The sequence below is a fragment of the Massilia sp. Masssp93 genome, from assembly GCF_059491295.1.
Map to the genome: position 1 here is coordinate 4587032 of NZ_CP168502.1, position 112252 is coordinate 4699283.

A 112252-nucleotide genomic window follows, 5' to 3' on the forward strand; every position below is an offset into this window, starting at 1 on the left:
CGGGCGGCGACCTGCGCGAATTTCTCGCGCACGATGCCGGCGTCGAGCGGCTCGTCGGCGTGCGGGCCGAACACCGCCGGGAAGTGCGCGGGCTGGATCTTGCCGAGCATGACGTTGCAGTCGGTGACCGTGAGCGGACCGCCGCGGCGATAGCTGGCCGGGCCCGGATTGGCGCCCGCGCTGTCCGGACCGACGCGCAGGCGGGTGCCGTCGAAGTGCAGGATCGAGCCGCCGCCCGCCGCCACCGTGTGGATGCTCATCATCGGCGCGCGCATCCGCACGCCGGCCACCTGGGTCTCGAATTCGCGTTCCAGTTCGCCCGCGTAGTGCGACACGTCGGTGGACGTGCCGCCCATGTCGAAGCCGATCAGCTTCCCGAAACCGGCCTTGCGCGCCGTGCCGACCATGCCGACGATGCCGCCCGCGGGACCGGACAGGATCGAGTCCTTGCCCTGGAAGCGGTGGGCGCCCGTCAGGCCGCCATTACTCTGCATGAACAGCAGGCGCACGCCTTCCATCTCGGCCGCGACCTGGTCGACGTAGCGGCGCAGGATCGGCGACAGGTAGGCATCGACGACCGTCGTGTCGCCGCGCGACACCAGCTTCATCATCGGGCTGACCTGGTGCGAGACCGACACCTGCGTGAAGCCGGTTTCCGCGGCGATGGCGGCGACCGTCCGTTCGTGGTCGCCGTAGCGGTAGCCGTGCATCAGCACGATCGCCACCGAGCGGAATCCATCGGCATGCAGCGCCGCCAGGTCGGCGCGCACGGCGGCGACGTCCAGCGGCACGACCACGTCGCCATGCGCGCCGATGCGCTCGTCCACTTCGACCACGCGTTCGTACAGCAGCTGCGGCAGCACGGGATGGCGGTCGAACAGGCGCGGGCGGTTCTGGTAGGCGATGCGCAGCGCGTCCCTGAAACCCTTGGTGATGAGGAGCGCGGTGCGCTCGCCCTTGCGCTCCAGCAGGGCGTTCGTCGCGACCGTCGTGCCCATCTTGACGGCTTCCACGAGGTCGGGCGTGATCGGGGCGTCGGGCGCGATGCCGAGCAGGCGGCGGATGCCGGCGACGGCGGCGTCGCGGTACTGCTCCGGGTTCTCGGACAGCAGCTTGGCCGTCACCAGCGCGCCGTCGGGCTTGCGTGCGACGATGTCGGTGAACGTGCCGCCGCGGTCGATCCAGAACTGCCAGCGCTGGCGCGGCGTGTTGTCGTGGGTGGTCTCTTGGTTCATGGTCTTACCTCTTCAAAATATCGGGCGCGCGCAGGCAAGGCGCTGCCCTGGCGCGCCGTGCGCCCGTGTGTCTGTCTGGTGGAATCGGGATGCGGCCGTGACGGCCGGCGGATCAGGCTTCGAGCCGCTTGCCGCGGGTTTCGGGCAGGGTCAGCGCGGCGACGATCATGATGCCGTAGGCGCCGGCCGCGAACAGGCCGATGGCGTGGCCGAGCGAGAGCGATTGGCCGGCGGCGCCGATCGCGAACGGGAACAGCGAACCGATCGCACGGCCCATGCTGTAGCAAAAGCCCTGGCCGGAACCGCGCATGCGGGTCGGGAACAACTCGGTGAGAAAGGCGCCCATGCCGCTGAAGACGCCGGAGACGAAGAAGCCGAGCGGGAAACCCAGCACCAGCATCACGTTGTCGGTCACCGGCAAGCGGGTGTAGGCCAGCGCGATCAGCAGCGAACCCACGGCGAACAGGATGAAGTTGCGCTTGCGGCCCAGGCGGTCGGTCAGGTAGGCGCTGACGATGTAGCCGATGTACGAGCCGGCGATGACCATCGCCAGGTAGCCGCCGGTGCCGAGCACCGTCAGGTGGCGCTCCGTCTTCAGGAACGTGGGAAGCCAGGTCGTGATCGCGTAATAGCCGCCTTGCGCGCCGGTCGTCAGCAGCACGGCGCGCAGCGTCGTCGAGATCATGCCCGGCGCGAAGATCTCGGTGAACCGCGCTTGTTCCGCGTGCTCGCTGCGGCGCTGCGCGGCCAGGAAGACGTCCGGCTCCTCCACGAAGCGGCGGATGTAGATGACGAAGACGGCGGGGATGATCCCGAGCAGGAACAGCGAGCGCCACGCCAGTTCGGCCGGCAGCAGCGAAAACATCAGCGCGTACAGCAGCGCCGAGACGCCCCAGCCCAGTGCCCATCCGGCCTGCACCATGCCGACCGCCTTGCCGCGGTCCCTGGCGCGGATGACTTCACCCATCAGGATCGCGCCGGCCGTCCATTCGCCGCCCATGCCGAAGCCCATCAGGCCGCGCAGCACGAGCAGCTGGCCGAAGGTCTGGGCAAAGCCGCTCAGGACGGTGAACAGGGCGAACCACAGGATCGTCAGCTGCAGCGTCTTCACGCGGCCGATGCGGTCCGACAGGATGCCGGCCAGCCAGCCGCCCAGCGACGACGTGAGCAGCGTGACGGTGCCGATCAAGCCGGCGTCGCCCTTGGACAGGCCCCACGTCGCGATCAGCGTGGGAATGACGAAGCTGAGGAATTGCGTGTCCATCGCGTCCAGCGCGTAGCCGACCTTGCAGCCGATGAAGGTGCGGCGTTCGGCCTTGGTCAGTTGGCGCAGCCAGCCGAAATGGCCGGCGTCGACGCGCTCCTGCGTGAGTTCCTGGGTATTCATGTCGTCTCCGTTGTGGGTATATTTTTTTACAGCGTCATTTTTTACAGCGTCGCCAGCGATGCATTCGGCACGTCCGTCACCAGCATGTAGCCGGGGCGGTGCGTGACGACGAACGGCAGCCGTGCGGCGCGGATCGCTTCCTGCGGCGTCACGCCGCATGCCCAGAACACGGGCACTTCGTCCGCCATGACCTCGACGGCGTCGCCGTAGTCGGGCCGCGCCAGGTCGGCGATGCCGATCAGGCGCGGATCGCCCAGGTGCACCGGCGCGCCGTGGATCGCGGGATAGCGGCTGGTGATCTGGATCGCGCGGATCGCATCCCGCGCCTTCAGCGGGCGCATGGACACGACCATGTTCGCGCCGAACGGCCCCGCCGTTTCGTTGGCGATGTTCGTGCGGTACATGGCGATGTTCTTGTCCTGCTCGATGTGGCGCAGCGGGACGCCGGCGGCGAGCAGCATCTCTTCGAACGAGAACGAACAGCCGATCGCGAACGCGACCAGGTCGTCGCGCCACAGGCCGCCCAGCGCCGCGGGCGTTTCCGCCAGTTCGCCGTCGCGGTAGACGTAATAGCCCGGCACGTCGGTGCGCAGGTCGAGGTCGGCGCCGAGCGTCGGCAGGTGCCACGCGCCCGGCTCGCCCACCGCGAGCAGGGGGCACGCCTTCGGATTGCGCTGGCTGAAACGGAGAAAATCATGGGCCTGCGCTTCCGGCAGGATGACGAGGTTGGCCTGGGCAAAGCCGCCGCAGACGCCGGCGGTCGGTTTGCGGAATTCACCCGCGCGGACCAGGTGACGGAACTGGATCGGTTTCATGGTTTTTCAGCTCGGTAATGACATGTAAATAAGCATAGATGCGTATTCTCTATCCACCAAGCCACTTATTTTTACCGCATGTGTTAAGTTTTACTAAACGCGTCTCCTCCCCATTCCCGATATGCTTAAAGTATTCTTTACGCCATGAACACCCGCTTCCTCGAAACCCTGATCACCCTCGCCCAACTGCGCAGCGTCCGCGCGACCGCCCGCGCCATGCACGCGACGCCGGCCGCGATTTCATTGCGGATCAAGGCGCTGGAAGAAGAGCTGCAGACGGAACTCATCGACCGCAGCACCCGCGAATTCCGGCTGACGCCGAACGCGGACTATCTGCTGAACCACGCGAAGGCGGTCGTGGATGCGACGCGGCGCCTGCGCGAGGCGGCGCGCACGGACAGCGCGGTGCGGGGCCGGCTGCGGCTGGGCGTGATCGAGACGGTGGTGCACAGCTGGCTGGCGCATTCCGTGCGCCAGCTGAACGCCAGTTTTCCGGAGCTGGAAATCGATCTTGTGGTGGACATGAGCACGACGCTGGAAAAGCGCCTGCTGGCCGGAGAGCTCGACCTGGTGGTGGGCATCGAGGGTGTCAACAACGGCCAGATCACGTCGGAGCCGCTGGCCGTGTATCCGGTACGCTGGATCGCGCGCGAGGGCCTGCTGGCGCCGCAGCGGGAGGGCCTGGCCCAGCGCCTGCTGCAATTCCCGATCCTGACGTTCGGCCGCGGCACGGCGCCGCACCGGATGCTGGAAGACATCGTCACCCGGCTCGCCAGCCTGAGCGGGGTGCCGCTCGAACAGGCCCGGATCACCTGCTCGCCGTCCGTGGCCGCCATCATCCAGCTGATCCGGAACGGCTTCGGCGTGGCCGCGATTCCCTGGCTGTTCGTCAGCAGCCACCTCGAGAACGGCGAATTCGTGGAGGTGCCGCTGCAGCCGGTGCCGCCGCCGATCATCGTGTCGATGAGCCGCTGCACCAACGCGGCGGTGGCGGTGCATGCGGCGGCATCCGCCGTGCGCGCGGCCTGCGCCGAGTATTGCGCGCAGGTGGACGAGCGGTATATCGAGAGCCTGGGCTAATTGCGGGAACCGCCCATTCTTGCGCCGTTCACTGCTGGCGCTTTTTCTCTTCCTTCTTGACTTTCTTGTCCGCCTTCTTTTCCTTGGCGGTTTTGGCGGGTTCTTTCTTCGCAGATTTTTTTGCGTCCTGGCTTTTACTCATTCTATTCTCCGTGACAATGGATTCGATCGATTTCAACGCTTGCAAGATTCAATGGATCGAGCAGCCACGCAGCGTTGGTAATGGTTGAATGGCAACAGCAACGTCGCCTTCGGGATCTTCCTCGGTTTTCCACTGAATCCATGCAAGCACTTCGGCAATACTGGCCAATCCGCTGTGCAAGGAAGCGCGGGTTGCGTAATAATCGGATAGCTCGCGGTCGTCGGACACGGGCACGGCGGTCACCGAGTGGCCCAGTGCGAGGATTTTCGCTTCCAGTTCTTTGAGATCGAACGTCAGCGCGGCATGCAGCACTTCCATGGCCGCCACTGCGTCGTCCATATCGTAGGAGATTGCATCGTCCATTGCGGTTCTGTTTCCAGCCTTGTGGTTGTCTTGTGATGCGCGGGCCGGGCAACGCGGTGCGTGGGAAGCCGGATAACGGAAGGAATAAGGAAAGCGGGCAACATCCGGCTCACGCAAACATAAGATACAGCAATTATCAAAAGCGCGTCGCATCGAATCGTTGCCATTCCGACCGCGCCCGATAATGCGGTCATGCAGGCCGAAAAAAAATAAATCGGAAATGATTAGGTGAACAGGGAAAAGTCCTGTATCTTTCATCGGGCACTGCATCAAGTCGTCGTTATTGTTGGCCTTTCTCTCCCGTCCTGCTTCCGCCGGTCCCGTTTGATTTCCTTCGTTACACTCCCTTGGTCGAAAGTGCGTTTCGGGCGCTTTGCCCATGCATGTAAAAAGGATTAAAAATGACTACTCAAACCGGCACCGTAAAATGGTTCAATGACTCCAAGGGCTTCGGCTTCATTACGCCCGACGCAGGCGGCGGCGATCTGTTCGCCCATTTCCAGGACATCCAGTCGGAAGGCTTCAAGAGCCTGGCCGAAAACCAGCGCGTTTCGTTCGAGCGCTCGACCGGCCCCAAAGGCGAAAAAGCGGGCAATATCCGCGCGATTTAATCAGCCAGCCTGATCACCCGGACGCACCACGCAGATAGCGTGGGCGCCCACCAAAAAACGGATTCACGTTCAGCGTGGCTCCGTTTTTTTCATGAGGGGTGCCTCCCGCGCGAACGCCAGCAGCCGCTCCCGCACCCAGCGCTGCGCCGCATCGCCGTGATTGCGGTTGTGCCACGCCATGTGGATCGCAAACCCGGGCACGGGCAGCGGCGGTGCCAGCACGCGTAGCCGCACGGCGCGGCCCTCCACCATGCGCGCCGGTATCAGCGCGACGAGGTCGGAGCGCTCGACCAGGTCCAGCACGGCATGGAACGTCGACGCCGACACCGCGACCCGGCGCCGCAGGCCCTGCGCGTCGAGCACCTCGTCGACCGGCGTGGTAAAACTGCCGCCGCGCGGCGACACCATCACGTGTTCGAGTTCGCAGAAGCGCTTCATGTCCAGCGGGCGGCGCAGCGCCGGGTGCTTGCTGCGCGCGATGAAGACGTAGCGCTCCTCGAACAGCCGGCGCGAACGGAGGGCGTCGGCGATGCCGTCCGGCGTCAGCACGGCCAGGTCGATCTCGCCCTTTTCCATCTGCGCTTCCAGGCGCGCGGCGTCGGCCGCGCGCAGCGCGATGCGCAGGCCGGGCGCCTCCCGCCGCAGCGCAAGCGTGAAGTCGAGCAGCAGGGCCGCCTGCACGTAGTCCGAGGCCGCGATGTGGACCGTGAACTCGTCGCGCGCGGGATCGAAGGCGCGGGCCGACGTCACCACGTCGCGCAGCTGCGCGAGGGCCGCCGCCAGCGGCGCCTGCAGGCCCAGGGCCAGCGGCGTGGGCGTCATGCCGCGGTGGCTCGGCACGAACAGCGGATCGCCCAGCATCTCGCGCAGGCGCGCCAGCTGGGCGCTCAGCGCGGGCTGGCTCAGGTTCAGGCGCTGCGCGGCGCGGCTCACGCTGCGCTCGGCCAGCAGCGCGTCGAGGGTCACGAGCAGGTTGAAGTCGAGTCTCTTGATATCCATTTTTTGGATACTACCCCAAAAGCCGGCTGGCATTCCCGGCCGTGCCGGGCAGGCCCAGAATGCCTTCATCGCCAACCGAGGAGTACAACGATGAAGACCGCAACCAGGACCATTCTGCTGGTACACGCCCACCCCGACCCGCACTCGCTCACCGCGCAGATGGTGCAGGCCGCGCGCGCCGAACTGCGCGCCCAGGGCCATGAAGTGATCCAGTCCGATTTATATGCGCTGGGCTGGAAGGCCGTCTACGACGAACACGATTTCCCCGACCGCGTCGACCGCGCACGCCTGTCGTTCGTGGAAGAATCCGGCCACGCCTTCAGCACCGGCACGCAGCCGGACGACGTGCGCGCCGAACAGGCCAAGCTGATGGCGGCCGACGCCGTCGTGTTCCAGTTTCCGCTGTGGTGGTTCGGCATGCCCGCGATCATGAAGGGCTGGATCGAGCGCGTGTTCGCCTTCGGCCTTGCCTACGGCTACCAGGGCGCCGGCAACCGCCACCGCTACGGCGAGGGCGGCCTGACCGGCAAGCGCGCGCTGTTGTCCGTGACGACCGGCGGCCCGGCCGCCGACTACGGCCCGCGCGGCATCAACGGCCAGCTCGACGAACTGCTGTTCCCGATCACGCACGGCACGCTGTTCTATCCGGGCATGGAGGTGCTGCCCACGTATGCCGTGCACGGTGCCGGCCGCATCGATGCCGCCGGCGTCGAGCGGGCCAGGGCTGGCCTGGCGGCGCGCATGCGCACGCTGTTCGACGACGCGCCGATCCCTTATCGCCCGCAGAACGGCGGCGACTTCGCCGACCGCCACGTGCTGGCCGCCGACGTCGCGCCCGGCGTCACGGGATTGCGCGCGCATCTGCGCTGAGGGTTCGCGCCCGTCGTGGGACAATGGCGGGATCATCACTACGCGGTAACTCACGACGGTGCCGCGTATGCTCAGGATGAAACAGGAAGCTATAAAAACCACGTGCTTTAAAACCGTCGCCCCCGCGCAGGCGGGGGCCCAATGTGCATGCGCCATCGAAACGCATACAACCTGGGTTCCCGCCGCCGCGGGAACGACGTGGCAACTGAAAGGAACTTTTTCATGACCACGACCATGCACAAGATCGCCCTGATCCTGTTCGTGCTCGCCTTGCTGCACACGTTCGCCACCCGCCTCTTCGAAGTCCTGGCGCACCGCCATCCGCGCCACGCCGGGCTGTTCCACCTGCTGGGCGAGGTGGAAGTCGTCTTCGGCTTCTGGGCGTTCGTGCTGATGCTCGCGATGGCCTTCGTCGACGGCAGCGCCGCCGCCATCGACTACGCCGAGTCGCGCCACTACACCGAGCCGCTGTTCGTGTTCGTCGTGATGGTGGTGGCCGCGTCGCGCCCCGTGCTGGAGGCGGCGCGCGCCATCGTGCGCGTGCTCGCGCGGCTGCTGCCGCTGCGCACCGAGGTGGCGCAGACGTGGCTCGGCCTCGCGCTCGTGCCGCTCGCCGGCTCGCTGATCACGGAGCCGGCCGCGATGACGCTGGCCGCCCTGATGCTGGCGCCGTCCGTGTTCCGCCAGGGGATGCCGGAATGGCTGAAGTACGGGGCGCTGGGCGTCCTGTTCGTCAACGTGTCGATCGGCGGCACCCTGACGTCGTACGCCGCGCCGCCCGTGCTGATGGTGGCCGCCGCGTGGGGCTGGGACAGCGTCCACATGCTCACGCACTTCGGCTGGCGCGCGCTCGTCGCCGTGCTGGCCAATGCCAGCGTCGTGACCTTCCTGCTGCGGCCGCACCTGCGCCCGCTCGACGTGTCGATCGAAGGCGAGGCGCCCGTGCGCGTGCCGCCGCTGGTGACGCTGACCCACCTGGCCGTGCTGACGGCGATCGTGCTGCTGGCCCACCATCCCGTGCTGTTCGCCGGCATCTTCCTGCTGTTCCTCGGCGTCACCCAGGCGTACCCGCGCTACCAGGACCCGCTGATCCTCAAGGAAGGCCTGCTGGTCGGCTTCTTCCTCGCCGGCCTCGTCGTGCTGGGCGGGATGCAGCAATGGTGGCTGCAACCCATCGTCGCGAAGCTGGAGCCCACCGCCCTGTTCTTCGGCGCGCTGGGCCTCACGGCCATCACGGACAATGCCGCGCTGACCTATCTCGGCTCGCTGATCGCCGGGCTGTCCGACCGGGCGCAGTACATGCTCGTGGCGGGCGCCGTGGCCGGCGGCGGCCTGACCGTCATCGCCAACGCGCCGAATCCGGCCGGCGTGGCCCTGCTGCGGCGCGGCTTCAACGACGAGTCGATCGGGGCCGTCGGCCTGCTGCTGGGCGCGCTGGCGCCCACTTGTGCGGCGGCCGTGTTGTTCTTGTTGTAAGTTATTCCCTGGAGCGGGACCTTCCTCGTCCCGCAGCGAGGGAAACATGGATCAAGACCTGCTGGTCAGCAAAACGGGCACCATCGAGCGCTGCTGCAAGCGTGCCCGCGACGAATACGAGAAGGACCCGACCACCTTCGTCGGCGACATCACGCGCCAGGACGCGGCCACGCTGAACGTGATCCGCGCCTGGGAAGCGGCCGTCGAAATGGGCGACCACGTGCTGGCCGACCAGGGCCTGGGCCCGGCGCGCGACGAGCGCGAGATCATCACGCTGCTGGCCGGCCACGGCTGGATCGAGCCAACGCTGGCCGAGGACCTCAAGCGCACGGGCGAATTCTGCCGCGCCGAATGGGACTACCAGGCCGCGCCGCTGCCCGCGCTGGTGACCATCATCAAGCGCGGGCTGGACGATTTCGACGTCTATGCGCGCGCCCTGCTGACCGGTGCCGAGGCGTTGCCGTCCGGGCCCGCAGGATCGCCCCCGTTGTCGAACTGATGGCTGCCCAACTGGTATCATGCGCCCTTTGACGAACCGCCATCTAGCGAACCATACAAGAACATGAGCCAACCGACCAACCTGCCATCCTTCTGGAGCCGGCTGTCCCTTGCCTTCGGCGCCTTCTTCAAGACCCTGGGCGACGCCGAATTCGCCGCGCGCGTGCGCGACGACCAGGTCGGCCCCGTCGCCGCACCCGCGCCCGCACCGGCGCCGGCCGCAGCGCCGGCACCCACCCCGGCCCCGGCACCCGCCCCGCTGCGCATCGCCACGCCGGACGCCGCCCTGCAGCTGCTGGGCCTCCTGCAACGCGAAGCGCGCCTGATCGACTTCGCCAACGAAAACATCACGGTCTATGCGGACGCCGACATCGGCGCCGCCGCCCGCCTCGTGCACGAAGGCTGCGCGCGCGTGCTGCGCGAGCACTTCACGATCGAGCCCGTGCGCGGCGAGCTGGAAGGCGCGCGCGTGACCTTGCCGGAAGGCTTCGACGCCGCCAGCGTGCGCCTGACCGGCAACGTCGTCGGCAAGGCGCCGTTCACCGGCACCTTGAGCCACCGCGGCTGGCGCGCCCGCGACGTGCGCCTGCCGCAACTGGCCGACAAGCACGACGCCAGCATCATCGCCCCGGCGGAGGTGGAACTGTGAGCGACCTCCAGAACAACGACGCCCGCTACGCCATCGGCATCGACCTGGGCACGACGCACAGCGCGCTGTCGTACGTCGACCTGCAGGCCAGCGACGGCGAGCAGGCCGACCAGGGCGTGCTGGGCATCCCGCAGCTGAGCGCCCCCGGCACCGTCGAGGCGCTGCCGCTGCTGCCCTCGTTCCTGTACCTGCCGCATCCCGAAGAACTGGCGCCGGGCGAACTCGCGCTGCCGTGGACGGACGGCCAGGCCGCGCCCGCATTGTCTTATGTTGTCGGCGACATGGCCCGTTCGCGCGGCGCCGCCACGCCGATCCGCCTCGTGTCGTCGGCCAAGAGCTGGCTGAGCCACCCGAGCGTGGACCGCCGCGCCGCCATCCTGCCTCTGGATGCGCCGGAAGAAGTCGAAAGAGTCTCGCCGCTGGCGGCGTCCACGCGCTACCTCGAACACCTGAAAGCCGCGTGGAACGCGGCGCACCCGGACGCGCCGTTCGAACGGCAGGCCGTCACCGTGACCATCCCCGCCTCGTTCGACCCGGCCGCGCGCGACCTGACGGCGGAAGCGGCAAAGAACGCCGGCTACGGCAGCCCGACCCTGCTGGAAGAGCCGCAGGCCGCGCTGTACAGCTGGATCGAAGGCAGCGGCGGCGGCTGGCGCAAGCAGGTCAAGGCCGGCGACATCGTGCTCGTCGTCGACGTGGGCGGCGGCACCAGCGACTTCTCGCTGATCGCGATCCTCGAACGCGACGGCAACCTGGAACCGCACCGCGTCGCCGTCGGCGACCACATCCTGCTGGGCGGCGACAATATGGACCTCGCGCTGGCCCACCTCGTCGCGCGCAAGCTGCAGGCGAACGGCACGCAGCTGGACGCGTGGCAGATGCGCGCCCTCACCTACGCCTGCCGCGGCGCCAAGGAACACCTGCTGGCGAATGCCGACGCGACCACCTGGCCCATCGTCGTGCCGAGTCGCGGCTCGAAGCTGATCGGCGGTTCGATCCGCACGGAGCTCACGCGCGACGAAGTCACGACGTTCATCACGGACGGCTTCTTCCCGCGCGTGGAAGCATCGAGCCGGCCGGCGACGCGCACCCGCGCGGGCCTGACGCAGGTCGGCCTGCCGTATGCGCAGGACGCCGCCATCACGCGCCACCTGGCCGCCTTCCTGGGCCGCCAGGCCGGCGCCACGGCGGCGCTGGAAGGCTTCAACGGCAACGTCGATCCTGGCCACACGTTCCTGCACCCGAGCGCCGTGCTGTTCAACGGCGGCGTATTCAAATCCGAGATCCTGTCCAGGCGCGTGATGGACACCCTCAACGACTGGCTCTACATGGAAGGCGCGCAGCCCGCGCGCATGCTGGAAGGCGCGGACCTCGACCTGGCCGTCGCGCGCGGCGCCGCCTACTACGGCTATGCGCGGCGCGGCGGCGGCGTGCGCATCCGCGGCGGCACGGCCCGCTCCTACTACGTCGGCGTCGAGTCGTCGATGCCCGCCATTCCCGGCTTCGAGCCGCCGCTGGAAGCGCTGTGCGTGGCGCCGTTCGGCATGGAAGAAGGCAGCGAACTGGAACTGCCGGGCCAGGAATTCGGCCTCGTCGTGGGCGAACCGGTGCACTTCCGCTTCTTCGGCTCGTCCGTCCGCCGTCAGGACGGCATCGGCGCCGTGCTCGAGTCGTGGAGCCCGGACGAGCTGCAGGAACTGAACGAGATCCAGGCGACCCTGCCCGCCGAAGGCCGCACGCCGGGCGACGCCGTGCAGGTCAAGCTGCACGCGGTGGCGACAGAGGCCGGCACGCTGGAGCTGGTGGCCGTGGCGCGCGACGGGCAGCGCTGGAAGGTCGAGTTCGACGTCCGCAGCACCGAGCAGTGACCCGCGCTTCCGTGTCCACGCCGGCCCGCGTCGGCATCGATCTCGGCACCACCAACACGGTGCTGGCCTTTGCCGACGCCGGGCTCGATACCGTGGCCACGTTCGACATTCCCCAACTGGTGGCGCCCGGCGAGGTCGGCACGGCGCCGCTGCTGCCGTCGAACCGCTACCACCCGCTGGCCGGCGAACTCGCCGCGGATGCGCTGCAGCTGCCCTGGTCCGCGCCCGACGTGGGCGGCGTGGAGCGCGTCGCCATCGGCCGCCTGGCCCGCGCGCTCGGCGCGGCGTCGCCGGGCCGGCTCGTCGCCTCCGCGAAAAGCTGGCTGTCGCATCCCGGCGTGGACCGCACGGCGCCCATCCTGCCGTGGGGCGCGCCGGACGACGTGCCCAAGGTATCGCCGCTCGCGGCCAGCGCCAGCTATCTTGCGCACCTGCGCGCGGCATGGAATACCCGGCATCCGGACAGTCCGCTGGAAGACCAGCAGATCGTGCTGACCATCCCGGCCTCGTTCGACGAAGGCGCGCGCGCCCTCACGCTGGAGGCGGCGCGGCTCGCCGGTCTCGCCGACGTGCGCCTGCTGGAAGAACCGCAGGCCGCGTTGTACGACTGGCTGCAGCGGCATCGCGCGACCCTCGCGGCCGACCTCGCGGATGCGAAGCTGGTGCTCGTCGCCGACGTGGGCGGCGGCACGACCGACTTCACGCTGGTGAAGGTGGAACTGAAGGATGGCGAACCCGCGCTGGCGCGCATCGGCGTGGGCAACCACCTGATCCTCGGCGGCGACAATATGGACCTCGCCCTCGCCCACCTGGCCGAAGCGCGCATGAAAGGGGCCGACGGCGAGCGCCTGTCGGCCGGCCGCCTCGCGCAATTGACGGAACGCTGCCGCGCCGCGAAGGAGCAGCTGCTGGCGCTTGACGCGCCGGATGAGGTCAACGTCACCCTGCTCGGCGGCGGTTCGCGCCTCGTCGGCGCCAGCCGCTCGGCCACGCTGACGAAGGCCGACGCCGAGCGCATCGTGCTGGACGGCTTCTTTCCCCTCAACGCCGCGCAGGAAGGCCCGCAACGGGCCCGCGCCGGCATCGTCGAATTCGGCCTGCCGTATGCGAGCGACCCGGCCATCACGCGCCATCTGGCCGGCTTCCTGCGCCAGCACGCGCAGGCGGCGCGCGCGGCGCTGGGCCTCATTGACGACGACCGCTTGCCGGTGCCGGACACCCTGCTGCTGAACGGCGGCGTATTCCGCGGCGCGGCGCTGGCGCAACGACTCGCCGCCGTGCTGTCCGCATGGCGCGGCGCGCCGGTGCGTGTGCTGCACAACGCCGATCCGGACGTCGCGGTCGCACGCGGCGCCGTCGCGTATTCGCTCGCGCGGGCCGGACTCGCACCCGCCATCGAGAGCGGATCGGCGCGCAGCTACTTCCTGCTGCTGGACGAGGCGCCCGCGGGCGGCCGCAAGGAGGGGCAACTGCGCGCCGTCTGCGTGCTGCCGCGCGGCGCCCGCGCCGGCCACGAGATCACGCTGGCGGAGCGCAGCTTCGCCCTGCGCCTGGGACGGCCCGTGCGCTTCCACCTCGTGTCGGCCGTGGGCGACGCGGGCAATGCGCGCGCGGGCGATCTCGTCGACCTCGATCCCGCCGACGTCGTGCGCCTGCCCGCGATCGCCACCGTGCTGCGCGCCCGGGACGCCAGGGCCGGCGCGCGCGGCAGCGAGATTCCCGTGCAGCTGGCGGCCGCGCTGTCCGAACTCGGCACGCTGGAGATGTTCTGTGTGGCCGAGGATGGCAACGGCCAGCGCTGGCGCCTGGAATTCCAGCTGCGCGGCGACGACGATGCGCCGGCCGCCGCGGACGTCCCGCATCCGCGGCTCGACGACGCCGTCAAGCGCATCGACCGCATCTTCGGCGCGCGCAACCAGCAGGTCGAAGCGCGCGAAGTGCGCCAGCTGCGCGGCGCGCTCGAACACGTGCTGGGCGGGCGCGAACGCTGGGAGACGCCCCTGCTGCGCCGCCTGTTCGACGCCCTGATGGAACGCGCGAAAGGCCGGCGCCGCTCGGCCGAACACGAACGCGTGTGGCTGAACCTGGCCGGCTGGTGTTTGCGTCCCGGCTTCGGCGATCCGCTCGACGACTGGCGCATCCAGCAGTTGTGGGCCTTGTTCCCGGCCGGCGTCCAGTACGTCAAGGACAGCCAGGTCCGCGCCGAATGGTGGACGTTGTGGCGGCGCGTGGCCGGCGGCCTGTCGACGGAAGCGCAGCTGCGCCTCCTCGACGACTTCGCCTTCAACCTGCAGGCCGAGCCGGGCGAGCGCGCCAGGCGCCCCGCCGCGCTCGTCGACGGCAGCGAGGACGACATGCTGCGCCTGGGCGCGTCGCTGGAACGCATCCCGGCCGCGTACAAGGCCGAGATCGGGGACTGGATGGTCGGCCGCATCATGGCGATTGCCCCGACGCCGAAGCCCGATGCGAAGACGGCGGCCACGTACGCGCGCTACCTGTGGGCGCTCGCGCGCGTGGGTGCGCGGGCGCCGCTGCACGGCAGCGCGCACGAAGTGGCGCCGCCCGATGCCGCCGGGCGCTGGCTGGCGGAACTCATGCAGCTCGACTGGAAGCGGATCGAACCGGCCGGCTTCGCCGCGGCCCACCTGGCGCGCAAGACGGGCGACCGCACGCGCGACATCGACGAGGCGCTGCGCGCACAGGTCCTGCAACGCCTGGCCGCGACCGGCGCACCGGCCGGCTGGTCCGCGCTGGTGCGCGACGTCGTCGAGCTGGACCAGGACAGCAGCACGCGCATGTTCGGGGACGCGCTGCCGCCGGGGCTCAAGCTGCTGCGCTGAATTCCGTCGCCCCCGCGCAGGCGGGGGCCCAAGTTTCATCACCCGCGCAGGCGAAGGTCCGAGTCCCGTCGCCCCCGCGCAGGCGGGGGCCCAAGTTTCATCACCCGCGCAGGCGAAGGTCCGAGTTCCGTCGCCCCCGCGCAGGCGGGGGCCCAAGTTCCAAGCGTCATCGAGGTCCGGCAAATTGGATCCCCGCCTGCGCGGGGACGACGTTCGGATCGCGGCGACGACGTATCCGGCGGGTCCGAGCACGAACATGGCTTTTCGGGCATCATCCTTCTCCACCGAGCCACAGAAGGAGAGTGCAATGCCTGATCCCACGAACCCGTTCGCGACCCCGTACGTCCCGCCCCGGGTCTGGTCCCCCGCGACGCCTTCGGGCGGCGCCTTCGCCAGCATCAACCGTCCCATCGCCGGCCCGACCCACGAGCAGGAACTGCCGGTCGGCAAGCATCCGCTGCAACTGTATTCGCTGGGCACGCCGAACGGCCAAAAGGTCACGATCATGCTCGAGGAGCTGCTGGCCGCCGGCCACGCGGGCGCGGAATACGACGCCTGGCTCATCCGGATCAACGAAGGCGCGCAGTTCGGCAGCGGCTTCGTCGACGTCAATCCGAACTCGAAGATCCCGGCCCTCGTCGACCGCAGCGGCGACACGCCCGTGCGCGTGTTCGAGTCCGGGTCCATCCTGGTCTACCTGGCGGAAAAATTCGGCGGCGCGTTCCTGCCGAAGGACATCCCGGCCCGCACGGAAACCTTCAACTGGCTGATGTGGCAGATGGGCTCGGCGCCCTTCGTCGGCGGCGGCTTCGGCCACTTCTACGCCTACGCACCGGAAAAACTGGAATACCCGATCAACCGCTACGCGATGGAAACGAAGCGCCAGCTGGACGTGCTCGACCGCCTGCTGGCCGGGCGCCGCTTCGTGGCCGGCGACGCCTACACCATCGCCGACATGGCGATCTGGCCGTGGTACGGCGGCCTCGTGCTGGGCGAGCTGTACGACGCCGGCGAGTTCCTGGCCGTGCACAAGTACCAGCAAGTGCGCCGCTGGGCCGACGAGATCCTGGCGCGGCCGGCCGTGATGCGCGGCCGCAAGGTCAACCGCGTGCGCGGCAAGCCGGAGGAACAAGTGCTGGAGCGCCACGCCGCCTCCGACCTGGACTGAGGCGGCCGCGGGCTGCGCGGCTTACAGCTTGCTGTTCTGGCAGCCCGAACTCACGCACTCGCGCATGCGGTCCTGCAGGAATTGCGAGCGCTGGATGGTCGTGCCCGTCGCGCATTCCAGGTTGACATAGAACGCGCTGCCCTCGTGGCGCGAGCAGTTGTTGTTCCGCTCGTCGATCCATTGCAGCTGCCCGGCCTTGAGGCGCTTCTTGCCATCGGCGTCGAGCTTGGCGGCCAGCTTGCCGTAAGTGCTGTTGAGCTCGTTGTCCGCTTCCTGGTAGACCTTGTTCAGGCAGTACAGGCCGTCGAAATCCTTCTTCGGCTTGTCACATGCCGAGTTCGCCTGCGCGGCGCCCGCCGCGCACATCAGTACTGCCACCATCCATCGTTTCATCGTCTCTCCTTACTGTGTGATGACCGCATCGTCCGTGCGCGCATCGGGGTTCCGTTGCGCCATCATGAACCGGACCCAGCATGATAGTCGAGTGGATGGGCTTGAATTCTCACCAAGTATTACGGGCCATGACGCCATGTCTTTTTCCCCGCATCTAGCGAGCGCGCGGCAACGCGGATTGGGACTAGTATCGCTCCCGTCGGCACGGCATCCGCCGGGCCGCCCGCGCCGCGATCGGGCACGATTGAGTGAACGCAAACGCGCGCCGGCCGGTCCCCTTACCCTGAACGGATGGCCGCACCGGCGGCCCTGCAATCATCGACATCAGGAGGACGAGATGACTTACGCAGATCGCGACAAATATGGCATGTACAAAACCACGGGCAAGAGCGCCGGCCACGCCGGTCCCGGCCCGGCGCTGATGGGCGCCGACACCCTGATCGGCGACAGCGTCGTCAACGCCACCGACGACGACCTGGGCGACATCAAGGAAATCATGCTCGACATGCAGACCGGCCAGGTTGCCTACGCCGTGCTGTCCTTCGGCGGCTTCATGGGCATGGGCGACAAGCTGTTCGCCGTGCCCTGGCAGGCGCTGCACCTGGATACCGTCAACAAGCGCTTCGTGCTCGACATCGACAAGCAGCGCCTGCAGAACGCGCCCGGCTTCGACAAGGATGCCTGGCCCGACATGGCCGACACCCAATGGGCCCAGCACATCCACAGCTTCTACGGCACCGACCCCACGCGTCCCGGCGCGCCCAGCATGGGGCCGAGCGTAGCCATGCGCGGCACGGCCGGCGGCGCCGGCACGGGTGTGGGCGCCGGCATGGGCTCGATGGGCGCCGGCCATGCCGGCTCGACCGGCACGGGTGCCGGCAGCGCAATGCCAGGCGGGGGCGCTGGCGGCAGCGTCGATCCGCGGCCCGGCACCGCCGGCAGCGATACCGACCTGAGCAAGATCCGCGGCAGCAACATCGGCTGACGCTCCGGGCCGGCAGTGCCCAATGCGGCATGGCGTCCATACGCCATGCCGCACGATATGTGTCGTCGCAGCTTCGTGTCGTTACAACTTGTAACCTCAACAGTGCATCGCTTTTCCACGCAATCTGGCAGACTGACGGGGTGCAATATTTACTAATCCACCACCTGCACGTCGCATCGGCGTGCAACGGGGATGTCATTAAAATCTGCTAATTCTTAACAAAAGCTTTACCCAACTTTACAGCGCCGCCGGTTCCACGCCGGCCATTCGCCTCTACAATCTTCACGTCGTTTGTCTTTACTGTTTCACGGAAACGTCCCATGACCATGCGCTTTTTTCTTGACCATGAAAATCTCGAGTGAACAGACGCTGGAACTGGACAGCTGGGGCGGCCGGTCAAATCCAGGCGCCGCCATCCATTTCAGGCAGGCCGATCCGGCCGCATTCGAGGCGGACTGGCTGGCGGACGCGGTGTCGCGCACGGCGCTGGTCGACCGCGCACTGCTGGCCCGTTCCGACAAGATCCTGTTCATCGCCCACCTGGCGCTGGGCGACTTCACTTACCTGCAAAGCTGCTTCGCCGCGTTCGCGCACGCCTTCCCGCACCTGAAGATTCACCTGTGGGTCGACGAACGCCGCCGCACGAACCGGGCCGCGGACTGGCCGCACCTGAAAAAATACGCCCTGTACGACTGGCTGGCCGAGTGCCCGCATATCGACAAGGTCTACGACGAAACCTACAGCCCGGCGCTGTACAAGGCATCGCTGCGGGAAGCGCAGCGGCAGGATTACCCGGTCGTCGTCTCGCTCGCCGTACTGGACCGGCACAAGTATGCGGGCCTGGCACGCAGGATCAGCCCGCACGGCTTCGTCGTGGGCCAGAAAAAGCGCGTGCGGGCCTACGACCTGCCCAAGCACTTCTGCTACCGCAAGCTGGATGCCTTCATTCCCGCTTACGACGCCGCCTCGCATCCGGACCAGCACATCAGCGACATCTACGCCGGCTGGTTCACGCAATTATTCGGCATCACGATTTCGCCGGCCGCCCGCTATCCCGTGCTGTCCATTCCCGCGCGCTGGATGGACTATGCGCGCGACCGGTTCGCCGCCTGGGGCTTCGGCGGCGCCGGCACCCGGGCGCCCAAGGTCGTATTCCTGAACGCGTATTCGAAGTCGATTGAACGCTCGTGGCCACTGGAACGGGTCATCGAACTGATCCGCACGATGCGGCGGGACGAGGCCTGGCGCGATGCCGGCTTCATCGTCAACGTCGTCCCCGAAGACCTGGCGCGCGCCCGCGCCCTGTTCGCCGGCCAGGATCTCGCGCGCACCCATCTGTTCAGCGCCGAAGACAATTTCTTCCAGTTGCCGGCCATCCTCAGCCTGTGCAAGCTGATCGTCTCCGTCGAGACGGCCGTGATGCACCTGGCGAATGCGGTGCACGTGCCCGTCATCGCCCTGATGCGCCAAAAGAATCCGGAATGGGCGCCGATCGACAAGCGCAACAGCACCATCGTCACGGTGGCGCGGCGCGACGACTGGGTCGACAAGATCGGCGTGGACGAGGTGATGGCGGCGCTGGGCCGGCAAGCCGCCTGACGCCGGCGCGGCCCGCAGCTGGCCGCCGCGCTACGCCTGGCCGCGCTACTTCTGGCCAAGCGACTCCTGGCCGAGCGACTCCCACGCCGGCAAGGCGAATTCCCTGCGTTCGCGCGCGTAAAACCAGGCCACCATCACCCCGAAACACGTGCCCGCCATGCCGGCCCTGAGCGCCAGGCCCAGCATGCCGACGCCCTGTTGGGACCACACCAGCAGCCACATGGACACGCCCCAGACGCCCGCGAACCAGGTGCCGTAGCCGAGCGCGATGTGGGCGAAGCCGAGGAAATGGGGCGGACGGACATTGACCCCGAGCTTCCACAGCAGCCGGAACAGCAGCGGCTCGGCATGATTGCGCGACAGGCCGCGCGCCGACAGCACGGCAAGGGAACGGTCCAGTTGTAATCGAAAATGCATGGTGGCGGTGCGATGATTGCTGTCCGGATCTTGAACAGCCATGGCCGCCACCTTAGCAGGTGCGCCGCCGAAAAAATGCGTGCATTGTCACCGATGCATCGACAGTATCCAGAAACACATCGTGCCGCGTGCGCCCGAAGAACCGCTTGAACTCGCTGCGCCGCTGGCGTAATATAGTTAGGTAGCCTACCTATCACACGATGACCAACCCACATTCCACCCCGCAGAACGAACGCGTCGACCGCCTGTCCGAGGACTTGCGCAGCGCCCTCAAGGGCATCGTGCGCCAGATGCGGCGCGACACCGAGCGCCACGAGCAGGGCCTGTCGCTGATGCAGACGATGCTGCTGCACCTGATCCACGAACATCCCGGCATCGGCGTGGCCGAGCTGGCGCGCATGCAGCAGGTGCGCAGCCCGACCATGAGCAGCCAGGTGAAGGCGCTGGAGGCGGCCGGCCTCGTCGAGCGCGCCGCGCCGTTGGCCCAGGACCGGCGCCGCAGCGGCCTGCACGTCAGCCAGGCCGGCCACGCCGCCTTGCGCCAGCTGCGCGACCGGCGCCACGACTGGCTGTCGCAACGCATCGCGCGCCTGTCGCCCGACCAGATGGAAGCGCTCGCCGGCGCCGTCGACGTCCTCACTATCCTTGCCGACCATGAAAATTGACATCCCCGCCGACGCGCGCGAAATCCGTTCCGTCTACCTGGCCCTGATGGCCGTGCTGGGCCTCGGCGCGCTCGACCAGAGCATCGTCGCCACCGCCCTGCCCCGCATCGTCGGCGACCTGGGCGGCATGGCCCATCTGTCCTGGGTCGTCACGGCGTACGTGCTGGCGTCCACCGCGACGATGCCGCTGTACGGCAAGCTGGCCGACCAGTACGGCCGCCGTCCGATGATCTTCACGGCGCTCGCAACGTTCCTGCTGGGCTCCGTGCTGTGCGGCTTCGCGCAGAGCATGACGCAGCTGATCGCCTTCCGCGCCATCCAGGGCATGGGCTCGGGCGGCTTCATGCCGCTGGCGCAGATCATCATCGGCGACCTCGTGCCGCCGAAGGAACGCGCGCGCCGCCAGGGCTCGATCGCCATCGTGTTCGCCGTCACCAGCGTCCTCGGCCCCGTGCTGGGCGGGATCATGACGGACCTGCTGTCATGGCACTGGATCTTCTTCATCAACCTGCCCGTCGGCGCGGTGGCCTTCTACGCCATCGCGCACTCGCTGCGCAAGCCCGTGCGCACGCACGCGCACCGCATCGATTATCTCGGCTCCGTGCTGCTCACCGTGTCCATCACCGCGCTCCTGCTGATCCTCGCGCTGGGCGGCACCGAATGGGCCTGGGATTCCGTGCAGGTGCAGGTCTGCGCCGCGCTCACGGTCGTGCTGGGCAGCTGGCTGCTCGTGCACCTGCGCCGCGCGCCGGAACCCGTGCTGCCGCCGGACCTGTTCGCGAACCGCGTCTTCAACGTCGCCAGCATCGTGATGGCGCTGACCTTCATGGGCCTGATGGGCGCCAGCGTGTTCTTCCCGCTGTTCTTCCAGCTCGTGATGGGCAACAGTCCGGCCCATTCGGGCATGATGACGGTGGCGATGATGGTCGGGATGATCGGCTCGTCGACCCTGAACGGCCGCGTCCTCTCGCGCTCGGGCAAGTACAAGGCCGTGCAGGTGGCCGGGCTGGCGGCGGCGGTACTGGCGTTCGCGGTCCTCGCGTGGGCCATGGACACGGCGCGCGGCTACTGGACCATCGAACCGGCCATCTTCCTGCTGGGCGCCGGGCTGGGTCTCGTCATGCCCAACATGACGATCGCCGTGCAGAACGCCTTGCCCGTCCCGCGACGCGGCGTGGGCACGGCGATGCTGACCTTCTTCCGCTCGTTCGGCGGCCTGCTCGGCGTGACAGGTTCCGGCGCCATCCTCGCGCACCAGGTGCACGCGCACGGCATCGCGGCGGTCGCGCGCGCGGGCGCGCACGGCGCCGCCGCCGTGCTGCCGGCCGTGCAGGCGCTGACGGTGGACGTGTACCGCCACGCCATCGCCAACATCTTCGGCGCCGGCGCGCTGATCGTGCTGGCGGGGCTCGTCGCGCTGCTGTTCCTGCCGGAGCTGCCGCTCACCGGTCACCCGGCGCCGGCGCCGGCCGCACCGCCGGCGGAGTGAACCCCGTCCACGCTGGCGTTCACTCCGCCGGCGCCGGCGCGGACGTGCTATCGTTTCCGCCGGCTGCCGCACGCAGCCCCGACGACTCACCAACAGGAGAGAACATGGCCAGCAAGAATACGATTTGCCTTTGGTACGACAACGATGCACTGGACGCGGCAACGTTCTATGCGCAGACGTTTCCGGACAGCGCCGTCGGCGCGGTCCACCGTGCGCCCGGCGATTATCCCGCCGGCCAGCAGGGGAATATCCTGATGGTCGAATTCACGGTCATGGGCATCCCCTGCCTCGGCCTGAACGGCGGTCCCGGCGTGCAGCACAACGAGGCGTTTTCGTTCCAGGTCGCGACAAACGACCAGGCCGAGACCGACCGCTTGTGGGATGCGATCGTCGGCAACGGCGGCCAGGAAAAAGAGTGCGGCTGGTGCCGCGACCGGTGGGGCCTGTCGTGGCAGATCACGCCGCGCGTGCTCATGGACGCCGTCACCGGCACCGACCGGGCCGCGGCCAAGCGGGCGTTCGATGCGATGCTGACGATGAAGAAGATCGACGTCGCGGCCATCGAGGCGGCACGGCGCGGCTGACGCCGGCCGGCGCCGCGGTTCAGGTGCCGGCCAGCACGTGCAGGGTGCCCGGGCCGACGCCGGCGCCGGCGTCGTCGCGCACGGCGGCCTGCGGCGGGCGCGCCGGCTCCTGGCGCGGGCCGTGCACGCAGTCGAGCGCCAGCAGCGCGCCGACCGCGGCGCCATCGCCGTCGCGTTCCAGCGCCGCCATCACGGTGGCGGCCGCTGCGCACAGGCGGGTGACGATGCGGGCCTGGTTGCGGCCGTGCGCCTTGCCCTGGTAAAGCGCCCAGTCGGCCAGGCGCACGGCGCACTGCCAGTCGAACGCGTCGCCGGCCACGTGCGGCAGCGCGACGACGCCCGCGGTGAGCGTCACCGGAATCCGGCAACTGCCGGCGTCGACCGGGGCCGTGCCGACCGTCTCCAGTATCCGCGCCGCCATGCCGGCGACGCTGCCCGGGTCCGTGGCGGGCGCGTGGATCATGAATTCTTCGCCGCCCCAGCGCACCACCATGTCGGTATCGCGTACGGCCGCGGCGAGCCGGCGCGCGACCTCGACGAGGACCGCGTCGCCCGCACCATGTCCCCAGCGGTCGTTGATGCTCTTGAAGTGGTCGATGTCCATGAGGACGAAGCAGTCGACGCCGTCGCGCGGACCGTGGCGCCGGTCGCCCCGGCCGGTCCCGCTGCGGCCGGCCATCCGGCACGTCAGCGAACGCCGGTTGTGCAATCCCGTCAGGGCGTCGTGCGTCGACCTGAATTCGAGCTGCACGTTCAATTCCTTCAGCTGGGCGTTGCTCCGTGCCGCGCGCCGGTACATGACGTACACGACGGCGCCCGCCAGCACCGTCAGCACGGCGGCGAACGTGGTCGCGAACTGCACCGTGCGCCGGTTGCTCAGCTCCGCATCCTTGAGCTTGTTCTCGCGTTGCAGCAGGACGATCTGCTGGCTGCGCCGGTGCGCATCGAATTCTTCCTGCAGCGCGGCGATCGCGCGGTCGCGCGCCGCGCGGGCGCTCTGCTGTTGCAGCGACTGCTGCTCGCGGACGATCTCCAGCGCGCGCTGATACTGTCCCGCGCGCTCCAGCATGCGGCCTTTCTCGTCCAGCATCGCCTCGAGGTCCCCCGTGGTTTTTTCCTTGCGCATCTCGGCGATCACGCCGTCGACGTAGGGCGTGCCCTCCGCGATGCGTCCTTGCCCCATCAGGGCGAAACCGAGATTGGCGCGGGCCATCTGGATCACGTTCCGGTCGCTGACCTTGTTCGATGCGACCAGCGCCTTGCGCGCCTCCTGTTCCGCGCGCACGTAATCCTGGCGGATCAGGTAATAGTCCGCGATATTGCCCCGTATCGCCGCTTCCATCCCCAGCAGCCCGGCACGCAGCGCCGTCGCCAGCGCCTTTTCGAACGCGGCAATGCCTTCGCCGTCCCGCCGCAGCCTGATCAAGGCGACGGCCCGCGTGAACTGCAGCGAGGCGAGCGGCCGCAGCGGCATCCGTTTTTCCGCCATCCCCAGGTCGGCGCTGTCGATCGCCTTGGCGGGATTGTCGGCATTGATGTACACCTGGGCGATGCGGCCGTACAGCGCGGCGCGCTTCCCGCTTTCGCGGGGTTCGCCCTGCAGCAGGCGCAAACCGCGCAGGTACGCCGCCAGCGCCTCGTCGAAGCGGGCGCGCAGGTTCAGGATGTCGCCCTGCGTCCTTTCGGCCGCGACCTTGAACGCCAGGGATACATTCGCGGGTGCCTGCGCCGTCGTCTGGTCCAGTAACGCCTGCGCTTCATCGAGGCTGTGCTTGTCGATCAGCTCGCGGACCTTGCCCAGCCGTGCCTCCGCCGCGCCCGCCGCGTCGCCATGGGCGACGGCCAGTTGCAGCGACGTCCGGTCCAACGCATACGACGCGTCCAGCTGGCCCAGGTCTTCCCGCAGCCAGGCTTCCATGCGCAACAGCCGCTGCCGGTTCGCGTACGACGCGCCCGCCCCCAGCATACGGCGCACGGTTTCCACCCGGTCCAGGGCCTGCATGGGCGCGTCTTCCGCCAGCCGCTGGATCCGCGCCACTTCCGCCGGCACGTCGACCGCAGGCGGCGCGGCGCGGGCAGCCGGGCCGAACGCCGTGGCGGCGACGAACAGGACGGAGACGAAGCGATAAAGAATGGCCATGAACGGAAGCGCCGGCAAATGATCCAGGATTGGTCAAGTTAATTATCCGCCGGACTTTTATTTACCTCAAGGAAACTGAAGTGAGCGCCCGGCAAATAACGCAATCGATGCGGGACTACAACATCGAGCGCCGCCGGCATCGAATGTTATCGCATAACAATTATGTTACGTAACACTGACAAGGTTTCATCCAGCGCGCCCGGCCGGCTCATCATCGATATCGATTCCGATATCGGTTCGCAATAAAAAGTTATTGGCTTCTGAACAATTCCTACACTACATTGTCCCTCGCTTGGCCCAACATGCCGTTTACTCGACCGGACACGCGTGATCGACCCACGCTGACCCGTGTCACGGGCGGACGGCATGCTGGGCCGGCACCCACTGTTATCGCAACCATCCAGCACCCCGGTTATCAGTCCCGGGGCCGCACGATGGCATGACAGTCGTCCCCCGATGGCCGGCTTCGCGTTGGCACGGACACCGGCATCGGCCCATCTCACCTTTGAAGGTAGATCCCATGCAAAAAGATAAGACCAAAAAAATTGGTCAGGTAGGAGACTTATCGAGAGGCTTCCGGCGCACCGCGGCATGCGGCGCCCTGGTGCTCGCGGCGGCGCTGCCAGGCGCCGCGCGGTCCGCCGATGCGCGCGCGGATGCGGACGCCCGCGCCCGCGCGCTCGTCGCGCAGATGACGCCGGACGAAAAATTCGCCCAACTGCTCAACGTGGCGCCCGCCCTGCCCCGCCTCGGCATACCCGCCTATAACTGGTGGACCGAGTCGCTGCACGGCGCGCTCGGGCCGCTGCCCACGACGAACTTCCCGGAACCCATCGGCCTCGCGGCCACGTTCGACGCGCCGCTGGTGCACCGGGTCGCGTCCGCGATCAGCACCGAGGTGCGCGCGCTGCACACGCTGGGACGCGAGACAGGGCACCTGGGACGCATCGGCACGGGGCTCGACACGTGGTCGCCGAACATCAACATCTTCCGCGACCCGCGCTGGGGCCGCGGCCAGGAGACCTATGGCGAAGACCCGTACCTGACGGCGCAGCTGGGCGTCGCCTTCATCCAGGGCATCCAGGGACCCGACCCGGACCTGCCGGACGTCGTCGCCACGCCCAAGCACTTCGCCGTGCACAGCGGACCGGAGTCGACGCGCCACGTGGCCGACGTGTTCGTGTCGCGCCACGACCTCGAAGACACCTACCTGCCCGCCTTCCGCGCCGCCATCGTCGATGCGAAGGCCGGATCGATCATGTGCGCCTACAACCGCATCGACGGCCAGCCGGCCTGCGGCAGCGACCTGCTGCTCAAGGAGCACCTGCGCGGCGCCTGGGGCTTCAAGGGGTATGTCGTCTCCGACTGCGATGCCGTGACCGACATCTCGGAACATCACAAGTACGCGCCCGATCCCGCCGCCGCGGCGGCCGTCGCGTTGAAGGCCGGGACCGACAACGAGTGCAACACGCAGACGCTGGGCGACAAGACGGGACTGGACGCACGCTACCGCGAGGCGTGGCAGCGCGGCCTGATTTCCACGGCCGACATCGACCAGGCGCTCGTGCGCCTGTTCTCCGCGCGCTACCGCAACGGCGACCTCGCGGGGCTGACCGGGCGCGCACCGAACAAGGTCCCGGTCGACGCGATCGACACGCCGGCGCACCGCGACCTCGCGCTGCAGGCGGCGGCGAAGAGCCTCGTGCTGCTGAAGAACGACGGCACGCTGCCGTTCAAGGCCGGCGTGAAGATCGCCGTGATCGGCCCGCTGGCCGACGCCACCCGCGTCCTGCGCGGGAATTATTCGTCGACGCAGTCGGCGCCGCCCGTCTCCGTCGTCGCCGGCCTGCGCAGCGTGCTGCCGCAGGCGCGCATCACGCTCGTGCCGGCCGGCGCGTCGATCACGGATGGCGATCCGGTCCCCGCCAGCGCGCTGCGCACGCCCGACGGCAAACCGGGCCTGCGCGCCGACTACATCAACGGCACCGACACCAGGCCGGTCCTCGTCCGCACGGAACCGGGGCTCGTATCGCACGCGCTCCAGTTCAAGGACGTGGCGGAAAAGCACAAGGTCGTGTGGACCGGCTATCTCGTCGCGCCGGAGACGGGCACCTACCGGCTCGGCGTGACCGGCGTGCAGGGCGCGCTGACGGTGGCCGGCAAGCCCGCCGTCAGCGCCGCCACGTATTCGCAATGGGGCGAACCGCTCAAGCTCACCGCCGTGCGGCTGGAGAAAGGCCAGCGCTATCCGCTGCGCTTCCAGGCCGAAGCGGGTTCCTCGGGCGTGCCCGGCCTGTTCTGGAAACGGATCTCGACGGCGCCCGACGCCGACCTCGCGGCGGGGACGGCGGACGCCGACGTCATCGTCGCCGTCGTCGGCCTGACGTCGGACCTCGAAGGCGAAGAGATGGCGATCAAGGTCGACGGCTTCGCGGGCGGCGACAAGACGTCGCTCGACCTGCCGCTCGAGCAGCGCACCCTGCTGGAACGGGCCAAGGCGCTGGGCAAGCCGCTCGTCGTCGTGCTGATGAACGGCAGCGCCATCGACCTGTCGTGGGCGAAGGAGAACGCGGCCGCGATCCTCGAAGCGTGGTATCCGGGCCAGTCGGGCGGCCTCGCCGTCGCCGGCGTCCTGGCGGGCCGCGCCGATCCGGGCGGACGCCTGCCCCTCACCTTTTATCGCAGCGTCAAAGACCTGCCCCCGTTCGACGATTATTCGATGCGGGGCCGGACCTACCGCTACTACACGGGCACGCCGGTCTATCCGTTCGGCGCGGGCCTCTCGTACACGACGTTCCGCTATGCGCCGCTGCGCATCGAACCGATCCACGGCGCGCCCGAGAACGGCGTGCTCGTCACGACGGAAGTCGCCAACACGGGCACGCGCGACGGCGACGAGGTCGCGCAGCTGTACCTGACGCCGCCCGCGTTCGACGGCGCGCCGCGCCTGGCGCTGCGCGGCTTCCAGCGGCTGTCGCTGAAGGCCGGCGAGCGGCGCCGGGTCAGCTTTGCGCTGGCGCCGCGCGACCTCAGTTTCGTCACGCGCGACGGCATCCGGCAACTGACGCCCGGCCAGTACCGGCTGAGCGTCGGGTCGGGCCAGCCGGGGACGGGCGTCGCGCAGCGGGACGGCACGCTCACGTTGCAGCAGACCGTCGTGCTGGCCCAATAAAGCAAGGAGACACCATGAAGACGACACATCGATTCGGCCGGCTGGCCGGCGCGGGCGCGCTCGCCCTGGCATACGCGCTCGCCGCGCCGGCGCACGCACAGAACGACAGGACGACGCCCATCGCGGCGCCCGCGCAGCCGGACGCCATCGTGCTGGCCACCGGCCCGCTGCCGGGCGCGAAGGCGCAGGAGAGCTGGCACACGCAGTACGGGAGCACCTTTGCCCGCAACGTCACGGTGGCGACGCTGACGCCGTTCCTGCCCGATCCGGCAAAGGCGACGGGCGCCGCCGTGATCGTCGCGCCGGGCGGCGGCTTCAAGACGCTGTCGATGAGTAACGAAGGCTGGGACGTGGCGAAGGCGCTGGCCGGCAAGGGCGTGGCGGCGTTCGTGCTGAAATACCGCCTGAACCAGACGCCGCAGGACATGGATGCGTTCGCGCGCGAGATGGCGCAGATGTTCTCGGCCGCCGCGCGGCCGCCGGCACCGCGCGATTCCGCCGCCACGCTGGCGCCGCAGATCGCCGACGCGCGCGCCGCGTTCGCGCTCGTGCGCGCGCGGGCGGCCGCGTGGCACGTGGACCCGGGCCGCATCGGCATGCTGGGCTTTTCCGCGGGCGCGATGCTGACGATGGCGACGGCCTTGCACGGCCAGGACGCGAAGCCCGCGTTCCTCGGCGACATCTACGGGCCGCTGGCGCCGGTCAAGGTGCCGGCCGACGCGCCGCCGCTGTTCGTCGCGCTGGCGGCGGACGATCCGCTGTTCGGCAACGGCGGCTACGGCCTCGTCGACAGCTGGCGCGCGGCGCGGCGTCCGGTCGAATTCCACCTGTACGAACAGGGCGGGCACGGCTTCGGCATGTATGCCAAGACGACCACCAGTACCGGCTGGTTTGAGGCGTTCGCGCGCTGGCTCGGCATGCATGGCTATCTGAAGCCGGCGCACTGACGGCATCGGACGACGGGGCCTCGAGCCCCGTTTTTTATGGCTGTGTTCGCGTTATGTAGGTAAGCGAGCGCTGCCGGTTAGCTAGGCCGGGCAGCCGCACACAGCAGGTGCGCGGGCGTCGTCAGCCGCCGCGCATCCAGCAGCCGTTGCCAGCCCGAATAATTGATGAGGTAGCGGCTCGCGACGCCGCGGAAGCGCACCAGCCAGCTCTTGAAGCGGCTGTGCCAGCTGTTCACATTCTGGATGTGGATCGCGCCGCGCACCCGCACGCCGGCCTTCACGTTCACCGCCTCGTGCGTGATGCCCGCTTGCGTGGCGAATCGGCGATACGCCGCGGCCCCGTCGCTGATCAGCAACACGTCGGCCGGCAATACCGGCTTGAGGCACGCATGCAATTGCGCGGCCGTCACTTGTCCTCGGCCCGTGTGAAAGTCCAGCGTTTGCCCCGTACGGTCGCAGGCGACGAGCAGGCAGTCGTGCTCACGATTGATCCCGCGCCGCCTGGCCACGCCGCCGCGCTTTCTCGGCGGCCGCGTCAGGTTGCGCGAACCCTTCTGAGATTCGAGGCGATAGGTTTCGTCCGCCTCGACGATGGCCGCCAACATCGGAGGACGGTCGCGCATCGCGCCGGACACGAACCGGTGGCGCCACCTGAAACTGGTCGTCCGGTGCACACCGGTCACGCGCGCAGCGTCGCGCACCGTGCGCGATTCGAGGATGGATTGCAGGAACGGTAGCCAGCACTCTTTCTTGCGAAGACGAGCGAGCGGCGTGCCGGTCAGTGCGTTGTAGCTGCGTCCGCACCCGAGGCAACGAAAACGTTGCAAGCCGTTCGCCTGGCCGCAGCGGTGCACGCGACCACAACCGCAGCGCGGACACGGCCGGCCTCTGGCGGCCTGTTCGATCAGGGCGATACATTCCGCCGGATGCGACAGACCAGCGATCCATTCGCGCAGCCGGACCAGGTCGGCAGCCGAGAGCAGCGCCGCCGACAACAGGCTGAGCACTTCGTCGAAGGGTAGGCCGCGCATCGTCACTCCTCATGAGTTAACTCGACGATGCGTATGACCTCTGCAACCAGATTCAGTTCACGGACTTAACGCGAACACAGCCTTTTTTATTGCACCGCCGTCAGCGCCACGTCGAACACGAGCCCCGAATTGGCCGGGATCGCGCCGTTTGCCGTCGCGCCGTAGCCCATGCTGGATGGGATCAGCAGCGTGCGCTTGCCACCCACCTTCATGCCCAGCACGCCCTGCTCGAAGCCGGCGATCACCTGGTTCTGCCCGAGCGTGAACGTAAACGTCCCGGCGTCGAACTGCGTGCCCTTGTGGTCCGTCGCCGTGTCGCTGTACAGCCAGCCCGTATAGGTCACGGTCGCGGTCTTGCCGCTGGCCGCCTCGGTGCCGGTGCCGAGGACGACGTCGGTGGCGCTGAACTGGGCCGGATTCGCCACGGCGGTCGTCGTGGACGAAGACCCGCCACCGCCGCCGCCACAGCCGGCGAGGCTCAGGACGGCGACAAGAACGGCAGCGCAGGCGGCGAAGGAAGGTTTGAATGTCATTGGATCCCTGATGCGTAAGGTTTTGTAAAGGCAGGCAACCTTACCGCAGGTACACGTTCAGGTTGCCTTTACATTTGTTTTTATTTGTTACAAATTCAAAGTTGATCGTATGCGAAGACGCCCCCGCAACAATTTTCTCGGAAACATAAAATAATTCGCTAAGGCAATACCGTCAAGGCTTACACTGAACCCAGCGCCGTACGATGAAAGATGCCCATGATCAGCCTTGCGAAATTTTTTGAAGACGTCAAACTGCCCACGATTTCCGAAGTGGCCCACGCCCTGATCGCGACCCTCGACGACGAGGACGCGTCCGCCAGAAAGGTAGCGGCCGTCATCGCGCGCGACCCGGCGCTGACGGCCAAGCTGATGCGCCTTGCGAACAGCGCCCGCTTCGGTTCGCGCCGCAACGTCAGCTCGCTCGACGAAGCGATCGCGCTCGCGGGCATGGCCCACATCCGCACGCTCGCGCTGGCCACGTGCTTCGCCGATTCCTTTCCGTCCCTGCCCGGCCTGGATTCGGACGAGTTCTGGAAAAGCAGCATGGCCTGCGCCGGCTACGCCAAATGGCTGGCGGGCGGCCTCGGCATCGACGGCAGCGAAGCCTGGCTGGCCGGCATGATGCTGCGCCTGGGCGAACTGCTGATCTACCAGGTGGCGCCGACGACGTTCGCGGAGATCGAGCAGTTGCCGCACCTCGCCGGCGGCCGCTGGGAGCGCGAGCAACGCCTGCTGGGCCTGTCCGAAGGCCAGATCACGGCCGAACTGGGCCGCCGCTGGAACTTCCCCGACAAGATCGTGCGCGCGCTGGAAAATTCATCCGACCCGATGGCGGCGCACCCGTTCTGCCAGTTGGGCGGCATCATCCACCTGGCCAGCCTGCTGGCCGACACGCCGAGCGACGACCCGGCGATCCTCGACACGCTGCCGGCCGACGTGATCGACACGCTGCGCCTGTCGCGCGAATGGATGACGGCACGCTTCCCGGCGCACGACGCATTCTCCGCCGCGCCCTGAACCTCGTGTAGCATGGACGGCAACGCAAGGAGCCGACCATGCCGCATCAATCCATCCTCGAAATCAATACGTTCGGACGCGGCAGCCGCGACATCACGGCCGCCGTCGCCGACGCCGTCGCCCGCTCGGGCATCCGCTGCGGGCTCGCACACGTGTTCGTCCAGCACACGAGCTGTTCCCTCCTGATCACGGAAAACGCCGATCCCGACGTCCGCCACGACCTGGAAACCATCCTCAGGCGCCTCGCGCCGGATGGCGACCCGGCCTACCGCCACGACACGGAGGGCCCGGACGACATGTCCGCGCACGCGCGCACGATGCTGACGTCCACGAGCGTCACCGTGCCGGTCGGCGACGGGCGGCTGCTGCTCGGCACGTGGCAGGGCATTTATCTGTGGGAGCACCGGGTGGCCGAGCACCGGCGCAATGTCGTCGTCACGGTGCTCGGTGACTGAACCTTGGGCAGAATGGACGCCAAACGCTGAACTGGAGGCATCGATGACCGTAAAAGTCTACCGCTACGCGCAGTACCCGGACGATCATGACGAGACGCTGTCGCATGGCTACGCAACGATGGAATTCATCATCATCAACAAGCTGACGCCCATGTCGGACAGCGCGATGGACGTCGATCCGGCGCACGTCGACCCGGACGGGCGCTACCTGGGCCTGAACGGCGGCAAACCCGCCTAGTACGCCGGTCGGGCCATCACAGCGACACGCCGACCGTCAGCGTGACGACATACCCAGCGACCGCATTGCCGCTGACCGACGCCATCTGCAGCGACGTGCCGTCACTGAACACATTATCGGTCGCATAGCTCATCGAGGCCAGGTTGCGCGAACTGGCGCCGTAGGCAGTCGTCGCATAGGCCTCGTTCAGGGTCGCCATCGGGAAGGTGAATTGCGACGTCTTGATGCGGTTCGACGCGCTCGCCGCCTTCGCGAGGCTCGGGTAGACCTCGAAGTGGATGTGCGGCATGCGGCCCGAGTAGCAGCCGGGGAAGATCGTCGTGAACGTGACGGTGCCCGTGCTGTCCGCCTCCTGCACGCCGCGCAGGTAGTTCTCGTTCGTCAGAGCGCTCGCGTACATCGAGTAATTGCCGTCGCGGTCGCAATGCCACAGGTAGATGGCGGCGCCCGCCACGCTGGCGCAGCTTGCGCCCACGTTGACGATCTGGAGTTTCAAGGTCGTCGGAATGCCGGCCGCCGTCGCGCTGCCGGGCGACACGCTCTTGCGGATGTCGCTGCGCACGATGCCGGACAGGGTCAGCGCGTTCGCGACGCCGCTGCCGTTGCTGTTGGTGCCGTCGCCCGGGTACGGGCCGCCGGTCTCCTCGGGGATGACGGCGCAGGTGCCCGTCGTCGTGGTCGTCGTGCTGCCCGTGCTGCCCGTGCTGCCGGTCGTGCTGCCGGACGTCGACGCCGCCGTCGATGCCGTCGTGTCGGCGCTCGAACCGCCGCCGCAGCCCGCGAGCGGCACGGCGGCCGCGGACGCGAGCAGCCAGCGCAGCGACCGGCGCCGGCTCGTCTCGGTGGCGAGCATGCGCTCGAGGTCTTCGGCAAGGCTGTGATGTGAATGATCCATGGGTCCCCCTGGGTTACGAAACGAGTATCCGGCCCGGCTTATCGATATGGATGCGGCATGCCAGGCGCGCGACGCATTGTCGGATGGGGAAACGTTAAGCGCCGTCAACCACTGTAAAGCCGCGTAAAGACGCGCGCGCCGCCCGCACTTCGCGCCGTCCAGCCGCATTTCGCGCCGCGCTCCGGTATCTCGTCGCATGGGCGCACGGACGAACCGGCATCCCGGCAAAGTGGCACCACTTAACGCACTCAAGGAGCCCACCATGCTGATCCAGATCCTGACCCACACCCCGATTTACGTCTGGGCGATCCTCGCCTTCCTCGTCCAGCGCGGCATGATCGCCATGCGCGACCGCGACCTGGAACTCCGCAAGCTGGTCATGATTCCCGCCGTGATGCTGGTGCTGTCGCTGCAGGACATGAACGCGAAGTTCGGCCTCGGCGGCCCGGCGCTGGCCGCATGGGCGCTGGCGGCGGCCGCCATGGCGCTGCCGGCCGGACTGGCCGGCACCGGGCGCATCGGGGCCAGCAACGTGCCGGGCAGCGTGCGCGTGCGCGGCAGCCGCCTGCCGCTCGTCATGATGATGGCCGTGTTCTTCACGAAGTACGTGGCGTCCGTGGCGCTGTCCGTCGCGCCGCAGCTGCGCCACGACACGCTGTTCGCCTGCGCCGTGTGCGGCCTGTTCGGCGTGTTCAACGGCTGGTTCGTCGGCCGCCTGGCGCGCGACCTGGCGTCGTACCGCCTGCTGCCGGCGGGTGCGGCAGCCGCGTAAGGTTCAGCTGTACCCGACGCCGCGCGCCATCATGGCCGCGAAGATCGGGATCAGCGCGAACACGTGGATCTCCAGCAGCATCGTCCGGCGCAGCGCATTGACCTCGTCCAGCGCCGGAACGAACGCCGCATCCGCCTTCGCCCGTTTTTGCCACCCGAGGATGCGCAGGGTGGGCCGGATCGAGATCAGGCCCACGACGGCGAAGGCGGCGATCTTCGCCCAGAACACCGGATTGTGCATGTAGAAGCCGGGACCTTTCGCGCCGTACTTCACGCGCAGGAAGCCGACCACGAGGATCGCCAGCGCCAGCACGCCATACGCCGCATCGAAGCGCCCCAGCAGGCGCACGGTGTGCGGCGACATCGCGGCGGGCCGCATCAGCGCCAGTTCGGCGGCCAGCACGGCCGCGAGACCGAACACGATCAGGTGGTGGACGATGGCGAGCAGGAGGTCGGTCATGATGCGGTCGCTGACAGTGAAGGAATGTCAACTGTAGCAAACTCCGGGGTCAGAGCCCGAATTCAGGAAATTGCCAAAAATCGGGCTCTGACCCCGGTTCAGCGAAGCATCGACTCCCACACCTTCTGCAGGCGCTTGGACGACACCGGCATCGGCGTGCGCAGCTCCTGGGCGAACAGCGAGACGCGCAGCTCTTCCAGCATCCAGCGGAACTCGATCATGCGCGGATCGAGGTTCTTCAGCGGCTGGTTCTTCACCGTGCGCTGGAACTGCGTCGCCGCCGCCTGCCACTCGGCCATCAACTGCGCGTCGCGTGCCGGATTCCCGCGCAGTTTTTCCAGGCGCACGTTCATCGCCTTCAGGTAGCGCGGGAAGTGGGCGAGCTGGCTGTATTCCGTCTCGGCGATGAAGCGCTTGTGGACGAGGCCCTGCAACTGCGCCTGCATGTCGCCCGCGACGGCCGGCGGCAAGCCTTGCAGGCGCTTGGGCAGGCCGTGGAACTCCGCGAGGATCTGGCCGGCCAGGCGCGCGGTCTCGTTGATCAGGAGGCCGATGCGGCCCTTGCCCTCGTCGCGGCGCTTGTTGAACGAGGCGGCATCGACCGGCAGCGGGTCCTGCAGGCAGGCGATCTCGATGGCCTTGTTGACGATCTGCTCGCGCAGTTCGTCCGGCGTGCCGACCGACATGAATTGCATGCCCATCTGCTGCAGGCCCGGCACGTTCTTCTCGGCGAATTTCAGCTGGTCCTTGAACTGCAGCGCGAACAGGCGGCGCAGGCCGACGCGGTGCGTGCGCGCCGCCACGTTCGGGTCGTCGAACACCTCCAGGTCGCAGTGCGTGCCCTTGTCGACGAGCGCCGGGAAGCCGATCAGCGTGATCTTGCCCTGCGTGATCTCCAGCAGTTCCGGCAGTTCGCCGAAGGTCCAGCCGGTGATGTTCGTGTGGGCGCTCGGCGCGGCCGCAGCCGCCGGCGCGGGCGCCGCCTTCCCTTTCGCATGCGAAGGCACGGGCGCCGGCGCGTTGGCGGCCAGCGGCTGCGCGAGCGGCTTCGCCCCGGATTGCGCGGCGGCCGGCGTGCTTTCCGCCATGCGCTGGAAACTCTGGCGCGCCTGGCCGCCCAGTTCCGCCTGCAAGGTGGCCAGGTTGCGTCCCATGTCGAGCTGGCGGCCGTGTTCATCGACGACCTTGAAATTCATGAACAGGTGCGCGGGCAGCGTCTCCAGCTTGAAATCCGTCGTCATCACGCGCACGCCCGTCTGCGCGTGGATGTCGGCGATGAGCGCGTCGATCAGGTCGCCGCGGCCGAAGCGCACCGGGTCCTCGTTGCGCTCGAAGAAGCGCGCGGCGTAGTCCGGCAGCGGCACGCAGTGGCGGCGCAGCTTCTGCGGCAGGGATTTCAACAACAGCTGCACCTTCTCCTTGAGCATGCCCGGCACGAGCCAGTCCGCGCGCTCGCGCGGGATCTGGTTCAGCGCGAACAGCGGCACCGTCAGGGTGACGCCGTCGCGCGGGCTGCCCGGCTCGAAGTGGAACGTCAGGCCCATCTCGATGCCGGTGACGTTCATCGTCTTCGGGAACAGCTCCGTCGTGACGCCCGCCGCTTCGTGGCGCATCAGCTCTTCGCGGTTCAGGTACAGGAGCTTGGGGTTGTCGCGCGCCGCGTCCTTGTACCACTTCTCGAAACCCGCGCCGTTCACGACGTCCGTCGGGATCTCCTTGTCGTAGAACGCGAAGATCAGCTGGTCGTCCACGAGCACGTCGAGGCGGCGCGACTTGTGCTCGAGGTTCTCGATTTCGCGGATCAGCTTGTGGTTGTGGGCGAAGAACGGAGAACGCGTCTCGTAGTCGCCGCCGACCAGCGCGTCGCGGATGAAGATCTCGCGGGCCTCGCCCGGATTGTGCAGCGCGTAGTTGATGCGGCGCTGGCTGTAGACGACGATGCCGTACAGCGTCGCGCGCTCGCTCGCCGTGACTTGCGCCGTGCGCTTTTCCCAGCGCGGCTCGCCCCACGATTTCTTCAGCAGGTGGCCGCCGATCTTCTCGATCCACTCCGGCTGGATCTGCGCGATGCAGCGCGCGTACAGGCGCGTCGTCTCGACCAGCTCCGCCGCCATGACCCACTTGCCGGCCTTCTTGCCGAGCGTCGAACCGGGCCAGATGTGGAACTTGATGCCGCGCGCGCCGAGGTAGGCGCCGCCGGACTGCGCCCCGCCTTCCTCTTCCATCTTGTAGCCGATGTTGCCCAGCAGGCCCGTGAGCAGCGCCATGTGCAGCTGGTCGTAGGTCGCGGGCGTCTCGTTCAGGCGCCAGCCCTGCTCCTTGACGATGGTGAGCAGTTGCGAATGCACGTCGCGCCACTCGCGCAGGCGCACCTGCGAGAGGAAATTCTCGCGGCAGTTGTCCTGCAGCTGGCGGTTCGTCTTCTTGTGCTCGATGGCCTGTTCGAACCAGCGCCAGATCTTCAGGAAGCCCAGGAACTCGCTCTTCTCGTCGGCGAATTTCTTGTGCTTCTCGTCGGCCTGCTGCTGGTATTCCATCGGCCGGTCGCGCGGGTCCTGCACGGACAGCGCGGACGCGATGATCAGCATCTCGCTGAGACACACATTGTCGACGGCGGCCAGGATCATGCGGCCCACGCGCGGATCGAGCGGCAGCTTGGCCAGCTTGCGGCCCATGCTTGTGAGCTCGTTGGCGTCGTCGACGGCACCCAGTTCCTGCAGCAACTGGTAACCGTCGGCGATGGCGCGGCCCTGCGGCGGCTCGACGAACGGGAAGGTCTCGACGTCCGTGAGGTGGAGGGACTTCATGCGCAGGATGACGGCCGCCAGCGACGAGCGCAGGATTTCCGGGTCCGTGAATTTCGGCCGCTGCAGGAAATCGGCTTCCTCGTACAGGCGGATGCAGACGCCGTCCGCGACGCGGCCGCAACGGCCCGCGCGCTGGTTGGCGGCGGCCTGCGCAATCGGCTCGACCTGCAACTGCTCGACCTTGTTGCGATAGCTGTAGCGTTTTACGCGCGCCAAACCGGCATCGACGACGTAGCGGATGCCCGGCACCGTCAACGACGTCTCGGCCACGTTCGTGGCCAGCACGATGCGGCGCGCGTTGGTCGTCTTGAATACCCGGTCCTGCTCTTCGACGGACAGGCGTGCGAACAGCGGCAGGATGTCGACGTGCGGCGGATGGTGCTTGCGCAGCGCCTCGGCGCAGTCGCGGATCTCGCGCTCGCCGGGCAGGAACACGAGCACGTCGCCCTGGCCCAGCCGGCACAATTCGTCGACGCCGTCGACGACGGCATCCATCAGGTCGCGCTTGTCGCGCGCGGCCTGCGCCTTCGACACCGCCTTGCCGTCGGCGGAGGACGCGAGTTCCTGGTCGCGCTCCACCGGGCGGTAACGCACCTCGACCTTGTACAGGCGGCCCGACACTTCGATGACGGGCGCCGGTTTGTCCGGCGTGCCGAAATGGCGCGCGAAGCGGTCGGCGTCGATCGTCGCGGACGTGATGATCACCTTCAGGTCCGGCCGGCGCGGCAGGATCTCCCTCAGGTAGCCGAGCAAAAAGTCGATGTTCAGGCTGCGCTCGTGCGCCTCGTCGATGATGATCGTGTCGTAGGCCTTGAGCAGCGGGTCGGTCTGCGTTTCGGCCAGCAGGATACCGTCCGTCATCAACTTGACCCAGGCGCCCGGCGACAGCGTGTCGTTGAAGCGGACCTTGTAGCCCACGTGCTCGCCCAGCGGCGAACCCAGTTCGTGCGCGATGCGCTTCGCCGTCGACGACGCGGCGATGCGGCGCGGCTGCGTGTGGCCGATCATGCCCTTCTCGCCGCGGCCCAGCTCCAGGCAGATCTTCGGCAGCTGCGTCGTCTTGCCCGAGCCGGTTTCGCCGGACACGATCACGACCTGGTTCTCCATCAGCGCCTTCGCGATTTCCGCGCGCCGGCCCGAGACGGGCAGCTCTTCCGGGAAGACGATGGGCGGCAGGGGATTCCGAACCGCGGGCTTGCGTCCATCGCCGCGCGCGGCGCGATCTTCGCGCGGACGCGATGCGCCGTCGCGCGGCTTGGCCGGGCGCTCCTGCGCGCCGGCGTCGTCGCCCGGCGGACGCACCTGCGCCTGCGCGAGCGCACTCGCGAGCGCGCCCTCGCGCGCAGGCGGGCGCGGGCCGCGGCGCGCGGACTGGCCTTCGCCACGCGGTTGCGAAGAACGGTCGGGAGAAGGTGCGCGCGCCGGCTTCGGCGCGGGCTTGTTACTCTGTTCAGACATTGATTTTTACGAGGATTTGGTGCGCAAGTCGCGCAGCGAATTATAATGCGGCAAATGGAAAACCCTACCCTATTCGTCCAGTGGCTGCGCTCTGTCGCGCCGTATATTCACGCCTTCGGCGGCAAGACGTTCGTCGTCGCTTTCCCCGGTGAACTGGTCGCGGACGGCGTACTGCCCGTGCTCGCGCAGGACCTGTCGCTGCTGGTCGGACTCGGCATCCGCGTCGTGCTGGTGCACGGCTCGCGGCCGCAGGTGGCCGAACAGCTGGCGCTGCGCAACGTCGAGGGCCGCTTCCACAACGGCGTGCGCGTCACGGACAGCGCGGCGATGGAATGCGCCAAGGAAGCCGCGGGCGAACTGCGCCTGGACATCGAGGCCGCGTTCAGCCAGGGTTTGCCCAACACGCCGATGTCGAATGCCCATATCAGCATCGTCTCCGGCAACTACGTCACGGCGCGCCCGCTCGGCGTGATCGACGGTGTCGACCACGAGCTGACGGGCGTCACGCGCAAGGTCGCGGCCGACAAGATCCAGCCGATCCTCAACACCGAGGACAACATCGTGCTGCTGTCGCCGCTGGGCTTTTCGCCGACGGGCGAGGTGTTCAACCTGACGATGGAAGACGTGGCGGTATCCGCCGCGATCGCCCTGCACGCCGAAAAACTCGTCTTCATCACCGAGACGCCGCTGATGAAGGACGCCGGCGGCGGCGACATCCGCGAACTGTCGTCGCACCAGGCCGAAGCCGTGCTGCAGGCGGGCTTTTTGCCGAACGACGCGTCGTTCTACCTGCAGCACGCCATCAAGGCCTGCAACAGCGGCGTCGACCGCGCCCACATCGTGCCCTACTCGCTGGACGGCTCCGCGCTGCTGGAACTGTTCACCCACGACGGCGTGGGCACGATGATCACGCACGACAACCTCGAGAGCCTGCGCCAGGCTTCAATTGAGGACGTCGGCGGCATTATCAAGCTCATCGAACCGCTGGAAGCGGACGGCACGCTGGTAAAACGTCCGCGCGAACTGATCGAACGCGAGATCGAGCAATTCTCCGTGATCGAGCACGACGGCGTCATCTTCGGCTGCGCCGCGCTGTACCCGTTCCCCGAATCGAAGATGGCGGAAATGGCCTGCCTGACCGTGAGTCCGGATGCGCAGACCCAGGGCGACGGCGAGCGCATCCTGAAGCACATGGAAAACCGCGCCCGCGCGGCCGGCATGACCAAGCTGTTCGTGCTGACCACGCGCACGTCGCACTGGTTCAAGAAGCGCGGCTTCGTGCTGGCGACCGTCGACGACCTGCCCAAGGATCGGGCGCATATGTACAACTGGCAGAGACGGTCGCAGATCCTGATCAAGCAGCTGTGAAAACGCCGTCGTTCCCGCGGAGGCGGAATAGTGCCCCGGCACTATTCCGCCAAGTCCATTGCGGCCACGCGCGCAAATTAGGCCCCTGCCTTCGCAGGGGCGACGTTGTTCACGGCCGGTAGCTTTTCCCCGGCCGCCTTATAATCACGTTTTTCCGATACCGAACCAGGAGCAAGAACATGGCCCGCACCGTCCATTGCATCAAACTGAACAAGGAAGCCGAAGGCCTCGCCTTCCCGCCGTACCCGGGCGAACTGGGCAAACGCATCTATGAAAGCGTGTCGAAAGAGGCGTGGGATGGCTGGCTCAAGCACCAGACCATGCTGATCAACGAAAACCGCCTGAACATGGCCGACGCGCGCGCCCGCAAATACCTGGCCACGCAGATGGAACGCCATTTCTTCGGCGAAGGTGCCGACGAGGCCGCCGGCTACGTGCCGCCGACCGCCTGACGATGCACGGGGACAGCGCCGCCTGTCCCTACATCTGCCTGCACTGGCGCAATTCACAGCGCGCCATGAACACTTTCCCGCTCATCGTCCCGCTTTCGCAGCGCATGCGATAGACCTCGACGGGCCCCGGCTGCGTGATCAGCCCGGCGCCCTGCCCGCCCGTACAACCTTGCTGCTTCGCCATCTTCTCGACGGTGGCCGACGACACGCCCGTGTGGAACGGAATCGTTTCGACGGCCGGCGAGGCGGCGGCCACGGGTGCGGCCGGCGCGGCCGGTGCCGGCATGGTGTGATGAAACATGGAGCAACCGCCCAGGCCCAGCGCGGCCGCCAGGGCGATCGACAACAGAGCCGGAGCGCGCTTCATGTCCGCTCCGCTCAGAACGTCAGCGACTTGACGCCGTCGCCCGTGCCCAGCAGGCAGACGTCGGCGCCGCGGCGGGCGAACAGGCCGACGGCGATCACGCCGACGATCTGGTTGATCTCCGATTCCAGGCCCACCGGGTCCTTGATCGACAGGCCGGCCACGTCGAGGATGTAGCCGCCGTTGTCGGTGACGAAGGCGTCCGTGCTGCCCGGCTTGGTGCGCAGGCGCGGTTGGCCGCCCAGCGCGGCGAGCTTGCGGCTGACGGCATTCGCGGCCATTGGCACGACTTCGACCGGCAGCGGGAATTTACCCAGCGTCTCGACCAGCTTGGAGCCGTCGGCGATGCACACGAACTTGCCCGACACGGACGCGACGATCTTTTCGCGCGTCAGCGCCGCGCCGCCGCCCTTGATCATGGCGCCCGTGGCGTTGATCTCGTCGGCGCCGTCGACGTAGACGGAGATCGCCGCGACGTCGTTCAGGTCGAACACCTCGATGCCGTGGCCGCGCAGGCGGGCCGCCGTCGCTTCCGACGACGCCACGGCGCCCTTGATGCGCGACTTGATCTTGCCGAGTTCGTCGATGAAGAAGTTGGCGGTGGAGCCGGTGCCGACGCCGATGATTTCGCCGTCGACCACGTGATCGATGGCGGCGCGGGCCACTGCCTGCTTGAGTTCGTCCTGAGTCATGATGTTGGTAAGAGGTGAAGAATCCGACATTTTAGCGGATTCGGCGGCCCTCCTCGCCGCAACGGCCATGATGCGCCACGCTTTCGCGACAGTTTTCATGCCAATTCAGCATATAATCTTGCAACCAAAGAAACACCTGTCTCAGCCTCGGACACCACCACGCCAACGACCCATGTTCCGGACCCTGACCACCTTCCTGCTCGCCCTCGTCCTCGCGCACGCCGCGACGGCCGCCGACTTCTCGCCGTCCGCGCCATCCGGCCCGTACCGCGTCGGCTTCCACGTCCGCCAACAGTACGACCGGGCGCGCGTCTACCAGCATCCGCGCAATCCGGTCACGGCGCAGGCCACGAGCGGCGACCGCTCGCGGCCGCTGCAGACGCTCGTCTGGTATCCGGCCATCGGCAGCGGCGGCGCCATGACCTGGCGCGACTACGTGGCGACCGTCGCGACCGAGGAAGAATTCAGCCGCATGCCCGACCAGGTGCGGCGCGCCACCGACGCGCTCGTCGAGACGCGCGGCGCGCAGGTCCAGCGCGAACTCACGAACCCGATGCACGCCCTGCGCGACGCGCCCGAGCGTCCCGGCAAGTTCCCGGTCGTGATCTACGCGCCCAGCCACAGCGCCTACGCGATCGAGAACACCGACCTGTGCGAATACCTGGCGAGCCACGGCTATATCGTGCTCGCCACGCCGTCGCTGGGCCCGCGCTCGCACACGATGACGGCCGACCTGGAAGGCGCCGAAGCCCAGGCCGACGACATCGGCTTCCTCGTCGGCTACGCCTCCACGCTGGCGCAGGCGGACACGAACCGCATCGCCGTCGTCGGCCACAGCTGGGGCAGCCTGGCAAGCGTGCTGGCGGCGGCCCGCGACGATCGCATCCGCGCCCTCGTCACGCTGGACGGCTCGCTGCGCGCCGCCTACGACTACGTGAACGGCGGCCCGCGCGCCGCCCGCTACGTCACGCCGGAACGCCTGGGCATCCCGCTGCTGTACATGACGCGCCTGCAGGACGAGGGCACCGTGGGCGCCGAACTGCTGGCGCGCGTGCGCTATGCCGACGTCTACCTCGCCACGCTCGCTGCCGCGAACCACATGGATTTTTCGTCCTGGTCGCAGCGCATGGCGCCGGAAGTCGCCTACGCCGGCCGCACGCGCGCCCAGCTTGCGCAATCGTACGGCGCGATGGCGCACATGGTGGAACGCTTCCTCGACGCGCGCCTGAAGAACGATGCCCCCGCGCGCCGCCAGCTGGACGATGCCCTCGCCGCGCAGCGCCCGCCGCCCGGCTTCGTGTCGTTTGCCGTGCACCGCGCCGCGAGCGCGCCGCCGACGCTCGACACCTTCCTCGACCAGCTGGGCCACCAGGGCTTCGAGCACATCGGCGCCATCTACGACCGCCTGCACGCGCAAAACCCTGACCTGACCCTCGACCCGCTGCAGGCGCACGACTGGGGCATGAAGCTGCTGCGCGAACGGCGCGCCGCGGACGCCTTGCAGGTGTTCCGCCTGGGCGTGAAGCTGTATCCGGAACGCTTCGACTTCCTCTACGACGGCCTGGGCCAGGCCTGCGAGGCGGCGGGCGAGCGCGACGCGGCCATCGCCAATTACCGGCAGGCGCTGGCGCTGGAGCCGGGGCAGATGCATGCGCGCGAGCGGCTGGGCGCGCTGGGGGAACAGTGATGAAACGCGTGACTGGCATCGGCGGTATCTTCTTCGAGGCGAAAGACCCGGCCGCCCTGGGCGCCTGGTACAAGCGCCACCTCGGCATCGATGTGCAACCGTGGGGCGGCGCGGCCTTCGACTGGAGCGACGACGCCGGCAATCCCGGCGGCGGCACGACGGCCTGGTCCGTGTTCGCCGCCGGCAGCGATCCGTTCGTGCCGGGCCGCGCGCCTTTCATGATCAATTACCGCGTCCACGACCTCGCCGCGCTCCTGCAGACGCTGCGCGACGAAGGCTGCGACGTGCTGGACAAGACCGACGACGGCGAATACGGCAAGTTCGGCTGGGTCATCGATCCCGAAGGCAACAAGGTCGAGCTGTGGGAGCCCCCGCCCGGCCGATAGTCGTGCGCGATGCGGCGGCTGCGGCTGTGTAGAATGAGTTCCAATATCACAGCCGGAGAACAGCGTGCCGAAACAGCAGACCCCGTCGATCACGTGGCTGGACGACGCGACGCCGTCCGACTACGACGCCGCGGGCCATTACCTGGCCCTCGTCGACAATCAGAAGAACATCGATAAAGCCGTGGCGGACCTCAGGGCCGGAACGATCGTCGACTACAAGGCGACGGACCTGCTGCGCGCCGCGCATCTTGCCGTGCCCAAGGCCGACGACCGCCCGATCCGCGAGCAGATCAAGAAAATCAAGCGCGGCGAACCCGTCTCCCCGGTGCTCCTCGTGCGCGTGCCCGCGCTGAAGAAAGTCATCGTCGCGGATGGCTTCCACCGGATCTGCGCGGCCTGCCGCATCGATCCCGACGTCGTGCTGCACTGCAAGCTGGTCGGCGTCTAGCGGCTCACGGCGCCCTTGCGGCGCCACGCTCCGGCCTGCAAGGACAGGGCCGACACGAGGAAGTAGAACGCCCCGAAGCCGGCATAGCCGGCCACGGTGGCGATCGTCGGCACGACGGCCGTCCCCGCCTGGAAGATGAAGACGGCGCCCGCCAGGGCCGACTGTCCGCCGCTCAGGATCATCGCCCATTGCGCGCCGTAGGCCTTCCAGCGGCGCAGCCCCGTGCCGAGTTGCAGCATCCCGGACAGGATGGCCCATGCGCCGAACACGCCGAGCACCCGGTTCATGTCGGGCAGCGCGACGGCAACGGCGACCGCCACCGCCAGGCTGGCGACGGCGTTCGCGGCCTGCGTGCGGTTTGCGGCGAGGCCGCCGCTCCGCGATCCATCGGCCAGGTTGGCCAGCGCGTCCCAGGCGGGATAGCACACGAGCAACGCGGCGGCGAAGCCCATCGAATGCCGTGCCACGCCCACGGCAGCGGCGACCCAGGCGAACGAGAATACCGCCCGGGTCAAGTAGTACGTCTTCAGCCAGCGTTCCTGGGCGGCGCGGTCCGGCACTGCGTGCGAGTCGTTCATTGGTCTTCCTTCGAATTTGCCTACCTACCAGTTGGTAGGCAGATCGGTTAAAAAAATGCACCGATGTGCACCCTAGTTTTTTGCCGCCATGCGCTCCAGCTGCGGATCCATGATGGCGCCGAACATGGCGGTATCGCCGTAGGCACGGGCCGACAGCATCGCGCCGTGCACCGTCGCCATGAACGCTTCCGCCTCTGTGCGCGGCGGATGGGTCAGTGCGACGGTCCCCTGCCGTACGCCGCGCTCGAGCACGGACGTCAGCCATCCCGACAGGAAGCGGAAATACGCCCGGATCTCCACGGCCACGTCATCCGGCAGAATCGGCAATTCGCCGGCCAGCAAGGCGCACACGCAGAACGGTGCGCTGGCATCCCCGATGCAGCTCTTCCAGTACTGGACATACGCACGCAACTGGTCGAGCGGACCGGCGACGCCGTGTTCGAGATTCCCGAGCCCTTCTTCGGCCGCTTCGCGATAGCGGACGACGAGCGTCTTCACCAGGTCGACCTTGGCGGGGAAATGGTGATGGATGCTCGCCTTGCGGATACCGACCGCCGCCGCGATGTCGGCGTAGCTGAAACCGTTATAGCCGCCGGTGACGATCAGGGCACGTGCACAGGCCAGGATGTCGTCGGCCGTGGTGGAGGATTTGTTCATGACGCACACCCTACCTTCTAGTAGGTAGAATGTCAAAGGCTTTTTGCGCGGAGCGAACGCGGCCAATGATTAAATCAGCAAATCCGAAAAAATTTCTCTCAAGAATTTAATGAAAAATGCAATCCGGTCGTCCTGTATCAAGGGATAGTTATTGAACATCCCATGACCTTCACAACAACAAGATTCCGACCATGCTGAGCCTTCATACCAACGTCGCCTCGCTGTCCGCCCAAAATTCGCTGGGCAGCACGCAGGCGACCCTGTCGACCTCGATGACCCGCCTGTCGACCGGCTACCGCATCAATTCGTCGATGGACGACGCGGCCGGCCTGCAGATCGCCACCCGCCTGAAAGCCCAGAGCAGCGGGATGTCGGTCGCGATGCGCAACACCCAGAACTCGATTTCCATGCTGCAGACGGCCGACGGAGCACTGAACGAAGTCAACAACGTCCTGACCCGCATGAAAGACCTGGCCACCCAGGCCGCCGACGGCTCCGCCTCGGCCGACGACAAGACGGCGCTCCAGGCCGAATACGATTCGCTGACGGATGAACTCTCGAATATCTTCAGCAACACCAAGTTCGGCGGCACCCGTCTGCTGAACACCAACGACCCGGCGGACGTGAATCCGGTCAAGGCAGCGAAGGCCGGCAAGCTGAACGGCTCGGTGACGTTCCAGATCGGCGCCGACGATTCGGAAACCATGACCGCGAGCTTCTCCACCGAACTGGGCGCCGTCAACACCGCCATCCAGGACGCCACCGGAGGCAATCCGGCCGTCGCCGGGCGCTTCGCGGGCGACGGCTCCGCAACGATTGCGACCATCGGCCATGCGCTGGCCGATCACACGGGCGATGCCAATCTCGCCAACAACGGCGCCGCCGATGCGACGTCGGCGATCCTGAACCTGAGCGGCGCCATCGACGCCGTATCGGCCCTGCGGTCGAAGCTGGGCGCGATCTCGAACCGCCTGGACCACGTCTACAACAACCTGGCCAACATCTCGAGCAACACGCAGGCCGCGACGGGCCGCATCATGGACGTCGACTTCGCGACCGAGTCGTCGAGCATGACGTCGAACCAGATGCTGATGCAGGCCGGCACCGCCATGCTGAAGCAGACCAACAGCATGTCGTCGATGGTCATGTCGCTGCTGCAGTAAGCGCGGCGGTCTCAGTCGGGCGGCAGGCAGCCGTACATCCGCCGCCCTTCCCGCTCGCCATTCCAGATCTGGTGCACGACGGCGCTGCCGTCATGCTGGCGCGCGAGGCAGAACCGGGCCTCGTAGCTGGACGCGGCCCGGCCGTTGGCCCCCGGCCGCGCCTCGATGCGCAGGCTGTAGACCCGGCCCGGCGCCAGCGGCGTCGACGCCGTGCGCGGCAGCGACGCCACCCTGCCGCCGTACGGCACGCACATGCCGAACGTGAGCGGGAACGTGCGTTCCCTCGGCATCGCCATCTTCCACACCGGACGCGCGCCCTCCCACACGACGATCGCCTGGAAATCCGGCGTGCCCAGGCGTTCTTCGCGCGGCGTGATCGTGAAGCACGGGCCGCCCCGCGGGCCTTCGCGCACCTCGGCCTCGCCGACGCGTGCGACGGCCGCCGCCGGCAGCCAGGCGCATACCAGTAAGACCGGAATTCGGATGCGGAAGGCTATGGACATGGCCGGATCGCGGGAGAGGAACGCAAGGCGACAGCCTACGTCGGTGCCGCCGTCAAATTTTGAGGTCGCGCAAATTCAGGCGGAGACGGACGTTACCATCCGCGCGAACCGGCGCGCGCCGCCGCGCGGCAGGTTGTCCGGGTCGCGCGGATCGGCGAGAAAGCGGGCCAGCACCTGTTCGTACAGATCGAGCTGGTGCGCATGGCGGCGCTGGCGCATGACGTGCGGATTGCGCATGTATTTCAGCGCGAAATAATCGGCGAGCAGGTCGCCTTGCGCTTCCATGTTGTAGTCGGCCAGGGTGGCGCCGGGACGCAGTTCGTAGCGGTACGACAGGCCGATGCGGATGGCGCCGCGCAGCCGCACTGGATAGTCGAGCTGGTGCTGCCACACGTGCACCATCTCATGAAGGAACCAATGCACCACGGCCGAATCGCCGCGGGTGTAGTCAGGAAGAAAACAGGAGCGGTGAAAGTATATGCTCCCGTTCGGCGTCATCGCACAATTGCGAGGTTGAAAAGGCATGTAGCGGCGGGCATGGATGCGAACGCGCTTGTAGTCGATAGCATCTCCGAACAACAGGGATGCCATGGCGATTTCGCCTGCGGTGAGAGCGCGCCAGCGAGGCGAAAGCAGACGATGAGCAGGTACGGCATCCATCGGTTACTTTTGGGAGAGTGAGAGGCGAAACATGTGATTGATCAGGGGGAATCTACCAGCCTGACATCCTTCCGAAGGATGTCGAATAGCTGACGCCACAGAGTGGATCGCTCGGGGTAGGATACATCGGTCGATGCTTTTACTTCGGCCTCCGTGCTCACCTGACATTGGTTTGACTGGATGATGGATAAGACCGCTTTCGGCTACAGCGGAAGTTTCGAAAGCCTATTGAAGGGCCGGGAGAAAAGCGATGTCGAACCGTTGCGCCAACTGTGTCAGGCGTCTGTCCAGTGACCACAGGCGCGATCCCGGCGTCAGCAGTGTTGAAGCCAGCAGAGCAAGGTCGACGACGCCACATCCGAGGCCATACAACTTTTCGCGCTCGATGAATATCCGGACCTCATCCAACGTTGCCTGCCGTGCTTGAGGCAATGTCGCGATATCGGCCAGCGTACGGGATCGAGGTGCCGGCGGCGTGCCGCAAGCGAGTTCGGTCACGATGAGCGGATGGGACAAAACGAAGTCCTGCATCAGGAGGCTAACCAAACCTTCGTTGCGGTTGCGGAAGTGGTCTACCCACACCGACGTATCGACCAGAACAGCATTCATTCCGTCAGCTCGCCCAACCGGCGCGGAACACCTGCCATGTCGGGTGCCGCACCGCCGAGGCTGGCAAGGCGCCGAGCAGCCTGAACGCGCACGAAGGTTTTGATTGCTTCCCGAAACAGATCGGCCTTGTCCATTTCCGGGTCGGCCATTTCCAAGGCCTTTTCGTACAATGCATCGTCGATGGTCACCGTGGTTCGCATTGCTTGCTCCATGCATCAAATATGGAGACATATTGCATCAAAAAGTGCATCCCCACAAGCAACTTTGAAACTTGGTGTGCAGACTGCCACACATGCACCATCTCATGCATGAACCAGTGGATGGTGTGCGGATCGCCCGCGGCATAGTCGGGCAGGAAGCAGGAGGGGTGAAAATACATGCTGCCGTTGGGCGTCATGGCGCAGTTTTTCGGCTGCACCAGCGGCAGGTAGCGGCGCCCGTGCACGTGCACGCGCGCCCAATCGATGGCGCTGCCGAACAGCAGCGACGCCATGCGTATTTCGCCCGGGGTCAGGCCACGCAGCAGGCGTCGCTGCATCCGGTGAGGCTCAGGCTGCCTTGCCGAGGGCCGCTGCGGACTTGGCCAGCTCGGTGATCAGGCCCCAGTCGCCGGCCTTCATCGCGTCCGCCGGGGTCAGCCAGGAGCCGCCCACGCACGCGACGTTCTTCAGCGCGAGGAATTGCGGCGCGGTCTCGATCGAGATGCCGCCCGTCGGGCAGAACGTGATGTCCGCCAGCGGACCGCCCAGCGCCTTCAGCATGCCGACACCGCCCGCCGGCACGGCCGGGAACAGTTTCAGCTGCTTGAAGCCGGCTTCGCGCGCCACCATCACTTCGGACGGGGTCATGCAGCCCGGCAGCATCGGCAGGCCGCTCTTTTTCGCGGCATCGATCAGGGCCGGGGTCAGGCCCGGCGACACGCCGAACACGGCGCCCGCATCGCGCGACGCGGCGAGTTCTTCCGGCTGCGTCAGGGTGCCGACGCCGACGATCGCGCCTTCCACCTGGGCCATCGCGCGGATCGCCTCCAGGCCGTGCTTCGTGCGCAGCGTGACTTCGAGCACGCGGATGCCGCCGGCGACGAGCGCCTTGGCGAGGGGGACCGCATGGTCCGGATCGTCGATCGCGATCACGGGGATCACGACGGCCGATTTCATGATGTCCAACAGGGTCATATCGTTACTCATCGTTGTGCTCACTTGGCGGTGGATTTGCGAAACAGGAAATCTTCATCCGAACCGGGCATGATCTCACCGCTGTCGGTGCCTTCATGCAGGGGAACGGTCGTATCGATCGGTGACGGCAGCGGGAAGTGGGCGGCGCCCTCTTCCGCCGCGCTGACGGATTTGCGGAACACGTCGAACAGCTCGCGGCCCATGCCGATGTGGCCGGAGCTCAGGTCGGCGGTCGCCATCTTGCGCGATGCCCACACGTCTTCCGGCACCAGCGCATCCAGCGAACCTTGCGTGGCATCGACGCGGATGATGTCGCCGTCGCGCACCAGGCCCAGCGGACCGCCGGCCAGGATTTCCGGCGACACGTGGATCGCGGCCGGCACCTTGCCCGACGCGCCCGACATGCGGCCGTCGGTGACCATCGCGACGTGGAAGCCGCTGTCCTGCAGGTTCGCCAGCGCCGGCGTCAGCGCGTGCAGTTCCGGCATGCCGTTGGCGCGCGGGCCCTGGAAGCGGATCACGGCGACGAAATCGCGGTTCAGCTTGCCGGCCTTGTAGGCGTGCATGAAATCTTCCTGCGAATCGAACGTCAGCGCAGGCGCTTCGACGATGTGATGTTCCTTCTTGACGGCCGAGACCTTCATCACGGCGCGGCCCAGGTTGCCCTGCACGAGCACCATGCCGCCATTGTCGCTGAACGGGTTCGTATGCTTGCGCAGCACGGTCTCGTCGCCGCTCTGTGCCGGCAGGTCGCGCCAGACGACCTTGTCGCCGTCGAGGAACGGTTCCTTGCAGTGGTTGCGCAGGCCGCGGCCGAGGATGGTGTTGACGTCGTCGTGCGCGAGGCCCGCGTCCAGCAGTTCGCGGATGACGAAGGTCGGGCCGCCCGCGGCCTGGAAGTAGTTCACGTCGGCGTCGCCGTTCGGGTACACGCGCGTCAGCGACGGCACGACCTTCGACAGTTCATCGAAGTCGTTCCAGTCGATCACGATGCCGGCCGCGCGCGCGATGGCGACGAGGTGCAGCGTGTGGTTCGTCGAACCGCCCGTCGCGTGCAGCGCAACGATGGCGTTGACGATGCATTTTTCGTCGACGATGTGGCCGATCGGCATGTACTCGCCGCCCTGCTGCGAGATCTTGACGGCATGCTGCGCCGCGGCGCGGGTCAGCGCCTCGCGCAGCGGCGTGTCCGGATGGACGAACGCGGCGCCCGGCAGGTGCAGGCCCATCATCTCCATCAGCATCTGGTTGCTGTTGGCGGTGCCGTAGAACGTGCAGGTGCCGGCGCTGTGGTAAGCCTTGGCCTCGCCTTCCAGCAGCTCTTCACGCGTGGCTTCGCCCTTCGCGTAACGCTGGCGCACGGCGGCCTTTTCCTTGTTCGAGATACCGGTCGCCATCGGGCCGCCCGGCACGAAGATGCCCGGGATATGGCCGAAGTGCAGCGCGCCGATCAGCAGGCCCGGCACGATCTTGTCGCAGATGCCGAGATACAGGCTGGCGTCGAACATATTGTGCGACAGCGCGATGGCCGTCGACATGGCGATGGTGTCGCGCGAGAACAGCGACAGCTCCATGCCCGGCTGGCCTTGCGTGACGCCGTCGCACATGGCGGGCACGCCGCCGGCGAACTGGGCCACGGCGCCGACTTCACGCACGGCATCCTTGATGACCTTGGGGTAGGCTTCGAACGGCTGGTGCGCCGACAGCATGTCGTTGTACGAGGAGACGATGGCGACCGACGGCTGCTTGGCCTCGCGCAGCTTGAGCTTGTCGTTGGCCGGGAACGCGGCGAAACCGTGCGCCAGGTTCGTACATGCCAGCACGCTGCGCTGCACGCCCTTCACGCGCGCCGCATCGAGATGCGCCAGGTAGGCCTGGCGCGACGGCCGGCTACGCTTGATGATCCGGTTGGTGACCTGTTCTACTACGGGGTGCAGCGCCATGATCTGTTCCTTGTGAATTGGATTTCTGAAATTTTACTACGAAATGCGGATTGCCGCTCGTTATTCGCTTGGCTGCGGGGAGATAAATGCCTCGTGTACGCACGCGTCCTGGCGGCGCCCGCTCATCCGCGCCTTCGCGGCACGACGGATTTGTGTAGTGAATTTACGCCTGCTTCCTGTATGATTCGATAACCTGCACAAAATGACATCATACCGTCCAAGTCCATCATCATGCGCCAACCATCCCTGACCAGCATCGCCAGTTACCAGGCCCTCCAGGCCCACGCCCAAGACGCCACGCAATGGCAGATGCGCGACCTGTTCGCGCAAGACCCGCAGCGCTTCGAGCGCCTGTCTGCGGAAGCGGCCGGGCTGTTCCTAGACTATTCAAAAAACCGCCTGGACGGGCGCACGCTTGCACTGCTGGCAAGCCTCGCGCGCGAGCGCGGCGTCGAGCGCCTGCGCGACGCCATGTTCGCCGGCGACAAGATCAACCTGACGGAAAACCGCGCCGTCCTGCACACCGCCCTGCGCGCGCCGCAGGACAAGCAGATCACGGTCGACGGCCAGGACATCACCGCCGACGTGCATGCCGTACTCGCCCGCATCAGGACGTTCAGCGACGCCGTGCGCAACGGCCAGTGGCTCGGCCACACCGGCCGCGAAATCACGGACATCGTCAACATCGGCATCGGCGGTTCCGACCTCGGCCCGAAGATGGTCTGCCTGGCGCTGCGCCAGTTCGCGCATCCGCGCCTCACCATGCACTTCGTCTCCAACGTCGACGGCCACGACATGGACGCGGCGCTGTCGCGCGTGAATCCGGAAACGACGCTGTTCATCATCGCGTCCAAGACGTTCACGACGGCCGAGACCATGATGAACGCGAACACGGCGCGCGCGTGGTTCCTCAGGCACGCACCGGAACAGGCGCTGGCGAAGCACTTCGTCGCGGTCTCGACCAACGTCGAAGCGATCAAGAAGTTCGGCATCGATCCGGACAACATGTTCCCGTTCTGGGACTGGGTCGGCGGCCGCTACTCCGTCTGGTCGGCGATCGGCCTCCCCGTCGCGCTGTGCGTCGGCTACGGCTACTTCGCCGACTTCCTCGCGGGCGCGCACGCGATGGACGAGCACTTCCGCACCGCGCCCATCGAGCAGAACCTGCCGATGATCCTCGCCCTCGTCGGCTTCTGGAACCGCGAATTCCTGGGCTGCCCGTCGGTGTCGATCGCGCCCTACCACCAGGACCTGAACCGCTTCCCCGCCTACCTGCAGCAGCTCGACATGGAAAGCAACGGCAAGCGCGTCACGCGCGCCGGCGACACCATCACGGACTATGCGACCGGCCCCGTGATCTGGGGCGACGTCGGCACGAACGGCCAGCACGCCTACTTCCAGCTGCTGCACCAGGGCACGGACGTCACGCCGATGGATTTCATCGCCGCCCTGCGTCCGGCGCACGAATTCCAGAACCACCACGCCGCGCTGCTCGCCAACTGCTTCGCGCAGTCGGAAGCGTTCATGAAGGGCAAGACGGCGGACGAGGTACGTGCGGACCTGGCCGGACAGGATGCCGCCGAGATCGAGCGCCTGGTCCCGCACAAGACCTTCCCGGGCAACCGTCCGAGCAACACGATCCTGATGGAATACCTGACCCCGGCCACGCTGGGCGCGCTGATCGCGCTGTACGAGCACAAGGTGTTCGTGCAGGGCGCGATCTGGGACGTGAACAGCTACGACCAGTGGGGCGTCGAACTGGGCAAGGTGCTGGCCAAGAAGATCGAAGCGGAACTGAACGGCGCCGCGCAGCCGGCGCAGCACGACGGCTCGACCAACGGCCTGATCGCGCGCGCCAAGGCCGCCGTCTGAGGAGCGTTCCATGAAGAGCGAAAAATTCCACATCGTGCATGACGAGCCGATGCTCGTCGGCGAATCGGCCGTCTGGCATGCGATCGAATCCGCGCTGTACTGGGTCGACATCGACGGCAAGTCCGTGCACCGCCTGCATCCGTCGAGCGGCAAATACTCGCGCTGGAACACGGCCACGGAGCCGTCCGCCATCGCCGTCGACCAGGACAACAACCTCGTGCTGTCCACGCGCGCCGGCTTCGTCTACCTGAACACGACGACGGGCGACCTGAGCGACATCGCGCCGGCGCCGTACGACCCGGCCATCGTGCGTTTCAACGACGGCCGCGTCGATCCCGCCGGCCGGTTCTGGGTCGGCACGATGTACGAGCCGCGCGACCAGCCGAAGGCCGAGATGTACGTGCTGGACAAGGGCGCGCTGCGCCTGGCCTGGGCCGGCGGCATGACGAACTCGAACGGCCTGGCCTTCAGCCCGGACGGCAGGACGATGTACCACTCCGACACGACGAGCCACCGCGTCGACGCCTACGATTACGACATCAGGACGGGTACGGCATCGAACCGCCGCAACCTCGTGACCTTCTCGGACGACAAGAAGGCGGCCGACTACGGCGGCCGTCCGGACGGCGCGGCCGTGGACAGCGAGGGCAATTACTGGTCCGCGATGTTCGAAGGCGGCCGCATCGTCAAGCTGTCGCCGACGGGCGAGCTGCTGCAGGAAATCGAACTGCCGGTGCGCTGCCCGACCTCGGTCGCGTTCGGCGGACCGGACCTGCGCACGCTGTACGTCACCAGCGCCAGCAAGGGCCGCTCGAACGACGAGCTGGCAAAGTATCCGCACAGCGGCAAGGTGCTCGCGTTTGCCGTGGACGTGCCCGGCGTCGAACAGGCCGAATACCGCGGCTGATTTTTCGGCTGCGCATGGTGGGCTCGGAGAGCCCACCAAATCCCTCGCGCCCACCTCCGGACAGATGTGGCACCATAAGTTTCAAATCCCTCCCTTTACGTAGTAAATTTTCTTGCGCAGCCAATAATTGTGTAGTAAATTTACAGCATTTCACTCCTCGACAGACACCATGGCTCTTTCCGATTTCGATCTCGTTTTCTTCGGCGGCAGCGGCGACCTCGCGATGCGCAAGCTGTTGCCGGCGATGTATGCCCGTGACGTGTGCAACGACCTGCCCGCGACGGCGCGCATCATCTGCGTCGGCCGCGATGCCATGTCGCAGGAAGCGTTCATCGACATGGTCGAGACCCATGCGAAGCCGCACGTGAAGGAAAACGTCGACGCCGCCGCGTGGCAGACCTTCCTGGACCGCATCACCTATGTCGCCGTCGATGCCGGCAACGTGGCGACCTATGCGGGGCTCGTCGAGGCGCTGCGCGAGGATGCCGGCATCACGCGCGTCTATTACCTGGCCACGCCGCCCCAGTTGTTCGCGCAAATCTGCGAGAATCTGGCCGCCGTGGGCCTGGCGACGCCGGATTCGCGCGTCGTGCTGGAAAAGCCGCTGGGCCGCGACCTCGCGTCGGCCAAGCAGATCAACGCCGACGTCGGCAAGGTCTTCGCCGAATCGCAGATCTACCGGATCGACCACTACCTCGGCAAGGAAACCGTGCAGAACCTGCTGGCCCTGCGCTTCGGTAACATCCTGTTCGAGCCGCTGTGGCGCCGCGAATGGATCTCGGACGTGCAGATCACCATCGCCGAAAAGATCGGCGTCGGCAACCGTCTCGGCTACTACGACAACTCGGGCGCCCTGCGCGACATGCTGCAGAACCACCTGTTGCAGCTGCTGTGCATCGTCGCGATGGAACCGCCGACGTCGATCGCACCGGACGCCGTGCGCGACGCCAAGCTGCAGGTGCTGCGCTCGCTGAAGCGCTTCACGCCGACGACGCTGTCGCAGAACATCGTGCGCGGCCAGTACCGTTCGGGTTATGTCGACGGCCAGGCGGTGCCTGGCTACCGCGACGAACCGGGCGCGCCCAAGCAGTCGAAGACGGAAACCTTCGTCGCGATGAAGGCCGAAATCGACACGTGGCGCTGGGCCGGCGTGCCGTTCTACCTGCGCACCGGCAAGCGCATGGCCGACCGCCTGGCCGAGATCGTCGTGCGCTTCAAGCCGATTCCGCACTCGATCTTCAACCAGCCGACGTCGAGCTTCCAGCCGAACAGCCTCGTGATCCGCCTGCAGCCGGACGAGGGCCTGTCGATGAACCTGATGGCCAAGACGCCGGGCGACTCCATGCGCCTGAAACAGGCCGAGCTCGAACTGGATTTCCGCGAACAGTTCAAGTCCCCGCGCATGGAAGCGTACGAGCGCCTGCTGCTGGACGTCCTGCGCGGCCAGCTCACGCTGTTCATGCGCGGCGACGAGCTGGAAGCCGCGTGGGAATGGGTCGAGCCGATCCTCGAATACTGGGAACAGGACGACACGACGCCGGTCCCGTACACCTCCGGCACGTGGGGCCCGGCCTCCTCTTCCGCGCTGATCGGCCGCGACGGCCTGCAGTGGCGCGAAGAAGCGCTGCCGGAAGACTGAGGACGCACCGTGCTGCTCGATTCGATCCGTACCCAGCTCGACTCGCTGTCGAAGTCCGAGCGCAAGGTGGCGCTCGCCGTGCTGGCTGCGCCCAGCGCCACCGTGAGCCAGAACATCACGGCGCTGGCGCGCAGCGCGCAGGTGTCCGAGCCGACCGTCGTGCGCTTCTGCCGCACGCTCGGCTACGACGGCTGGCACGAGTTCAAGCTGAAGCTCGCGCAAGGCCTCGCGCTCGCGCTGCCCGGCGCGACCGAGCAGCCGGCGCAGGACGACCTCGCCGCGGACCTCGTCAACAAGATCTGCAGCCGCTCCATCAACACCCTGCTCGACCTGCGCAACAACCTGAAACCGGAACTGATCCAGAAGGCGCTCGACATCCTGTCGCGCGCCAACAAGATCGAGTTCTACGGCCAGGGCACGTCGGGCTTCGTCGCGGCCGACGCGCAGCACAAATTCTTCCGCTCGGGCGTGCCGACCGTCGCGTACACCGATCCGGCGATCCACGCCATCGCGGCCGCGCTGCTGCGCGAAGGCGATGCGCTCGTCGCGATCTCGCAGCGCGGCAACAACCCGTCGCTCACGCGCTCGGCGAAGCTGGCGCGCCGCGGCGGCGCGGAAGTGATCGTGCTGGCGCCGTCCGGCACGCCGCTCGCGGAGATGGCGAGCCTCTTGATTCCCATCGACCTCGTGTTCGCGATCGACCCGTACACGCCGATCTCCGCGCGCCTCGCCTACCTCGTCGTGATCGACGTGCTCGCGGTCGGCCTCGCGCTGCAGCGCGGACCGGAATTCCGCAAGAAGATGCAGAACGCGCAGAAGGCCTTGCAGGAATTCGACCTGCAATTCGATTCCTTCATCGGATGACGGCGCCCGTCTTCTTCGAGGACGCAGCCGCTTTTCGCGCCTGGCTCGCGGCGCACGCGCACGAGGCGCGCGAACTGCTCGTCGGCTTTCACAAGGTCGGCACGGGCAAGCCGTGCATGCGCTGGTCCGACTCGGTCGACCAGGCGCTGTGCTACGGCTGGATCGACGGCGTGCGCAAGGGCGTTGACGATGCGACCTACACGATCCGCTTCACGCCGCGCAAACCGGGCTCGATCTGGAGCGCGGTGAACATCGACAAGGTCGCCCGGCTGCGCGAACTCGGGCTGATGACGCCCGCGGGCGAAGCGGCGTTCGCCCTGCGCTCGGAAGACCGCTCGCGCGTGTATTCGCACGAGCGCGAATCTCCGGCCGAACTGGCGCCCGCGGACCTCGCCCGCTTCAAGCGCCACAAGGCCGCGTGGGCCTATTTCGAAGCGTGCCCGCCCGGTTACCGCAAGCGCATGCTGCACGTCGTCACGAGCGCGAAAAAGCCGGAGACGCGGGCCGCGCGACTCGACCGGCTGATCGCGGCGTGCGCGGAGGGGCGGCGGCTCGACGAGTGGGCGCCGGCCAGGAACGCCTGACAGCATCTGCGGCGCCGCCAAGGCGATGTGCGCCGCATAGCTGGCTTTGACGCAGGATCGCGTCGAACGAGCGACCGCGCTTCATCAGTCGAACTTGACGAGGTCCTTGAAGATCAGTTGACCCCAGCTGTTTCCGCGTCCCTGCACCAGCAGTCCACCTTCCGCCAGCGCACCCAGTTTGACCGGTGCGAAACCGAGATCTTCCGCAAGCGAAGCGATCCCGGTTGCGGCGGCGTCATCGTCGCTGGCCAGGAACACGACGCGCCTTCCACCATGTACGGCCGGATCCTGCCCGAGGACGGTAGCGCCCAGATGGTTGAAGCCTTTGACCAGTCGCCCGCCGTTGAAGGCCTGCGCAACGTAGCTGGAAGAAGGCACGCCCCCCAGTTCCTCGGGGGGCACGCCGTAGGCATTGGTCACATCGACGATGGTCTTCCCTTGCCAGTCGGGGAGCGCCTTCGCGACGTCTTGGTGCGCTCCGAAACGGACGGCCAAAAAGATGACGTCCGCCTTGACGGCATCCTCCAGTTTCTTGGGAATGACCCCGGGTCCGATCGCGGCCGCATCGGACGCAAAGCTTTCCGGGTCCCGCGTGGTCGCAACCGACACGTCAATGCCTTTGCGCGCAAACGCCCTGGCCAGTGCGTGGCCGATCTTGCCGAAACCGATAATTGCGTAGCTCATATATTCTCCTTGGGTGTATCACGCCTGCGGGCGCGTCAGATTTGCGCGAGGCCGCCGTCGACGGCGACCTCGCTGCCGGTCATGAAACTGCTGTCCTGCGACGCCAGGAAGGCGGCCGCCGCGCCGATCTCCGCCGGATCGGCCATGCGCTCGAGCGGCGTCAGCGAGGCGAAGACCTTCATGCCTTCCGCGCCCAGCGCTTCCTTCGCCAGTTCGGTCGCCGTCGGCCCGGGCGACAGCACGTTGACCCGGATACCCGTGCCCTTCAGGTCCTCCGCCCATGTCCGCGCCAGGTTGCGCACCGCCGCCTTGCTCGCGCTGTAGGCGCTGAACGCAGGGGCGCCCGTGGTGCCGGCGCTCGAACCGGTCAGGATGATCGAACCGCCGGCGCCCATCAGCGGCAGCGCCTTCTGGACCGTGAAGATCGTCCCCTTCACATTGGTGTCGAAGATGTCGTCGATGTGCGCGGCCGTGATCCGGCCGAGCGGAAGCTGGCTTCCCGCCCCGGCGTTGGCGAAGACGATGTCCAGGGTGCCGCGCTCGGCCTTCACCGCCGCGTACAGCCGGTCGAGGTCGTCCGGATCGGAGACCGAGCCCGCTACCGCGCGGGCATTGGGTCCGAGGTCGGCCACGGCCGCGTCGAGCGCTTCGCGCCGGCGGCCGAAGATGAAGACGAAGGCGCCCTCCTCGATGAAACGCTTGGCCGCCGCGCGGCCGATGCCGGTCGCGCCGCCCGTGATGACGGCGGTCTTTCCATTCAATCTGTTCATGTCGTGCATTCTTCCGTGGAGTCGTTCCGATGGATAAGCAGCCGACGCGTACCCGCACCGTGCTGCATCGAACTGAATCATGAAGACTGGAAGCGATCGTGAGAAGACGGTATATTGAGATGCAATCTATCTATTTTTGAGATGGGAAAATACATGCTCGATGGCGTCTCCCTGGACCAGCTCAGGACCTTTATTGCCGCTGTGGATGAGGGAAGTTTTTCCGCCGCAGCAAGAAAGCTCAATCGCGTCCAGTCGGCGGTGAGCGGGTGGGTGGGCAGTCTGGAAGCCCGGATCGGCGTGGTGCTGTTCGACCGCTCCGGCCGGTTCCCCAGACTCACGCCCGAGGGAAGCCTGCTGCTCGCCGACGCGCGCAACATCGTCGCCGGCGTGGATACGCTGAAGGCGCGTGCGAAATTGATGGCGTCCGGTCTCGAGCCCGAACTGACGGTCGTCGTCGACGTGTTTTTCCCGACAGCGGTCATCAGCGGCGCCGCAAAGGCATTCGCGGTCAAATTTCCGCTCACCCCGCTACGAATTTTCGTCGAAGGCCTTGGCGCCGCTTATCAACCCGTGCTCGATGGCCGGTGCAGCCTGGGCATTCTCTCGACCCTGCCGATGGCGTTCCCGTCGCTTGTCAGCGAGCGGCTGGGGACAATCACCCTCGTCGCGGTGGCCGCGCCGGGCCATCCGCTGGCACGATTCGGTCACCGGATACCGCGAGAGGAGCTGGCGAAAGCCGTTCAGCTTGTGCTCACGGACAGGTCCGACCTGCTGGCCGGACGGGACTACGGCGTCGTGTCGCCGCACACCTGGCGGCTGGCCGATTTGTCGACCAAGCACGCCTTCCTCAAGGACGGACTCGGATGGGGAGGGATGCCTCTACACATGGTAGAAAAGGACATTGCCGATGGCACATTGCTAGTGTTGGATGTGGACGAGCTGCCAAGCGCCGGAACGGCGTTTGCCATTTCCGCCTGCCACCAGGCATCGAGCCCACCAGGGCCGGCAGGCCGATGGCTCATCGACCATTTGAAGACAGTGGCGGTGACCGCTCCCGGTCAGCCGCCTGCGATCACGACGTCGAATGGCCCCGGCCGGGCCTGAAGCTGGGGGGCGCCGCCATCTGCTCGTCACCCTGAAATCATGCGCTTGTCATGCATCGATGAGGTCGAGCCGGCCGTATCGGATGACCGTCGCCGTCGATCTCAATACCCGACCGTGAACCGCTGGCGCACGTGCGCGGGCTTCTCGATCTCGTCGACCAGCGCGACGGCATAGTCTTCATACGAGATCGTGCTGCCCTTCTCGCTCACCAGCAGCTCGTCCTTGGCCAGGCGGAATGTGCCGGTGCGCTCGCCCGGCACGAACATCGCCGACGGCGAGATGAACGTCCAATCGAGATCGCTCACGCCGCGCAGCGCGTCCAGGAATGCGGCGCCCTTCGTCGCCTCGTCCTTGTACGCGGCGGGGAAATCGGGCTGGTCGAGCAGGCGCTTGCCCGGCGCGACGAACAGGCTGGCGGCGCCGCCGACGACGAGATAACGTTTTACGCCGGATGCGCGCACGGCGTCGATCAGCGCGTCCGGCTCGCTGTCGAGGAAGCGCACGGCGCTGATCACGGCGTCGTGGCCCTTCAGCACCTCAGCGAGGCCGGCGGGGTCGGCGACGTCGCCGCGCGCCGCGGTCACACCGGCCCGGGCCGGGACTTTGGACGGATCGCGGACGATGGCCGTGACCTGGTGGTTGCGCGAGACGAGTTCGTTCAGGATGCGCGTGCCGACGTTGCCGGAGGCGCCGATGAGGGCGATGCGTGCCATATGGGATTCCCTAAGTCTGTGGTTGAGAACAGGTCTAAAAACGAGACCGACGAGGCATCTTATGCTAGGCTGCGCGTGCCGCACAAGAAGTCAGCGCGGCGTGATCAGGTCAGCGCGAACTGACCGCTACCCTCTGCACACCATGGCCAAAACGAATCTTCTTGCCGCGCACGGCGGCTTCGAACAACCCTGCCCCATCCGCGACGTGCTGGACCGCATCGGCGACCAGTGGAGCCTCCTCGTGCTCGACGCCCTCGAAGGCGGCACGAAACGTTTCAACGAATTGATGCGCGAACTGGGCGACATCTCCAAGCAGATGCTGTCGCTGACCCTCAAGCGCCTGGAAGAAGACGGCTTCGTGCGCCGCACGCTGTATCCGGAAGTCCCGCCGCGCGTCGAATACGACCTCACGCCGCTGGGCCACTCCTTCCTCGTGCCGATGAAGGGACTGGTCGCCTGGGCCGACGAACATCATCGCCTCGTGTGCGAGGCGCGCAGCGCGTACCGCGCGGCGCCGCAGGCGGTGCGGGCAAGCGCGCGCTGATTCCGCCGGCGCAGCGTACCGGCTGGTTGAAATCATCGGACGGTTGCGTATTATCGATATAGGTTCGCCGCCGCCAAGCTGCTAGCATCGTGCGCTCCAGCACGATAACAAGGAGACGGCAGTGAAAGGCATGAAACTCACCCGGCGGCGCGTACTTGCGACGCTCGGTCTCGCGGCGGCGTATCCCGGCCTGGCCGGTGCGACCGTCGTGGCGCGCACGAACGGCGACAAGGACAAGCTGGCGCTGTGGTACGAGCGCCCGGCGCGCCAATGGGTCGAGGCTCTCCCCGTCGGCAACGGCCGGCTCGGCGCCATGGTGTATGGCCGCCCGCTGCAGGAACGCCTGCAACTGAACGAGGACACGCTGTGGGCCGGCGGCCCGTACCGCTTCGACAATCCCGGATTCAAGGCCGCGCTGCCCCGCGTGCGGGCGCTGATCGACGACGGCAAATTCGAACAGGCGCGCGACCTGGTGGCGCGGGACATGATCGCGAAACCGGCCACGCAGATGCCCTACGGCGCGGCCGGCGACCTGCTGTTCGACTTTCACGGCATCGATGGTGTGCAGGCCTACCGCCGCTCGCTGGACCTCGACACCGCGATCGCCACGACGCGCTTCACGAGCGGCGCCGCGCGCCACGTGCGCGACGTCTTCGCCAGCGCGCCGGACCAGGTGATCGTGCTGCACCTGCGGGCCAGCGGCGGCACACTCGACTTCGACGTCGGCTACCGGCATCCGCACGACGTCAAATACGGCCTGGTCAAGGATGACGATGCCGCGTCGGACGTCACCGAACCGCTGCTGGAAGCGCAGCGCCCCGCGAGCCTGTCGATCCGTCCGGACGGCCCGCGCGCCCTGCTCGTCGAAGGCCGCAACGCGGACAACGCCGGCGTCGCGGGCGCCCTGCGCTACGCCGTGCGCGTGCTGGCGGTCGGTGACGGCAAGGTCGACGCCGCGGGCGACCGCCTGCGCGTGCGCGGCGCGCGCGAGATCACGCTGCTCGTCGGCGCCGCCACCAGTTTCGTGAACTTCCGCGCCCTCGACGGCGACCCCGTGCAGGCCGTGCGCCAGCGCGTCGATGCCGCCGCGCGCAAGACGTACGCCAGCCTGCGCGCCGACCACGTCAAGGCGCACCGGGCGCTGTTCTCGCGACTGTCCCTGCGCCTCGGCCGTGACGACGCGGGCGCCGGTCCCACCGATGCGCGCATCGCCGCCGTCCCGCGGGCCGACGATGCGTCGCTGGCGACGCTGGCGGCGCTGTACCTGCAGTACGGCCGCTATCTCTTGATCTCGTCGTCGCGGCCGGGCAGCCAGCCCGCCAACCTGCAGGGTATCTGGAACGAGGGGACGAATCCGCCCTGGGGCAGCAAGTACACCATCAACATCAACACCGAGATGAACTACTGGCCGGCGGAAGCGGCCAACGTGGCGCCGTGCGTGGAGCCGCTCGTGGCGATGGTCGAGGAGCTGGCCGTCAGCGGCGCGGACGTCGCGAAGGACGCCTACGGCGCGCGCGGCTGGGTCGCGCACCACAACACCGACTTGTGGCGCGCGGCCGTGCCCATCGACGGCCCGAACTGGGGCATGTGGCCCTGCGGCGGCGCGTGGCTGTGCAAGACGCTGTGGGACCATTACGAGTACGCGCCGGACGACGCGTTCCTTGCCCGCATCTATCCCGTTCTAAAAGGCGCGGCGCTGTTCTTCGTCGACGTGCTCGTCGACGATCCGCATGGCCGCGGCCTCGTCACGTCGCCGTCGATCTCGCCGGAGAACGAGCACCATCCGGGCGTGGCCGTGTGCGCGGGGCCGGCGATGGACCGCCAGATCGTGCGCGACCTGTTCGCGTGGACCCTCGCCGCGCATGACCGGCTGCGCGACCCCGACGCGGACTTCCGCAAGGCGGTGGAAGACAAGCGCGCACGCCTCGCGCCCGACCGCATCGGCGCCCAGGGCCAGCTGCAGGAATGGCTCGACGACTGGGATGCGCAGGCGCCGGAACAGCATCACCGCCACGTGTCGCACCTGTACGCCGTCTACCCCAGCGAGCAGATCAACGTGCGCGACACGCCGGACCTGATCAAGGCGGCCAAGGTGTCGCTGAACACGCGCGGCGACATGTCGACCGGCTGGGCCACCGCGTGGCGCCTCGCGCTGTGGGCGCGCATGGGCGACGGCGAGCACGCGTACGGCATCCTGCGCGGCCTGCTGGCGCCGGAACGCACGTACCCGAACATGTTCGATGCGCATCCGCCGTTCCAGATCGACGGCAATTTCGGCGGTGCGGCAGGCATCCTGGAAATGCTCGTGCAATCGTGGGGCGGCGAGATCCGCATCCTGCCCGCGCTGCCGCGCGCGTGGCCGGAAGGTGCCGTTCACGGCGTGCGCGCCCGCGGCGGCATCGAGGTCGATGTCGACTGGGCCGGCGGCCGCGCCACGCGGCTCGCGCTGCGCGGCAAGCCGGGCCTGTGGGTGAAGGTGCGGATCGGTGCGCGGCTCGCGACCGTCAAGCTGGACGCCGCCGGACGCGCGCGCATGGCGCTCAGTTGACGGCACCCTCGGCCACCGGCACCGGGGCGGCCACGCGGCGCCGTCCCGCCAGCACGATCAGCGCGGCGACGCCGCACGCCGCGGCCGCCGTGTACACGGCCGGCGAATAGGTGAACGCCAGCGTGCGGATGCGGCCCGCGCCGTACGCCGCCACGGCCGCGCCGAGCTGGTGGCCGGCGAACACCCAGCCGAAGATCATCGGCGCACGCTTGCCCCAGGCCTGCGCGGCCAGGCGGACGGTCGGGGGCACGGTCGCGATCCAGTCGAGACCATAGAACATGGCGAACAGCGACAGGCCCGTGAGCGTGAAATCGGCCGACGGCAGCCAGGCGAGCGACAGGCCGCGCACGCCGTAGTACCAGCACAGCAGGTAGCGGCTGTCGTAGCGGTCGGACAGCCAGCCGGACAGGATCGTGCCGACGAGGTCGAACGTGCCCATCATCGCCAGCACGGACGCGGCGGGGACGGCGCCGAGGCCCGCGTCGCCGCACAGCGAAATGAAGTGGGTCTGGATCAGGCCATTCGTCGACAGGCCACAGATGAAGAAGCTGCCGAACAGGACCCAGAACACGCGGTCGCCGCGCACGCTGGCGAGCGTGGTGAACGGCGTGCGGATCGACACCGGTGCGCGCGCCGGCACGACGGGCGTTACGAACGTGTCGCCGCCGTACGGCACGAGGCCCAGTTCCTGCGGATGGTCGCGCACGAACAGCAGCGCGAGGACGGCTACGAGCGCGCAGCTGGCCATCACCGGCAGCAGCGCCGTGCGCCAGCCGCCATGTTCGATCAGCCACGTGCCGACCGGCAGGAACACGAGCTGCCCCGTCGCCGAGCTGGCGGTCAGAAGTCCCATCACGAGGCCGCGGCGCCGCTCGAACCAGCGGTTGGCGACGACCGCGTTGAGCACGAGGGCCGTCATGCCGGACCCCACGCCCAGCATCACGCCGAGCAGCAGCACGAGTTGCCAGAAGTCCGTCATCTGGCGCACGAGACCGAGGCCGGCCGCGATGACGGCGAGCGCCGTCACCATCACGTTGCGCAGGCCGAAGCGTTCCATCAACAGGGCGGAGAATGGCCCCATCAGGCCGAACAGCGCGAAGCGCACGGCCAGCGCCGTCGAGATCTGGTCGACGCTCCAGCCGAATTCATGGCTCAGGGGTTTCAGCAGGGCGCCCGGCAGGCCGAGGGCGGCGGACGACGACAGCGCTGTCAGGAAGGTGATGGCGGCGACGAGCCAGCCGTAGTGCAGGCCGCGGCGCCCCATCCACCGGGCGACAGATGTGGAAAGCATGGGAGTCCTTAGTCGAGAAGACGGGCCGTGGCCGCGTCGAGAATATGGTGGGCGTAGGCGTCGTCCTCGACGGCGCGCGCCAGCACGAGGGCGCCGACCATCGTGGAAAAGGCGGCGAGCGCGTCGTCCGGGGTCGCGTCCGGATTCTTCCTGCGCAGCGCGCCGTCGAGGATGTCGACGAAGGTCTTGACGCCCGCCTCGAAGTGGCGCGGCAGTTCGGGGCCGTGGCGGGCCGCGTCCGGGCCGAGCGAGGCGATGACGCAGCCGGAACCGGGGCGCCCGCGGTGCCCCGGCGTCAGGTAGCGGCGCACGAGGGCCGCGTAGGCGCTCTCCCCCGCGTCCGCCGCCGCGCGCCGCCACCCGTCGATGCCTTTTTCCAGCGCGCGGTCGCAGGCCTGGGCGATCAGGTCGTCCTTGGACTTGAACTGTTTATAGAACGCGCCGTGCGTGAGGCCGGCCGCGGCCATCAGCTCGGCGAGGCCGACCCCGTCGAAGCCCCGTTCGCGGAACAAGCGGCTGGCGGCATCGATGACGACCTGGCGGTTTTCCTCCGCCTGGATTCGATTGACTCGCATGATTCCCCCCCCAATATGGATGTCAATCATAATCCATTTTTCGAAATAGATGTCAACTGTCATCTATTTTTCCGGCCAGCGCGGCGGCGCACGCTGCCGTAAAATACGTGTTTTCGACAACGCAGCATCCGTCCCCATGCACATCAATCCCGAACGCAGCACCCGTCCCGACTACGGCCTGCTGGTACGCCAGGTCGCCAGCATCCTCGAGGGCGAGCGCGACCTGACCGCGAACGCGGCGCAGTTCTCGGCACTCGTGTACGACACGCTCGCCGACCTGAACTGGGCCGGCTTCTATCTCACCGTGCCCGCCAGATCGGGCGCCGGCCAGGACCTGCTCGTCGGTCCGTTCCAGGGCAAGCCGGCCTGCGCCCGCATCCCGTTCGGCCGCGGCGTGTGCGGCACGACGGCAGCCCGGCGCGAGACCATCGTCGTGGCGGACGTGCACGCGTTCCCGGGCCACATCGCGTGCGATTCGGCGTCGAATTCGGAAATCGTCATCCCGCTCGTCAAGGGCGGCCGGCTCGTCGGCGTGTTCGATATCGACAGCCCGTCGCTGGACCGGTTTTCGGACGAGGACAAGGCGGGGCTGGAAAAAATGGTCACGGCATTCCTGGATGCGACCGATTGTTGATGTGTCGGCGTTTGGTGGGCACGGGGTGCCCACCCTACGATTCCAGATACAATAACCGCCTGAACCCTTCTCTCTCCGCATCATGAACCAACTCGAACAGCTCAAGCAGTACACCACCGTCGTGGCCGACACCGGCGACTTCCAGTCGATCAAGGCCTATGCGCCGCAGGATGCGACGACGAACCCGTCGCTGATCCTGAAAGCCGTCCAGAAGCCGGAATACCGTCCGCTGCTGGAAAAGACCATCGCCGACTTCCCGAACGCGTCGACCGAGGAAATCGTCGACCGCCTCCTGATCGCGTTCGGCACCGAGATCCTGAAATTCGTGCCGGGCCGCGTGTCCACCGAAATCGACGCCGCGCTGTCGTTCGACACGCAGGCGACGGTCGCCAAGGGCCGCGAACTGATCGCCCTGTACGAAGCCGCCGGCATCCAGCGCGGGCGCGTGCTGATCAAGATCGCGTCGACGTGGGAAGGCATCCGCGCCGCCGAGATCCTCGAGCGGGACGGCATCCGCTGCAACCTCACGCTGCTGTTCTCGTTGTGCCAGGCCGTGGCCTGCGCCGAAGCGGGCGTGCAGCTGATCTCGCCGTTCGTCGGCCGCATCTACGACTGGTACAAGAAATCGACCGGCACCGACTACCAGGGCGCGGACGATCCGGGCGTGCAGTCGGTCAAGCGCATTTACCAGTACTACCGCAAGTTCGGCTACAAGACCGAGGTGATGGGCGCGAGCTTCCGCAACACGTCGCAGATCCTGGAACTGGCCGGCTGCGACCTGCTGACCATTTCGCCGGACCTGCTGCAAAAGCTGGCCGACACCGAAGGCACGGTCGAGCGCAAGCTGGTGACGGACCCGAACGCCGACATCGACAAGATCGCACTCGACGAAAAGACGTTCCGCTTCATGCTGAACGAAGACGCGATGGCGACCGAGAAGCTGGCCGAAGGCATCCGCGCGTTCTGCGCCGATTCCGGCAAGCTGAAGAAGATGATCGGCGAGATGCGCTGATCCGCACGGGCCGGCGGCCGGCGCTCCGGCGCTCCGCCGCTCCGGCAAACAAAAACGGCAGCCCGCGGGCTGCCGTTTTTCATGACTGGTCCCGAATCAGGCGCGCGCCAGCGCCGGCGTGATCGCCCGGCCCATATAATGCTCCGGTTCGCGCGGCGCATCGAACGCTTCGAGGCGGAACACGCTGACCAGCTGGTCCAGCGCGGCCGCCTGCTCCTGCAGGCTCTGGGCCGTGTGGGCGGCCTGCTGCACGAGACCGGCGTTCTGCTGGGTCACCGTGTCCATCTGCGTGATCGCCTGGTTCACCTGTTCGATACCGGCGCTCTGCTCGCGGCTCGCGTGGCTGATCTCGGCCATGATCGCATGCATGCGCTCGACGCTTTTCAGCACTTCGTTCATGGTCGTCCCGGCTTCGCTGACGAGCAGGTTGCCCGCCTCGACCTGCTGCACGGAGCTGCCGATCAATTCCTTGATCTCCTTCGCGGCCGCGGCCGAACGCTGGGCCAGGTTGCGCACTTCCGTCGCGACGACGGCGAAACCACGGCCCTGCTCACCGGCGCGCGCCGCTTCCACGGCCGCGTTCAACGCCAGGATATTGGTCTGGAACGCGATGCCGTCGATGACGGCGATGATGTCGACGATTTTCTGGGACGACGAGTGGATCGAGCCCATCGTGTCGACGACACGCGCCACGGCGGCGCTGCCCTTCTGGGCGATGCCCGCCGCCGTGTCGGCCAGCGCGTTCGCCTGGCCCGCGTGCTCGGCGTTCTGCTTCACGGTCGACGTCAGCTCTTCCATCGACGCGGCCGTCTCTTCCAGCGAACTGGCCTGCTGCTCGGTGCGCGACGACAGGTCCAGGTTGCCGCCGGCGATCTCGTCGGATGCCTGCGAGATGGTCGCCGTCGCGCCGCGCACGTCGCCGACGATCTTCGCCAGGTTGTCGCGCATGGATTTCATCGCGTACAACAGGCTGGCCTGGTCGCCGGCACGGGTCTCCACCCGCACCGACAGGTCGCCGGCGGCGATGCGCGTGACGATCTCGGTGGCGTAATCCGGCTCGCCGCCCAGGCGGCGCATCAGCCAGCCGGTGATGAACACGGCACCGGCCGCGCCCAGCACGACGCTGCCGAGCACCAGCGACAGGATCCACACGCGCGACGCCGTGTAGCGCGCATTGCCCTCGACCGCCGCCGCGCGGCCGCCTTCCGTGTACATGTCGACGATCTTGTCGACGTGGCCGCGCAGCGCGACGATGAGCTTGTTCGACTCGCCGCGGATCAGCTTCTTGGCCAGCGCGTCGTCGCCGGCGCGCGCCGCCGCACGGATCTTGCCGTCCTCGATCATGTAGCGGTCCCACATCTCGAGCAGCTGCGCGTACATCTGCTTTTCTTCGGCCGATTCCTGCAGTTTCACGTAGTCGTCCTGCATCTTGTGCAGATCGACCAGGTCTTTCGCGATGACCTTGTCGTATTTATCCATTTCCGACTGTTCGTTGGAAATAATGTATTGCAATTCGCGGGTGCGAATACGGGCGAGCTGCGATTTGATGTCTTCGATGACACGGATGCTCGGCATCCAGTGCTCCGACAATTTCATCGACGTGTCATTAACTTGTGTTAGCTGCCAGATCGCGACAGCACCGACGAGTGCCGTCAGCGCCAGCACGACGGCAAATGCAATTCCCAATTTCGTAGCGAGACGCAGGCTTGATAAATATCTCATGGTTACCGTTTGAAATGTTGACTTTCATGTTACAATGTTTCCCCACATCAACCATGATACCCGACGAGAGATGTCTACACATCCTCCTTTTCCATTCTTGTCGAGTTTTTGCGACAGTCCGATCGTTACTTATATTTTTGAAATAAAGTTATTTCAAGACACAAAAACAACGATGTGTAGCCCTGATATCTTTTAGAATACGGACCTTTCCTTCCGGCAACTTCTGGAGCTCCTGATGCTTACGTCCATTTCTCATCTTGGCAAGATTGCATTTGCAAAACTGGCTTTCTCGTGGGATTCCGATCTCGATTCCATTTTCGAAATATTGTCGAATCGTTTCGATGGATTTAATAACAACGGCTTTTATGCGCATCCCGACGAAATCGAATTGCGCAAGGAATTGGCCCGCGTGCCGACCCTGGCCCACCTGGCGGAAGGCATTCGCGGCCTGAACGCGCACGGCGTCGTGCTGTACGACCTGGGTCTGGCGCATCTGCCGGAAGACCGCCGCAATGCCGCGCTGTATGCGATCACGCTGATGCTCGGCTACCCGACCTCGACGGACCAGCGCACGGGCCGCGTGGCCTGGGACGTCCGCGCCCGCCCGCTCGAAGAAATCGACGGCCGCTTCACCACGTTTTCCGAGCGCATCGGCAGCGCCGACATGCACACGGATTCGTCGTTCTATCCGATGCCCGAAGAACAGTTCATCCTGTACGTGGTGAACGCGGCGCGCTGCGACGGCGGCCACTCGCTGCTGGTCGACGGCGAAGACATCTACCTGGCGCTGCAGAAGACGGAGGAAGGCCGCAAGGCGTTCGACCTGCTCAGCACGACGCCGGTGCCGTTCCGCGTGCCGGCCATCTACGCGGCCGGCGACAACAACGTCGAGGTGAACGTGGCGCTGGTGTTCGGGCCGGCCACGCGTCCCGGCACGCGCTTCACCATGCGCTGGCGCTACGACTCCATCATGAAGGGTCTCGCTGCCCGCCCCGACCTGGGCACGCCCGAGCTGCACGCCGCGCTGGCGCTGATGAACGACGTGGCCGAGCACCAGGCCGTGCGCTTCAAGGACCAGCTGCCGACCGACACCCTGATGTTGGCCGACAACCACAACATGCTGCACGGCCGCACGACCTACACCGACGAGCGCCGCCACCTGATCCGCATCCGCATCTCGGACGTGCCGAACGCCGAGCGCGTCGGCCCGTCGGGCGTCGTCAGGGATTGAGATGAGCGAGACTGTACTTGCCCGCGGCGCCGCCCCCGGCGTGACGCCGCAACCCGCCGCCGTCCCCGCCGACGGCCTGCCGCCGGCGCGCCGCCGCTGGGCGATGACGGCATTGATGACGGGCGTGTCGATGGCGTCGCTCGACACGGCGATCGCCAACACGGCCCTGCCCGAACTGGCCCGCCAGCTGCATGCCGGCGCCGCCGCCTCGGTCTGGATCGTGAACATTTATCAGCTGGCGATGGTCGCCACCCTGCTGCCGTTCGCGGCGCTGGGCGAACGCATCGGCTACCGGCGCGTCGCGACGTCCGGCCTGGCGCTGTTCACGCTGGCGTCGCTGTTCTGCGCACTGGCGACGAACCTGCCGCTGCTCGTGGCCGCGCGCCTGCTGCAGGGTCTCGGCGCGAGCGCCCTGATGGGCGTGACCACGGCCATGATGCGCGCCATCTATCCCGCGCGCCAGCAGGGCCAGGGCTTCGGCCTGAACGCCCTCGTCGTCGCGGTGGCGTTCGCCGTCGGGCCCACGGTCGCCTCGATGATCCTGGCGTTCGCGTCGTGGCCGTGGCTGTTCGCCATCAACGTCCCGATCGGCGCGGCTGCCTTCCTGCTCGCACGGCGCGTCCTGCCCGACAATGCGCGGGCCGCGCACGACTTCGATGCCGGCGCGGCACTGTGCAACGCCGGCGCCTTCGGCCTGTTGATCCTGCTGCTGGGCGATGCAGCCCACGGCGCGGCGCCCGTCCGCCTGGCCCTGGAAGCCGCCGGCACGTTCATGTGCTTCGCGCTGCTGCTGCGGCGCCAGCGCGGCCATGCGGCGCCGATCCTGCCGACCGACCTGCTGGCGCGGCCGCTGTTCGCGCTGTCCGCGCTGACGGCCGTGTGCACGTTCGCCGTCCAGAGCCTGGCCTTCGTCGCCCTGCCCTTCCACTTCGAGCAGGTACTCGGCCGTTCGCCCGTGGAGACGGGCTTCCTGCTGACGCCCTGGCCGGTCCTGGTCGGCATCATGGGGCCGATCTCCGGCCGCTTGTCCGACCGCTACCCGTCCGGCCTGATGGCCGGGATCGGCCTGCTCGTGCTGTGCGCCGGCATGCTGGCGCTGCTGTGGATGCCGGATGCGCCGAGCACATTCAGCATCGCATGGCGCATGGCCGTCTGCGGCGCCGGATTCGGCCTGTTCCAGGCACCGAACATGAAAGCGATCATGGGCAGCGCCCCGCGCGAACGGGCCGGCGGCGCGAGCGGCATCGTCGCGACGGCGCGCCTGACGGGCCAGGCCAGCGGCGCCGCGCTGGTGGCCGGCTGCCTCGTGCTGTCGGAGCACCACGGCACCAGCTACGCCCTCGCGGCGGCGGCGGCCATCGCCCTGCTGGGCGCGGCCATCAGCTTCGCGCGCCTGCACAAGCGCATGCGCGGGTGACGAAGCACCGGGACTACTGCGTGAACGCGATCAATTCGATGTTCAGTTCACGCATCCCGGCCGGGGCATAGATCGCGATCGCTTCCGCTTTCAGCGCATTTTCGTAGAGTCCGTTCTTGGTCGACACCGAGAAATAATAGGTGTCGGGACGGACCGGCACCGCCGCCGGCACCTGCGGCATGTGCGTCAGCGCGATGCCGGGCAGTGCCGATGCCACGATCCGTTCGATGTCGTCGGGCGATCCGATCTTGAACCGGATCGGTACGGCCGCCACCAGTTCGAGCGCCGGCATGTCCGCGCTCACGGCGAGGCAGAGCTGCGTGTCCTGGGTCAGTTTCGACGCATCCAGCGTGCCCCGGTAGTGAGTGCGCCGATTGTCTTCCGCGATGAGCGGAATGGTGAAGTACCTGGCCGAGATGACGGTGTCCACCAGGTCGCGGATCACGGTATCGAGCTGTGCGAACGTGACGCCGGGATCGGCGTGGACATAGGCCGGCAGGTCCACCGTCGCGTACCTGTCCGAAAACGTCATCAATCCACCCGCGAGCGCCAGCAGCTTCTCGTACAGGGCTTCGGGATGCTGCACGCGCGAGCGCGCGCAATGCTGCAGGGACGCGTTCGCGGTGCCGATGATGTTCAGCATCCACCACGAGGTGATATCGCCCGCATGCACCTCGAAGGTGGACGCATTCGTCTTCCGGTGCGCGTTATGGAGCGATACGGTCTTGGCAGTCAGTGCGCTCATCAAGCCGTCGAGCAGCTGCTGGAGCGGGCGGGCGGCACCGATCGCCAGGCACGGCGGGACGAACGCCGGATCGACCTCGAAACCGCCGCGCGGGTCGCGATGGATGCGCAGCACGGGAAAACTGACGTGTCCATCGCGCGGCTCGGCGTGCGTCAGGAGCCGGATCCGCTTCTTCAGGAACGGCACGTCGATCGGCACCGCGTCGCTGAACAGGTCGGATGTCTCGGACTCGGCCAATGCGTAGCGGCCGCCCTCTTCCGCGTTGGCGCCGTGCGGCCGGATGGTCGGGAGCGCGGCGTAGATCGTGAAGGTATTGGTTTCCGGGGGCAGCTGGGTCAGGTCGACAGGGACCGGCAACAGGTCCGTCGCGGGCGCCTCGTAGACTTCCCCGTCCTGGAAAATCAGCGACATGGCCTGGGCTTCGAGCAGGTTGTGGCCAAGGCCATCCATATTCCATTGCAGCAGGCGGACACCCCAGAAGTTCGGATTGAGCGCCGACGCCATCCTGAGCAGCCGCGTCTCGTGGTACAGGTCCTGTCGTTGGAAATGCTGGGGGCCCAGCGTCAGCCCTTCGGACCACAAGATCTTCGCTCCCAAGCTCATCGCTTCCTCCTCGTTCAACGTTCATTCCAGAAAGCATGGCGGGCATTGCGCGGAGATTGTTGATCTGGCGCATCAACCGCGACCGCGCTTGTCCTCGCCGGGTCCGTTGACAGGACGCAACTTTGTTTTCGACAAGACGGCAATAATGAACGCTTCCTCAGCTTCGAGACGGCTTGAAAGGAAACAGCATGCAGAGTTTCACGCCAGGCTTGTTCGACCGTCTGGATGCCGACGACGACGCCCCCCAGCGCGCATCCCGCGCGCCCGCCAGGAAGAGCGACGACTGGAAGGAAAGCATCACTCGCGACCTGGAAGCGCTCCTCAACACCCGCTCCGCCCTGCTCCCCGATGCGCTCACCGGCTATCCCGAGGTCGGCGGATCCATCGTGAACTATGGCCTGATCGATTTCGCCGGCATGTGCATGACGAGCGACACGGACCAGAAACGCATCTGCACCGCGGTCCGCCAGGCGATCGAACGGCATGAGCCGCGGCTGGACAAGGTGACGGCGACGCTGCAGCCGAGGAAAGGCGCCATCAACCGGGTCGACTTCGTGATCACGGCCCAACTGAAGAACGCGCCGGTGGCCGATCCGATGCATTTCAACGCCGTGTTCCAGCCATCGCTCCAGCGCTATTCGATCCAGAGCGTACGCAGCGCGCCTTAGGTCCGCCACCATGGATGAACTGTTTGCCCAATACGAACGCGAGCTCGTCACCATGCGGCAGCTTTGCCGCGAGTACGCCGAGCGCTATCCGAAGGTCGCGGCCAAGCTGCAGCTCGGCGGAGAAGCCTGCGACGATCCGCATGTCGAACGGCTGATCCAGTCCGTCGCCCTGCTGTGCGCCCGGGTGTCGAAGCGGCTGGACGACTCGTATCCGCAATTTACGGAGGCGCTGCTCAATCTCCTGTTTCCGCACTATCTCAGGCCGTTTCCATCCTGCGCGATCGTGCGCGTCCTCCCGGCCACCGAGGACGCCGACCCCGGCACCGCGACATTCCCGCGCGGGACGCTGCTCGAGTCGGCGCCGGTCCGCGGCGTGAGCTGCAAATTCCAGTCCGCCTATGACGTCGCGCCGTCTCCGGCAGCGATTGCGTCGGCCTGGTTCGATACGGTGATCCATGCGCCGGCGTCGACCCGGCTCCCGCCGGGCGCGGCGGCGGCCATCGGTATCGAATTCACGTCCGCCGGTTCCACCGGCACGCCGGCGCCCTTGAGGATTTATCTCGACGGCGACGCTTCGTTCCGCGCGGCGCTGCGCGATGCGCTGTTCATGCGCACGGTGTCGGCCTGCGTCCAGGCCGGAGCGGACGGGGCATGGATACCGCTCGCCGCGATACCGATCGCCGCGGTCGGCTATGCCGACGATGACGCCCTGATCCCGTTCGATGCCCGCTCGCACCGCGCCTACCGGATTCTTGCCGAGTATTTCGCCTTTCCGGAGAAATTCAACTTCGTCGACGTCGACCTGGCCGCCCTCCGCGCCCGGCTTCCACCGGATTGCACGCGCTTCACGCTGCACCTGGCGCTGGCGGGCGTAGCGCCGGGCTCGGACCAGGCCAGGATGCTCGCCGGCCTGTCGGCGCACAGCCTGCTCACCGGCTGCACCCCGGTCGTCAACCTGTTCAGTCAGCCCGGGGTCCCGATCCGGTACGACCAGCGGACTGCGGAATACAGCGTGCTTGCGCATTCCGCCCATGCGGCGGAGTATGAAGTGTATTCGGTCGACCGGGTCCACATGGTGCGGCAGCAGGGCAAGGACATCGCGCCGATCGAATTTCGCCCGTTCTATGCGCTCCGGCATGGTGAAAGCGATGCGCACAAGGGACGCTACTGGATAGTGCGCCATGACGATACGCTGGCAGTCACCAGCCCCGGCCACGAAAAAGTCATCTCGCTCGTCGATACCGACGGCGCGCCGCTCGCGGTCGAGCAGGCGACGCTGTCGATCGACCTCACCTGCACCAACCGCGACCTGCCCTGCCTGTTGAAATGCGGAGCGGTGGACGGCGACCTGTCCATTCCCGGCACGACGCAGGGCGTGCGGATACGTTTCCTGCGCCGGCCCACGCGTCCGCATCGCCTGGCAAATGGCCAAGGCATCCACTGGCGCCTCATCTCGCACCTGACGCTCAACCATCACTCACTGGCGCAAGAAGGGGCCGACGGCCTGCGCGAGATGCTCGCCTTGTACGACGTTACCGGGTCCGCCGTATCGCGGCGGCAGATCGCCGGCGTCGTCGGACTTGAACATGCCGAGGCGACCGCGTGGATCAGGCACAAGCGCGGGTCGTCCCTCGCGCACGGAACCGAAGTGCGCCTGACGATCGACGAAGAAGCTTTCGTCGGCGCCGGCTTGCACCTGTTCGTGCAGGTCATCGACCAGTTCTTTGCGCTGTATGTTCAGATGAACAGTTTTATCGAGCTGGTGATCCTGTCACACCACACCGGAGAGGAGCTGTTCCGATGCAAACCGCGAAGCGGCAGCATGCCCCTGTCATGATCGAGCGCCTGATCGCCGCACCGTACCGCTACCGGTTCGCGCAACTGCTGAACATCCTCGTGCGGACGCTGCGCCAACAGGGCATCCCGTACCGCCAGGCATTCGACCAGGTGCTGCGCTTTCGTAACAGCCTGTCGCTGGCTTTTCCGGCGAGCGAGATCGAAAGCATGCGGGTCGAATCGGCGCAGGCTGCCGGGACACCTCGCATTCACATCACCTCCGCATTCATCGGACTGCTTGGCGCAAGCGGCACCTTGCCCCTGCACGACACCGAACGCGCGGCCGCGAGGACGGGCCCGGGCACCGACGAAAGCTGGAAGCCGTTCATCGATCTGTTTTCGAATCGGGCCGTCGGCCTGTTCTACGAGGCATGGGGCAAATACCGTGTCGAACATGGCCTGAATACGCGCGCCCAGGACGATCTGCTGCCGCTGCTGACCGCACTGGGCGGCCTACGGTCCACCAGTTTCGGGCCAGCGCGGCCTTTCGATTCGATTCCTTCGGAAGCCGCCGCCTTCTACGCCGGATTGCTCCGGACGCGCCCGATCGCCGCCTCGACCGTGGAACGTGTGCTGGGCGACTATTTCGGCGTTCCCGTGCGTCTCGAAGAATTCGTCGGCGCCTGGGACCCGTTGCCGGCGGCGATCCGCAGCACGCTCGGCGTCACCGATCCCACCCTCGGCTTCGGCGCCGCGCTGGGTACGCGCACATGGCGCAACGACTTGCGTGTCCGCCTCCATATCGGCCCGCTGGATGAGGAAACGGCGAAGGCTTTCCTGCCGCATGGCCGGTCTCACGCGGCATTGAAGGACATGGTCAGCCTGTTTGCCGTGCCCTCCATCCAGTATGAAGTCAGGCTCTTGCTGGACAAGCCGTGTCTCAAGCCGCTGACCTTGCGGACCAAAGGGCAGGACCGGAAACGCCTCGGTTGGAATTCCTTCCTGACGGGCACGGAAGGCAAGGCGAGCCGGCCGGATATTCGATCTGCGCTGCGGCTCACAACGGGCCGGGGATCGACGGGACGGCAGAATCGGGAGGCACAAGCGCCGGCGGTTCGACTGTAATTGTTTGAACGCATCCACCGGCCTGCATCGAGAACCATCGAGCCGGGCAAATCAGCGCTTGTTGCAGCATTCACTCTCCCTGGCGCCTTCTTGCTGTTGATCAAGGTCGCTCGCCGTCCTGTTGAGTACCTTAACCGACGGAAATCTGATACGTGATAAACCATCGGAGGTGCTGCATGGATGGGAGCCAAGCGATCGCGGCGGGCGCTGCGCTGTCGGTGTTCGGTCTCGATGCGCAGCACGACCGCCTGATGCGCATGGAGTTCCCCCACAGTGACGGACCGGATGCCATCCTCCTGCCGAACCGGATGACCGCGCGCGAAGAAGTCTCCCGCTGCTTCCGCGTCGAGGTTGAGCTCCTGTCGGACGACGCCCGGATTCCCCTGAAGGCGATGATGGCCAGGATGGTGACGATTTCCGTCGTGCGCGAAGACGGTTCTCTGCGCTACTTCAATGGCTACGTCACCGAATTCCGCTTCGTGCGTGCAGACGGCGGCTTCGCGTTCTACCGCATGGTGCTCGAACCGTGGCTGGCATTCGCCAAGCTGCGCAAGGACAACGTGTCGTTCCACGGCAAGAGCGTCATCGAATTGACCGAACTCACGTTCGCGCATTACCGCCAAGCCGACTGGCGCACGCACATGATCGACGCCGATCCGCGGATGACCTGCGCGAACCAGTACGACGAGACCGACTACAACCATCTGCATCGCCGCTGGGAGGCGCTCGGGCTTACGTACCATTATGAGCACCGGGCAGATGGACACACACTGTGGCTCTACGACAGGAGTACGCTCGTACGGCCCATCGATCCGACCGGGATCGACGATTCCGGCGAAATCCCGTTTCGCGACAAGGCGGGTTCGCTCGAGGACGATGGCATCCGCGAATGGAGTCCCGTGCGCCGCATCGGTTCCGGCCAGACGACCCTGGCAAGCTTCGATTACAAGAACCCGATTGTGCAGCGTTCGACCGCCGAATCCCTCAACAACCAGGGCGACGTCTTTCCGTACGAAGTCTACGAAAACACCGGGTCGTACGGTTTCCGCACCCACGACGATGGCGAAAAACTCGCCTACCGGCGCATGGGCGAGCGCGACGCGAACACCCAATATTTCGAAGCGCGAGGCAACGATCGCACCGCCCAGCCGGGCCGCTGCTTCAAGCTCGGCGGCCACTTCAGCGCCGAGCTGCAAGTCCCCAAATGGGGCGAGGCGCCCCATCCGAGCATTGGCGACCGCGACTACCTGATCCTGTCCGTCGACCACGAGGCCAGCAACAACTACCAGGCCGGAGCGGGCGCGCCGTCGAACTACGAAAACACGTTCCGCTGCGTGCGCAAGGATATTCAGTGGCGCCCGGGACGCCACTACAACAGCCAGCCCTGCACCTATCCCGGCATCCAGACTGCCATCGTGGTCGGGCCTGACGGGGCCGAGATCCACACCGATGGCTACGGACGCGTCAGGGTCCAGTTCCACTGGGACAGGCTGGGCAATTACGACGAGAACAGCTCTCCGTGGCTGCGCGTCATGTCGCCGGGCGCGGGCAACCAGTTCGGGACCATTCGCCTGCCGCGGGTCGGCGAGGAAGTGGCGGTGGTCTTTCTGGACGCGAACATCGACCATCCTGTCATTCTCGGAGCGCTCTATAACTACACGCACATGCCGCCGTGGAAGTTGCCGGGACAGCAGGCCTTGTCCGGGCTGCGGAGTCGGGAATTGCAGGGAGGCGAAGGCGGCAGGCGCGGCAATCACCTTGTGCTTGACGACACTGCGGGCAAGATCCAGGCGCAGTTGAAAAGCGATCATCAGTGTAGCCAGCTGTCGCTTGGTCATATCAGCCGCATCGAAGATACGAGCGGACGCAAGGATGCGCGCGGCGAAGGATGGGAGTTGCGGACTGATGGGCACGGGGTCGCGCGTGCTGCCAAAGGTTTATTGATCACGACAGAAGCCAGACAGGGTGCGCGTGGGCCGATCAAGGACATGGATGAAACGTCACGTCGTCTTGTGACGGCTTGCGAACAACACGAATTATTGGCCGAGGTCGCCCAGAAGAATGGCGCTCACGAGACTGACGATAATCAAAGGGAAGTCGCATCGATTCTGCAATCACAAAGCAAGGCGATCGCGGGCGCGGGCGTGGCTTCTAAGGAAAACCAGTTTCCAGAGCTGGCCAAACCGTACTTTGTGCTCGCAAGCGCTGCAGGAATTGTGACCACGACGGCCGAAGACACCCATATCGCCAGCGATGGGCACACGGCCATCACGACAGGAAATAGCCTCTCATTAGCCGCCGGCACGAGCCTCTTTGCCAGCATTCGCAAGACTTTCCGCTTGTTCGTTCAGAAGGCTGGCATGAAGATGGTTGCCGCGGCCGGCGACATCGATGTACAGGCATTATCGGACAATATCAAGCTGCTGGCGAAGCTGGAGATATCGCATATCGCCAACCGCATCACTATTAGCGCCAAGGAAGAGATCGTCATCAACGGCGGCGGTAGCTACGCAAAATTTACGGCTGCTGGGATCGAACACGGTACCAATGGGACCTTCGTCGCACACGCTGCAAGTCACAGTCTTCCGACAGCAAAAAGTATCGATCCACCCGATGTACTTCCCCTACCTTTCTTAGCAGGAGGCCATCACATCGACGAACTGGAACAATATTTTTCATTCGAGGACGAGAATGGGAAGCCAATATCCGGCTTCAACTATCGCGTAGACAGCACAGGGCAAAAATTGGTTGAAGGCGTACTTGACGAAAGCGGCCGAACGCCAGGTTTTCCAGTCGACAAAGAAATCACGCACACCTCTTGGATTAGGCGGAGATAAGAATGTCAGATGTGACGAAACAGGAACCAGCTGAGAAGGATACGGAGGCGGATAGGGGTCAAACTCAGGCCGAGCGTAGCTTAAGTGCGGAGGTAGATGGAGAAATCAATTCCGAAGTAAGGCTGTTAGCTGCCGTTGCTTATGGCGAGGCATCTACTGAAGACAACTCGGAAGAGGTCCTTGGCATCGCATACGCAGTTGCGAATAGAGCAAGGGCGTGGGGAGGAAAAAAGATCTCCGACTTATTAAAATCCGATCGAAATTACACCTACGCCGCAAACGGCACAAACACGAGATTTAATCTTTTGATGGCATCATCGCCGAAAGCAATTAATAAATCATTACCAATGCGGGCGGCCATTAACTCCGCCATCAACGCACTAAACAGAAAAGGCCATGATCCATCGAACGGCGCCTACTGGTGGGACGGTATTGACTTAAAACTAAAAAAACAGGTCAACCCACGGATCGCCTACGGATTTAAGTATGGTGCGCAGGAGCACAATATTTTTGACATGCAACAAATAACCAAAACTGTGATTATACATTGGCGGGTAATCAACAAGAAAACGGGGGAAACTGTCGACGGGGCTGAGCGAGGACGTTACGATGCAATATACGTATCGACCGCAGCGTGTGGGAAAACCATTTTTTGGCGCTACAATCTGGATTACGTGAAAGCGACCGGCGCAAAGGAATACAAATGAGAAAAGCTATCATCTTATTGGCGCTAGCGAGTTCTGAGCTAGCGAGTTCTGACGTAGTAGCTAGCGTAGACAACCAAGGATTCTACGCGACGCGCGAAGGACAAATTTTCAAGATTGAAGATGCTCGTGAACTCGACCACGGCTATGTACAAGGTGATGATACACCGTACTTCACTTGGAAAGGTTTCATTTCAGGGAAGCAATTATATTTTGAAGTCCATGGAGAACAGATAAGGGTTGTTTTAGAAAAAAAGCAGACTACTCTTCTTTTTGACAGGGCTCCGTCGATCCCAGGCGCAGATACAGACAATCGAACCCTTGATGAAAAAGGTCTTGACCTGTTTGTAAAATCATCCAAGGATCCGCGGCAAAGCCTGATCTGTATTGAATCCCTCGGACCTGATATTTACATCCATCCGAGACCATATAAGGAAGTGTATCTCGTTACCGATCCTATCGGCAAGCCTAGCATCTACCGATTGTCTGGCATCAATTCTTCTTGCAGAGGAATTGAACGAACGTCAGCGGGAAATTTGCTTGCACCATCTTGGAAAGTCGACAAAAGCATGTCCCCGAACATCCTGATCAATTATTATCGCGTTGAGAACAATCATCTCACCAAAAGCGATATCCAGATTACTGGAGCAATCGTTTCAGATGACGCACAGGAATACAACATCGACGAAAGCCGCTAAACGGACTTTCACGATCCTTTCCTGCACCGCTCCCTATTATCCGCTCTACTCAGGGACGCCATTGAGACTGCCGAAAACATGCTCTATTAGAAAATTCGAAACAAAAAGACAGGCAAGAAAAACAGAGTTTAGATACGTGACCACTTCGGCGCAACGGAAATTCGCGTACAAAGCGTTAAATAAGTATTCGCTGTTCACGAAGTATTTTTGAGCCGTTGGGGTCAGCCGTATTCTATCCGGATCTTAAAAATGTCTTTAAAAATCATCGCCGTCGGCGACAAGACTGACCATGGAGGAGCCGTAATTACCGGCTCACCTACGCACAATATTCGCGGGCACGCAATTGCGAGGCTGGGCGATCAGGTCGACTGTCCGCAGTTCTATCCGGGCGGCAAACCACACGGCATAAACAAGATCATCACTGCACACAGCACATTCACCGTTGACGGCATTCCTGTGGCAGTAGAGGGTTGCACGACAGAATGCGGATGTAAATTGCTCGGAAGCTTTCCCGCAACCGTTGGTTGACATCCCCAAAGGATGAGAGATAGGCGATCGAAAGCGACACGTTCAACAAAGGCCAAGTGATCGCAGCGGGAACTGCGTTCTCGACGTTTCGAGTTTTTCCGAGTATTCAGTTAGGCAATGAGACGAGTACGGCGGTCGCAAGCGTCCGTCCTTGAAAAAGCCTGGAAACCCGAACGCGCCTGACAAACAATAAAGCATCAAGCGCGTGGTGTAATTCGCATGATTCCCGCGACAAATTGAAAACCTAGGGAAACGCTGATTTAATGTCGCCCAGTCGTGGTCGGCATGCCGAAGTGGCACAATAACGACTTCGATTCCTCTTGAACAGTCATGAAGCAAACCACGTTCTCCGACGCCGAGTTCACCCACAAGAAAAAGCAGACCCGACGCGATCGGTTCCCGGCCAAGATCGAGGCCGTGACCCCGTGGCCAGCGCTGGTGGCAGCGCTGCTGCCGTACTACCCGAAGGGCGAAGGGCGAGGCCGTCCGCCCGTTGGTCTGGAGCGGATGCGGCGCATGTACATCGCGCAGCAGTGCTTCGGCTTGTCGGACGAGGGCATCGAAGATGCGATCTACGAGAGCCAGGCCATTCGCGGTTTTGTCGGCATCGACCTGACGCACGAGTCGGCGCCGGACGCGACGACGCTGCTCAAGTTCCGCTGCCTGCTCGAGAAGCACAAGCTGACGCGCCGGATCTTCGATGAAATCAACGGGCACTTGGCCAGCAAAGGCCTGATGATGCGCGAGGGGACCATCGTCGACGCCACCCTGATTGCAGCGCCTCCCTCGACCAAGAACCACGACGAAAAGCGCGATCCGGAAATGCACCAGTCCAAGAAGGGCAAGAACTGGTTCTTCGGGATGAAGGCCCATATCCGCATTGATGCCAGGTCTGGCCTCACGCACACGCTTGTGACCACTGCGGGCAACGTGTCCGACGTCACACAAACCCACAATCTGCTGCATGGCGCCGAAACGATGGTGTTCGGTGACGCCGGCTACCAAGGCGCCAACAAGCGCCCGGAGAACAAGGGCAAGGCGATTACCTGGCATATCGCGATGAAGCGCGGTTTGCGCAAGGCCATGAAGAAAAATACGCTGGGCCGCGCCAAGGAAAAGCTGGAGAAGGCCAAGGCTAGCGTGCGCGCCAAGGTCGAGCATCCGTTTCACGTGCTGAAGAATCTGTTCAAGCATCGCAAGGCGCGTTACCGTGGCTTGGCGAAGAACACCGCACAGCTCCATTCCTTGTTCGCGTTCGCCAATCTGGTGCTGGCCGGCCGGACATTTGGAAGTGCCCGCGCCCGAACTCCGTCCTGAACCGGAGAATGCGTGCTGCGGCAGGCCAAAACCCGTCTGCTGGCCCAGCGCACGCGTGAAAAACAGCTGATTTCGACCATCGTGACGTTCGACGCTGGCTTTGTCGCGTCGAATCGGCCGCACAACCTATTTGTTCAGCGTTTCCCTAGTGGAGGGACAAGGGCTAGATGAGAAGCACAGGGACGATTTCCTTTACGGAGCGGCAGGGGTGGCCATGCAAGGAACAGGAAAAGGAAGCGACGGCAGATATATACGTCTCGACAACAAACCGGGAAGCTGGCATAAAAACGTCAAAGGCGATCCTGACCGGTTAAGCACTCCGTCTGCTGCAAAATTTTCGTACACTGACAAATTTTACGGGAAATATGGAATAGTCGAGGAAAATCATTCGATAGCGGTTGATAAATCAATAATCCCGAAAAAATCCAAAGTCAGCATAGAAGGATTAGGGGAAAGAGTAGCCGATGATTCTGGAGGCGGCATACATTCATATCACATCGATAATTTTCTCGGATCAGGAGACTCAGTAGTGAAGACTTGGCTAAAAAGCGGAATCAACCATACACAGCGAGCGGTTAAGTACTTGGGAGTTGCCTGATGAATATCGCGCGTCGATTTATCGTGTTTTTGGCCACCAGCATCCTCATGACGAGCGCTTATCCGGAAACCTTAAAGAAGATTTATCTTGACAGCAACCGGAACGTACATATCGTAAACGACCATGAGGTCGACACGCAAATAACGAACAAAGGAAATGCCAGCACACTAAAACTAGCTCCTGACAGGGAAACCGTGGCTTGGTTAGTCATGAATACTTGGATAGCAGAAGGTGATGACGGCCCGGGCTCTGAAGAATTAATGCTCTATCGCGATGGAAAATTCAGCTCACTTAAATGCACACCATTTATTCGAGATTACTGGTTTTGGATGAATGGGGATCAAATTGCTATTGACTGCGGCGCAAGACATTTTGCAGGACGAGAAACCCTTTATGACACCAGGACCATGCGCGAACTTTCGAGTTTTGATGAGGCCAAGGTTCCGTTAGAAAGCCGACCAGATTGGTCGGACGCTGATAACTAATAAATTTTCGCGTTACTGCCCTAACTGGGCAAGCCGTTATGGTTCCAGTTACGTCTAATGAATGCACTGAGGGGAAACAACGTGATACACAACGGACGCGGGGTAATTCGCCTCAACGATAAAACCGATCACGGCGGCCAGGTCATCAGTGCATCCTCTGGCACAACCGTGATGGGGAAGGTGGCGACACTTCAAGATGACATGACGCACTGTCCCCAGTGCAAGGGTAACTTTGCGATCAAACCTGACGGAGCAGGCGCACGACACGAAGGTAAGCCGTATGCGTACGACGGGGACGTGACGGAATGCGGCGCGCGGTTGATAACATCCTTGTAAGTTAGGCCGCTGACGACATAAAAGAAGCCTAAGCGTCCCCCCTCCGCAACCCATCCAGATACGGATCGATCACACACTTCCCCAGCGCCAGCAAATCGAAATCCTGCGGATCGAACATCCAGTTGCGGATCAACCCGTCGATCATGATCCACAACGCCAGCGCCACGCGGCTCGCATCGACGTGGCGGGCCAGCAGGCCCTTGTCGGCGGCCAGGCGGATGCGCCGTTCGGCGCGGGTCATCCAGTTGGCCATATTGTCCTTGCGGCGCTGGCGCACCGCGTTCATCTCGCCGACGAATTCCACCTTCAGCGTCGCGATCTCGAACACGCGGCGCGCGCCCGGGTCATTGACGGTCCGGTCCAGCACGGCCAGCATGTGATTGCGCAGGTCGACGAGCGGGTCGTCCGACTCGGCCTGGTCCAGCACCTGCATCTCCGCTTCCAGCGGCAGGATCGCGCGTTCCATCATCGCGTTGAACAGCGCACCCTTGTCGTCAAAATGCCAATAAATTGCTCCGCGCGTCACACCGGCCGCGGTTGCGATATGCTGCAACGTCGTGCGCGAAACACCTTGTTCCACGAACAATTTTTCAGCAGCATCCAAAATGCCGTCACGGGTCGCAGCCGCCTCTTCCTTGGTCCTGCGGGCCATCCGTTGTACTCTCCGTTTTTATAGGTAAGAAACATTAAACATACACTCGTGATAGTATATCGGGGTTTTCCCAAAAGCCAGCGATAAACCCGAAGCCGTGCAAGAGGAAGCGCCGAACGACCTGCCGCGTGTTGCGTTTTTTGAACTGCGACGGTCGATCGCGCCCCTGTAAACAGCACCGCGGATCGGTTTTGTCCTTTTTTCCACAAGAAGGAAGCATTGAATGCGCTCTGCCCACTCGTCCCTCACCCTGTCCAGGATCGCCGCATGCACCCTGGTCGCCGTGGCCATGCTGTCGGCCTGCGGCTCCAAGGATAAGCCCGAAGCCGGTCCCGGCGCCGCCGGCGCCAAGATGCCGCCCCCGCAGGTCGGCGTCATCACCACCAAGTTCCAGCAGGTCGCGCTCGAGACCGAGCTGCCGGCCCGCGTCGAGGCGATCCGCACGGCCGAGGTGCGCGCCCGCGTCAACGGCGTCGTCCTCAAGCGCCTGTTCACCGAGGGCAGCATGGTCAAGCAGGGCCAGTCGCTGTTCCAGATCGATCCCGAGCCATACCAGGCCCAGCTGAGCGCCGCCCAGGCCTCGCTCGGCCGCGCCCAGGCGAACCTGACGTCGACCGCCGCCACCGTCGAGCGCTACAAGCCGCTCGTCGAAGCCCAGGCCGTCAGCAAGCAGGAATTCACGAACGCCGTCGCTGCCCAGAAGCAGGCCGAGGCGGACGTCAATTCGGCCAAGGCCCAGGTCCGCATCGCCAGGATCAATTACGACTACGCGAACGTCTACGCCCCGATCTCGGGCCGCATCGGCCGCGCGCTCGTGACGGAAGGCGCCCTCGTCTCCGCCGCCGAGGCGACGCAGATGGCGCTGATCCAGCAGACCGACAACGTGTACCTGAACATCACCCAGTCCGCCGCCGAACTGCAGCGCCTGCGCAAGGATGCCGGTGCCAAGGGCATCGGCTCGGCCGTCCCTGTGACCGTCGTGCTGGATGACGGCACCGTGATGGCGCAAAAGGGCAAGCTGCTGTTCTCCGACATCACCGTCGACCCGACGAGCGGCCAGGTCACGCTGCGCGCCCAGGTCGCGAACCCGGACAATGCCCTGCTGCCGGGCCAGTACGTGCGCGTGCGCCTCGCCCAGGCCGAGCTTCCGTCCGGCATCCTCGTGCCGCAGCAGGCCGTCACCCGCGGCGGCCCGAACGGCGATACCGTCCTGGTGGTCGGCGCGGACAACAAGCCGACGCCGCGCACCGTCAAGATCGGTTCGCAGAACGGCGACGACTGGGTCGTCACGGATGGCCTCAAGGAAGGCGAAAAGGTGATGGTGGACGGCTTCCAGAAGCTGCAGATGCTGCCGCCGGGCACGCCGGTACAGCCGGTCGCGTGGACGCCGGTCGGCGCGCCGGCAGCCCCGGCAGCACCGGCCGCGGGCGGTGCGCAGGCCGCGGCCGGCCCGGCCGCCACCCGCCAGTGAGCAAGGCAAGGCTAGATAACAGGAACCACAATGGCACGTTTTTTTATTGACCGCCCCATTTTCGCCTGGGTGATCGCGCTGTTCATCATGGTGCTTGGCGGCGTCGCCATCAAGCAGCTGCCGATCGCGCAGTATCCGACCGTGGCGCCGCCGTCGATCGTCGTCAGCGTCGCCTATCCCGGCGCTTCGGCCCAGACGCTGGAAGACTCCGTCATCTCCGTCATCGAACGCGAGATGAACGGTGCCGAAGGCATGATCTACATGGAGTCGACCAGCCAGGCCAACGGCACCGGCTCCATCACGATCAGCTTCGAGACCGGCACCAATCCCAACCTGGCCCAGGTCGACGTCCAGAACCGCCTGGCGCGCGCGACCCCGCGCCTGCCGGCCGCGGTGACCCAGCAGGGTGTGCGCGTCGACAAGGCGCGCTCGAACTTCCTGCTGTTCACGATCCTGTCGTCGGACGACCCGACCTGGGACACCGTCGCGCTGGGCGACTACGCGTCGCGCAACGTGCTGCCCGAGATCCAGCGGATCAAGGGCGTCGGCCAGGCCCAGCTGTTCGGCACCGAGAAGGCGATGCGCATCTGGATCGATCCGGCCAAGCTGGTCGGCTTCAACCTGTCGCCGGACGACGTCAACACGGCGATCCGCCAGCAGAACGCCCAGGTGGCGTCCGGCACGATCGGCGACCTGCCGGTGGCCAAGGGCCAGCAGATCACGGCGACCGTCGTCGTCACGGGCCAGCTGGCCACCGTCGAGCAGTTCGGCAACATCGTGCTGCGCGCGAATCCGGACGGCTCCACCGTGCGCCTCAAGGACGTCGCCCGCATCGAGATCGGCGGCCAGGCCTATTCCACGTCGACGCGCCTGAACGGCAAGCCGTCGACCGGTATCGGCGTGCAGCTGTCGCCGACCGGTAATGCGCTGGAAACCGCGAAGCTGATCAAGCAACGCATGGAGCAGTTGCAGAAGTACTTCCCGAAAGGCATGAAGTACTCGATCCCTTACGACAGCACCAAGTTCATCCAGATCTCGATCCAGCAGGTGGTGGAAACCCTGATCGAGGCCGTGATCCTCGTGTTCATCGTGATGTTCGTGTTCCTGCAGAACATCCGCTACACGATCATCCCGACCATCGTCGTGCCGGTCGCCCTGCTGGGCTCCTTCGCGACGCTGCTGGCGATGGGCTTCTCGATCAACGTGCTGACGATGTTCGGCATGGTGCTCGTGATCGGTATCGTCGTCGACGATGCGATCGTGGTGGTGGAAAACGTCGAGCGCATCATGTCCGAGGAAGGCCTGCCGCCGCTCCAGGCGACGCGCAAGGCGATGGGCCAGATCTCGGGCGCCATCATCGGCGTGACCGTCGTGCTGATGTCCGTGTTCGTGCCGCTGGCGTTCTTCCAGGGCGCCGTCGGCAACATCTACCGCCAGTTCTCGATCGTGATGGTGTCGTCGATCGGCTTCTCGGCATTCATGGCGCTGTCGCTCACGCCGGCGCTGTGCGCGCACCTCCTGAAGCCCGTCGAAGCGGGCCACCACATGGAGAAGAAAGGCTTCTTCGGCTGGTTCAACCGCACGTTCACGACGGGCGCCAAGCGCTATGAAGGCTTCGTCGGCAAGATCCTCAAGCGCACCGGCCGCGCGCTGGTCGTGTTCGTCCTGCTGGTCGCCATCGTCGGCCTGATGTTCGCGCGCCTGCCGAACTCGTTCCTGCCGAACGAGGACCAGGGCTACATCATCGCCAACATCCAGCTGCCGCCGGGCGCCACCGCCGAGCGCACCAACGTCGTCCTGCACGCGATGGAAGACTATGTGCTCAAGCAGCCGGAAGTGGCCGACATGGTCGCCGTGACGGGCTTCTCGTTCACCGGCCAGGGCCAGAACATGGGCCTCGCGTTCATCCCGCTGAAACCGTGGGACGAGCGCAAGGGCAAGGGCCAGGATGCGCAAGGCCTCGCCGGCCGCATCACGGGTCACATGATGGCCCTGCGCGACTCGTTCATCTTCGTGGTGAGTCCGCCGCCGATCCCGGAACTGGGCCGCGGCACGGGCTTCTCGTTCCGCCTGCAGGACCGCGGCGGCCTCGGCCACGCCGCCCTGCTCCAGGCGCGTAACCAGCTGCTGGGCATGGCAATGCAGAGCAAGGTGCTGACGGGCATCCGTCCGGAAGGCCTGGAAGACGCGCCGCAACTGAAGCTGAACATCGACCGCGACAAGGCGCAGGCCCTCGGCGTGACGTTCGGCGCCATCAACACGGCGCTGTCGACGTCGCTCGGTTCCGCCTACGTGAACGACTTCCCGAACGCCGGCCGCCTGCAGCGCGTGATCGTGCAGGCCGACGCGCCGCAGCGCATGCAGCCGGAAGACCTGCTGCACATCAACGCCCTGAACACGAAGGGCCAGCCGGTGCCGCTGTCCGCGTTCGCGACGACCCAGTGGATCACGGGTCCGATGCAGACGACGCGCTACAACGGCTATTCGGCGATGAGCATCACGGGCGACGCCGCCCCGGGCTATTCGACCGGCCAGGCGCTGGACGAGATGCAGGCGCTGGCCGCCAAGCTGCCGGCCGGCTTCGCGTACGAATGGACCGGCCAGTCGCGCGAAGAGATCCTCGCCGGCTCCACCGTGTTCGTGCTGATCGGCTTCGCGCTGCTGGCCGTGTTCCTGGCCCTCGCCGCACTGTATGAAAGCTGGTCGATCCCGGTCGCCGTGCTGCTCGTCGTGCCGCTGGGCGTGCTCGGCTCGCTGATGGCGGCATCGCTGCGCGGACTGAACAACGACGTGTACTTCAAGGTCGGCCTGATCACCATCATCGGCCTGGCCGCGAAGAACGCGATCCTGATCGTAGAATTCGCGAAGGACCTGCAGGCGCAGGGCAAGTCGCCGTTCGAAGCGGCGCTGCAGGCGGCGCACCTGCGCTTCCGTCCGATCATCATGACGTCGCTCGCGTTCATCCTCGGCGTGCTGCCGCTGGTGGTCGCCAGCGGCGCCGGCGCGGCATCGCAGCGCGCCATCGGTACCGGCGTGATGGGCGGCATGCTGACGGCGACGGCACTGGGCGTGTTCTTCGTGCCCGTGTTCTTCGTCGTCATCCGCGGGTTCTTCAAGGGCAGCGAACGCCAGCGCAAGAAGTACGCGCACGAAGAAGACGCCACTGTCATCGACTCGAAAATCTGATGAACACCATGAAACGACTCACTCCCCTCGCGCTCGCCCTCGTGCTGGCCGGCTGCGTGAACCTGGCGCCGAAGTATGAGCGGCCGCAAGCGCCGGTGGCGGGCGCCTTCCCGACCGTGGAAGGCACCGTCAACAGCGGCAACGCGGTCGCGAACGAAGCGCCGGCCGCCATCACGTGGCAGCGCTTCTTCACCGATCCGCGCCTGCAGCAGCTGATCTCGCTGGCACTGGCCAACAACCGCGACCTGCGCGTTTCGGTCCTGAACATCGAGGCGGCGCGCGCACAGTACCAGATCCAGCGCTCGAACCAGTTCCCGGCCGTGAACGCGGGCATCACGGGCCAGCGCCAGACCACCGGCAAGGACCAGCCGATCGAAAGCGTCTACCAGGCCGGCCTGTCCGTGTCCGCATTCGAGCTGGATTTCTTCAGCCGCGTGAAGAACCTGTCCGACGCCGCGCTGGCGCAATTCCTCGCCACCGAGGAAGCGCGCAAGACGGCGCAGATCAGCCTGATCGCCCAGGTCGCCAACACGTACCTGACGTATCTCGCCGACGAGGAATTGCTGGCCCTCGTGCAGCAGACCCTCAAGACGCGCGAGGAATCGCTGCGCCTGACGCAACTGCGCTTCGACAACGGCGTCTCGTCCAAGCTCGACCTGCAGCAGGCCGTATCGCTCGTCGAGACGGCGCGCACGACCCTGGCCCAGGCCCAGCGCCAGCGCGCGCAGGACCTGAACCTGCTCACCCTGCTGATCGGCCAGCCGATTCCAGACAACCTGCCGGCCGGCGCCACGCTCGCGACGACGAACCTGCCGGACCTGCCGGCCGGGATGCCATCCGACCTGCTGGCCGTGCGTCCGGACATCCGCGCCGCCGAGCAGCAGCTGATGGCCGCCAACGCCAACATCGGCGCGGCGCGCGCGAATTACTTCCCGCGCATCACGCTGACGGGCAGCGCCGGCACCGCGAGCAGCCAGCTGTCGGGCCTGTTCAAGAGCGGCACGTTCGGCTGGACGTTCGCACCGCAGGCGATCATGCCGCTGTTCGACTTCGGCCGCACCCGCGCCGGCGTCGAGGGCGCCCGTGCCCAGCGCGACATCGCCGTCGCGCAGTACGAAAAATCGATCCAGACGGCGTTCCGCGAAGTGGCGGACGCACTGGCCGGCCAGGCCACGTACAGCGAACAGTTGCGTGCCCAGCAGGCCGTGGCGGCCGCCGAGACGGACCGCTTCAACCTGTCCGACCTGCGCTACCGCAACGGCACCGCCAGCTACCTCGACCTGCTGGATGCCCAGCGTTCGCTGTTCACCGCGCAGCAGCAGGCCATCCAGGCCAACCTGCAGCGCCTGCAGAATCAGGTCACGCTGTACCGCGTGCTGGGCGGCGGCTGGAGCGAGCCGGGGCCGGCGACGGCCGCGCGCTGATTCGAAGCGGAATGATTTCCGCGCGCCATTGAGAACGGTCCCGACCGGGGCCGGCCGCGATTTCGGTATCATGAAATCGCAGGCCGGCCCCGGTTTTTTCATGCAAGCACGGGCGGCCCCGGCAGCCGTCGCCGGACGGCGTCCGCCAGGACCGCAACCGCGCGCCGAGCCCGGCCTGTCCGGTACGGTCGCCCCATGCGCCGCGCCCCACGCCATGCGACATTTTTTTCGTGCACATTGGAAATCCGTGGTCGCCATCGTCCTGCTCGTGCTGCTGGCGCTGGTCACGGTGAATCCGGGCTCTGCCATGCCGGCGCCGCCGCTGGCCATGCGCCTGCGCGCGCACGTGACGGCGCTCACGGCCGGCACGCAGGACCCGGCCGCGCGGCGGGCCGCGTCGGCCGCCTACATCGACAGCGTGCTGCGGATCGCCGGCTATGCCGTGCGCGACCGCGGCAGTGGCCAGCGGCACGACATCGAAGCGGTACTGGCCAACGTGGCGCCCGGTGCGAAGGCGGCACGCACCTTCATCGTCGGCGCCCGCATGGACGGCGACCCGGGCGCGGCCGGTGGCGCGGCCGCGGTGCTGGAGCTGGCGCGGCTGCTGGCCGATGTGCATCCCAGCCGCGGCACCGAAATCCGCTTCGTCTTCTTCCTGGCGCCCAGGCCGGCCGCGCCCGCACCCGCGCTGGCGCAGGACGCGAGCCTGGACGACCTCGCGCGCATGCTGACGGACGCGCCGGTCGAGCGTCCCGCCAGCTTCATCGCCTACGTCGGCAGCCTGGCATCGTCGCGCGAGGTGCAGGATGCGCTGTCGGCCTTCCAGAGCATCGCGGGCGTGCCGCCGCACGGCCTGGCGACGCCGGCCTACATGCAGGGCGTGACCCTGCTCGACCGCGCCGCGTGGCACCATCCCGGCGCCGGCATGCCGGCCCTCGTGCTCACGGATACGTCGTTCACGCGCTTTCCGTATCGCCAGGCCCAGGACACGCCGGCCGCGGCCGCCGACGACGAACCGCCCGAGCAGGTCATCTTTGGCGGCATGGCGCGCGTGGTGAGCGGCCTGGCGCGCACGCTGACGGCGCTGGCGGCCGGGCAGCGCGGATGAAAACAGCACGGATGAGATAGCGCGGATAGAACCGCGCGGCTGAGTCAGTCGGCGGGCGCGAATTCGCCGGCCGCCACCGTGCCGGCCACCGCGGCGCCTGCCCGCGCGCGGGGATACAGCCAGTCGAAGACGACCGTCGCCGCCGCCGCGCCGGCCAGCTGGGCCAGCACATAGCCCGGCACGTCCGCGAGGCGGATGCCCGCGCACGTGCCGGTGGCGGCGCGCGCCAGCGTGAGGGCGGGATTGGCGAACGACGACGACGCCGTGAACCAGTACCCCGCGACGATGAACAGCGCCGCCGCATACGGCGTGACACTGGGGCGCGTGCGCGCGCAGCTGATGATGGTCGCCATCAGGCCGAACGTGGCCACGCCCTCGCTCCACCACAGCGCGGCGCCGGTCCGCGCATGCGTCGCGGCGACGAACGCCGGTTCGCCGAACATCAGGTGCGCGATGGCCACGCCGGCGAACGCCCCGCCCGTCTGCGCCGCGACATACGGCAGCGCGAGACCGGCCGGCAGGTTGCGTTGCCAGACTTCGGACAGCGTGACGACGGGATTCAGGTGCGCGCCCGAGACGCCGCCGAACATCAGGATCAGCACGACGAGGCCGCAGCCGGACGCGATCGAATTGACGAGCAGCGCGATGGCCGCATTGCCGCCCGCGAGCCGGTCGCCCATGATCGCGGAGCCGACGACGACGGCCAGCAGCAAGGCGGTGCCGAGTCCTTCGGCCACGAGGCGGCGGGCAAGGAAGTGGGTGCGATCGGGATGCTTCATGGCATCCATTGTGCGCGCGCCGTGCCGGACCGGAGTACTGCCGTGGCGGTATGTTCAGTCGATACCGCGTCCGATGAGGGACGGGATGATGCCGAGGAGAGCGGCCATCGACACGGGTTTCGACAGGAACCGCACGCCATCGGGCATCACGCCAGCCTCGATGGGATTGCCGGAGATGACGAGCGCCGGCAGGCCGGGCCGCAGGCGGCGCAGCGCGTGGATCACCTCGATGCCGTTCATGCCGGGCATGCGGAAATCCGTGATGAGCAGGTCGAAAGGGTCGGCTTCGGCGGCTTCGGCGGCACTGACGGCGTCGAAGCCGTTGTTGGCGACGGACACGCGATAGCCGGCGACGCTCAGGTAGCGCTCGAACACATAGAGAATGGCTTCTTCGTCATCCACGACCAGGATGCGCGGCGTTGCGGGGACAGGCATCGACCAGCTGCCTTTCATTGAAACACATGCAAGACTGCTACTTTAACACATGGTCGTCAGGATACCCGACACGTTTCGTCCGGTCACCGCCCGCCGGCGCCGCTATGCCGGACGGTACATGGCGCAGAGCTTGTGGCCGTCCGGATCGCGCACATAGGCCAGGTACATCGGGCCCAGGCTGCCCGCGCGCAGGCCCGGCGGCGCTTCGATCGACTTGCCGCCGTGGGCGACCGCCGTATCGTGGAACGCCTGGACTTGCTCGGCTGAATCGCATTTGAAGCCGATCGTGGCGCCGTTCGCGCACGTGGCCTCCGCGCCGTCGATGGGTTCGGTGATGCCGAGCGTACCGCCGTTGTGGCGGTAGAACAGGCGCTGGTGGCCGGTCGGGGCAACATTGGGGAACGGCGCGCCAACGCCGAGCGTACCGAGCACGGCGTCGTAGAAACGCCTGGAACGTTCGAGGTCGTTCGAACCGATCACGATGTGACTGAACATGCTTGTCCTTTCTTCAGGGTGGATGCGGCGGTCAATCCAGGAGCTCGACATCCGGCAGGTTGGCCAGCACCTGGTCCCACGTATCGTAGCATTCGAGCGCAGCGACGACGACCGGCAGCGGCTCGGCCCAGATCTCCGGCAGCATGCGTTCGTCGCGTTCGCGGATCGCGAACGCCAGCCGCTCCGCCGGCGGATCGAAGCGCGCGTCGACGCCGGGCTTGTTGCCCCGCGCATCGATGCGATGCCAGCCGAAGTCCTGCAGATACACGGCGTTCAGGCCGTGCAGGCAGTACGGCGCGCCGCCGTCGCCGACGGACAGGCGCTGGTAGCACAGCCCCGCCGGGATGCCGTTCGCGCGCAGCAGCGCGGCCAGCAGATGGCTCTTCGCGTAGCAGTAGCCCGTCTTGTGGCGCAGGACGTCGGACGCCTTGCAGGTCACCGGATTCAGCTCGAAATCGACGCTGTGGCGGATCTCGTCGCGCACGAATTCGAAGCAGGCACGCACGACGTCCAGCTCGGACGCGGTCCCCTCGGCCAGCCGGCGCGCGGCGGCTTGAATGGCGGGCGTGTCGACGTCGATGTACGTGCTTGCGGCAAGATAGCGTTGCATGGCTTTACCCTTCGGCCAGGAAGATTTCCTGCAGATCGTTGAGGAAGCGCTGACCCAGTGCCGTCGGCCGGATCACGCGGAAGTCGCGATAGATGAGTCCCTTCGCCTCGGCCTCGTTCAACGCCTTTTCGATGGCGTTGAGCGGCATGCCGGTACGCTCGCCGAACAGGTTCGGGTCGAAGCCTTCCGTCAGCCGCAGCCCGTTGAGCATGAATTCGAAACCCATGTCGGCGCGCCCGATCTCGTGTTCCTCGGCCACGGCATTGCCCTTCATGGCCGCTTCCATGAACGACGCGGGCTGCTTGTAGCGGGCCTGGCGCAGCACGCGATGCGGGAACGACAGCTTCGAATGGGCGCCGGCGCCGATGCCGAGATAATCGCCGAACTGCCAGTAGTTCAGGTTATGGCGCGCGCGGTGGCCCGGCCGCGCATAGGCCGAGACTTCGTAATGGTCGTAGCCGGCGGCGGCCGTGCGCACGGCGATCATGTCCTGGATGTCGGCGGTCGCGTCGTCGTCCGGCACCACCGGCGGATACTTGGCGAACACCGTGTTCGGTTCCATCGTCAGGTGGTACAGCGACAGGTGCGGCGGCGCGAATCCCAGCGCCATGTCGATGTCGGCCTGCGCCTCGGAAAGCGTCTGGCCCGGCAGCGCGTACATCAGGTCGAGGTTGAAATTGTCGAAGTTCGCCTGGGCGATCTCCACGGCCTTGATCGCCTCGTTGGCGTCGTGGATGCGGCCGAGCGCCTGCAGGTGCCGGCTGTCGAAACTCTGGATGCCGATCGACAGGCGGTTGATGCCGCTGGCGCGGAACGACTTGAATTTGTCGGCTTCGAACGTGCCGGGATTCGCCTCCATCGTGATCTCGGCATCGAGATCGAGCGGCAGCAAGGTGCGCAGGTCCGACATCAGGCGCTCCAGCCCCGCCGCCGACATCAGGCTGGGCGTGCCGCCGCCGATGAACACCGTGTGGATCTTGCGGCCCCAGATCAGCGGCAGCGACTGTTCCAGGTCGGCGCGCAGCGCGTCCAGGTAGGCCTGTTCCGGGATCGGGTCTTTCGACTCGTGCGAATTGAAGTCGCAGTACGGGCATTTGCGCACGCACCACGGCCAGTGGATGTACAGCGACAGCGGCGGCAGCGCCGCCAGGTTCAGCGCCCCCGGTTGCAGGTATTGCAGGGCTGCAGTCGCCGCGTCGCGGGGCGTGGCGGCGGGCGTGGGGGGCACGGCCGCCGAGCTGGCGGGCTTGATCGGAATCATGCCAGCTTCCCGAGCTTGTCGACGAGCGCGCGCAGCGCCTGGCCGCGGTGCGACACGGCGTTCTTTTCCGCCGGCGCCAGTTCGGCGGCCGTGCGGCCGAAATCCGGCACCAGGAAGTACGGATCGTAGCCGAAGCCGTTGGCGCCGCGCGGCGTGTCGATGACCTGCCCGCGCCACACGCCGTCCGCGATCACGGGTTGCGGGTCGTCCGCGTGGCGCACGTACACGAGCACGCAGTAGTAGTACGCCGATTTGTCGGCGTGGGCCGCGAGGTCGGCGACCAGTCTGGCGTTGTTGCGCACGTCCGATTTCGGCTCGCCGGCAAAGCGCGCGGAATACACGCCCGGCGCGCCGCCGAGGGCGTTCACGCACACGCCGGAATCGTCGGCGAGGGCCGGCAGGCCGGTCAGGCGCGCGGCGTGGCGGGCCTTCTGCAGGGCGTTCTCGACGAAGGTGCCGAACGGCTCTTCCGCTTCGGGGACGCCGAATTCGCCCTGCGGATGCAGTTCGAAACCGATCGGGCCGAGTAATTCGGCGAATTCCTTGAGCTTGCCCGCGTTGTTGGAGGCAAGGATGAGGCGTTGGGTCATTGCTGTCTCGGTCTGGACGAAGAACTGCGTATTTTACCGCTCATCCCGCCATACGCGCAGCAGGCCGGACGCGCTAGGCGTGCGGGAACACCATGCGCGCTTCGAACCCGGGGTCGGCGCGGCGCAGCGCGAGCGTGCCCTCGTGCAGCTGGGTGATGGCGGTGACGATCGACAGGCCCAGGCCGTTGCCCGGCAGGTGGCGGCTCTGGTCCACGCGGTAGAAGCGCCGCGTGATCTTGTCCATGTCGTCGGCCGGCACGCCCGAGCCGTAATCGCGGACCGTCAGTACCGGCGCGCCGTCCATCGTGTCGACCTCGACGTCGACGCGGCCGCCGCTGCGGCCGTACTTGATGGCGTTGTCGATCAGGCTCGCGAGGGCGCTGGCCAGCAGGTCGCGGTCGCCGCGGATGATCGTCGGCCGGCCGGCGAAGCGCAGCAGCACGCCCTGCTCTTCGGCGGCCGCTTCGTACAATTCCGCCATGTCGTGCGCGATGGCGGCCAGGTCGAGCTTTTCGAAGGTGCCCGCGCGCACGCCGGATTCCAGCGCGGCGATCTGCAGCAGCTTGTCGAACAGCGAGATCACGCTGTCGATGTCCTCGATGGCCAGGCGCGCGTCCGCCACGAGCGCGTGCGGATCGGCCGACGCCTGCAGCGCGCGGTCGAGGCGCGAGCGCACGCGCGACAGCGGCGTGCGCAGGTCGTGCGCGATCGAGTTCGACACGTGGCGTACGCCCTCCATCAGCGCTTCGATGCGGTCGAGCATGCGGTTGATGTCGTCGCCCAGGCGCGCGAATTCGTCGTTGCCCATCACGACGATGCGGCTGGACAGTTCGCCGGCCGCGATGCGCGCCGTCGTGCGGCGGATGCGGCCGATGCGCGCTTCCAGGCGCGAACGGAAGATCTGGGCGCCGAAGAACGCGAGCACGATCGACACGGCGGCGCTGACCAGGAGCGCGCGCTCGACGACGCTGCGGATGGCGTCGAGTTCGATCAGGTCGCGGCCGACGATGAGCCGGCTGCCGTCGTCGAGCCGCGTCGCGATGAGGCGCACGGAAACGGGCGCGCCGTTGCGCTGCATCTGTCCGAATCCGAGCTCGCCGGACGCCGGCAGGTCGCCGTACCAGCGCCCCAGGTTGCCGGCCAGGACGCGGCCCTGGGTGTCGACGACGCCCACCACCTCGGTATCGGTGTCGATCAGGTCGTGCAGCTGGGCGTCGATCTCGCGTACGAGGCCGGGGCGGCCGTCGCTGGTCCAGGCGTCGGCCAGGCGCCCCTCCACGCTCATGATCTTGCTGTCGATCGAGCGCTCGAACACGCCCACCGTGCCGAAATAGACGATGCCCGACAGCGTGGCCATCGACGCGGCCAGCAGCAGGCCGTAGCCGACCGCCAGCCGGAACGCGATGGAGCCGCGCAGGCCGACGCCCGCGCCGGGGCCCGGTCTAGCGCGAGGACGGACCATACGTCGGGGCGGCGCTCAGCACATAGCCGGCGCCGCGCACCGTGTGGATCAGGGCCGGGGTGAAATCCTTGTCGATCTTGCTGCGCAGGCGGCTGATCTGGACGTCGATCACGTTCGTCTGCGGATCGAAATGGTATTCCCACACGCCTTCCAGCAGCATCGTGCGGGTGACGATCTGGCCTTCGTGGCGCATGAGGTATTCGAGCAGGCGGAATTCGCGCGGCTGCAGGGTGATCGTCGTGCCCTGCCGCGTCACGCGCATCGTGCGCACGTCGAGCTGCAGGTCGGCCACCTGCAGCACGGTGGCGTCGCGCGACCAGGCGTTGCGCCGGCTGAGGTTTTCCACCCGGGCCAGCAGCTCCGACATGACGAAGGGCTTGGTGAGATAGTCGTCGCTGCCGGCGCGCAGGCCGCGCACGCGCTCGTCGACGCTGTTCAGGGCGGACAGGATCAGCACCGGCGTGCCGTCGCCGCGGGCGCGCATCTGTTCGAGGATGCCGAGGCCGTCGACCTGGCCGGGCAGCATGCGGTCGAGCACGACGACGTCCCAGCGCGTCTCCTGCAGGCGGCGGTTGCCCGCCTCGCCGTTCGTCTCCGCCTGCACGGCATAGCCGGCCGCGCGCAATCCGCTGCAAAGGTAGTCGCGCGTTTCGGTGTCGTCTTCGATCACGAGGCAGTTCGGCATGGTTCGGCTCTTGGTCTTTCTCGGGTTGACTATAGCATGGAGGCCAGGCGCGCCATCACGGCCACGACGTGGTCGATCTGGGCGCGCGTATGCCCCGCGTTGAGCATGAAGCGCAGGCGCGCCTGGCCCACGGGAACGGCCGGGAACTGGATCGCGTCGACGTGGATGCCCTCCGCGCGCAGCGCGCGCTGGAACCGCTGGCAGCGCTCGGCGTCCTTGACCAGCACCGGCACGATCGGCGTCTGCGTCGACGTGAGCGTGTAGCCCAACGGGCGCATGCGCTCGACGAAGTAGCGCTGGTTGTCCCACAGGCGCACGCGCCGGTCCGGCTCTTCCCGCAGCAGGTCCAGCGCGGCCAGCAGGGCGTTGGCCTGGTCCGGCGGCGGCGGACAGGTGAAGCCGTAGGCGGAACTCGTCAGGCGCAGCACGTCGGCCATCTCGCGCTCCAGCGCCACGAAGCCGCCGATGGCGCCCAGCGCCTTGGACAGGGTCCCCATCTGCATGATGGTGGGGCTGTAGCAGCCGTAGTGCTCCGACGTGCCGCCGCCGTTTTCGCCCAGGATACCGGTGGCGTGGGCGTCGTCGACGTACAGGATCGCGCCGTATTTCTCGGCGAGTTGCGTCAGCTCGGGCAGCGGCGCGATCGTGCCTTCCATGCTGAACACGCCGTCGCTGACGATGATCGGGCTGACGCCATCGGCCGCTTTCAGCAGCGACTCCAGGTGGTCCATGTCGGCATGGCGGTACGTGTGCTTGTCGGCGCCCGACATCAGGATGCCTTCGCGGATGCTGATGTGGTTGTACTCGTCCGTGAAATACGCGTACTTGCGGCGCTTCTTGGCGCGATAGCCGTGGATGCGCGCCAGCAGGCCGACCTTGACGAGCGTGGACAGCACGCCGATGTTCGTCATGTAGCCCGTGACGAACAGCACGGCGTCGGTCTTGTGCTTGAGTTCACCCAGCCGGCGCTCCAGCGCGCGGTACACGGGCAGGTCGCCGCCCAGCAGCCGCGATTCGCAATTGCCGACGCCGTAGCGTTCCAGGCCCGCCTTCGCGGCCTCCACGAGACGGGGATGGTTCGCCAGCGCCAGGTAATTGTTGGTGCTGAACGACACGGCAGCCTCGCCGTTCACGCGGAACACCGGGTCCGGCAACGTGTCGTGGACGGGCGTCTCGTGGTGAATGGCGTGGGTTTGCAGCCAGTCTGCAATGTCGGCGAGGTCGTGCATGTTTGGGGGCAGTGTCGGAAATGGACGCGCTGCCGGATTGGCATGGAAATGGCGCTGCGATGCAGTATAGGCGAGCGACGGGAGCGTAAAAATTACGATCAGGTAATGTCACTCACATTAACAAACGGTAATATCGTAAAGACAAATACGCCGCTATCATTCGCAGCGGCCTCCAGGTCCGCCCAGCCGTTTCGCTCGCGCGCGCGAGCGGCGCCGCCCTGCCGTTGCGCATGTCATCGCGGTGCAATATTCAGTGCCCAGGATAGCGCTCCAAAGCGCAGGATATTTCCTTGACGCTAGAAAGGACGGCCACGTAGAATCCGACCGTTTTCATTTCATGGAGTCCCTTTCATGGGCACTTGTTCGAGTGGCAGTTGTTGCCGGCCCGAGGCCGGTCCGGCCCCGGCAAGATAACGCAGGTCCTTCCTCCTGCCGTCATCTCGCCCCGGGCGAATGATGGTATCCGCGTCCCTTTGCATCCGGGACATCGCATTCCACGACAAACGAATCGTGCTGCACGCCTTCTAACGAGGGACGCGCACGGCGTCACCAAGCGCGAATGAAAGGTATGCCGTTCACCGACGGAGATACCGATGTTTCGTTGTTCGATGTTTTATTGTGCCGCCTGGCTGCTGGCCGCGGCACCCGGTGTACGTGCCGACGACCTCCCCGCGGCGGAGGCCTGGAACGCGCACGTCCAGGCCACGTACGTGTGGCAAGCCAAACCCGCGTTCGGCGCCGCCTACACCGGCCCCGCCAGCCTCGTCCCGTGGCGCGAGACGGGCTATTCCTTCAGCGCCACGGCCGCCTTCGGCATGCGTCCGTGGCAGGGCGCCGAGCTGTACTTCGATCCGGAAGTCGTGCAGGGCAAGGCCATGTCCGGCCTGCACGGCTTCGGCGGCATGACCAATGGCGAGCAGCAGAAGACGAGCGGCACGAGTCCGACGTTCTATCGCGCCCGGCTGTTCCTGCGCCAGACCTGGAACCTGGGCGGCGACATGCAGGCGGTCGAATCCGACATGAACCAGCTGGCGGGCAGTGTGGCAAGCCGCCGCGTCGTCCTGACGGCCGGCAACCTGGCCGTGTCCGACATCTTCGACGCCAACAGCCAGGCCCACGACGCCCGCAGCCAGTTCCTCAACTGGGCGCTGGTGGCGCACGGCGCATGGGACTTCGCCGCGGACGCGCGCGGCTACACGTGGGGCGCGGCGCTCGAATATGACGATGGCGACTGGGCCGTGCGCGCGGGGCGCTTCATGCTGCCCGCCGAATCGAACGGGCTCACGCTCGACAAGCGCATCTTCCGGCATCATGGCGACCAGGTCGAGCTGGAACATCGTCACAGCTGGCTGGGGCAGGCGGGCACGGTGCGCCTGCTGGCGTTCCGCGACCGCGCGCGCATGGGATCGTTCCGCGACGCGCTGGCGGCACGCGCGCCGGGCGCGGTGCCCGATGTGGGCGGCGTGCGGCGCGAGCGCAGCAAGACGGGCTTCGGCGTAAGCCTGGACCAGGCGGTCGGCGCGAATGCCGCAGTGTTCGCGCGCGCCAGCCGCAACGACGGGCAGTCGGAAACGTATGCGTTCGCCGAGATCGAGCGTTCGGTCTCCATCGGCGCGACCTTGCAGGGCGCGGCCTGGCACCGCACCGGCGACACGCTGGGCATCGCCGCCGTCGCCAACGGGCTGGCGCAGGCCCACCGCGACTACCTGGCGGCCGGCGGCGTGGGCGCGTTCATCGGCGACGGCCGGCTGGATTACCATCCGGAGCAGATCGTCGAAACGTACTACAAAATCGGGCTGGGCCGGTACGCCGCGCTGTCGCTGGACTGGCAGCACATCGCCAACCCTGCCTACGACGGCGCGCGCGGACCCGTGAACGTGTTCGGCCTGCGCCTGCACGGGCAATACTGACGGAGACGAGACATGTTCGAACTGTTCACCCCGGGCCGCACCGGCCGCTCGTTCCTCACCACGACCCCGAACCGCTGGGACTGGGCGCTGCTGCCGCTCGTCCTCGTCGTGCTGGCGCTGGCCGCGTACGGCGCCATGCAGATGACGCGCCCGTTCGTGCTGGGCCAGCCGACGCCGATCTCGCTCGACCCGGCCTTCCTGCCCTACTACCTGCTGCGCACGATCCTGCGCATGTTCAGCGCCCTCGGCGCCGCGCTGCTGTTCACGTTCACGTTCGCCGTCGTCGCCACGCGCTGGAAGAGCGCCGAAAAGATCATGGTGCCGCTGCTGGACGTGCTGCAGTCGGTGCCGATCCTCGGCTTCCAGGCCATCGCCATCGCGCCGTTCATCGCCCTCTTTCCCGGCAACCTGCTCGGCGTGGAATGCGCCGCCGTGTTCGCGATTTTTACGTCGCAGGCCTGGAACATGGCGTTCAGCCTGTACCAGTCGATGAAGACGATCCCGCCCGAGCTGGCGGAAGCGGCGCGCGTGTTCCGGCTGTCGCCGTGGCAGCGCTTCTGGCGCCTGGAACTGCCGTACGCGATGCCGGCGCTGCTGTGGAACATGATGATGTCGATGTCCGGCGGCTGGTTCTTCCTCGTCGCCGCCGAGGCGATTTCGGTGGCGGGCCAGGACATCAAGCTGCCCGGCATCGGCGCCTACATCGCGGTCGCGATCGAGCAGAAACAGGGCACCGCCATCGCCTGGGCCATCGCCGCCATGTTCGCCGGCATCCTGCTGTACGACCAGTTGTTCTTCCGCCCGCTGCTGGCGTGGGCCGACAAGTTCCGCTTCGAGGAATCGCAGGGCGAATACGCCCAGCAATCGTGGGTGCTGGACTGGGGCCGCCGCAGCGTGTGGATCCGCGCCCTCACCGACCGCATGTGGGCACTGCTCGCCCGCACGCTCGGCTGGTTCGGCACGCGCGACATCGTCGACGCGGCGCCGCGCCCGTCGCGCTTCACGCTGTCCACGCGCGCGATCGACCGGATCGTGCTCGTGCTCGCGCTGCTGGGCGCGTGGCGCTTCCTGCTGTTCATCCACGCGCAGGTCGGTTGGGGCGAGGCGCTGCGCGTCGTGGGCCTCGGCTGCATCACGCTCGTGCGGGTGATGCTCCTGATCGGCCTCGCCTCGCTCGTGTGGGTGCCCGCCGCCGTGTGGATCGGCCTGCGCCCGCGCTACGCCCAGGCCGTGCAGGCGCTCGCGCAATTCCTGGCCGCGTTCCCCGTCAACCTGATGTTCCCGATCGTCGTTTACGCGCTCGTGCACCTGCGCCTGAATCCGAACATCTGGCTCAGTCCACTGATGGTGTTCGGCACGCAGTGGTACATCCTGTTCAACGTGGTCGCGGGCGCATCGACCCTGCCGAACGAGCTGCGCCTCGCGGCCGACAACCTGGGCCTGACCGGCTGGCTGAAATGGAAGCGCGTGTACCTGCCGGCCGTGTTCCCGAGTTTCGTGACGGGCGCGATCACGGCGAGCGGCGGCTCGTGGAACGCGAGCATCGTGGCGGAGTACGTCACATGGGGCAAGACCTCGCTCGTGGCAGATGGCCTGGGCAGCTACATCAAGCAGATGACGGACGCCGGCGACTTCCACCGCATCGCCCTCGGCATCGGCGTGATGTGCGTGTTCGTCATGTTGTTGAACCGGTTCTTCTGGCGCCGGCTGTACCTGCTGGCCGAAGGCCGCAGCCGTTGAAGTGCATGGTGGGCACGGGGTGTCCACCCTACCGAATACCGACCGTAGGGTGGGCACCCCGTGCCCATCGAACTCATTGGAACCACCATGGAAAAACTGGTTGAACTGAATGGCGTGAAAAAGGCCTTCCGCAGCGCCGACGGCGCCCCGCGCACCGTGCTCGAAGGCGTCGACTTCACGCTGGCCGACGGCGAGATCGTCGCGCTGCTCGGCAAATCCGGCTCCGGCAAATCGACGCTGCTGCGCATCGTCGCGGGCCTCGTGCCGGCCGACGCGGGCAAGGTCGAATACCGCGGACGGCCCATCCGCGGGCCGCTGTCCGGCGTGGCGATGGTGTTCCAGTCCTTCGCCCTGTTCCCGTGGCTGACGGTGCAGCAGAACGTGGAACTCGGCCTGGAAGCGCAGGGCGTCGCGCCTGCCGCGCGGCGCGAGCGGGCCGACGCGATGCTCGACCTGATCGGCCTCTCCGGCTTCGGCAGCGCGCTGCCGCGCGAGCTCTCGGGCGGCATGCGCCAGCGCGTGGGCATCGCGCGCGCGCTCGTCACGCACCCGGACGTGCTGCTGATGGACGAAGCCTTTTCCGCCCTCGACGTGCTGACGGGCGAGACGCTGCGGGGCGACATCCTCGACCTGTGGGACGGCAAGCGGATTCCCACGCGCGGCATCCTGATCGTCTCGCACAACATCGAGGAAGCCGTCATGATGGCCGACCGCATCATCATCCTGTCCAGCGATCCGGGCCGCGTGCGCCACGAGATCCGCATCGACCTGCCGCGCCCGCGCAACGCCGACACGCCGGAGGTGCGCGCCCTCGTCGACGAAGTCTACGGCCTGATGACGATGCGTCCCGCCGCCGCGCCGGCGCTGGGCGCCGCGCGCCCGGCCGCCATCGACTACCGCGTGCCGGACACGGACGTGGGCCGCATGGAGAGCGTGCTGGACCTGCTGGCCGGCGCGCCGTACGACGGCCGCGCCGACCTGCCGCAGCTGTCGGAAGACACCGAGCTGCCGGACGAGGAACTGTTCCCGACCTACGAGGCACTGGGCCTGCTGGGCCTCGCGCACGTCGAGCGCGGCGACATCGCCCTGACCGGCCTGGGCCTGCGCTATGCCCAGGCCGACCAGGCGCTGCGCCAGACCCTGTTCGGCCAGCAGCTGTCGAAGAACGTGCCGCTGGCCGCGCGCATCCGGCGCCAGCTGGAGGACGAGCCGGGCGGCGCGCTGCCGGAAGATCCGTTCATCGACCTGCTGGAAGACACGCTGGAAGCGGACCAGGCCAAGCGCATGCTGGAAGTGGCGATCGAATGGGGCCGCTACGGCGAATTGTACGAATACGACTATCACACGGGCCGGCTGAAACTGCCGGGCACCGGCAACACGAAGGAGTGACATGGAAGGATTGGACATCACCGGCGACTCCAGGCTGGATCGCAAGGTCGCGCTGACCGTCGCGCTGCTGGCGTCGTTCATGGGCGTCTGCAAGATCAAGGACGACAACATCGTGCAGGCGATGCAGCAGGCGCAGGCCGACAAGATCGACCACTGGGCGTTCTACCAGGCCCGCAACCTGCGCCAGGAACAGGCGCATACGACCTTGCTGCAGCTGCGCCTGGCCGCGGCGGCCCGCCCGGCCGGCGAGCAGGCAGGCTACGCCGCCGCGATCGCGGAGCTGGAAAAACTGGAGAGCGGCCAGGCGAAAAAGAAGGACGAGGTGGTGGCGCAGGCCAGGCAGGACCAGGCGACGTACGACGCGCTGAATTACCGCGACGACCAGTTCGACCTGTCCGACGCGGCGCTGGCGCTGGCCTTGTCGCTGCTGGCCGTGACCACCTTGACCCGGCAGCGCTGGCTGTACCTGGCGGCGCTGGTGCCGACGGTGGTCGGCGTGTTCTATGGCGTGGCCGGGTTGTGCGGGCTGCCGTTTCACCCGAGCTGGTTGACGGGGTTGCTCTCGTAGCGCCGATACGTCATCCCCGCGCAGGCGGGGACCCAAGTTTGCCGGCAGCACGGCAACGCATACAAAATGGGGCCCCTGCCTTCGCAGGGGCGACGGTATTCATGCTGTCAAGCCGAGCGCCCGCTTCTGCAGGCCGACCAGCTCGCGGATCCCCTGCTCCGCCAGATCGAGCAAGCGGTTCATGCCCGCCCGGTCGAAGGCCTCGCCTTCGGCCGTGCCCTGCACCTCGACGAAGTGCCCGGCATCCGTCATCACGACGTTCATGTCCGTGTCGCAGCCGGAATCCTCGATGTAGTCCAGGTCCAGCACGGGCACGCCGGCCACCACGCCCACCGAGATCGCGGCCACGAAGTGCTTCACCGGCACGGCCGGGATCAGTCCCGCCGCCACCAGCCGCGAAAACGCGTCATGGGCCGCCACCATCGCGCCCGTGATCGACGCCGTGCGCGTGCCGCCGTCGGCCTGGATCACGTCGCAGTCCAGGTGCAGGGTGCGTTCGCCGAACGCTTCCAGGTCGAACGCGGCGCGCAGCGAGCGGCCGATCAGGCGCTGGATTTCCTGCGTGCGGCCGGACTGCTTGCCGCGCGCCGCCTCGCGGTCCATGCGCGTGTGCGTGGAGCGCGGCAGCATGCCGTATTCCGCCGTCAGCCAGCCCTGCCCCTTCCCCTTTAAAAAGCCCGGCACTTTTTCTTCGATGCTGGCGGTGCAGATCACCTTCGTGTCGCCGCACTCGATCAGCACGGAACCTTCGGCGTGCTTCGTGTACTGGCGGGTGATGCGGATGGCGCGCAGCTGGTCGACGGCACGGCCGCTGGGGCGGAGGGTTTCGGTCATGGATGTCCTTCTTGTGAGTGGTTGTTCGGGTTTATTTCAGTATCTGCGACGACTTCTCGATCGCGTCGCGGATCTCGGCGATCGCCTTCTCGATGTCGTCCTCGTCGAACGGATCGTCGGGGCCGGGCGCGGCGGCCGGGGAATCGATGCGGCTCGTGACTTCGCCCTCGGGCAGCATCTGCGTGGAGACGACGCCCGGGTCGGCGGCAAGGGCTGGCGTGCCCGCGCCCTGCCACTGGATGGCGAGGGCGGTCGTGTTGTCGCCGCGGCTGCCGGCGATGGCAGTGGCCATCGCGACCATCTCCGGCACGGCCTGCACGACGCCGTGCGCGGACAGGCGATGCGCGATCTCGGTGTCGGGCAGGACCGACCACAGGCCGTCGGAACACAGCAGCAGGATGTCGCCCGACTCCAGGCTCGCGCCGCGCGTCAGCTCGACCTTCGGCGGCGTCGACGCGCCCAGGCAGTTGTACAGCTTGTTGCGGTCCGGGTGCGTGGCACGCTCGCTCGCGTCGGCCTGCCCTTTCGCGATCAGGTACTCGATGTGCGAATGGTCGCGCGTGCGCCCGAGGACCTGCCCGCGGCGCAGCCAGTACAGGCGCGAATCGCCGCAATGGGCCCACACGGCGCTGTTGTGCTGCACCAGGCAGGCGACGATCGTCGTGCGCGGGGAATCCGGCATGGCGTGCTCGCGGGTGTAGCGCAGGATGTCGTCGTGGGCCTGCTGCAAGGCTTCTTCGAGGAAGCGTTCGGGCTTGCGCACGTACGGCGTGGCCTGCGCCTTGAAGCGCGCGGCGATGCTTTGCAGGGCGATCGTGGCCGCGACCTCGCCGCGCAGATGGCCGCCCATGCCGTCCGCCAGCACGAGCAGCAGCGCTTCGCGCGTGTACAGATAGCCCATGCGGTCCTGGTTGAGTTTGCGGCCGCCGATGTGGCTTTGCTGGTAGACAGAGAATTGCATATCGGTTCCTCAGTTACGTCCGCCGCGGCCGAAGCCGATGCGTCCCACGAGGCCGCGCCAGCCGGATTCCGGGGCGGCCTCCGTCGCCGCCTGCTGCGGTCCGGTGCGCGCCGCGGGGAGCCCGGCCTGCAGCGCCTTCTGCACCGCGAACACGCTCTGCGGCCGCGCCAGCGGATCGAGCGCGAGGCAGGCGCTCACCATCGCCACCAGGCCCGGCGTGTACGCGCCTTCGAGCCGCGCGACCTGCTCGATCATCGTGTCGGCCACGCGGCGCTGGTCGGCCGGCTGCGGCGGCGCGCCCGCCATGCAGGCGAACATGGCCGCGCCGATGCTGTAGATGTCCGTCCATGGACCGAGCGCGGCCCCTTTCGCATACAGCTCGGGCGCGGCGAAGCCGGGCGTGTACATGGGCGCCAGGGTGGGCGAATCGGTATGGATGGTCTGGCGCGCCGCGCCGAAGTCGAGCAGCAGGGGCGAGCCGTCGGTGCGGAGGTAGATGTTGGCCGGCTTCAGGTCCAGGTGCAGCAGCTTGTTGGCGTGGACCTCGCGCAGCCCGGCGCAGACGCCGTTGAAGACCTGCCGGATGAACGGTTCGCCGGCGCGGCTGCCCTTGGCATTGATCCGCGCGGCATATTCCTGCAGCGAGTGGCCGGATTCGTAGGCCATCACCATATAGACCGTGTCATTGGCGCGGAAAAAATTTAACACACGCACGACGTTCGGATGAACGATGCGCGCCAGCGCCCGCCCTTCCTCGAAAAAGCATTTCAGGCCGATGCGGAAGACGGGCAGATTGGTCTTGGCGATCACGGGCGCGAGCGCGCCCGGCGGGCGCAGCGCCAGGGCGCTGGGCAGGTATTCCTTGATCGCGACGGCGTTACCGTCGCCGTCATATGCCAGATAAACAATACTGAACCCGCCGGACGCAATTTTCTTTACAATGCGATATCCGCCAATTTCCAGGCCATCGGGCAAGGGAGCATTATTCTGGGCAGCCATTTGGGAAAGTATTCCTTGCTAAACACGGGGATTGTGTGGATAAATCACCGCTTTGTAAAGAATAAGGGAATCTCGCAAAACCACAGCGCGCGGCGCCACCCGCACCGCGCCGCCGGGCGGGTCGCGCAGATTCCGGAAATCGGGGACTCCATTGAGCATTTCTAGCATGACAGGTTATGCGGTCGCCACAAGCGAAGGCGCTGCCGGCACGCTGACGATCGAGATCAAGAGCGTCAATTCGCGCTTCCTCGACCTGCAGTTCCGCATCAACGACGATTTGCGCGCGCTTGAACCGGACCTGCGCTCCGCAATCATGGCAGCCATCACGCGCGGCAAGGTCGAGGTCCGTCTGTCGTTCGGCCGCAAGGCCACGACGGGCTCGCAGGCCCTCAACCACACGCTGCTGGCCGACCTCGCCCGGCTGCAGACCGAGGTCACGCGCCACTTCGTATCCGCGCCCCTGATGACGGTGGCCGAACTGCTGCGCTGGCCGGGCGTGATCGAGGAAGCGCAGATCGGCCAGGAATCGCTCCAGGCCGACGTCGCCGCCCTCGCCGCGAAAACGATTGCCGCCTTCGTCGACAGCCGCAAGCGCGAAGGCGCGGCGCTGGAAGCCATGCTGGTCGCGCGCATCGAGGCGATGGAAGCCATCGTCAAGCGCATCACGCCGCTGATCCCGCAAGTCATCGCCCAGTTCCAGCAAAAGGCCATCGAGCGCATGCAGGACGCCCTGGGCCTCGCCGGCCACGGCAATCCGCAAGTCCTCACGCGCCAGGAAGTATTCGAACGGATCCGCCAGGAAGTCACGCTGTACGGCATCCGCATCGACGTCTCGGAAGAATTGTCGCGCCTGACGGCGCACCTGACCGAGACCCGCCACATCCTCAAGAAAGGCGGCCAGGTCGGCAAGCGCCTCGACTTCATGATGCAGGAACTGAACCGCGAGGCGAATACGCTGGGCGCCAAGGCTTCCGTCAAGGAGCTGGCGGATGCGTCGATGGAGCTCAAGCTGCTCATTGAACAGATGCGCGAGCAGGTACAGAATCTCGAATAATCGCGGGCACGCCGCAGGGCGCGCAGGCGTCACGCGTGGGCACGGGGTGCCCACCCTACCGCAACATTCGTAGGGTGGGCACCACGTGCCCACGCGGATTTAGAATCACCGATACATCAAGCCGCAGCGTGGGCACCTCGTGCCACGCGGATTTAGTATCACCGATACATCAAGAATCACACGTAACAAAGGAACCCACCATGCTCACCTCCGCTTTCTCAGGCAGCCTGTTCGTCGTCGCCGCTCCGTCCGGCGCCGGCAAGTCGACCCTGGTCAATGCGCTGCTGGCGCTGGAACCGGGCATCAAGCTGTCGATCTCGACCACGACGCGCCCGCCGCGCCCGGGCGAAGAGGACGGCCGCGAATACCACTTCACCAGCGCCCAGGACTTCGTCGCCCGCGCCGATCGCGGCGAATTCCTGGAATGGGCCGAAGTGCATGGGAATTACTACGGCACGAGCCGCCTGACCGTGGAACAGGAAATGAAGACGGGCATCGACATCCTGCTGGAAATCGACTGGCAGGGCGCGCGCCAGGTGAAGAAGCAGTTCCCGGATGCGGCCGGCATCTTCATCCTGCCGCCGTCGATCGCGGCGCTGGAAGAGCGCCTGCACAAGCGCGGCACCGACGAGCCGCACATCATCACGCGGCGCCTGCTGGCCGCGGGGGGCGAGATCGCTCACGCTCCCGAGTTCGAGTATGCTATCATCAACGAAGAATTCAACGTTGCCCTGTCCGAGCTGCAGGCGATTGTCAGGGCGACACGTTCGCGCTTCGCCCAACAGGCAGCCCGCAACGCCTCGCTGTTTGCCCAACTGGGAATCCACGCGCTGCTACCGCAAACTTGACCATTGGTGGGCACGGGGTGTCCACCCTACTGCGATTCGTAGGGTGGGCGCCCCGTGCCCACGTGCCGTTTGCGTGACAGAATTATCACTGAAACAATTTCATTTGTTGGAGTTACCATGGCCCGCATCACCATCGAAGACTGCCTGAAAAACATTCCGAACCGTTTCCAGCTGACCCTGGCCGCGACCTACCGCGCGCGCCAACTGCTGCAAGGCCATACCCCGAAAGTGGAAGCCAAGGACAAGCCGACCGTCGTCGCGCTGCGTGAAATCGCTGCCGGCAAGGTTGGCCTGGAAATGCTGAAAAAAGTCCCGATGTAAGTCGGGCGGTGCCTGAGCTTATATGAGCCGACGGTGGTCCATGAATCAGCCCGTGATTCTGTTATGCTGTTTCCATACTGCGGCTGATTGTCTTTTCGTATGAACCTGTCCTCACCGGATTCCGTCCACTCGGGCACCAACACCACCAAGGCGAGCCGGCCCGGCCGGCCCGCCAACAAACCGCAGGAAACCGAACCGGTCCCCGCGCCCGGCGTCGCGTCGATCACCCATCTGGCCACCAAGCTGGCCGAATACCTCACTCCCGTCGAACTCAAGCGCGTCAAGGAAGCCTACCGCTTCTCGGACGAGATGCACCTCGGCCAGGTCCGCAAGTCGGGCGAGCCCTATATCTCGCACCCGATCGCCGTCGCCGAAATCTGCGCCGACTGGAAGCTGGACGCCCAGGCCATCATGGCCGCGCTGCTGCACGACGTGATCGAGGACCAGGACGTCAAGAAGGAAGAACTGCTGGAACGCTTCGGCCCGCAGGTCGCCGACCTCGTCGACGGCCTGTCGAAGCTCGAGAAAATCGAATTCCAGAGCGTCGTCGAGGCGCAGGCGGAAAACTTCCGCAAGATGCTGCTGGCGATGGCGTCGGACGTGCGCGTCATCCTCATCAAGCTGGCCGACCGCCTGCACAATATGCGCACGCTCGGCGTGATGGTCCCGGCCAAGAAGCGCCGCATCGCGGGCGAGACGATGGAAGTCTACGTGCCGATCGCGCATCGCCTCGGCCTGAACGACATCTACCGCGAGCTGCAGGACCTGTCGTTCTCGCACCTGTATCCGCTGCGCTACCGCACGCTGTCGAAGGCGATCAAGTCGGCGCGCGGCAACCGCCGCGAAGTGGTCAAGAAGATCCTCGACGCGGTCAAGAACCAACTGGCTGCGGCCGGCCTGCCGGCCGAAGTCTACGGCCGCGAGAAGACCCTGTACGGCATCTACAAAAAGATGCGCAGCAAGCACCTGTCGTTCTCGCAGGTGCTGGACGTGTACGGCTTCCGCGTCGTCGTCGACACGGTCCCGAACTGCTATGTGGCGCTCGGCTCGCTGCATGCGCTGTACAAGCCCATGCCCGGCAAGTTCAAGGACTACATCGCGATCCGCAAGATCAACGGCTACCAGTCGCTGCACACCACCCTGATCGGCCCGTACGGCACCCCTGTCGAATTCCAGATCCGCACACAGGAGATGCACCGCACGGCGGAATCCGGCGTGGCGGCGCACTGGCTGTACAAGACGGGCGACCAGAACATGACCGACCTGCAGCAGCGCACGCACGCGTGGCTGCAGTCGCTGCTCGACATCCAGCAGCAGACAGGCGATTCCGCCGAATTCCTCGAGCACGTGAAGGTCGACCTGTTCCCGGACTCCGTCTACGTGTTCACGCCGAAGTCGAAGATCATCGCCCTGCCGCGCGGGGCCACGCCGCTCGACTTCGCCTACAGCATCCACACCGGCATCGGCGACCACACGGTGTCCGTCAAGATCAACCACGAACCCGCGTCGCTGCGCACGGAACTGCGCAACGGCGACATCGTCGAGATCGAGACCGACCCCGATTCGCGCCCCAGCCCCACGTGGCTGTCGTTTGTACGCACGGGCAAGGCGCGCTCGGCGATCCGCCACCACCTGCGCACCATCAACCTGAACGAATCCGTCGAACTCGGCCAGGAACTGCTGCGCCAGGCACTGGCCCAGCTGAGCATCAAGGCCGAGCTGGCGCCGTCGACCGTCGACCGGCTGCTGGCCGAATCCTCGGCCAAGTCGATGGACGAGGTGTACGCCGACATCGGCATCGGCAAGCGCATGCCGGCCCTCGTGGCGCGCCACATCGTGAGCCTGCTGGGCGGCGACGTCACCACGGTTCCGGCCCAGCCGAGCAACGGCAGCGAGCTCGACCCGGTCACGATCTACGGCAGCGAAGGCGTCGCGGTCCAGCTGGCGCCGTGCTGCCTGCCGATCCCGGGCGACCACATCATCGGCCAGCTGCGCCGCGACCAGGGCCTCGTCGTGCACACGGCCGACTGCTCGCAGGCCAACCGCCTGCGCCTGAAGGAACCGGACCGCTGGATTCCGGCCCAGTGGGGCACCGAACTGAATCGCCGCTTCGACTGCCGCATCCGCCTCTTGATCAACAACGAAAAGGGCATCCTGGCCCGCGTCGCCGCCGAGATCGGCGAGTCCGATGCCAACATCACGTATGTCGGCATGGACGAGGACGACGAACACATGATGACCCAGCTGCGCTTCACGATCCAGATCAAGGATCGCGTGCACCTGGCGCATCTGATCCGGAACCTGCGGCGGGTGGCCGGCGTCAACCGCGTGGAGCGCGAGCGGGCGTGACGCGTCCGCGGCGGCGCCTTAGTCTTAGCCTTACAACGCCAGCGTACACCGGAACCCGACATACGCCCGCCGCGCCTGCGGCCGTTCGTCGACGACGGTAAACACCCCCGCCCCTTCCTGCGACGACCAGCTGCCGCCCCGCGCCAGCGCCCTGCCCCACCAGCTGCGCCCGGCGCGCGGCCACCAGCCGAGGCCCTGCTGCATCGGTACGCCCGGCGGCGTCGCCAGGGTGGGCGAACCGGGCGCGAAACCGTGCGCGACGATGCCGTCGATGTCGCCCTGGACATCGTCGAAGACCCAGCTGAACGCATTGCCCGCAACATCATGGATGCGCTCGCCGGTCGACAACACGTGCCAGCGCCGCTCGCGCGGATCGGGCGACGCCGCGCAGGCCGGCTGGGGCGCGTCGAACCGGCCCAGGTGCAATCCCTGGAACAGCCGGCCCGCCCCGACGGCGCCGCCGCTCCAGTTGGCGGCCTGGGCCGCGAGATCGTGCGCGATGGCCAGCGCCTGCGATTCGGTCAGCAGCCTGACCCCGGCCCGTGCGCAGGCTTCGCGCGCCGCGTGATAGCCGATGCGCACCCACGGCGGCGCCGTCGCGCTCAGCAGGAGCTGCCCG

General features: G+C 66.4%; 106 protein-coding genes (2 of these 106 cut by a window edge). 61 read left to right on the forward strand and 45 right to left on the reverse strand.

Translation table 11 applies throughout. The features are described from left to right. The 3 genes from ACEN9Q_RS18805 to ACEN9Q_RS18815 form a co-directional block, all read right to left on the reverse strand. Positions 1-1235, reverse strand: partial view of a hydantoinase B/oxoprolinase family protein gene (locus ACEN9Q_RS18805; RefSeq protein ID WP_495625619.1) — the 5' portion only. Its footprint begins 2437 nt before the window's first position; the window shows 1235 of its 3672 coding nt (coding positions 1-1235); its start codon is at positions 1233-1235; its stop codon lies off the left edge, out of view. 112 nt (positions 1236-1347) lie between these two features. Beyond that, a complete protein-coding gene (locus ACEN9Q_RS18810; RefSeq protein ID WP_495625620.1) occupies positions 1348-2622 on the reverse strand; it encodes an MFS transporter in 1275 nt (424 codons plus the stop codon). Between the two features lie 41 nt (positions 2623-2663). Beyond that, positions 2664-3437, reverse strand: a complete 774-nt coding sequence (locus ACEN9Q_RS18815; protein WP_495625621.1) for a putative hydro-lyase — start codon at positions 3435-3437, stop codon at positions 2664-2666. A 144-nt stretch (positions 3438-3581) separates the two neighbouring features. Between ACEN9Q_RS18815 and ACEN9Q_RS18820 the strand changes: the two genes are divergently transcribed. After that, positions 3582-4517, forward strand: coding sequence for a LysR family transcriptional regulator (locus ACEN9Q_RS18820; protein ID WP_056443207.1), 936 nt, complete (start codon positions 3582-3584; stop codon positions 4515-4517). A 190-nt stretch (positions 4518-4707) separates the two neighbouring features. Here ACEN9Q_RS18820 and ACEN9Q_RS18825 read toward each other — a convergent pair whose 3' ends face one another. Further along, positions 4708-5280, reverse strand: a complete 573-nt coding sequence (locus ACEN9Q_RS18825; protein WP_495625622.1) for a hypothetical protein — start codon at positions 5278-5280, stop codon at positions 4708-4710. A 143-nt stretch (positions 5281-5423) separates the two neighbouring features. Here ACEN9Q_RS18825 and ACEN9Q_RS18830 point away from each other — a divergent pair, with 143 nt between their 5' ends. Next, on the forward strand, positions 5424-5633 hold the full coding sequence (locus ACEN9Q_RS18830) for a cold-shock protein (RefSeq protein ID WP_056443212.1): 210 nt from the start codon (positions 5424-5426) through the stop codon (positions 5631-5633). 69 nt (positions 5634-5702) lie between these two features. On the opposite strand, the gene ACEN9Q_RS18835 is transcribed toward ACEN9Q_RS18830, so the two are convergent. Beyond that, positions 5703-6632, reverse strand: coding sequence for a LysR family transcriptional regulator (locus ACEN9Q_RS18835; protein ID WP_495625623.1), 930 nt, complete (start codon positions 6630-6632; stop codon positions 5703-5705). Between the two features lie 90 nt (positions 6633-6722). On the opposite strand from ACEN9Q_RS18835, the gene ACEN9Q_RS18840 reads away from it, so the two are divergent. The 7 genes from ACEN9Q_RS18840 to yghU all read left to right on the forward strand — a co-directional run bounded on the left by ACEN9Q_RS18840 (position 6723) and on the right by yghU (position 16001). Then, positions 6723-7502 carry an NAD(P)H-dependent oxidoreductase gene (locus tag ACEN9Q_RS18840; protein WP_495625624.1) on the forward strand — a complete coding sequence of 260 codons (780 nt, stop codon included), beginning with the start codon at positions 6723-6725 and terminating at the stop codon, positions 7500-7502. Positions 7503-7724: 222 nt separating this feature from the next. After that, positions 7725-8978 carry a putative Na+/H+ antiporter gene (locus ACEN9Q_RS18845; protein ID WP_495625625.1) on the forward strand — a complete coding sequence of 418 codons (1254 nt, stop codon included), beginning with the start codon at positions 7725-7727 and terminating at the stop codon, positions 8976-8978. Between the two features lie 46 nt (positions 8979-9024). After that, positions 9025-9477 carry a type VII toxin-antitoxin system HepT family RNase toxin gene (gene hepT, locus ACEN9Q_RS18850; RefSeq protein ID WP_056443227.1) on the forward strand — a complete coding sequence of 151 codons (453 nt, stop codon included), beginning with the start codon at positions 9025-9027 and terminating at the stop codon, positions 9475-9477. 63 nt (positions 9478-9540) lie between these two features. Next, positions 9541-10125: a DUF2760 domain-containing protein gene (locus ACEN9Q_RS18855; RefSeq protein WP_495625626.1), complete on the forward strand. Its 585-nt coding sequence runs from the start codon at positions 9541-9543 to the stop codon at positions 10123-10125. Next, on the forward strand, positions 10122-11993 hold the full coding sequence (locus tag ACEN9Q_RS18860; RefSeq protein WP_495625627.1) for an Hsp70 family protein: 1872 nt from the start codon (positions 10122-10124) through the stop codon (positions 11991-11993). The genes ACEN9Q_RS18855 and ACEN9Q_RS18860 overlap by 4 nt, the downstream gene beginning before the upstream one ends. After that, the gene (locus tag ACEN9Q_RS18865; protein WP_495625628.1) at positions 11990-14833 is read left to right on the forward strand and encodes an Hsp70 family protein; all 2844 of its coding nucleotides are present in this window, start codon (positions 11990-11992) and stop codon (positions 14831-14833) included. Before ACEN9Q_RS18860 ends, ACEN9Q_RS18865 begins: the two co-directional genes overlap by 4 nt. A 307-nt stretch (positions 14834-15140) precedes the next feature. Next, positions 15141-16001, forward strand: a complete 861-nt coding sequence (yghU, locus tag ACEN9Q_RS18870) for a glutathione-dependent disulfide-bond oxidoreductase (protein WP_056443236.1) — start codon at positions 15141-15143, stop codon at positions 15999-16001. Between the two features lie 21 nt (positions 16002-16022). On the opposite strand, the gene ACEN9Q_RS18875 is transcribed toward yghU, so the two are convergent. Continuing rightward, on the reverse strand, positions 16023-16394 hold the full coding sequence (locus ACEN9Q_RS18875) for a lysozyme inhibitor LprI family protein (RefSeq protein ID WP_495625629.1): 372 nt from the start codon (positions 16392-16394) through the stop codon (positions 16023-16025). Positions 16395-16731: 337 nt separating this feature from the next. Between ACEN9Q_RS18875 and ACEN9Q_RS18880 the strand changes: the two genes are divergently transcribed. Together ACEN9Q_RS18880 and ACEN9Q_RS18885 are read left to right on the forward strand one after the other, a co-directional pair. Further along, positions 16732-17379 (forward strand): PRC-barrel domain-containing protein, encoded by a 648-nt coding sequence (locus tag ACEN9Q_RS18880; protein ID WP_056443242.1) that lies wholly within the window; start codon positions 16732-16734, stop codon positions 17377-17379. A 345-nt stretch (positions 17380-17724) separates the two neighbouring features. Next, positions 17725-18978, forward strand: a complete 1254-nt coding sequence (locus ACEN9Q_RS18885; RefSeq protein WP_495625630.1) for a glycosyltransferase family 9 protein — start codon at positions 17725-17727, stop codon at positions 18976-18978. A gap of 45 nt (positions 18979-19023) precedes the next feature. Here ACEN9Q_RS18885 and ACEN9Q_RS18890 read toward each other — a convergent pair whose 3' ends face one another. After that, positions 19024-19437: a DUF6404 family protein gene (locus ACEN9Q_RS18890; RefSeq protein WP_157201929.1), complete on the reverse strand. Its 414-nt coding sequence runs from the start codon at positions 19435-19437 to the stop codon at positions 19024-19026. A gap of 158 nt (positions 19438-19595) precedes the next feature. Here ACEN9Q_RS18890 and ACEN9Q_RS18895 point away from each other — a divergent pair, with 158 nt between their 5' ends. The 3 genes from ACEN9Q_RS18895 (at position 19596) to ACEN9Q_RS18905 (ending at position 22133) form a co-directional block, all read left to right on the forward strand. Beyond that, complete coding sequence (locus tag ACEN9Q_RS18895; RefSeq protein ID WP_495625631.1) at positions 19596-20060, forward strand: MarR family winged helix-turn-helix transcriptional regulator; 465 nt, start codon at positions 19596-19598, stop codon at positions 20058-20060. Beyond that, positions 20050-21549 carry an MDR family MFS transporter gene (locus ACEN9Q_RS18900; RefSeq protein ID WP_495625632.1) on the forward strand — a complete coding sequence of 500 codons (1500 nt, stop codon included), beginning with the start codon at positions 20050-20052 and terminating at the stop codon, positions 21547-21549. Before ACEN9Q_RS18895 ends, ACEN9Q_RS18900 begins: the two co-directional genes overlap by 11 nt. A 104-nt stretch (positions 21550-21653) precedes the next feature. After that, positions 21654-22133 carry a VOC family protein gene (locus tag ACEN9Q_RS18905; protein ID WP_495625633.1) on the forward strand — a complete coding sequence of 160 codons (480 nt, stop codon included), beginning with the start codon at positions 21654-21656 and terminating at the stop codon, positions 22131-22133. 19 nt (positions 22134-22152) lie between these two features. Here ACEN9Q_RS18905 and ACEN9Q_RS18910 read toward each other — a convergent pair whose 3' ends face one another. Continuing rightward, on the reverse strand, positions 22153-24273 hold the full coding sequence (locus ACEN9Q_RS18910) for a GGDEF domain-containing protein (protein ID WP_495625634.1): 2121 nt from the start codon (positions 24271-24273) through the stop codon (positions 22153-22155). 520 nt (positions 24274-24793) lie between these two features. On the opposite strand from ACEN9Q_RS18910, the gene ACEN9Q_RS18915 reads away from it, so the two are divergent. Together ACEN9Q_RS18915 and ACEN9Q_RS18920 are read left to right on the forward strand one after the other, a co-directional pair. Then, a complete protein-coding gene (locus tag ACEN9Q_RS18915; protein WP_495625635.1) occupies positions 24794-27445 on the forward strand; it encodes a glycoside hydrolase family 3 C-terminal domain-containing protein in 2652 nt (883 codons plus the stop codon). Between the two features lie 14 nt (positions 27446-27459). After that, positions 27460-28392 (forward strand): alpha/beta hydrolase, encoded by a 933-nt coding sequence (locus ACEN9Q_RS18920; RefSeq protein WP_495625636.1) that lies wholly within the window; start codon positions 27460-27462, stop codon positions 28390-28392. 77 nt (positions 28393-28469) lie between these two features. Here the strand turns inward: ACEN9Q_RS18920 and ACEN9Q_RS18925 are convergent, their stop codons facing one another. Continuing rightward, positions 28470-29423, reverse strand: a complete 954-nt coding sequence (locus tag ACEN9Q_RS18925) for an IS1595 family transposase (protein ID WP_495625637.1) — start codon at positions 29421-29423, stop codon at positions 28470-28472. A gap of 86 nt (positions 29424-29509) precedes the next feature. Beyond that, entirely contained in the window at positions 29510-29956 is a 447-nt protein-coding gene (locus tag ACEN9Q_RS18930; RefSeq protein ID WP_082548049.1) for an FKBP-type peptidyl-prolyl cis-trans isomerase, read from the reverse strand. Between the two features lie 216 nt (positions 29957-30172). Here ACEN9Q_RS18930 and ACEN9Q_RS18935 point away from each other — a divergent pair, with 216 nt between their 5' ends. From ACEN9Q_RS18935 to ACEN9Q_RS18945, 3 genes are read left to right on the forward strand one after another with little or no spacing between them, the layout of a single operon-like run. After that, positions 30173-30973: an HDOD domain-containing protein gene (locus ACEN9Q_RS18935; RefSeq protein WP_056443265.1), complete on the forward strand. Its 801-nt coding sequence runs from the start codon at positions 30173-30175 to the stop codon at positions 30971-30973. Between the two features lie 38 nt (positions 30974-31011). Further along, positions 31012-31428 carry a secondary thiamine-phosphate synthase enzyme YjbQ gene (locus ACEN9Q_RS18940; protein WP_495625638.1) on the forward strand — a complete coding sequence of 139 codons (417 nt, stop codon included), beginning with the start codon at positions 31012-31014 and terminating at the stop codon, positions 31426-31428. Between the two features lie 43 nt (positions 31429-31471). Next, a complete protein-coding gene (locus tag ACEN9Q_RS18945) occupies positions 31472-31666 on the forward strand; it encodes a hypothetical protein (protein ID WP_495625639.1) in 195 nt (64 codons plus the stop codon). Between the two features lie 16 nt (positions 31667-31682). On the opposite strand, the gene ACEN9Q_RS18950 is transcribed toward ACEN9Q_RS18945, so the two are convergent. After that, on the reverse strand, positions 31683-32561 hold the full coding sequence (locus ACEN9Q_RS18950) for a dioxygenase family protein (protein ID WP_495625640.1): 879 nt from the start codon (positions 32559-32561) through the stop codon (positions 31683-31685). A 196-nt stretch (positions 32562-32757) separates the two neighbouring features. Between ACEN9Q_RS18950 and ACEN9Q_RS18955 the strand changes: the two genes are divergently transcribed. Next, a complete protein-coding gene (locus ACEN9Q_RS18955; RefSeq protein WP_495625641.1) occupies positions 32758-33333 on the forward strand; it encodes a DUF6622 family protein in 576 nt (191 codons plus the stop codon). Between the two features lie 3 nt (positions 33334-33336). Here ACEN9Q_RS18955 and ACEN9Q_RS18960 read toward each other — a convergent pair whose 3' ends face one another. Both ACEN9Q_RS18960 and hrpA read right to left on the reverse strand, forming a co-directional pair. Continuing rightward, positions 33337-33792 (reverse strand): DUF2214 family protein, encoded by a 456-nt coding sequence (locus tag ACEN9Q_RS18960; RefSeq protein WP_495625642.1) that lies wholly within the window; start codon positions 33790-33792, stop codon positions 33337-33339. A 98-nt stretch (positions 33793-33890) separates the two neighbouring features. Then, a complete protein-coding gene (gene hrpA / locus ACEN9Q_RS18965; protein WP_495625643.1) occupies positions 33891-38057 on the reverse strand; it encodes an ATP-dependent RNA helicase HrpA in 4167 nt (1388 codons plus the stop codon). A 54-nt stretch (positions 38058-38111) separates the two neighbouring features. Between hrpA and argA the strand changes: the two genes are divergently transcribed. Both argA and ACEN9Q_RS18975 read left to right on the forward strand, forming a co-directional pair. Next, positions 38112-39425 carry an amino-acid N-acetyltransferase gene (gene argA / locus ACEN9Q_RS18970; RefSeq protein ID WP_056443288.1) on the forward strand — a complete coding sequence of 438 codons (1314 nt, stop codon included), beginning with the start codon at positions 38112-38114 and terminating at the stop codon, positions 39423-39425. Between the two features lie 179 nt (positions 39426-39604). Then, on the forward strand, positions 39605-39877 hold the full coding sequence (locus tag ACEN9Q_RS18975) for an oxidative damage protection protein (protein WP_029756863.1): 273 nt from the start codon (positions 39605-39607) through the stop codon (positions 39875-39877). Between the two features lie 28 nt (positions 39878-39905). Here ACEN9Q_RS18975 and ACEN9Q_RS18980 read toward each other — a convergent pair whose 3' ends face one another. Together ACEN9Q_RS18980 and rpiA are read right to left on the reverse strand one after the other, a co-directional pair. Then, on the reverse strand, positions 39906-40244 hold the full coding sequence (locus tag ACEN9Q_RS18980) for a hypothetical protein (protein ID WP_056443291.1): 339 nt from the start codon (positions 40242-40244) through the stop codon (positions 39906-39908). A gap of 11 nt (positions 40245-40255) precedes the next feature. After that, complete coding sequence (gene rpiA / locus ACEN9Q_RS18985; protein ID WP_495625644.1) at positions 40256-40933, reverse strand: ribose-5-phosphate isomerase RpiA; 678 nt, start codon at positions 40931-40933, stop codon at positions 40256-40258. 172 nt (positions 40934-41105) lie between these two features. Here rpiA and ACEN9Q_RS18990 point away from each other — a divergent pair, with 172 nt between their 5' ends. The 3 genes from ACEN9Q_RS18990 (at position 41106) to ACEN9Q_RS19000 (ending at position 43454) form a co-directional block, all read left to right on the forward strand. Beyond that, positions 41106-42620, forward strand: coding sequence for an alpha/beta hydrolase (locus ACEN9Q_RS18990; RefSeq protein WP_495625645.1), 1515 nt, complete (start codon positions 41106-41108; stop codon positions 42618-42620). Beyond that, complete coding sequence (locus ACEN9Q_RS18995) at positions 42620-43006, forward strand: VOC family protein (protein WP_495625646.1); 387 nt, start codon at positions 42620-42622, stop codon at positions 43004-43006. The genes ACEN9Q_RS18990 and ACEN9Q_RS18995 overlap by 1 nt, the downstream gene beginning before the upstream one ends. Positions 43007-43070: 64 nt before the next feature. Next, on the forward strand, positions 43071-43454 hold the full coding sequence (locus ACEN9Q_RS19000; RefSeq protein WP_495625647.1) for a hypothetical protein: 384 nt from the start codon (positions 43071-43073) through the stop codon (positions 43452-43454). On the opposite strand, the gene ACEN9Q_RS19005 is transcribed toward ACEN9Q_RS19000, so the two are convergent. Both ACEN9Q_RS19005 and ACEN9Q_RS19010 read right to left on the reverse strand, forming a co-directional pair. Beyond that, complete coding sequence (locus ACEN9Q_RS19005; RefSeq protein WP_495625648.1) at positions 43451-44032, reverse strand: DUF308 domain-containing protein; 582 nt, start codon at positions 44030-44032, stop codon at positions 43451-43453. The two genes, ACEN9Q_RS19000 and ACEN9Q_RS19005, sit on opposite strands and share 4 nt — an antisense overlap. A 72-nt stretch (positions 44033-44104) precedes the next feature. Beyond that, positions 44105-44689: a TetR/AcrR family transcriptional regulator gene (locus ACEN9Q_RS19010; RefSeq protein ID WP_495625649.1), complete on the reverse strand. Its 585-nt coding sequence runs from the start codon at positions 44687-44689 to the stop codon at positions 44105-44107. A gap of 191 nt (positions 44690-44880) precedes the next feature. Between ACEN9Q_RS19010 and ACEN9Q_RS19015 the strand changes: the two genes are divergently transcribed. Then, entirely contained in the window at positions 44881-45852 is a 972-nt protein-coding gene (locus tag ACEN9Q_RS19015; protein WP_495625650.1) for a flagellin N-terminal helical domain-containing protein, read from the forward strand. Positions 45853-45863: 11 nt separating this feature from the next. Here the strand turns inward: ACEN9Q_RS19015 and ACEN9Q_RS19020 are convergent, their stop codons facing one another. From ACEN9Q_RS19020 to edd, 7 genes are all read right to left on the reverse strand, one after another. Further along, entirely contained in the window at positions 45864-46355 is a 492-nt protein-coding gene (locus tag ACEN9Q_RS19020; RefSeq protein WP_495625651.1) for a hypothetical protein, read from the reverse strand. A 75-nt stretch (positions 46356-46430) separates the two neighbouring features. Then, positions 46431-46946: a Rhs element Vgr protein gene (locus ACEN9Q_RS19025; protein WP_495625652.1), complete on the reverse strand. Its 516-nt coding sequence runs from the start codon at positions 46944-46946 to the stop codon at positions 46431-46433. 294 nt (positions 46947-47240) lie between these two features. Then, on the reverse strand, positions 47241-47624 hold the full coding sequence (locus tag ACEN9Q_RS19030) for a PIN domain-containing protein (RefSeq protein ID WP_056443321.1): 384 nt from the start codon (positions 47622-47624) through the stop codon (positions 47241-47243). After that, a complete protein-coding gene (locus tag ACEN9Q_RS19035; protein ID WP_495625653.1) occupies positions 47621-47824 on the reverse strand; it encodes a type II toxin-antitoxin system VapB family antitoxin in 204 nt (67 codons plus the stop codon). Before ACEN9Q_RS19035 ends, ACEN9Q_RS19030 begins: the two co-directional genes overlap by 4 nt. After that, positions 47809-48162: a hypothetical protein gene (locus ACEN9Q_RS19040; protein WP_200958338.1), complete on the reverse strand. Its 354-nt coding sequence runs from the start codon at positions 48160-48162 to the stop codon at positions 47809-47811. The genes ACEN9Q_RS19035 and ACEN9Q_RS19040 overlap by 16 nt, the downstream gene beginning before the upstream one ends. 10 nt (positions 48163-48172) lie before the next feature. Then, complete coding sequence (eda, locus tag ACEN9Q_RS19045) at positions 48173-48799, reverse strand: bifunctional 4-hydroxy-2-oxoglutarate aldolase/2-dehydro-3-deoxy-phosphogluconate aldolase (RefSeq protein WP_495625654.1); 627 nt, start codon at positions 48797-48799, stop codon at positions 48173-48175. A gap of 20 nt (positions 48800-48819) precedes the next feature. Then, entirely contained in the window at positions 48820-50742 is a 1923-nt protein-coding gene (gene edd, locus ACEN9Q_RS19050) for a phosphogluconate dehydratase (RefSeq protein ID WP_495625655.1), read from the reverse strand. A gap of 231 nt (positions 50743-50973) precedes the next feature. Here edd and pgi point away from each other — a divergent pair, with 231 nt between their 5' ends. The 5 genes from pgi (at position 50974) to ACEN9Q_RS19075 (ending at position 56608) form a co-directional block, all read left to right on the forward strand. Then, complete coding sequence (pgi, locus tag ACEN9Q_RS19055) at positions 50974-52614, forward strand: glucose-6-phosphate isomerase (protein WP_495625656.1); 1641 nt, start codon at positions 50974-50976, stop codon at positions 52612-52614. Between the two features lie 10 nt (positions 52615-52624). Then, positions 52625-53521, forward strand: coding sequence for an SMP-30/gluconolactonase/LRE family protein (locus tag ACEN9Q_RS19060; protein WP_495625657.1), 897 nt, complete (start codon positions 52625-52627; stop codon positions 53519-53521). A 169-nt stretch (positions 53522-53690) separates the two neighbouring features. Then, positions 53691-55160, forward strand: a complete 1470-nt coding sequence (gene zwf, locus ACEN9Q_RS19065) for a glucose-6-phosphate dehydrogenase (protein ID WP_056443338.1) — start codon at positions 53691-53693, stop codon at positions 55158-55160. A 9-nt stretch (positions 55161-55169) separates the two neighbouring features. After that, on the forward strand, positions 55170-56024 hold the full coding sequence (locus ACEN9Q_RS19070; protein WP_056443340.1) for an SIS domain-containing protein: 855 nt from the start codon (positions 55170-55172) through the stop codon (positions 56022-56024). Next, complete coding sequence (locus ACEN9Q_RS19075) at positions 56021-56608, forward strand: YdeI/OmpD-associated family protein (protein WP_056443343.1); 588 nt, start codon at positions 56021-56023, stop codon at positions 56606-56608. Before ACEN9Q_RS19070 ends, ACEN9Q_RS19075 begins: the two co-directional genes overlap by 4 nt. An 84-nt stretch (positions 56609-56692) precedes the next feature. Here the strand turns inward: ACEN9Q_RS19075 and ACEN9Q_RS19080 are convergent, their stop codons facing one another. Together ACEN9Q_RS19080 and ACEN9Q_RS19085 are read right to left on the reverse strand one after the other, a co-directional pair. Continuing rightward, positions 56693-57292 carry an NADPH-dependent F420 reductase gene (locus ACEN9Q_RS19080; protein WP_495625658.1) on the reverse strand — a complete coding sequence of 200 codons (600 nt, stop codon included), beginning with the start codon at positions 57290-57292 and terminating at the stop codon, positions 56693-56695. 35 nt (positions 57293-57327) lie between these two features. Next, positions 57328-58062: an SDR family NAD(P)-dependent oxidoreductase gene (locus tag ACEN9Q_RS19085; protein WP_495625659.1), complete on the reverse strand. Its 735-nt coding sequence runs from the start codon at positions 58060-58062 to the stop codon at positions 57328-57330. A gap of 153 nt (positions 58063-58215) precedes the next feature. Between ACEN9Q_RS19085 and ACEN9Q_RS19090 the strand changes: the two genes are divergently transcribed. Continuing rightward, on the forward strand, positions 58216-59166 hold the full coding sequence (locus tag ACEN9Q_RS19090; protein ID WP_495625660.1) for a LysR family transcriptional regulator: 951 nt from the start codon (positions 58216-58218) through the stop codon (positions 59164-59166). 101 nt (positions 59167-59267) lie between these two features. On the opposite strand, the gene ACEN9Q_RS19095 is transcribed toward ACEN9Q_RS19090, so the two are convergent. Further along, positions 59268-59879 carry an NAD(P)-dependent oxidoreductase gene (locus ACEN9Q_RS19095; RefSeq protein WP_056443350.1) on the reverse strand — a complete coding sequence of 204 codons (612 nt, stop codon included), beginning with the start codon at positions 59877-59879 and terminating at the stop codon, positions 59268-59270. A gap of 142 nt (positions 59880-60021) precedes the next feature. Between ACEN9Q_RS19095 and ACEN9Q_RS19100 the strand changes: the two genes are divergently transcribed. Then, positions 60022-60423, forward strand: coding sequence for a winged helix-turn-helix transcriptional regulator (locus ACEN9Q_RS19100; protein ID WP_495625661.1), 402 nt, complete (start codon positions 60022-60024; stop codon positions 60421-60423). Positions 60424-60553: 130 nt separating this feature from the next. Continuing rightward, positions 60554-62971 (forward strand): glycoside hydrolase family 95 protein, encoded by a 2418-nt coding sequence (locus ACEN9Q_RS19105; RefSeq protein ID WP_495625662.1) that lies wholly within the window; start codon positions 60554-60556, stop codon positions 62969-62971. Here ACEN9Q_RS19105 and ACEN9Q_RS19110 read toward each other — a convergent pair. Both ACEN9Q_RS19110 and ACEN9Q_RS19115 read right to left on the reverse strand, forming a co-directional pair. After that, positions 62964-64262, reverse strand: coding sequence for an MFS transporter (locus ACEN9Q_RS19110; RefSeq protein ID WP_495625663.1), 1299 nt, complete (start codon positions 64260-64262; stop codon positions 62964-62966). The two genes, ACEN9Q_RS19105 and ACEN9Q_RS19110, sit on opposite strands and share 8 nt — an antisense overlap. An 8-nt stretch (positions 64263-64270) precedes the next feature. Beyond that, positions 64271-64837 carry a TetR/AcrR family transcriptional regulator gene (locus ACEN9Q_RS19115; RefSeq protein ID WP_495625664.1) on the reverse strand — a complete coding sequence of 189 codons (567 nt, stop codon included), beginning with the start codon at positions 64835-64837 and terminating at the stop codon, positions 64271-64273. Positions 64838-64973: 136 nt separating this feature from the next. Between ACEN9Q_RS19115 and ACEN9Q_RS19120 the strand changes: the two genes are divergently transcribed. Beyond that, a complete protein-coding gene (locus ACEN9Q_RS19120) occupies positions 64974-65471 on the forward strand; it encodes a GAF domain-containing protein (protein ID WP_495625665.1) in 498 nt (165 codons plus the stop codon). Between the two features lie 82 nt (positions 65472-65553). Then, positions 65554-66483: a transaldolase gene (gene tal / locus ACEN9Q_RS19125; protein ID WP_056443372.1), complete on the forward strand. Its 930-nt coding sequence runs from the start codon at positions 65554-65556 to the stop codon at positions 66481-66483. Between the two features lie 96 nt (positions 66484-66579). Here tal and ACEN9Q_RS19130 read toward each other — a convergent pair whose 3' ends face one another. Beyond that, complete coding sequence (locus tag ACEN9Q_RS19130) at positions 66580-68205, reverse strand: methyl-accepting chemotaxis protein (RefSeq protein WP_495625666.1); 1626 nt, start codon at positions 68203-68205, stop codon at positions 66580-66582. Positions 68206-68593: 388 nt separating this feature from the next. On the opposite strand from ACEN9Q_RS19130, the gene ACEN9Q_RS19135 reads away from it, so the two are divergent. Together ACEN9Q_RS19135 and ACEN9Q_RS19140 are read left to right on the forward strand one after the other, a co-directional pair. Further along, positions 68594-69436, forward strand: a complete 843-nt coding sequence (locus tag ACEN9Q_RS19135; RefSeq protein ID WP_162251883.1) for a TauD/TfdA family dioxygenase — start codon at positions 68594-68596, stop codon at positions 69434-69436. Position 69437: 1 nt separating this feature from the next. Further along, on the forward strand, positions 69438-70853 hold the full coding sequence (locus ACEN9Q_RS19140; protein ID WP_495625667.1) for an MFS transporter: 1416 nt from the start codon (positions 69438-69440) through the stop codon (positions 70851-70853). Positions 70854-70866: 13 nt separating this feature from the next. On the opposite strand, the gene tssK is transcribed toward ACEN9Q_RS19140, so the two are convergent. After that, a complete protein-coding gene (gene tssK / locus ACEN9Q_RS19145; protein ID WP_056443962.1) occupies positions 70867-72201 on the reverse strand; it encodes a type VI secretion system baseplate subunit TssK in 1335 nt (444 codons plus the stop codon). A 188-nt stretch (positions 72202-72389) separates the two neighbouring features. Here tssK and tssE point away from each other — a divergent pair, with 188 nt between their 5' ends. From tssE to ACEN9Q_RS19200, 11 genes are all read left to right on the forward strand, one after another. Further along, positions 72390-72869 carry a type VI secretion system baseplate subunit TssE gene (tssE, locus tag ACEN9Q_RS19150; RefSeq protein WP_056443378.1) on the forward strand — a complete coding sequence of 160 codons (480 nt, stop codon included), beginning with the start codon at positions 72390-72392 and terminating at the stop codon, positions 72867-72869. A 10-nt stretch (positions 72870-72879) separates the two neighbouring features. Further along, the gene (tssF, locus tag ACEN9Q_RS19155) at positions 72880-74706 is read left to right on the forward strand and encodes a type VI secretion system baseplate subunit TssF (protein WP_495625668.1); all 1827 of its coding nucleotides are present in this window, start codon (positions 72880-72882) and stop codon (positions 74704-74706) included. Beyond that, positions 74670-75770 carry a type VI secretion system baseplate subunit TssG gene (gene tssG / locus ACEN9Q_RS19160; protein WP_495625669.1) on the forward strand — a complete coding sequence of 367 codons (1101 nt, stop codon included), beginning with the start codon at positions 74670-74672 and terminating at the stop codon, positions 75768-75770. Before tssF ends, tssG begins: the two co-directional genes overlap by 37 nt. Positions 75771-75946: 176 nt before the next feature. Next, a complete protein-coding gene (locus ACEN9Q_RS19165; protein WP_495625670.1) occupies positions 75947-78607 on the forward strand; it encodes a type VI secretion system Vgr family protein in 2661 nt (886 codons plus the stop codon). Positions 78608-78609: 2 nt separating this feature from the next. Further along, positions 78610-79314, forward strand: a complete 705-nt coding sequence (locus ACEN9Q_RS19170; protein WP_495625671.1) for a hypothetical protein — start codon at positions 78610-78612, stop codon at positions 79312-79314. Then, on the forward strand, positions 79311-80009 hold the full coding sequence (locus ACEN9Q_RS19175) for a hypothetical protein (RefSeq protein WP_495625672.1): 699 nt from the start codon (positions 79311-79313) through the stop codon (positions 80007-80009). Before ACEN9Q_RS19170 ends, ACEN9Q_RS19175 begins: the two co-directional genes overlap by 4 nt. Before the next feature lie 249 nt (positions 80010-80258). Then, positions 80259-80537 carry a PAAR domain-containing protein gene (locus tag ACEN9Q_RS19180; protein ID WP_495625673.1) on the forward strand — a complete coding sequence of 93 codons (279 nt, stop codon included), beginning with the start codon at positions 80259-80261 and terminating at the stop codon, positions 80535-80537. 330 nt (positions 80538-80867) lie between these two features. Then, positions 80868-81854, forward strand: a complete 987-nt coding sequence (locus ACEN9Q_RS19185) for an IS5 family transposase (protein ID WP_495625674.1) — start codon at positions 80868-80870, stop codon at positions 81852-81854. A gap of 130 nt (positions 81855-81984) precedes the next feature. After that, complete coding sequence (locus ACEN9Q_RS19190) at positions 81985-82452, forward strand: 3D domain-containing protein (protein WP_495625675.1); 468 nt, start codon at positions 81985-81987, stop codon at positions 82450-82452. Next, on the forward strand, positions 82452-82937 hold the full coding sequence (locus ACEN9Q_RS19195; protein ID WP_495625676.1) for a hypothetical protein: 486 nt from the start codon (positions 82452-82454) through the stop codon (positions 82935-82937). The genes ACEN9Q_RS19190 and ACEN9Q_RS19195 overlap by 1 nt, the downstream gene beginning before the upstream one ends. A 57-nt stretch (positions 82938-82994) precedes the next feature. Beyond that, positions 82995-83273 (forward strand): PAAR domain-containing protein, encoded by a 279-nt coding sequence (locus tag ACEN9Q_RS19200; RefSeq protein ID WP_495625677.1) that lies wholly within the window; start codon positions 82995-82997, stop codon positions 83271-83273. Between the two features lie 28 nt (positions 83274-83301). On the opposite strand, the gene ACEN9Q_RS19205 is transcribed toward ACEN9Q_RS19200, so the two are convergent. Further along, on the reverse strand, positions 83302-83925 hold the full coding sequence (locus ACEN9Q_RS19205) for a TetR family transcriptional regulator (protein WP_495625678.1): 624 nt from the start codon (positions 83923-83925) through the stop codon (positions 83302-83304). Positions 83926-84148: 223 nt separating this feature from the next. Between ACEN9Q_RS19205 and ACEN9Q_RS19210 the strand changes: the two genes are divergently transcribed. From ACEN9Q_RS19210 to ACEN9Q_RS19225, 4 genes are all read left to right on the forward strand, one after another. Then, complete coding sequence (locus ACEN9Q_RS19210; protein ID WP_495625679.1) at positions 84149-85396, forward strand: efflux RND transporter periplasmic adaptor subunit; 1248 nt, start codon at positions 84149-84151, stop codon at positions 85394-85396. Positions 85397-85426: 30 nt separating this feature from the next. Further along, positions 85427-88582, forward strand: coding sequence for an efflux RND transporter permease subunit (locus tag ACEN9Q_RS19215; RefSeq protein WP_056443397.1), 3156 nt, complete (start codon positions 85427-85429; stop codon positions 88580-88582). A gap of 8 nt (positions 88583-88590) precedes the next feature. Beyond that, a complete protein-coding gene (locus ACEN9Q_RS19220) occupies positions 88591-90006 on the forward strand; it encodes an efflux transporter outer membrane subunit (RefSeq protein WP_157201933.1) in 1416 nt (471 codons plus the stop codon). Between the two features lie 247 nt (positions 90007-90253). Continuing rightward, on the forward strand, positions 90254-91114 hold the full coding sequence (locus ACEN9Q_RS19225; RefSeq protein ID WP_495625680.1) for a zinc-binding metallopeptidase family protein: 861 nt from the start codon (positions 90254-90256) through the stop codon (positions 91112-91114). Between the two features lie 44 nt (positions 91115-91158). Here ACEN9Q_RS19225 and ACEN9Q_RS19230 read toward each other — a convergent pair whose 3' ends face one another. The 9 genes from ACEN9Q_RS19230 to ACEN9Q_RS19270 all read right to left on the reverse strand — a co-directional run bounded on the left by ACEN9Q_RS19230 (position 91159) and on the right by ACEN9Q_RS19270 (position 98660). Next, a complete protein-coding gene (locus ACEN9Q_RS19230; RefSeq protein WP_495625681.1) occupies positions 91159-91893 on the reverse strand; it encodes an aquaporin in 735 nt (244 codons plus the stop codon). Positions 91894-91947: 54 nt separating this feature from the next. After that, the gene (locus tag ACEN9Q_RS19235) at positions 91948-92328 is read right to left on the reverse strand and encodes a response regulator (protein WP_495625682.1); all 381 of its coding nucleotides are present in this window, start codon (positions 92326-92328) and stop codon (positions 91948-91950) included. A gap of 102 nt (positions 92329-92430) precedes the next feature. After that, positions 92431-92823: a VOC family protein gene (locus ACEN9Q_RS19240; protein ID WP_056443408.1), complete on the reverse strand. Its 393-nt coding sequence runs from the start codon at positions 92821-92823 to the stop codon at positions 92431-92433. Between the two features lie 31 nt (positions 92824-92854). Beyond that, positions 92855-93433, reverse strand: coding sequence for a transglutaminase-like domain-containing protein (locus tag ACEN9Q_RS19245; protein ID WP_495625683.1), 579 nt, complete (start codon positions 93431-93433; stop codon positions 92855-92857). 4 nt (positions 93434-93437) lie between these two features. Further along, positions 93438-94694 (reverse strand): radical SAM family heme chaperone HemW, encoded by a 1257-nt coding sequence (hemW, locus tag ACEN9Q_RS19250; protein WP_495625684.1) that lies wholly within the window; start codon positions 94692-94694, stop codon positions 93438-93440. Continuing rightward, positions 94691-95284: an RdgB/HAM1 family non-canonical purine NTP pyrophosphatase gene (rdgB, locus tag ACEN9Q_RS19255; protein ID WP_056443417.1), complete on the reverse strand. Its 594-nt coding sequence runs from the start codon at positions 95282-95284 to the stop codon at positions 94691-94693. Before rdgB ends, hemW begins: the two co-directional genes overlap by 4 nt. Positions 95285-95357: 73 nt before the next feature. Continuing rightward, positions 95358-96746 carry a sensor histidine kinase gene (locus tag ACEN9Q_RS19260; RefSeq protein ID WP_495625685.1) on the reverse strand — a complete coding sequence of 463 codons (1389 nt, stop codon included), beginning with the start codon at positions 96744-96746 and terminating at the stop codon, positions 95358-95360. After that, the gene (locus ACEN9Q_RS19265; protein WP_056443422.1) at positions 96727-97431 is read right to left on the reverse strand and encodes a response regulator transcription factor; all 705 of its coding nucleotides are present in this window, start codon (positions 97429-97431) and stop codon (positions 96727-96729) included. The genes ACEN9Q_RS19260 and ACEN9Q_RS19265 overlap by 20 nt, the downstream gene beginning before the upstream one ends. Positions 97432-97460: 29 nt before the next feature. Beyond that, positions 97461-98660 (reverse strand): aminotransferase class I/II-fold pyridoxal phosphate-dependent enzyme, encoded by a 1200-nt coding sequence (locus tag ACEN9Q_RS19270; protein WP_056443424.1) that lies wholly within the window; start codon positions 98658-98660, stop codon positions 97461-97463. 593 nt (positions 98661-99253) lie between these two features. Here ACEN9Q_RS19270 and ACEN9Q_RS19275 point away from each other — a divergent pair. The 4 genes from ACEN9Q_RS19275 to ACEN9Q_RS19290 all read left to right on the forward strand — a co-directional run bounded on the left by ACEN9Q_RS19275 (position 99254) and on the right by ACEN9Q_RS19290 (position 104267). Then, complete coding sequence (locus ACEN9Q_RS19275) at positions 99254-100570, forward strand: carbohydrate porin (RefSeq protein ID WP_495625686.1); 1317 nt, start codon at positions 99254-99256, stop codon at positions 100568-100570. 12 nt (positions 100571-100582) lie between these two features. Then, the gene (locus tag ACEN9Q_RS19280; RefSeq protein ID WP_495625687.1) at positions 100583-102310 is read left to right on the forward strand and encodes an ABC transporter permease; all 1728 of its coding nucleotides are present in this window, start codon (positions 100583-100585) and stop codon (positions 102308-102310) included. An 87-nt stretch (positions 102311-102397) separates the two neighbouring features. Then, a complete protein-coding gene (locus tag ACEN9Q_RS19285; RefSeq protein WP_056443430.1) occupies positions 102398-103699 on the forward strand; it encodes an ABC transporter ATP-binding protein in 1302 nt (433 codons plus the stop codon). A gap of 1 nt (position 103700) precedes the next feature. Further along, positions 103701-104267, forward strand: a complete 567-nt coding sequence (locus tag ACEN9Q_RS19290; RefSeq protein WP_056443433.1) for a DUF4337 domain-containing protein — start codon at positions 103701-103703, stop codon at positions 104265-104267. Positions 104268-104366: 99 nt separating this feature from the next. Here the strand turns inward: ACEN9Q_RS19290 and rph are convergent, their stop codons facing one another. The 3 genes from rph to ACEN9Q_RS19305 are packed head-to-tail and all read right to left on the reverse strand — an operon-like array spanning position 104367 to position 107061. Next, positions 104367-105101, reverse strand: coding sequence for a ribonuclease PH (gene rph / locus ACEN9Q_RS19295; protein WP_495625688.1), 735 nt, complete (start codon positions 105099-105101; stop codon positions 104367-104369). A gap of 31 nt (positions 105102-105132) precedes the next feature. Then, entirely contained in the window at positions 105133-106062 is a 930-nt protein-coding gene (locus tag ACEN9Q_RS19300; protein WP_056443442.1) for a PP2C family protein-serine/threonine phosphatase, read from the reverse strand. A 9-nt stretch (positions 106063-106071) separates the two neighbouring features. After that, positions 106072-107061, reverse strand: a complete 990-nt coding sequence (locus ACEN9Q_RS19305) for a serine/threonine protein kinase (RefSeq protein WP_495625689.1) — start codon at positions 107059-107061, stop codon at positions 106072-106074. A 166-nt stretch (positions 107062-107227) separates the two neighbouring features. Here ACEN9Q_RS19305 and ACEN9Q_RS19310 point away from each other — a divergent pair, with 166 nt between their 5' ends. From ACEN9Q_RS19310 to ACEN9Q_RS19325, 4 genes are all read left to right on the forward strand, one after another. Beyond that, positions 107228-108115 (forward strand): YicC/YloC family endoribonuclease, encoded by an 888-nt coding sequence (locus ACEN9Q_RS19310; protein ID WP_056443449.1) that lies wholly within the window; start codon positions 107228-107230, stop codon positions 108113-108115. A gap of 200 nt (positions 108116-108315) precedes the next feature. Next, positions 108316-108963 (forward strand): guanylate kinase, encoded by a 648-nt coding sequence (gene gmk, locus ACEN9Q_RS19315; protein ID WP_495625690.1) that lies wholly within the window; start codon positions 108316-108318, stop codon positions 108961-108963. Positions 108964-109080: 117 nt separating this feature from the next. Beyond that, positions 109081-109284 carry a DNA-directed RNA polymerase subunit omega gene (gene rpoZ, locus ACEN9Q_RS19320; protein ID WP_056443456.1) on the forward strand — a complete coding sequence of 68 codons (204 nt, stop codon included), beginning with the start codon at positions 109081-109083 and terminating at the stop codon, positions 109282-109284. Between the two features lie 99 nt (positions 109285-109383). After that, positions 109384-111633, forward strand: a complete 2250-nt coding sequence (locus ACEN9Q_RS19325) for a RelA/SpoT family protein (protein ID WP_495625691.1) — start codon at positions 109384-109386, stop codon at positions 111631-111633. A gap of 30 nt (positions 111634-111663) precedes the next feature. Here ACEN9Q_RS19325 and ACEN9Q_RS19330 read toward each other — a convergent pair whose 3' ends face one another. After that, on the reverse strand, positions 111664-112252 hold the 3' portion of the coding sequence (locus ACEN9Q_RS19330) for a hypothetical protein (protein WP_495625692.1). 176 nt of this gene lie beyond the right edge of the window; the window shows 589 of its 765 coding nt (coding positions 177-765); its start codon lies beyond the right edge, outside the window; its stop codon occupies positions 111664-111666.

Bases quoted from the DNA above. Each gene is read 5' to 3' on its own strand.
- ACEN9Q_RS18955 (WP_495625641.1), top strand. From the start codon at position 32,758: ATGGGCGCACGGACGAACCGGCATCCCGGCAAAGTGGCACCACTTAAC.
- ACEN9Q_RS19270 (WP_056443424.1), bottom strand. From the start codon at position 98,660: ATGCACGACCTCGCCGACATTGCAGACTGGCTGCAAACCCACGCCATT.
- ACEN9Q_RS18920 (WP_495625636.1), top strand. From the start codon at position 27,460: ATGAAGACGACACATCGATTCGGCCGGCTGGCCGGCGCGGGCGCGCTC.
- ACEN9Q_RS19015 (WP_495625650.1), top strand. From the start codon at position 44,881: ATGCTGAGCCTTCATACCAACGTCGCCTCGCTGTCCGCCCAAAATTCG.
- ACEN9Q_RS19130 (WP_495625666.1), bottom strand. From the start codon at position 68,205: ATGAGATATTTATCAAGCCTGCGTCTCGCTACGAAATTGGGAATTGCA.
- tssE (WP_056443378.1), top strand. From the start codon at position 72,390: ATGCAGAGTTTCACGCCAGGCTTGTTCGACCGTCTGGATGCCGACGAC.
- ACEN9Q_RS19265 (WP_056443422.1), bottom strand. From the start codon at position 97,431: ATGCCGAACTGCCTCGTGATCGAAGACGACACCGAAACGCGCGACTAC.
- ACEN9Q_RS19245 (WP_495625683.1), bottom strand. From the start codon at position 93,433: ATGCAACGCTATCTTGCCGCAAGCACGTACATCGACGTCGACACGCCC.
- ACEN9Q_RS19020 (WP_495625651.1), bottom strand. From the start codon at position 46,355: ATGTCCATAGCCTTCCGCATCCGAATTCCGGTCTTACTGGTATGCGCC.
- ACEN9Q_RS19080 (WP_495625658.1), bottom strand. From the start codon at position 57,292: ATGAGCTACGCAATTATCGGTTTCGGCAAGATCGGCCACGCACTGGCC.
- hepT (WP_056443227.1), top strand. From the start codon at position 9,025: ATGGATCAAGACCTGCTGGTCAGCAAAACGGGCACCATCGAGCGCTGC.
- ACEN9Q_RS18810 (WP_495625620.1), bottom strand. From the start codon at position 2,622: ATGAATACCCAGGAACTCACGCAGGAGCGCGTCGACGCCGGCCATTTC.
- ACEN9Q_RS19205 (WP_495625678.1), bottom strand. From the start codon at position 83,925: ATGGCCCGCAGGACCAAGGAAGAGGCGGCTGCGACCCGTGACGGCATT.
- ACEN9Q_RS19090 (WP_495625660.1), top strand. From the start codon at position 58,216: ATGCTCGATGGCGTCTCCCTGGACCAGCTCAGGACCTTTATTGCCGCT.
- ACEN9Q_RS19035 (WP_495625653.1), bottom strand. From the start codon at position 47,824: ATGCGAACCACGGTGACCATCGACGATGCATTGTACGAAAAGGCCTTG.
- ACEN9Q_RS18950 (WP_495625640.1), bottom strand. From the start codon at position 32,561: ATGGATCATTCACATCACAGCCTTGCCGAAGACCTCGAGCGCATGCTC.
- ACEN9Q_RS18910 (WP_495625634.1), bottom strand. From the start codon at position 24,273: ATGGCCATTCTTTATCGCTTCGTCTCCGTCCTGTTCGTCGCCGCCACG.
- ACEN9Q_RS18875 (WP_495625629.1), bottom strand. From the start codon at position 16,394: ATGAAACGATGGATGGTGGCAGTACTGATGTGCGCGGCGGGCGCCGCG.
- ACEN9Q_RS18890 (WP_157201929.1), bottom strand. From the start codon at position 19,437: ATGGCTGTTCAAGATCCGGACAGCAATCATCGCACCGCCACCATGCAT.
- ACEN9Q_RS19275 (WP_495625686.1), top strand. From the start codon at position 99,254: ATGTTTCGTTGTTCGATGTTTTATTGTGCCGCCTGGCTGCTGGCCGCG.
- ACEN9Q_RS18980 (WP_056443291.1), bottom strand. From the start codon at position 40,244: ATGAAGCGCGCTCCGGCTCTGTTGTCGATCGCCCTGGCGGCCGCGCTG.
- ACEN9Q_RS19010 (WP_495625649.1), bottom strand. From the start codon at position 44,689: ATGAACAAATCCTCCACCACGGCCGACGACATCCTGGCCTGTGCACGT.
- ACEN9Q_RS18820 (WP_056443207.1), top strand. From the start codon at position 3,582: ATGAACACCCGCTTCCTCGAAACCCTGATCACCCTCGCCCAACTGCGC.
- ACEN9Q_RS19195 (WP_495625676.1), top strand. From the start codon at position 82,452: ATGAATATCGCGCGTCGATTTATCGTGTTTTTGGCCACCAGCATCCTC.
- ACEN9Q_RS19085 (WP_495625659.1), bottom strand. From the start codon at position 58,062: ATGAACAGATTGAATGGAAAGACCGCCGTCATCACGGGCGGCGCGACC.
- rph (WP_495625688.1), bottom strand. From the start codon at position 105,101: ATGACCGAAACCCTCCGCCCCAGCGGCCGTGCCGTCGACCAGCTGCGC.
- ACEN9Q_RS18895 (WP_495625631.1), top strand. From the start codon at position 19,596: ATGACCAACCCACATTCCACCCCGCAGAACGAACGCGTCGACCGCCTG.
- ACEN9Q_RS18935 (WP_056443265.1), top strand. From the start codon at position 30,173: ATGATCAGCCTTGCGAAATTTTTTGAAGACGTCAAACTGCCCACGATT.
- ACEN9Q_RS19200 (WP_495625677.1), top strand. From the start codon at position 82,995: ATGAATGCACTGAGGGGAAACAACGTGATACACAACGGACGCGGGGTA.
- ACEN9Q_RS18940 (WP_495625638.1), top strand. From the start codon at position 31,012: ATGCCGCATCAATCCATCCTCGAAATCAATACGTTCGGACGCGGCAGC.
- ACEN9Q_RS18990 (WP_495625645.1), top strand. From the start codon at position 41,106: ATGTTCCGGACCCTGACCACCTTCCTGCTCGCCCTCGTCCTCGCGCAC.
- ACEN9Q_RS19060 (WP_495625657.1), top strand. From the start codon at position 52,625: ATGAAGAGCGAAAAATTCCACATCGTGCATGACGAGCCGATGCTCGTC.
- ACEN9Q_RS19280 (WP_495625687.1), top strand. From the start codon at position 100,583: ATGTTCGAACTGTTCACCCCGGGCCGCACCGGCCGCTCGTTCCTCACC.
- ACEN9Q_RS19105 (WP_495625662.1), top strand. From the start codon at position 60,554: ATGAAACTCACCCGGCGGCGCGTACTTGCGACGCTCGGTCTCGCGGCG.
- argA (WP_056443288.1), top strand. From the start codon at position 38,112: ATGGAAAACCCTACCCTATTCGTCCAGTGGCTGCGCTCTGTCGCGCCG.
- ACEN9Q_RS19075 (WP_056443343.1), top strand. From the start codon at position 56,021: ATGACGGCGCCCGTCTTCTTCGAGGACGCAGCCGCTTTTCGCGCCTGG.
- ACEN9Q_RS19100 (WP_495625661.1), top strand. From the start codon at position 60,022: ATGGCCAAAACGAATCTTCTTGCCGCGCACGGCGGCTTCGAACAACCC.
- ACEN9Q_RS19210 (WP_495625679.1), top strand. From the start codon at position 84,149: ATGCGCTCTGCCCACTCGTCCCTCACCCTGTCCAGGATCGCCGCATGC.
- tssF (WP_495625668.1), top strand. From the start codon at position 72,880: ATGGATGAACTGTTTGCCCAATACGAACGCGAGCTCGTCACCATGCGG.
- ACEN9Q_RS19260 (WP_495625685.1), bottom strand. From the start codon at position 96,746: ATGGTCCGTCCTCGCGCTAGACCGGGCCCCGGCGCGGGCGTCGGCCTG.
- ACEN9Q_RS19005 (WP_495625648.1), bottom strand. From the start codon at position 44,032: ATGAACGACTCGCACGCAGTGCCGGACCGCGCCGCCCAGGAACGCTGG.
- ACEN9Q_RS19175 (WP_495625672.1), top strand. From the start codon at position 79,311: ATGAGAAAAGCTATCATCTTATTGGCGCTAGCGAGTTCTGAGCTAGCG.
- ACEN9Q_RS18905 (WP_495625633.1), top strand. From the start codon at position 21,654: ATGGCCAGCAAGAATACGATTTGCCTTTGGTACGACAACGATGCACTG.
- ACEN9Q_RS19170 (WP_495625671.1), top strand. From the start codon at position 78,610: ATGTCAGATGTGACGAAACAGGAACCAGCTGAGAAGGATACGGAGGCG.
- gmk (WP_495625690.1), top strand. From the start codon at position 108,316: ATGCTCACCTCCGCTTTCTCAGGCAGCCTGTTCGTCGTCGCCGCTCCG.
- ACEN9Q_RS19220 (WP_157201933.1), top strand. From the start codon at position 88,591: ATGAAACGACTCACTCCCCTCGCGCTCGCCCTCGTGCTGGCCGGCTGC.
- ACEN9Q_RS19120 (WP_495625665.1), top strand. From the start codon at position 64,974: ATGCACATCAATCCCGAACGCAGCACCCGTCCCGACTACGGCCTGCTG.
- rpoZ (WP_056443456.1), top strand. From the start codon at position 109,081: ATGGCCCGCATCACCATCGAAGACTGCCTGAAAAACATTCCGAACCGT.
- ACEN9Q_RS19025 (WP_495625652.1), bottom strand. From the start codon at position 46,946: ATGGCATCCCTGTTGTTCGGAGATGCTATCGACTACAAGCGCGTTCGC.
- ACEN9Q_RS18880 (WP_056443242.1), top strand. From the start codon at position 16,732: ATGACTTACGCAGATCGCGACAAATATGGCATGTACAAAACCACGGGC.
- tssG (WP_495625669.1), top strand. From the start codon at position 74,670: ATGCAAACCGCGAAGCGGCAGCATGCCCCTGTCATGATCGAGCGCCTG.
- ACEN9Q_RS19285 (WP_056443430.1), top strand. From the start codon at position 102,398: ATGGAAAAACTGGTTGAACTGAATGGCGTGAAAAAGGCCTTCCGCAGC.
- ACEN9Q_RS19110 (WP_495625663.1), bottom strand. From the start codon at position 64,262: ATGCTTTCCACATCTGTCGCCCGGTGGATGGGGCGCCGCGGCCTGCAC.
- ACEN9Q_RS19310 (WP_056443449.1), top strand. From the start codon at position 107,228: ATGACAGGTTATGCGGTCGCCACAAGCGAAGGCGCTGCCGGCACGCTG.
- ACEN9Q_RS18825 (WP_495625622.1), bottom strand. From the start codon at position 5,280: ATGAAAGATACAGGACTTTTCCCTGTTCACCTAATCATTTCCGATTTA.
- ACEN9Q_RS19180 (WP_495625673.1), top strand. From the start codon at position 80,259: ATGTCTTTAAAAATCATCGCCGTCGGCGACAAGACTGACCATGGAGGA.
- ACEN9Q_RS19325 (WP_495625691.1), top strand. From the start codon at position 109,384: ATGAACCTGTCCTCACCGGATTCCGTCCACTCGGGCACCAACACCACC.
- ACEN9Q_RS19040 (WP_200958338.1), bottom strand. From the start codon at position 48,162: ATGCAGCGACGCCTGCTGCGTGGCCTGACCCCGGGCGAAATACGCATG.
- ACEN9Q_RS19165 (WP_495625670.1), top strand. From the start codon at position 75,947: ATGGATGGGAGCCAAGCGATCGCGGCGGGCGCTGCGCTGTCGGTGTTC.
- ACEN9Q_RS19215 (WP_056443397.1), top strand. From the start codon at position 85,427: ATGGCACGTTTTTTTATTGACCGCCCCATTTTCGCCTGGGTGATCGCG.
- ACEN9Q_RS19300 (WP_056443442.1), bottom strand. From the start codon at position 106,062: ATGCAATTCTCTGTCTACCAGCAAAGCCACATCGGCGGCCGCAAACTC.
- ACEN9Q_RS18815 (WP_495625621.1), bottom strand. From the start codon at position 3,437: ATGAAACCGATCCAGTTCCGTCACCTGGTCCGCGCGGGTGAATTCCGC.
- ACEN9Q_RS18845 (WP_495625625.1), top strand. From the start codon at position 7,725: ATGACCACGACCATGCACAAGATCGCCCTGATCCTGTTCGTGCTCGCC.
- hemW (WP_495625684.1), bottom strand. From the start codon at position 94,694: ATGATTCCGATCAAGCCCGCCAGCTCGGCGGCCGTGCCCCCCACGCCC.
- ACEN9Q_RS18830 (WP_056443212.1), top strand. From the start codon at position 5,424: ATGACTACTCAAACCGGCACCGTAAAATGGTTCAATGACTCCAAGGGC.
- ACEN9Q_RS18975 (WP_029756863.1), top strand. From the start codon at position 39,605: ATGGCCCGCACCGTCCATTGCATCAAACTGAACAAGGAAGCCGAAGGC.
- ACEN9Q_RS18925 (WP_495625637.1), bottom strand. From the start codon at position 29,423: ATGCGCGGCCTACCCTTCGACGAAGTGCTCAGCCTGTTGTCGGCGGCG.
- ACEN9Q_RS19290 (WP_056443433.1), top strand. From the start codon at position 103,701: ATGGAAGGATTGGACATCACCGGCGACTCCAGGCTGGATCGCAAGGTC.
- ACEN9Q_RS19235 (WP_495625682.1), bottom strand. From the start codon at position 92,328: ATGCCTGTCCCCGCAACGCCGCGCATCCTGGTCGTGGATGACGAAGAA.
- tal (WP_056443372.1), top strand. From the start codon at position 65,554: ATGAACCAACTCGAACAGCTCAAGCAGTACACCACCGTCGTGGCCGAC.
- ACEN9Q_RS19230 (WP_495625681.1), bottom strand. From the start codon at position 91,893: ATGAAGCATCCCGATCGCACCCACTTCCTTGCCCGCCGCCTCGTGGCC.
- ACEN9Q_RS18855 (WP_495625626.1), top strand. From the start codon at position 9,541: ATGAGCCAACCGACCAACCTGCCATCCTTCTGGAGCCGGCTGTCCCTT.
- ACEN9Q_RS18945 (WP_495625639.1), top strand. From the start codon at position 31,472: ATGACCGTAAAAGTCTACCGCTACGCGCAGTACCCGGACGATCATGAC.
- ACEN9Q_RS18900 (WP_495625632.1), top strand. From the start codon at position 20,050: ATGAAAATTGACATCCCCGCCGACGCGCGCGAAATCCGTTCCGTCTAC.
- ACEN9Q_RS18930 (WP_082548049.1), bottom strand. From the start codon at position 29,956: ATGACATTCAAACCTTCCTTCGCCGCCTGCGCTGCCGTTCTTGTCGCC.
- edd (WP_495625655.1), bottom strand. From the start codon at position 50,742: ATGGCGCTGCACCCCGTAGTAGAACAGGTCACCAACCGGATCATCAAG.
- ACEN9Q_RS18995 (WP_495625646.1), top strand. From the start codon at position 42,620: ATGAAACGCGTGACTGGCATCGGCGGTATCTTCTTCGAGGCGAAAGAC.
- tssK (WP_056443962.1), bottom strand. From the start codon at position 72,201: ATGAGCTTGGGAGCGAAGATCTTGTGGTCCGAAGGGCTGACGCTGGGC.
- ACEN9Q_RS18840 (WP_495625624.1), top strand. From the start codon at position 6,723: ATGAAGACCGCAACCAGGACCATTCTGCTGGTACACGCCCACCCCGAC.
- ACEN9Q_RS19095 (WP_056443350.1), bottom strand. From the start codon at position 59,879: ATGGCACGCATCGCCCTCATCGGCGCCTCCGGCAACGTCGGCACGCGC.
- rpiA (WP_495625644.1), bottom strand. From the start codon at position 40,933: ATGACTCAGGACGAACTCAAGCAGGCAGTGGCCCGCGCCGCCATCGAT.
- rdgB (WP_056443417.1), bottom strand. From the start codon at position 95,284: ATGACCCAACGCCTCATCCTTGCCTCCAACAACGCGGGCAAGCTCAAG.
- ACEN9Q_RS18885 (WP_495625630.1), top strand. From the start codon at position 17,725: ATGAAAATCTCGAGTGAACAGACGCTGGAACTGGACAGCTGGGGCGGC.
- hrpA (WP_495625643.1), bottom strand. From the start codon at position 38,057: ATGTCTGAACAGAGTAACAAGCCCGCGCCGAAGCCGGCGCGCGCACCT.
- zwf (WP_056443338.1), top strand. From the start codon at position 53,691: ATGGCTCTTTCCGATTTCGATCTCGTTTTCTTCGGCGGCAGCGGCGAC.
- ACEN9Q_RS18915 (WP_495625635.1), top strand. From the start codon at position 24,794: ATGCAAAAAGATAAGACCAAAAAAATTGGTCAGGTAGGAGACTTATCG.
- ACEN9Q_RS19305 (WP_495625689.1), bottom strand. From the start codon at position 107,061: ATGGCTGCCCAGAATAATGCTCCCTTGCCCGATGGCCTGGAAATTGGC.
- ACEN9Q_RS19185 (WP_495625674.1), top strand. From the start codon at position 80,868: ATGAAGCAAACCACGTTCTCCGACGCCGAGTTCACCCACAAGAAAAAG.
- ACEN9Q_RS19030 (WP_056443321.1), bottom strand. From the start codon at position 47,624: ATGAATGCTGTTCTGGTCGATACGTCGGTGTGGGTAGACCACTTCCGC.
- yghU (WP_056443236.1), top strand. From the start codon at position 15,141: ATGCCTGATCCCACGAACCCGTTCGCGACCCCGTACGTCCCGCCCCGG.
- ACEN9Q_RS18960 (WP_495625642.1), bottom strand. From the start codon at position 33,792: ATGACCGACCTCCTGCTCGCCATCGTCCACCACCTGATCGTGTTCGGT.
- ACEN9Q_RS19115 (WP_495625664.1), bottom strand. From the start codon at position 64,837: ATGCGAGTCAATCGAATCCAGGCGGAGGAAAACCGCCAGGTCGTCATC.
- pgi (WP_495625656.1), top strand. From the start codon at position 50,974: ATGCGCCAACCATCCCTGACCAGCATCGCCAGTTACCAGGCCCTCCAG.
- ACEN9Q_RS19240 (WP_056443408.1), bottom strand. From the start codon at position 92,823: ATGTTCAGTCACATCGTGATCGGTTCGAACGACCTCGAACGTTCCAGG.
- ACEN9Q_RS19140 (WP_495625667.1), top strand. From the start codon at position 69,438: ATGAGCGAGACTGTACTTGCCCGCGGCGCCGCCCCCGGCGTGACGCCG.
- eda (WP_495625654.1), bottom strand. From the start codon at position 48,799: ATGACCCTGTTGGACATCATGAAATCGGCCGTCGTGATCCCCGTGATC.
- ACEN9Q_RS18835 (WP_495625623.1), bottom strand. From the start codon at position 6,632: ATGGATATCAAGAGACTCGACTTCAACCTGCTCGTGACCCTCGACGCG.